Genomic DNA, 83,912 nt, shown 5'->3' with positions numbered 1-83,912 from the left:
GGTGGCGGTGGCGGTGGCGGTGGCGGTGGCGGTGGCGGTGGCGGCGGTGGCGGTGGCGGCGGTGGCGGCGGTGGCGGCGGTGCTGGCGGCGGCGGTGCTGGCGGCGGCGGTGCTGGCGGCGGCGGTGCTGGTGGCGGCGGTGCTGGCGGCGGAGGCCATGGCAATGGCGGCGGCAACGGCAACGGCGGCGGCGGTCACGGCAACGGCGGAAACGGTAACGGCGGCGGGAGCGGCGGCGCCAATGGCACCGGCGGCCACGGCAATGGCGGCGGCAACGGTAACGGCAATGGCAGTGGAGGCGCCGGCAACGGCGGGGCCAACGGTGTCGGCAACGGCAACGGTGGCGGTCGCGGCAACGGCGGCGGTCACGGCAACGGCGGATCGCCCGGCGGCAACCACTGACCCCAGGCGTTGCCCGGGGTCAGAGCATCTCGAGCGCGCGCTTGCTGCGCGGCGGACGGAAATACGCGTCAAGCTGCACGCGCTCGTCATCGCTCAACACGACATCGAGCGCGGCGCGGTTGTCGCGCACGTGCTCGATTCGCGACGCCTTCGGAATCGCGAATACACCCGGCTGCGCGAGCACCCATGCCAGCGCGACGCGCATCACCGACACGCCGCGCAGCCGCGCGATCTCGTCGAGCGGCGAGCGTTTCGGCAGCCGCCCGTGATCGACCGGACTGTATGCCATCGCCGGTATCCGGCGCTCGGCCAGCCACGGCAGCAGGTCGAATTCCGGGCCGCGTCGCGCGATGTTGTAGAGAATCTGGTTGGTGGCGCACGCACCACCGCCCGCCTCGTCGACGAGTTCGGCCATGTCGGCCGTATCGAAGTTGCTCACGCCCCAGTGGCGAATCTTGCCAGCACGCTGCAACGCGTCGAAACCCTCGACCGTTTCCTCGAGCGGCACCGAACCGCGCCAGTGCAGCAGATACAGGTCGAGGCGATCGGTACGCAGGCGCTTGAGGCTCGCGTCGCACGCGGCGACGACCCCACGCCGGCTCGCATGGTGCGGATAGACCTTGCTGACGAGGAACACGTCGTCGCGCAGGCCCGCGAGTGCGTCGCCGACCAGTTCCTCGGTCGCGCCGTCGCCATACATCTCGGCCGTATCGACCAGCGTCATCCCGAGTTCGACGCCCTCGCGCAGCGCGGCGATCTCGTCCGCGCGCCGCGCCGGCCGCTCGCCCATTTCCCAGGTGCCCAGGCCCAGCTTCGGAATCGTCTCGCCGTTCGGCAAGACGACCGTGGCGATCGTGTCTGTCATGCGTTTCCTCGTTGCGGATTCGTGGCCGCGCACCGCGGCCGAAGCATCGGATACGACGCATCAGTGTAGTCAATCGGTACGCCTCCGGCCTGTTACGCGGCAAAAACCGGCTATAACGGCACGGCATGATGACTTAGAATGGCCGCAACCTGATCGATACCCATTGTATGAAGGCACCCACGGACGACCGCTGGCAGGACCTGCGCCCCGACCCCGACAACGATACGCCGCTCTACCTGCAGCTCGCCCGCAAGCTCGGCGATGCAATCCACGACAACCGCTGGACGGCCGGCGAAGCGCTGCCTTCCGAGCGTGTGTTGTCCGAAGCGCTCGGCGTGTCGCGCATCACCGCGCGCAAGGCGATCGCGCTGCTCGTCGAGCAAGGCTTGATCCGCCGCACGCAGGGCGCGGGCAACTTCATCCAGCCGCGCTACGAGGATCCGCTGTCGCGGCTGTCGAGCTTCAGCGAAATGCTCGAGCGCCGCGGCTTCAAGCCGAGCTCGCAGTGGCTCGCGCGCGAAATCCAGCCGGCCAACCGCGACGAAGTGATCCAGCTCGGGCTGTCGCCGGCCGCATCGGTTACGCGGCTGAAACGTCTGCGCCTGGCCGACGGCATCGTGATGGCCGTCGAGAACTCGACGTTCCCCGCGACGCTGATTCCCGATCCGCAGGCGATCGTCGGCTCGCTGTACAGCTATCTCGAAGCGCGCGGCACGCCGATCGTGCGCGCGCTGCAGCATTTCCGCGCGGTCAACGCGACCGACGAGATCGCCGAACAGATGGGCATCGCCCCGCACGACGCCCTGCTGCTGATCACGCGGATCGGCTATACGTCCGACCAGCGCGCGATCGAACTGACCGATACCTACTGCCGAAACGACTACTACGATTTCGTCGTCGAGCTGCGCAAGTAACGCGAGGCGAGGCGCCGGCGCTCACAACCAGCGCTCACAACCAGCGCGCGTCGTCGGTGCCGAGCGGCACGGGCGGACGCGCGAACGACGGCGGCGTCGCCGACAACCGCTCGGCCGGCCGCACGGTGTCGAGCACGCCGAACGGCGACGCGACGCGCTCGATCCGGTCGCGCACGTCGGCCAGCGCGAGATCGGGCGCGTGCAGCCCGCCCGGCACGGCGCCGAACGACTGCAGCCAGCGCCCCGTCTGCGCGAGCGACGTCCGCACGTGCCAGCTTCCCCCTTCGCGCGCCCGCCGGGCGAGCGCGATCATCGCGCCGAACGCCGCGAGATACCCCGTTGCATGGTCGAGCGCCTGGCATGGCAGATGGCGCGGCCCGCTCGCCTGCGCGGCCTGCTGCTCGTGCCATGCGATTCCGCTCGCCGACTGCACGAGGCTGTCGAACCCGCGCCGCTTCGCCCACGGCCCGGCGTGCCCGTACGCCGACACCGACACGTAGACGATGCCGGGCCGCCGCTCGGCCAGCGCCCGCGGCGCGAACCCGCGCGCGGCGAGCGCGCCGGGCCGGTACGACTGCAGAAACACGTCCGTCTCGCGCGCCAGCGCGTGCAGCGTATCGACGCCTGCCGCGTCGCGCAGATCGATCCACGTCGAGCGCTTGCCGCGTCCGTTGTCGATCACGAGCGGCGCGATGTTCGGCAGGTGCGGGCCGTTGACGAGCAGCGTCTGCGCGCCATGCGACGCCAGCGTGCGGCCCGCGACCGGCCCCGCGATGATGCGCGTGAGATCGAGCACGCGCACGCCGGCCAGCGGCCGGCCGCCCTCGCCGCGGCCGATCGGCTCGGGCGGCGCGTCACCGATCCGCTCGATCTCGAACAGCGGCAGCGACGCGATCGCGCGCGCCTGCTCGTGCGCCGCCCATTCGTCAGGCGTTCTGATCAATGCCGCGCACAGGCCGGCGTCGGCCAGCGCGGTATCGAGCGCCGCGCCGTCCCACGTGCGAATCGCCGCGGCGACGTCGGCCGGCTGCGGGCCGCAGCCGAGCACGTCGAGAATGCCGTGCAGGTGATGCGGGAAATTCGCGTGCAGCTGAATCCAGCGTCCGTCGCCCGTCTCGAAGAAGCCGGTGACGGGATGACGCAACTCGGGCGGCGGCCCGTCGTCCACGCGCAGGTAGCGTTCGCTGCGAAACGCCACGAGCGCGTCGCGCACCGACACGTCGACCGATTGCGCCACGCCCGTGCGCAGCCGATGGCATTCGGCTGCCGCGAGCGCAGCCGCGGCGATCGTCGCGGCGGCAAGCGTGCCCACATGAAACGTCGACGGCAACGTCGGGTCCTCCCCGGTCACGGTCGTGCGAGCCAGCGCGTCGCGCTCGCCGTGTGCGAGTTGCCAAAGATGCGCCAATGCGGATTCGGGTGTCATGGTGAAGGAGATACCGTTGAGGAGACGGAATCGAGTCTAGAATTCGCGACAGGCGCGATCAATCTTGATTGCGCGAATCAATACATAACGAATAGTTGTAGCGGTTCCGCGCTTCATGCGCGGCGACAGGAGCAACCGGCATGACGTCCCTCAGTGCGCAGGAAGCCGCCGGCATGCTCGGCGTCAGCGTGAGCACCCTCTATGCATACGTGAGCCGCGGCCTGCTGCGCTCGCTGCCCGACGGCGCGACCAAGCGCCGCCGCTACGACGCCGACGAAGTGCGCCTGCTCGCGCGCCGCCGCGCCGACGCGAAGCGCGCGGGCGGTGTCGCCGAACGTTCGCTCGACTGGGGCGTGCCGGTCCTGGAATCGCGGATCACGCAGATCGCCGACGGCCGCCTGCGCTATCGCGGCGCGGATGCGATCGCGCTGGCCGATACGGCGACACTTGAGGAAACGGCCGCGCGGCTGTGGGATTGTCCGCCCGCGCGGCTGGCCGCCGCGTCGCTCGCATCGACCGGTTTCGACGCGGCGCAGTGGCGCGACTGGGCCCATCGCTGGGCGCCGCTCGCGCCGCTCGAACGCGCGCTGGTGCTGCTGCCGGCCGCGGCTGCATCGCTGCCGCGCCTGTGGGCGCAGGGGCGCGATGCACAGCTCGATTCCGCCGCGTTGCTGCTGCGCGTCGCGACGGCCGCGCTCGCCGGCATCGCGCCGGGCGACGCGCCCGTGCACCGGCAGCTCGCGGCCGCGTGGCGCGTGCGACGGCGCGCCGAAGCCGACCTGCTGCGGCGCGCGCTCGTGCTGTGCGCCGATCACGAACTGAATCCGTCGACTTTCGCGGTGCGCTGCATCGCGTCGACCGGCACCCATCTGTTCGGCGCGATCTCCGGCGGGCTCGCGGCGCTGTCGGGGCCGCGTCACGGCGGCGAGACGTTCCGCGCGGGCACGCTGCTCGACGAAGCGGCCCGTGCCGCCGATCTCGATCGCTACCTCGCGCTGCGGCTCGCGCACGACGAACGCGCGGACGGCGGCCGCACGGCCCTGTCCGGCTTCGCGCACCCGCTATACCCCGACGGCGATCCGCGCGCCCGGGCGCTGCTCGATGCGCTGCACGCGGCGGCGCCCGAGCGGCCGGCGCTGCGCGTGGCGCGCGCGCTCGCCGCGCGCGTCGAAGCGGCGACGGGCCTGCGGCCGGCGATCGATTTCGCGCTCGCGGTGCTGGAGCGCACGCTCGCACTGCCCGACGGCGCGGCGTTCACGCTGTTCGCGGCCGGCCGCACGGCCGGCTGGATCGCGCACGCGCTCGAACAGTACGCGGACGGAAAGCTGATCCGGCCACGCGCACGCTACGTCGGCAGCGACGCGGCCGTGTGACGCCGGCCGTGACGCCACGCGGCGAACGGACGCCACCACGCGGACGCTGAGCGCACGGCCGGCGCCGCGAGCGGGCCGAACGCGAACGTCGCGCCGCGCGGCCCGGCGCCGACCCACGCGCGCATGCCGGGCAGCAACGTCAGCGATGCGCCCGCACCCAGCCAGTGATCGTCGGGCCGGCCCTCGACGGTCACCCACACGTCGCCTTCGGCCACTTCGAGCAGCGTGAGATCGACGATCCGCCACCGGCCGGCCGGCTCGTCGCCGTCCATCACGTAAAGTCGCAGTTCGCGCATGGCAGCCTCCTGGTCGCACGGGTTCGACGACACCAGTATTTCGGACGGAGGCGGCACACGGACAGATACGGCAGCAGACGCTTTCGGCTGAACTGTACTGGCCGCCCGACGGGGACAGGCTTCCCGTGGCACGGCCGGCCGAGGTCGAGTCGGGCCGCATCACATATCGCCCCGAACCTGCACGGCGCGGCGGCTTTCCCTACAATGTCGGCTGTCCCGCGCCACCACCCCGCCCTCATGTTCCAACGCCCGCCCGCCGCCGCTCCCGGCGAAAAAAACCTCACCGTGATGCTCTGGCTCGTTGCGACGGGCTTCTTCATGCAGACGCTCGACGCGACGATCGTCAACACGGCGCTGCCGTCGATGGCCGCGAGCCTCGGCGAATCGCCGCTGCGGATGCAATCGGTCGTGATCGCGTACTCGCTGACGATGGCGGTGATGATCCCCGTGTCGGGCTGGCTCGCCGACACGTTCGGCACGCGACGCGTGTTCTTCAGCGCGATCCTGGTGTTCTCGCTCGGCTCGCTGCTGTGCGCGAACGCGCATACGCTGACGCAACTCGTCGCGTTCCGCGTCGTGCAGGGCGTCGGCGGCGCGATGCTGCTGCCGGTCGGGCGGCTCGCGGTGCTGCGCACGTTTCCGGCCGAGCGCTACCTGCCCGCGCTGTCGTTCGTCGCGATTCCGGGCCTGATCGGCCCGCTGATCGGGCCGACGCTCGGCGGCTGGCTCGTGAAGATCGCGTCGTGGCACTGGATTTTCCTGATCAACGTGCCGGTCGGCGTCGCGGGCTGCATCGCGACCTTCTATTCGATGCCCGATTCGCGCAACCCGGCCGCCGGCCGCTTCGACCTGAAGGGCTATCTGCTGCTGACGATCGGCATGGTCGCGATCTCGCTGTCGCTCGACGGGCTCGCCGATCTCGGCATGCAGCACGCGGCCGTGCTGGTGCTGCTGGTCCTGAGCCTCGCGTGCTTCGTCGCGTACGGGCTGTACGCGGTGCGCGCGCCGCAGCCGATCTTCTCGCTCGAGCTGTTCAAGATCCACACGTTCAGCGTCGGGCTGCTCGGCAACCTGTTCGCGCGGATCGGCAGCGGCGCGATGCCGTACCTGATCCCGCTGCTGCTGCAGGTGAGCCTCGGCTACTCGGCATTCGAGGCCGGGCTGATGATGCTGCCGGTCGCGGCGGCCGGCATGTTCTCGAAGCGGATCATCACGCGGCTGATCACGCAGCACGGCTATCGGAAGGTGCTGCTCGCGAACACGATCATGGTCGGCGTGATGATGGCAAGCTTCGCGCTGATGCGCGACACGGTGCCGGTGTGGGTGAAGGTCGTGCATCTCGCGCTGTTCGGCGGCTTCAACTCGATGCAGTTCACCGCGATGAACACGCTGACGCTGAAGGATCTCGGCACCGGCGGCGCGAGCAGCGGCAACAGCCTGTTCTCGCTCGTGCAGATGCTGTCGATGAGCCTTGGCGTCACGGTCGCCGGCGCGCTGCTGGCGACGTTCACCGGCATGCTGCGCACCGTGACGCCGAGCAACACGCTGCCGGCGTTCCACGCGACGTTCATCTGCGTCGGGATCATCACGGCCGCGTCCGCGTGGATCTTCGCGCAGCTCGCGCCCGAGATCCGCGGCCCGGCGCGCAAGACCGACCCGTCCGAGCGCGCGTGACGCGCGGCGCGCGCCGAATCGGGCCGGCGCGCACCATCGCGGTGCAACGCGACCCGGCCGCGCGCGTACCGGCCGCGCCGGGCGGCCGTACACGGTGCCATGCCGCCGTGCATGCTTCTTGCTGGCCTATTCTGTAGGTAAACTGGCAGCCTTCCTTCGGCCGACATCATGAGCATGATCGAAATCGATCCCCCCGGCTTTCAGCCGCCCCGCCCGGTCGCCGGCGACGACGGGAACCGGCGCACCGTGCTGTACGGCGGCTACACCGTGTTCAGCGTGTTTCAGCCCGTTTTCTCGGTGTCGCACCGGCGCGCGATCGGCTATCACGCGTCGCTGCGCGCGCACGACGAGGAAAACCGTCAGGTGGCGTCGCACGAGGTGTTCACGCAGGCGGCACGGCGCGGCGACCTGCTCGAGCTCGGGCGGCTCGCCGAATCGTTGCATCTCGGTAACTTCCACGCGTTCGACAGCCACGACGAGTGGCTCTTCCTGAGCCTGCATCCGGCCGCGCTGATGGACACCGTGTACGGCGACGCGCTGCTCGCGAACCTGAAGGCGCTCGGGCTGCCGCCGCACCGCGTGGTGCTCGAGGTGCCCGAACAGGCCGGCGGCGAGACGCCGCGCTATGCGGCGATCATCGACGGGCTGCGCAAGGCCGGCTTCCTGATCGCGCTCGTCGGATTCGGCGCGAAGCATTCGAACATCGATCGCGTGTGGCACCTGCATCCCGACATCGTCACGCTCGACCGCGGCATCCTCGCGCAGGCGAGCGAGCACTCGCATCTCGAACGCGTGCTGCCAGGGCTCGTGTCGCTGCTGCACGAATCCGGCCAGCTCGTGCTGATGGGCGGGCTCGCGACCGAACGCGACGCGCTGATCGCGCTCGAATGCGACGTCGATTTCGTGCAGGGCCAGTACTTCGCGGGGCCGAGCGTCGACCCCGTGCAGCCGCAGGCCGCCGCGGGCTGCATGGATACGCTGTCGGCCGCGCTGCGGCTGCGCGTCGCGCAGCGCGAGCGCACGCAGGCGGAACGGCTCGCGCCGTACGTCGCCGCGCTCGAGGAAGCGAGCCGCAAGCTCGGCGCGGGCGAATCGCTCACCGATGCGGCGGCCGCGGTGCTCGGGCTGCCCGAGACCGCACGCTGCTTCCTGCTCGACGCGTCGGGCCGCCAGATCGGCGACAACGTGCTCGCGCGCGGCAGCGTGTCGCAACGCGCGAAGCGCTTCCGGCCGCTGCTGCATTCCGAAGGCGCGAGCTGGGAACGCCGCCCGTACTTCATCGACGCGATGCGCGCGCCGGGCGGCGTGCATCTGACGCCGCCCTACCTGTCGATCAACGAGGCGCACCTGTGCGTGACCGCGTCGATCGCCGCACCGGCCGCGACGGGCATGCAGGTGCTCTGCGTCGACATCAACTGGGAAGCGGCGCTCAGCCGCGAGTAAGTGCCAAGTGCGCCGGCGCGGCGCGCTCACGCGTCGCCGCCCGCCCTGCGCACGATCAACCGGTGCACGCGCTTGCCGGACGATGCGCTGACGACCTCGTGCTCGTCGATCACGCGCACGCCGGCGCCGAGCGCCGCATGCATCCGCGCCGAATCGAGCGGCGTATAGAGGCGGCCGCGCTCGTCGCGCAGCACGCCGTTTCCGGCCACCCGCCAGCTCAGGTACAACGTGCCGCCCGGCATCAGCAGATCGGCCAGCCGCGCGGCAGCCGCCGCCGCGTCCGCCTGTTCGAGATGCATGACGACCGTTTCGCACAGTACGTTGCGAAACGCGCCGGACGGTACGCCGGCCAGCGCCGGGAGCGCGGCCCGCTCGAAAATCAGATCCCGATGGCGCCGCCGCGCCTCGTCGAGCAGCGCGGCGCTCGCGTCGTAGCCGCGCACGTCGAAGCCGCGCGATGCGAGCCACGCCGTATCGCGCCCGGCGCCGCAGCCGACGTCGGCGGTCAGCCCCGGCGAGAAATACTGTTCGAGCAGTGCGTACATGTCGTCGGGCGCAGCCTGGTCGAGCCAGTCCTGCGCGTATTGCGCGGCATGGGCGTCGTAGGCATCGAGGGTCGGGCGATCCACCATGGCGATTGCTCCGCAAAGGCGTCGTATGACGCACTCCGCATCTTAGCCGTTGCGTACGGCCTGCGCCGACGGCGGATGGTGCGACGCCGGCCTGCGCGGCCTGCACGCGCGCCGCCGCGCTTTCCGCGTCGTGAACGAGCACGCACAGTCGCGCATTGACCGGCGCCGGCGCACCGAAGCGCCCGCGCCGAACACGCAGACCGGCCCGGCCGGCGCATCAGACAGGTGAATGCGCGCCGCCGTGCACGGGGCCCGCGCGCCGCTCGACTTCGCGGCGCACGTCGCCGCGCAGCCCCGCGAAGAACGCGACCTCGGCGACGACGAACAGCGGCCCGACGATCAGGCCGGTCAGATCGTCGACGAACGCGGGCTTGCGGCCTTCGAACCAGTGCCCGACGAACTGCACGATCCAGCCGACGACGAACGCGCCGATGCCGATCGCGAGCCATTGCGCGGTCGGCCTCAGCGCCAGCGACTGCGCGGCCCACAGGGCGAGCGCGAACAGCACGGCCATCACGATCCCGAACCGCAGGTCGAGACGCAGGTAAAACGCCGCGGACGCGACGGCGAGCAGCAGTGCGGGCGACAGCGCGATGCCGGCCGGCGTCCCGAGCGCCGGCCGCGACAGCAGCACCGCGATCGCGAACACGATCATCGGGATGCCGACCAGATGCGTCGCGATGTTGCGCGCGTCGCGATGGTAGGCCGCATACTGGGAAAGATAGTCTTCGAGGGTCTTCATGGCGTCTCCTGATCGGTTATTGAGCGCTATGATGCGCATCACGCCCGAGAACCGCTGTCAGCTACCCGACATCGCGCGCCCATGCCTTCCTCGCTCGCCCCGTACCTGCCGCAGATCGAAGCGAACCCGTGGTTCGCCGCGCTGCCGCCCCCGCTGCGCGCGGAGCTGATCGCCCGCGCGACGCCGCGCCATCTGCCGTCCGGCCAGGCGCTGTTCCGGCGCGGCGACCCGCCGTGCGGGCTGTACGCGGTGCTGGCCGGTTCACTCACGATAGGCGCGGTCGATCCGCAGGGCAAGGAAGCGCTGCTGACGGTGGCCGAGCCCGTCACCTGGTTCGGCGAGATCGCGTTGTTCGACGGCCGTCCGCGTACGCACGACGCCATCGCGCTCGACGACACGCTGCTGCTGCACGTACCGCAGGCCGCGCTGCTCGCGATCCTCGATACGACGCCGCAATACTGGCGGCAGTTCGCGCTGCTGATGGCGCAAAAGCTGCGCCTGAGCTTCCTGACGGTCGAATCGATAAGCATGATGCCGGCCGCGCAGCGGCTTGCCGCGCGGCTGCTGATGATCGCCGAAGGCTACGGCGGCATCAGCGCCGGGCGCACGCACATCCGGCTGTCGCAGGAAATGCTCGCGTCGATGCTGTCGCTGACGCGGCAGACGACCAACCAGTTGCTGAAGGCGCTGCAGGCCGATGGCGTCGTGCGGCTGCACGTCGGCGAGATCGAGCTCGTGGACGTCGACGCGTTGCGCCGCGCGAGCGGGCTCGGCGACGGCGCGTACTGAACGGCGCGCCACGGCCTCTATCGGCCCCTATCAGCCTGTATCGGCCGCGACGCGCTGCCCGCGGCGGCCGAGTTGCGCTATCGTGGCGGCTCGTTTCCGTCCACCGCGCGCATCGCCTTGAACACGTCGACCGTCCCCGCCCCCGCCCGTCATCCGTGGCCCGTATTCATCGCGTTCCTGCGGCTAGGCCTCACGTCGTTCGGCGGGCCGGTCGCGCATCTCGGCTACTTTCGCGCGGAATTCGTCACGCGGCGCGGCTGGCTCACCGAGCGCACCTATGCCGATCTCGTCGGGCTGTGTCAGTTCCTGCCCGGGCCGGCGAGCAGCCAGGTCGGGATGGCGATCGGTCTCGCGCGTGCCGGCTATGCCGGCATGTTCGCCGCGTGGCTCGGCTTCACGCTGCCGTCGGCGCTGCTGATGATGCTGTTCGCGCTCGGCGTTCACGCGACAGGCGCGCCGATCGAAGCCGGCGCGCTGCACGGGCTGCGCATCGTCTCGGTCGCGGTGATCGCGCAAGCCGTGTGGGGCATGGCGCGCACGCTGTGCCCCGATGCCCGGCGCGTCACGCTGATGGCCGCGGCCGCGTGCGTGGCGCTGCTCGCGCCGGCCGCGTGGACGCAGGTCGCGGTGATCGCGGTGGCCGCGGCCGCCGGTCTCGCGCTGCTGCCGCAGCCGGCACGCGACGCGCACGAACCGTTGCCGCTGCACGTGTCGCCGCGCGCAGGCGTGCTGTGGCTCGCACTGTTCGCGGCGCTGCTCGCCGCACTGCCGTTCGCGGCCCGCGCGCTGCGCTCCGATACGCTGGCCGTCGTCGATGCGTTCTTCCGCACGGGCGCGCTCGTGTTCGGCGGCGGCCATGTGGTGCTGCCGCTGCTGCAGGCGGCCGTGGTCGCGCCGGGCTGGGTCGGCGATTCGGCGTTTCTCGCCGGGTATGGCGTCGCGCAGGCCGTGCCGGGGCCGCTGTTCACGTTCTCGGCATTTCTCGGTGCGTCGCTGCGCGACGCGCCGAATGGCTGGCTCGGCGGCACGATCGCACTCGTGTCGATCTTCGCGCCGTCGTTCCTGCTCATCGCCGGCACCGCGCCGTTCTGGGAACGCCTGCGCCGCAGCGCGCGCATGCAGGCAGCGCTCGCCGGCGTGAACGCGGCCGTCGTCGGGCTGCTGCTCGCCGCGCTCTATCACCCGGTCTGGACCGACACGATCGTCGCGCCGCGCGACCTGGCCGCCGCGCTGGTCGCGTTCGTCGCGCTGGTGTTCTGGCGCGTGCCGCCCTGGGCCGTCGTGATCGCGAGCGCGGCGCTCGGATGGCTGCTCGGCATGGCCGGTTGAGCCGGCCGGCGCGACACGTTCGGGGCGGGACAAAACAAAAAGCCCTCGAAACCGAGGGCTCCGAGGGCCTTGTTCGATGCCGCGCGCCGTGACGGCGCGCAGGCGCCGGACTTACGCGAAGTTCTTCGCTGCGAAGTCCCAGTTCACGATGTTCCAGAACGCTTCGACGAACTTCGGACGCGCGTTGCGGTAGTCGATGTAGTACGCGTGTTCCCACACGTCGATCGTCAGCAGCGGCTTGTCGGCGGTCGTCAGCGGCGTGGCGGCGTTGCTGGTCGACACGATGTCGAGCGAACCGTCGGCCTTCTTCACGAGCCATGCCCAGCCCGAACCGAACGTGCCGACCGCGGCCTTCGTGAACGCTTCCTTGAATGCGTCGTACGAACCCCACTTCGCGTTGATCGCGTCGCCCAGCGCGCCCGACGGTGCGCCGCCGCCGTTCGGCGACAGGCTGTTCCAGAAGAACGTGTGGTTCCAGATTTGCGCGGCGTTGTTGAAGATGCCGCCCGACGACTTCTTGATGATCTCTTCCAGCGGCAGGTTTTCGAATTCCGTGCCCGGGATCAGATTGTTCAGGTTCGTCACATAAGCCTGGTGGTGCTTGCCGTAGTGGTACTCGATCGTCTCTTTCGAGATGGTCGGCGCGAGTGCGTCTTCAGCGTACGGGAGCGGCGGGAGCGTATGAGCCATGGCGATTCCTTCGTTGAGTATGTAGGGAGGCTGTGTTGGATGCTGCCGAGCGTCCGATTGTAGGCGAGGACGAATAACCCCGCAAACTCACGGGCCATTTATCCGCGGTATGCGGAAAAGCGATGCTGGCGCAACGTCCGGCAGGGCGAACCGGACGATGCGCAGCATTCGTGCCCGGCCGCGCGGCATGCGTTGCGATGATCCTCGCGCCTCGCGCGCGACGCTTGCGTCAGATCGTATCGGTCAGCCGCGGCTGCACGTCGGCGAGCGACACGTCGGCCGCGCCTTCGGCGAGATGCACGGTCAGGCGCCGCTGCGGCTTCAGCGCGCTCGGCGCGCGTACCGCGCGGCCCGTCTGCGCATCGATCAACGCCGCATAGCCGCGCTCGAGCGTACGCTGCGGGCTCAGCACCTCGAGCCGTGCGGCACAGGCCGACACACGCGCAGTGTCGCGTTCGTGACGACGCTGCAGCGCGACCGCGAGACGTTGCGACAACCCCGCGAGCGCGTGGCGCGCCTGTGACGCGTCGGGCCGCGCGCGCTGCCAGCGTAGTTGCGCGAGCGCGAAACGCGCGCGCGCATCGCGCACCGGCCGCGATGCCGCCGACGCGAGCCGCACCGCGAGCTGCTCGACGTGCGTGCGCTGCCGCTGCAGCCGCTCGGCCGGGCTCACGAGCCGGCGCGCGAGCCAGTCGAGCTGCTGCGCGCGCTGTTCGAGCCGGCGCGCCATGCCGCGCGCGAGCGCGCGCTGGCGCTCGTCGACCTCGCGCAGCAGCAGCGCCCGCTGCGGGCTCGCGAGTTCGGCCGCGCCGGTCGGCGTCGGCGCGCGCAGGTCGGCCGCGAAGTCGGCGATCGTGAAATCGGTTTCGTGCCCGACGCCGCTCACGACCGGCAGCTCGCTCGCCGCGATCGCGCGCGCGAGCGCTTCGTCGTTGAACGACCACAAATCCTCGATCGAGCCGCCGCCGCGGCACACCAGCAGCACGTCGACCTCGCGCCGCGCGTTCGCGGTCGCGACGGCCGCGACGAGCTTTTCGGCGGAACCGGCGCCCTGCACGGGAGCCGGATAGACGATCACCGGAATGTGCGGCGCGCGCCGGGCGAGCGTGGTCAGCACGTCGCGCAGCGCGGCGGCCTGCAGCGACGTGACGATGCCGATCGCGCGCGGATGAGCCGGCAACGGCCGCTTGCGCTCGGGGGCGAACAGGCCCTCGCCTTCGAGCTGCGCCTTCAGCCGCAGGAACGCCTCGTACAGGCGCCCCTGCCCGGTGCGCCGCACGGCTTCGACGTTGAGCTGCACCTCGCCGCGCGGCTCGTACATCGTGACGACCGCGCGCACCTCGATGCGGTCGCCTTCGCGCGGCGTGAATTCCGCGTATTGGGCGCGGCCGCGGAACATCACGCAGCGCATCTGCGCCTGCTGGTCCTTGATCGAAAAATACCAGTGGCCGCTCGCGGCGCGCGTGAAATTCGACACTTCGCCGGAAATCCACAGCAGCGGAAACGAACGCTCGAGCATCGTCGAAATCGCACGGTTGAGCGCCGAAACGGGAATCACTTCGTCGCCGCCGCGCGTGGCGCCGGGTGCGGAAAAAGGAGAATCGGAAAGCATGGGCGGTCGGATGAATGCTGGCGGCGTCACGATAGTCCGACACGCGCGCGGCGTCCAGCGTCGCCGTATTCGCCGCCACGCGTGGAAGGTGTCCACACGCTGACATTCGTCCGCGTAAAACGCGCGGAAACCGCCAAAAAATCCAGACGATTCTCCGTAACGCCTTGATTTTTATAATTTTTTAAACCTTTCAGAATGATTCTCATCCGATTCGATGCCCGCCGGACGGGCGTTTGAGGCAATCGACCGGGGAGTTCTTCACAGAGTTATCCACAGGCCGGTACGATCCCGCCCCGTCGGCCGGGTCGGCCGGTCGCGCTTGCCGCGTCGGCGTGCGGCGCGCTAGAGTGCCGCCTTCCACGGCCCTGCGGCACGCGCCGCCCAACGGAGAATCCGCCTTGACGAATCCGTCCCTCGCCGCGGCGCACGACGCGCCGCGCCCGGCCCGATGAGCGCGCCCGGCGGCCCGCTCGCGCGGCTCGAAGCGCGCCTGACACGCGAATGGCAGCGGCGCGGCGCGCTCGCGTGGGCGCTCACGCCGTTCGCGTGCGTGTTCGGCCTGTGCGCGGCGCTGCGGCGCACTGCTTACGCGCAAGGCTGGAAGCAGCCGATCGACGTCGGCGTGCCCGTCGTCGTGGTCGGCAACGTGACCGTCGGCGGCACCGGCAAGACGCCGACCGTGATCGCGCTCGTCGACGCGCTGCGCGCGGCCGGCTTCACGCCCGGCGTCGTGTCGCGCGGCTATGGCGCGAACGTGAAGGCGCCGACCGCCGTCACGCCGGCGTCGCGCACGGGCGCGGCCGGCGACGAACCGCTGCTGATCGCGCGCCGCACCGGCGCGCCCGTGTGGGTGTGCCCCGACCGCGTCGCGGCCGCGCAGGCGCTGCGCGCCGCGCACCCGGACGTCGACGTGATCGTCAGCGACGACGGCCTGCAGCACTACCGCCTCGCGCGCACCGTCGAGCTCGTCGTGTTCGACCACCGGCTCGGCGGCAACGGCTTCCTGCTGCCGGCCGGGCCGCTGCGCGAGCCGCTGTCGCGGCGCCGCGACGCGACGCTCGTCAACGATCCGTACAGCGGCGCGCTGCCGCCGTGGCCCGACACCTACGCGCTCGCGCTGACGCCGGGCGCCGCGTGGCACCTCGACCAGCCCGCGCTGCGCCGCCCGCTGTCGCAGTTCGCGAACGAACGCGTGCTCGCCGCGGCCGGCATCGGCGCGCCGGAGCGCTTCTTCGCGACGCTGCGCGCGGCCGGCCTCGCGCCGGCGACCCGCGCGCTGCCCGACCATTACGCGTTCGCCGACAATCCGTTCGTCGACGATGCCGTCGATGCGATCCTGATCACCGAGAAGGATGCAGTAAAATTGGGCGCTTCCTGGCGCGACGCCCGACTGTGGGTGGTCCCCGTCGAAGCCGCGCTCGACCCTCGCCTCATTGCCCTCGTTGTGGAGAAACTCCGTGGACGCTCGCCTGCTTGAAATCATTGTGTGCCCTATCTGCAAAGGCCCGCTCCACTACGACCGCGCCGCGCAGGAGCTGATCTGCAACGCGGACAAGCTTGCGTACCCGATCCGCGACGGCATCCCCGTGATGCTGGTCGACGAAGCGCGCCAGACCGTCGAAGGCACGCCGGTCGACCCGGCCGGCCGCTGAGCCGCCGCGCCGCTCGCCGGCGCGACGATTCGACACCGACGGCCCGGCCCCGACCGGGCCGCCGCACTCCGCCGGGCGACCGGCTTCCGGCGTCGCCCGCCTCGTTCTTCTCAGCGCTTCCCGATGACTCACCCGCAACCCTTCATCGCCGTCATTCCCGCCCGGCTCGCGTCGACGCGGCTCCCGAACAAGCCGCTCGCCGATCTCGGCGGCAAGCCGATGGTCGTGCGTGTCGCCGAGCGCGCGCGCGAAGCGGGCGCGCAGCAGGTGCTCGTCGCATCCGACGCGCAGAGCGTGCTCGACGCGGCGCGCGATCACGGCTTCGAAGCGGTGCTCACGCGCGCCGATCATCCGTCCGGCACCGACCGGCTCGCGGAAGTCGCGGCGGCTTTCGGCTGGCGCGACGACACCGTCGTCGTCAACGTGCAGGGCGACGAACCGCTGATCGACCCCGCGCTGGTCCGCGACGTAGCGTCGCACCTGGCCGCGCATCCGGCGTGCGCGATCGCCACCGCGGCCCACCCGATCCACGACGCGGCCGACGTGTTCAACCCGAACGTCGTGAAGGTCGCGCTCGACGCGCAGAGCGTCGCGCTGTACTTCTCGCGCGCGCCGATTCCGTGGAGCCGCGACGCATATCAGCCGCACTGGCCCGACGTCGCGGCCATGCCAGCGCCGGCTTTCCCGGTCTACCGGCACATCGGCCTCTATGCATATCGCGCGCGTTTCCTGCGCACCTATCCGTCGCTCGCGCAGGCGCCGATCGAGCAGGCCGAGCAGCTCGAACAGCTGCGCGCGCTGTGGCACGGCGAGCGCATCGCGGTGCTGATCACCGAATCCGCGCCCGAAGCCGGCATCGATACGCCGGCCGATCTCGCGCGCGTGCAGGCCCTTTTTCGGCCGGGTTCAAAATAACCCATGGCATAATCAGGCGATTGTGCGAGCCGTCCGCGACCAGCGCGTCCTCGCTTGACCCGCCCGTGGCGCCGCCGGCAGCCGCGCGTCGCTCGAACCGACGCGCCGCATCAGACCGGTCCGCCACGCGCCGTGCAAGCCCCGCGCCCACTGTCGCCGGCACGTTTGTGTCTCGCCACACGAATCTACATACTTGGAGATATCACCATGCGTTTGATCCTGTTGGGCGCGCCCGGCGCGGGAAAGGGCACCCAGGCAAACTTCATCAAGGAAAAATTCGGCATCCCGCAAATCTCGACGGGCGACATGCTGCGCGCGGCCGTGAAGGCCGGCACGCCGCTCGGCGTCGAGGCGAAGGGCTACATGGACGCCGGCAAGCTCGTGCCGGACGCGCTGATCATCGGCCTCGTGAAGGAGCGCCTGAAGGAAGCCGACTGCGCGAACGGTTATCTGTTCGACGGTTTCCCGCGCACGATCGCGCAGGCTGACGCGATGAAGGAAGCCGGCGTCGCGATCGACTACGTGCTCGAGATCGACGTCCCGTTCTCGGAAATCATCGAGCGCATGAGCGGCCGCCGCACGCACCCGGCATCGGGCCGCACGTACCACGTCAAGTTCAATCCGCCGAAGGTCGAAGGTCAGGACGACGTGACGGGCGAACCGCTGATCCAGCGCGACGACGACAAGGAAGAAACGGTCAAGAAGCGTCTCGAAGTGTACGAAGCGCAGACCAAGCCGCTGATCACGTACTACGGCGACTGGGCGCAGCGCGGCGAGGAAAACGGTCTGAAGGCGCCGCAGTATCGCAAGATCTCGGGTCTCGGCACCGTCGACGAAATCCGCGAGCGCGCGTTTGACGCACTGAAGTAAGCCGCGCGTCGCGCACTGGCAGGCCGCCCGTTCCGGGCGGCTTTTTTTTCGCCTGCGCGCGATTTGCACGACCGGCCGCGTGTCGCCACCGCACGAATCCGATGCTCGGCGGCGAAGTGATTCGCGTCGACGGTGTGATCCGGATGCAGCCGAAGCCAATGCACGCGCGCAAGAAAAACGCCCGCGGTGCGGGCGTCATTGTCGCGTACCGGCGCCGGCGCGGTGGTCGCTCAATCCTCGCCGTCGCGCTGCATCCGCTGCCGCAATTCGCTGACCTGCGACTCGACGACGGTCGCGTCTTCCGCCTCCGGCCGCTCGCCGAGATACTGCTCGAGATCCTCGAGCGCGGGGCGCAGGTAGTCGAGCCGCGCATACGCGAAGCCGCGGTCGCGCACCTCGTCGAGCTGCTCGGGCAGCAGGATCACGAGCCGCTGCTGCACCGCGAGCAGCCGCTGCCAGCGTTCCGTCTGCAGATAGATCGTCTTCAGGTTGCGCAGCATCCGCGCGATGATCTCGCGGCTCGTCGCGGGCTGCAGCAGCGCGCGCAACGCGCTGTCGACCGCGCCGGCCGCGCGCGCGACGTACGGCTCGAGCATCTCGACCATCTCGGCCTCGGACAGCGAATGGCCGTTGGTCGGATCGATGATCAGGTCGCCGTCCGGCAGCGTCACGCGCAGCAGGAAATGGCCGGGAAACGACACGCCGCGCGCCGGCACGCCGATCTGCTCGGCGAGTTCCAGGTACAGCACCGACAGCGAGATCGGAATCCCGCGCCGCCGTTTCAGCACCGCATTCAGGTGGCTGTTATCGGGGTCGTAGTAATCGTTGTGATTGCACGCGAAGCCGAGCTCGCGGAAGAAGAAGTCGTTCAGCGCGGCGACGCGGCCCTTCAGGTCCGCATCGTCGGCGAGCCGCCGTCGCAGCCGCGCCGCCAGCATGTCGAGTTCGGCCAGCGTGCCCTGCAGGTCGAGGTCGGGATACGCGTCCTGCGCCAGCGACAGCGCGGCTTCCGTGACGGGCAGACTGTCGTCGTCCGCCACGAGCGTGCTGAAGTAGTCGAGGACGCGGGTCATTGCGGTCGTCACTTGGCGCGCCTTCTGAAGTAAGCGTATTTGAAGCCCATCACCCACAACATACCGAAATATAGTGCAGCAAACAGCACGAGGCACGCAGCCATCAGCGCGATGCGATCGAGCGGCTGCGCGCGCATGCCGGTCCAGTCGAAACTGATCGCGCACCAGTGCATCAGGCCCGCGAGCACGAGCGCCGCGCCGACGAGCTGCACGAAGAAGCGCAGCCAGCCCGGCGACGGCTGGTAGATGCCGCGCTTGCGCAGCCCGAGGAACAGCAGCAGCGAATTCAGGCACGCGCCGACGCCGATGCTCAGCGTGAGGCCCGCGTGGCCGATCAGCGGCACGAACACGTAGTTCGAGAGTTGCGTGACGATCAGCACGCCGACCGCGATCTTCACGGGCGTCTTGATGTCCTGCTTCGCATAGAAGCCCGGCGCGAGGATCTTGATCAGGATGATGCCGACGAGGCCGATCCCGTAGGTCGCGAGCGCGCGCGCGACCATCGTGACGGTATGCGCGTCGAACTTGCCGTAGTTGAACAGCGTCGCGGTGAGCGGCGTCGCGAAGAAGAACAGCGCGAGCGCACTCGGCGCCGCGAGCAGGAACGTGACGCGCAGCCCCCAGTCGAGCAGCGCCGAATATTCGTGCGAATCGGCGTCGACGTGCGCCTTCGACAGGCTCGGCAGCAGGATCGTGCCGAGCGCGACGCCGAGCAGCGCGGTCGGGAATTCCATTAGGCGGTCGGCATAATTGATCCACGACACGGCGCCCTGCCCGAGCCGCGACGCGATGTTGGTGTTGATGATCAGCGACAATTGCGCGACGGACACCGCGAACGTCGCGGGCACCATCTTCGCGAGCACGCGTTTCACGCCCGGATGACGCAGCGCGCGCAGCGGGTTGACGCCGATCAGCGGCACCATGTCGATCTTCTTCAGGCCCGGCAACTGCACGAGAAACTGCAGCACGCCGCCGACGATGACGGCCCACGCGAGCGCGTAGACCGGCACCTTCAGGTGCGGCGCGACGAACACGGCCGCGGCGATGAACGCGACGTTCAGCAGCACCGGCGCGAACGCGGGCAGCGAGAAGCTCTTGTACGTGTTCAGCACGCCCGACGCGAGCGTCGTCAGCGAAATGAACACGATGTAGGGGAACATGATCCGCGTCATCGTGACCGCGAGCGGGAACGCCTGGCCGTCGCCGTGCAGGCCGGACGCGACCGCGAACACGACCCACGACGCGCCGGCGATGCCGACGACCGACAGCACGGCCAGCGCCCACGCGAGCACGGTGGACATCGCGTCGACGAGCGCCTTCGTCGCATCGTGCCCCTGCTGGTTCTTGAACTCGGCGAGGATCGGCACGAACGCCTGTGAGAACGCGCCTTCGGCGGACAGGCGGCGCAGCAGGTTCGGAATACGGAAGGCGACGTAGAACGCGTCGGTGTATTGACTGGCGCCGAACGCACGGGCGATCAGCGTCTCGCGGGCCAGTCCGGTCACGCGCGACAGCAGCGTGAAGCCGCTGACCGTCAGCAGGGCTCGGAATAGATTCATGGGGCGCTTATTATACGGACGTTGCGCGACCCGGCCATCGCCGATGCCGAAAAGCACGGCCGCCGCCCGCGCCCCGCCCGGCGAGCGTTACGTCGAACTTGCCACTCGCTTGATTTTGTTGCTATAATCGCCGGTTTCTGGGCTCGTACATGCACGGCAACTGCCGTTTTCATGTCCCGGCCTCGGTTAAAATCACCGTTTTTTTATGCGCCCCTGGGCAATCGTTCTCAGGGGACGGATCGAAAAGCAGCGCTTGGCCGTCAGGCTCCAAGCTCTGGAAACAGGACAGGATAAGGAACCGTCATGGCTAACTCCGCACAAGCACGCAAGCGCGCCCGCCAGGCCGCGAAGGCAAACTCGCACAACTCGGCGCTGCGCTCGAAATTCCGTACCGCGATCAAGTCGGTTCGCAAGGCTGTTGAAGCCGGCGACCAGGCAAAGGCTGCCGAGCTGTTCAAGGCTGCCGTGAAGACGATCGACACGATCGCCGACAAGAAGATCGTTCACAAGAACAAGGCCGCTCGCAGCAAGAGCCGCCTGGCCGCAGCCGTCAAGGGTCTGCAGGCAGCAGCGTAAATCCGGTGCGCCCGCGCGAGCGGGCGCTCCTGTTTCCTGCGATCACGAAAAAGCCCGCCTAGGCGGGCTTTTTTGTTGCCTGCCGCCGGCGCATCGGGCGCGGCGGCAGGATTTGCGCGGGCTGGCGCAGCTCGCGCCCTCGCCCGCCGGCATCACACTCACTTCTTCGCGTTGTAGTCCGGCAGTTCGCACGCCTCGGTCACGACGAGGTTGTTGTCCTTCGCGAAATTCAGCACGAAATCGAAAGCCATCGGCTCGATGTCGCGCAACCGCGAATCGAGGATCACGCATTTCAGGTCGCCGAGCATCGTCGGGCGCACGTACAGCGAATACTTGAGACGCGCATTCGGCCCGCTCGCCCCCGGCCCGAAGCAGGCCATCACACCGGCCAGACGTTCCGACCAGTCGCTCGGGCGAAACTTTTTCCCGTCTTTCGTGATGCCCTGGATGAAGAATTCGGTCGGAGGGGTTTCAGCCATGTGGTTACCCAAGTGACGGCCCGGCGATGCCCAGGCAACGGCGCCTGGATACGCGAACACAAAGCTGGAGTGGCAAGCGGCACAAGCGTTCCGATATCCCGAAAACGAGGCGTCGATGTGCGCCGCCGGTGGACTGCACCGGATTTGTGCAGCGCACGGCTTGTGTCCGGCAGAGCGCGAAAAGCCTTGCCTGCCGGGCTGGAGAAAACTTTTGGATTATACCGCAGCGCGCCATCGCGCGTCGTCCCGACGCCCGTCTACCCGCACCGCCGGCGACGCGCGGCGACGCTGCCCCGCGTCGCGCCACGGCTCGTCAAAGCACGGAAAATCCTTTATGCTGCTTTGAGTTATCCACACCCGACGGCGGCGCCGTCCGGCCTCGCTGCCGGGTGAGACCCGCCGTATTTCGTTTCATGACCGCCAAAACCATTCGTCACTACCTGCAGTTCAAGGATTTCTCGCTGGAAGACTACGAGTACGTGCTCGAACGCACGGGTATCCTGAAGCGCAAGTTCAAGAACTACGAGACCTATCACCCGCTGCACGACCGCACGCTCGCGATGATCTTCGAGAAGAGCTCGACCCGCACGCGCCTGTCGTTCGAGGCCGGGATCTTCCAGCTCGGCGGCCACGCCGTGTTCATGAGCACGCGCGACACGCAGCTCGGCCGCGGCGAGCCCGTCGAGGATTCCGCGCAGGTCATCTCGCGGATGGTCGACATCATCATGATCCGCACGTTCGAGCAGGACGTGATCACGCGCTTCGCGCAAAATTCCCGCGTGCCGGTGATCAACGGCCTGACGAACGAATACCACCCGTGCCAGGTGCTCGCCGACATCTTCACGTACTACGAGCACCGCGGCCCGATCGCCGGCAAGACCGTCGCGTGGGTCGGCGACGCGAACAACATGCTCTACACGTGGATCGAAGCCGCGCAGATCCTCGGCTTCAAGCTGCGCCTGTCCACCCCGCCCGGCTACGCGCTCGACATGAAGCTCGTGGCGCCCGACAGCGCGCCGTTCTACGACGTGTTCGACGATCCGAACGAAGCGTGCAAGGGCGCCGATCTCGTGACGACCGACGTCTGGACGAGCATGGGTTTCGAGGCCGAGAACGAAGCGCGCAAGCAGGCATTCGCCGACTGGTGCGTCGACGAGGAAATGATGGGCCATGCGAATCCGGATGCGCTCTTCATGCACTGCCTGCCCGCGCACCGCGGCGAGGAAGTGACGGCCGGCGTGATCGACGGCCCGCAGAGCGTCGTGTGGGACGAAGCGGAGAACCGCCTGCACGTGCAGAAGGCGCTGATGGAGTTCCTGCTGCTCGGCCGTCTGAAGCACTGACGCGCGGCAGCGCACACGCGTAAAAAAAGCGCCGGTCGACGATCGGCGCTTTTCGTTTGGGTGCGCCGAAACCGGCGCGCGCTGCGTTACAGGCAGACCGGTTCCGGCTCCAGCTCGACGCCGAACCGCGCGCGCACGTCGGCCTGGATCGCCCGCGCCAGCGCGAGCACGTCGGCGCCCGTCGCGCCGCCGCGATTGACGAGCACGAGCGCCTGGCGGTCGTGCACGGCCGCCGCCCCGAGCGCGCGCCCCTTCCAGCCGCAGCGGTCGATCAGCCAGCCGGCCGCGAGCTTCACGTGGCCGTCCGGCTGCGGATAGGACACGACGTCGGGCACGCGCGCGCGCAGCGCGTCGAACTGCGCGGCGTCGATCACCGGATTCTTGAAGAAACTGCCCGCATTGCCGAGCACCAGCGGATCGGGCAACTTCGCGCGGCGGATCGCGACGACCGCATCGAATACGTCGCGCGGCGTCGCCGCGTCGGGCGCGATGCCGCGCGCGTCGAGCTCGCGCGTGACGTCCGCGTAGCCGAGCCGCGGCGTCCATTGCTTCGGCAGCCGGAACGTCACCGCGACGATCGCGAACCGGCCGCGCCCGTCCCGCTTGAAGAAGCTGTCGCGGTAACCGAACGCGCAGCGCGCGGCGTCGAAACGCTCGCGGCGCCCCGTCGCCAGCTCGACCGCGACCAGCGAATCGAAATACGCCTTCATCTCGAGGCCGTATGCGCCGAGGTTCTGGATCGGCGCGGCGCCGACGGTACCCGGGATCAGCGCGAGATTCTCGAGGCCCGGCATCCCGTGCTCGAGCGTCCACGCGACGAATGCGTGCCAGTTCTCGCCGCCGCCGGCCTCGACGTACCACGCATCGCCGTCCTCGCGCACGACGCGGCGGCCCGCGATCTCGTCGAGCAGCACGACGCCGTCGAAATCGCGCGTGAACACGATATTGCTGCCGCCGCCGAGCACGAGCCGCGGCAGGTTCGCGAGCCGCGGGTCGCGATGCAGCGCCTCGAACTGCGCCGGCTGCGTGATGCGCGCGGCGAAGCGCGCGCGCGCGGCGATGCCGAACGTGTTGTGCGCGGCGAGCGGATGGTCGGGAAGCAGCGACAGGGCGGAATCGTCAGGGGGCATCGGCATTCGCGGTCACGTCGGCCCGGGCGGCGCAGGGCCGGCCTTGGGCAAACGCAGGGGCATCGGTAAAATGGCAAACAGTCCGCAATTATAGCGAGTGCCCGCGCGCGAGCCGGGCACCCGCATCTCAAGGGAGAATGCCATGCCATCGTTCGACGTCGTTTCCGAAGCGAACATGATCGAAGTGAAGAACGCCATCGAGCAGTCGAACAAGGAAATCTCGACGCGCTTCGACTTCAAGGGCTCCGACGCACGCGTCGAGCAGAAGGAACGCGAGCTGACGCTGTTCGCCGACGACGATTTCAAGCTCGGCCAGGTCAAGGACGTGCTGATCGGCAAGCTGGCCAAGCGCAACGTCGACGTGCGCTTCCTCGACTACGGCAAGGTCGAGAAGATCGGCGGCGACAAGGTCAAGCAGATCGTTACCGTGAAGAAAGGCGTGACGGGCGACCTCGCGAAGAAGATCGTGCGCCTCGTGAAGGACAGCAAGATCAAGGTGCAGGCGAGCATCCAGGGCGACGCGGTGCGCATCTCGGGCGCGAAGCGCGACGACCTGCAGAGCACGATCGCGATGCTGCGCAAGGACGTGACCGACACGCCGCTCGACTTCAACAACTTCCGCGACTGACCGGCCACCGGCCCGTCGCGTCATCCGGCCGGGCCCGCACACGCGGCGCGCCCGGCGCGCGGCCCGCGCCGCGCGTTCTCAGGCTTTCCCGCCGTCCTGCGCGCCGCCGTCCGCGGCCGCCTTCTTCTTGTCGCCGATCCGGCTCTCCTGCCCCGCGAGCAGCTTCGAAATGTTGCCGCGGTGACGCCACACGAGCAGCACGCTCATCGCGAGCACGGCCCAGGCGACCGGGTTGTGGCCCGGCGTGCCGAACAGGAACACGTCGAACACCGGCGCGAACACGGCCGCCACCAGCGCCGCGAGCGACGAATAGCGGAAGAAGAATGCGACGATCAGCCAGGTCAGCGCGGTCGCGAGCCCGAGCACCGGGTGCACGGCAAGCAGCACGCCGGCCGCGGTCGCGACGCCCTTGCCGCCCTGGAAGCGGAAGAACACCGGGTACAGGTGGCCGAGGAACACGGCGATCGCGACCCACGCGATCGCGACGTCGGGCAGGCCGAAGCGACGGGCGAGCCAGACGGCGATCCAGCCCTTGAACGCGTCGCCGACGAGCGTCAGGATCGCGGCCTTCTTGTTGCCGCTGCGCAGCACATTGGTCGCGCCGGGATTCTTCGACCCGTACGAACGCGGGTCGGCCAGGCCCATCACGGAACTGACGACGACGGCGAACGACACCGAACCGATCAGGTAGGCAACGAGGGCGGCGAGCAGGATCTGCATGCGGAGGACTCTTCTTTCAACGTATCGGGAAAGGGACGACCGTGCGCGGCAAGCCGGCAGGCCGAAACGGCGCCCATTCTACCGAACGGGCGCGAGGTGCCACGAAGGTGAAACCCTCAGTCGACGCTCGCGCATTGCACGGGCCGCGCGCCGAGCAGCGACGTGAGCACCGCCGGCGCGAGGCTGACGAGGTAGCCGCGCCGGCCGCCGTTCAGATAGATCGTCGGCAATTCGAGGATCGTCGCCTCGACGTAGACGGGCATCGTCTTGCGCGTGCCGAACGGCGACGTGCCGCCGACGAGATAGCCCGAATGGCGGTTCGCGACCTCGGGCTTGCATGGCTCGACGCGCTTCGCGCCGATCTGCCGCGCGAGATTCTTCGTCGACACGGTGCGGTCGCCGTGCATCAGCACGATCAGCGGCTTCGCGTGTTCGTCTTCCATTACGAGCGTCTTCACGACGCTGTGCTCGTCGACGCCGAGCTGGCGCGCCGATTCGCCGGTGCCGCCGTGCTCGACGTATTCGTACGGATGCTCGCCGAATGCGACGCCATGACGGCGCAGCAGCTGGGTCGCGGGGGTTTCGGACACGTGTCTGGATTTGCTCATGGCGGCATTTTAATGGCGAACGATCGGCGGGCGCGCAATGGCGTGCCCGCGCCGACGGTATACTCGCGGCCCGTTTTCCGCCGGCCCGCCGCATCGCCGTCGCGCCCATCATCGTTGCGAACTTCGTGAAGCGCTATTGTCCGATTGGCCGATTGTCGCGCACGCGCCGCCATGGCACGATCGTTCGCAAATATCGTCGGCCGCCGCCGGCCCGTCATCTGGAGACGCCATGTCCTCGCCCATCCGTGCATCCGAATCGCTCGACGTCGATGCGCTGCTCGCCGCGCTGCCGCGTCGGATTGCCGACGTGCCGGCGCACCGGGCCGCGCGGTCGCCCGCGCATCCGGCGCTGATCGAGGATGCGCGCCGGCTGTCGTACGGCGAGCTGGCGCGGGCCGTCGACGCGGCGGCCGCACGGCTGGCGGGCCTCGGCGTGCAAGGCGGCGACCGCGTGATGATCGTCGCGGAAAACTGCGTCGCGCAGATCGTGTTGCTGTTCGCGGCCGCGCGCATCGACGCCTGGGCGCTCGTGTCGAACGCGCGGTTGTCGGCCGCCGAGCTCGATGCGATCGCCGCGCACGCGCGGCCGAAGCTGATCGCGTTCGCGAGCGACGCATCGGCCGATGCGCGCGCCCATGCCGGGCGGCTCGGGGCGACGCCCGCCGGTGCGCTGCCGGTCGACATCGGTGCGTGGTCGTATCGGGTCGATGCGGGCGCGCCGGCCGAACCGGTGGCCGCCGACGGCGCCGCGCAATGCGCGGCGCTGATCTACACGACCGGCACGACCGGTACGCCGAAAGGCGTGATGCTGTCGCACCGCAACCTGCTGTTCATCGCGGCGACGTCGAGCATGCTGCGCCGCGTGTCGCCCGACGACGTCGTCTACACGGTGCTGCCCGTGTCGCACGTGTACGGGCTCGCGTCGGTGTGCCTGGGCAGCCTCTACGCAGGCGCGACGCTGCGGCTCGCGCCGCGCTTCTCGCCGGAAGCCGTCCGCATCGCGCTCGCCGACGAAGGCGTCACGATCTTCCAGGGCGTGCCGGCGATGCACGCGAAGCTGCTCGAACACGTGCACACGCACGGCCATGCCTGGCGCGCGCCGCGGCTGCGCTTCGCGTATTCGGGCGGCTCGCCGCTCGATGCGAATCTGAAGGCGCGCGTCGAGCGCCTGTACGGCGTGCCGCTGCACAACGGATACGGGATGACCGAAAGCAGCCCGACGATCACGCAGACGCCGCTCGACGCGCCGCGCACGGACAGCTCGGTCGGCGTACCGATTCCGGGCGTCGACATGCGGATCGTCGCGCCGGACGGCACCGACGTGCCGCCGGGCGAAGTCGGCGAGATTCGCGTGCGCGGGCCGAACGTGATGCTCGGCTACTACCGCAACGCGGACGCGACGCGCGCGGCCGTGTCGCCGGACGGCTGGCTGAGCACCGGCGATCTCGCGCGGCAGGGCGCGGACGGCGCGGTGACGATCGTGGGCCGCAGCAAGGAGCTGATCATCCGCTCGGGCTTCAACGTGTATCCGGTCGAGGTCGAGCAGGTGCTGAACGCGCATCCGGACGTCGTGCAGGCGGCCGTGATCGGCCGGGCGATCGACGGCAACGAGGAAGTGCTCGCGTTCGTCGAGCTGGTGCCGGGCGCGGCAGCGGACGAGGCGGCATTGCATGCGTGGTGCGCGGAGCGGCTCACGGCTTACAAACGCCCCGCGCACATCCGCGTGCTCGATGCGCTGCCGGCCGCATCGACCGGCAAGGTGCTCAAGCACCGGCTGCGCGAGCTGGTCTGACGCAGCCGCCGCGCGCATCGCGGGTTCGGGTCGCAGCCCGCGCCGCGCGTCACCCGCGCGGGTGGTGCTCCGCATGCAGCGTCTTCAGCCGCTCGCGCGCGACGTGCGTATAGATCTGGGTGGTCGAGATGTCGCTGTGGCCGAGCAGCAATTGCACGACGCGCAGGTCGGCGCCGTGATTCAGCAGGTGCGTCGCGAACGCGTGCCGCAGCGTGTGCGGCGACAGGTGCGCGCGCACGTCGGCCTGCTGCGCGTGACGCTTGATGATGTTCCAGAACTGCTGGCGCGTCATCCCGTCGCCGCGCGCGGTCACGAACAGCGCGTCGGCCGCGCGCGCGCCGAGCAATGCCGGCCGCGCGTCGCGCAGATAGCGTTCGATCCAGCCGTGCGCGACTTCGCCGAACGGCACGAGCCGCTCCTTCGAGCCCTTGCCCATCACCCGCACGACGCCTTCGTTGAGGCCGACCTCGACCGTCTTCAGCGTCACGAGCTCGCTCACGCGCAGCCCGCTCGCGTACATCAGCTCGAGCATCGTGCGATCGCGCAGGCCGAGCGGCGTGCCGATGTCGGGCGCGCCGAGCAGCGCCTCGACCTGCGCCTCGGACAACGTCGACGGGAACCGCGCGCCCTGTTTCGCGGACGTGATCCGCAGCGTCGGGTCGGCGCTCGCGCGATGCTCGCGCACGGCCCAGCCGTAATAGCGACGAAATACGGACAGCCGCCGGTTCGACGACGTCGCCTTGCCGTCGCTGCGTGCGGCGATGTAGCCCGTCACCATCGCCTCGTCGGCCGCGTCGAGCGGCGCGTCGTGCGTCGCGGCCAGCCACTGGGAAAACAGCACCAGATCGCGCCGGTACGCGTCGAGCGTGTTGCGCGCGAGCCCGTGTTCGAGCCACAGCGCATCGCAGAACACGTCGATCGACGCGCGGCTCGCGAGCAGCGCGGGCGATGCCGCGACGGCATCGTCGTCGGCCGCGGGGGAAATCATCGGTTCGCTCATCGGTATGGCACGCCCTCGTGCGCGAGCAGCCAGCGCTTCACTCGCTGGTAATAGCCGTTGTCGTCGTGGTTCGCGAACCCGCCGAGGCCGCCCGCCGCGACGACGCGATGGCACGGAATCACGAGCGGGAAGTAGTTCGCGCCGCACGCTTGGCCGACCGCGCGCGGCGCGCTGCCGATCCGCTTCGCGACCTGGCCGTAGGTCAGCACCGTCCCGGGCGGGATGTCGCTGATCACGTCCCACACGCGATGCTGGAATGCGCTGCCGACGTCGGCGAGCGGCAGGTCGAAGCGCGCGGACGCGCGCTCGAAATAACGTTCGATTTGCTGGACCGCGCGCTTCGCGAGCGCCGAATCCGGTTCGACCGCCTTCATCGACTCGGGCAGATAGACGATCTCGCGCACCACCGCGGCATCCGTGCGGATGCCGACCTTGCCGAACGGCGCGTCGATCACTGCGTTGAACATTGCCTTCTCCTGACCGGGGGATGCGCGCGGCCCTGCCCGCGCGCCGACGACACTTTACGCCGCCTTCACGCGGCTCGCAGCGCCCATTCGACATGCTCGCGCACGACCGGCGACGGATCGTCGGCGCGGGCGCGCAGCGCGGCGACGATCGCGTCGCGCGCGGGCGGCGCGAGCCGGTCCGCGCCAGCCCGCAGCGCATTGCCGAGCCCGACCGCGAGATTGCGCAGCCAGCTTTCGTAGCCGATGCGCCGGATCGCGCTGCCCTGCATCCGCGTATCGAACGTGTCCGCGTCCCACGCGAACAGCTCGACGAGCGTCGCACGGTCGAGGCCGTGCCGCACGTCGAAATCGGCGACGGGTGCGGCCTGCGCGAACTTGTTCCACGGACACACGAGCTGGCAGTCGTCGCAGCCGTACACGCGATTGCCGATCATCGGCCGCAGCGGCTCGGGAATGCTGCCTTTCAGTTCGATCGTCAGGTACGAGATGCAGCGGCGCGCATCGACGCGGTACGGCTCCACGATCGCGCCGGTCGGGCACGCGTCGATACAGCGCGTGCAACTGCCGCAGTGCGCGCCGGGCGTCTCGGGCGCGGTGTCGGGCGACGTGCGCGCGTCGGTCGGCAGCGGCAGGTCGACGTAGATCTCGCCGAGAAAGAACAGCGAGCCGGCATCGCGCTGCAGCAGCAGCGTGTGCTTGCCGCGCCAGCCGACCCCGGCCTTCTGCGCGAGTTCGACTTCGAGCACGGGCGCCGAATCGGTGAACACGCGATAGCCGAACCCGCCGATCTCGTGCTCGATGCGCTCCGCGAGCGTCTGCAGCCGGTTGCGCAGCACCTTGTGATAGTCGCGGCCGCGCGCATAGATCGACACGACCGCCGCCTGCGGATCGTCGAGCCGTGCGCGTTCGCGCGTGCGCCAATCGTGCGGCACGAGCGCGCCGGGCTCGTCGTCAGCCAGCGTTTGGGCCGGTAAATAAGCGAGCCGCACGGAGATCACGCGTCGCGTACCGGCCACAAGTTCGGCCGGCCGCGCGCGTTTCATCCCATGTTTCGCCATATAATCCATTTCGCCGTGGTAACCGGCTTCCAGCCAGGCGGCGAGGCCCGCTTCGGCATCCGAGAGATCGGTGTCGCTGATGCCGATCGCCCCGAAACCCAATTCGCGCCCCCACGCCCTGATGCGAGCGGCGAGCGCAGTCAACGCCGCATCGTCGAGCGCGCACGGCGCCGCGCCTTCGGCACGAGTCGAAGGCCTGTCGGATGCGGCGCGTTCCGGTAGTCGGTTCATCGCACTATTTTACGAGAATGCCAGCCACGCCCAGCCAACCGCCTCACGCCATGCTGCCCGCCCCGCTCGCGGAGCGCGTGATCGCGCTCGCCGACGAAGCGGCAACCGAGGCCTTCGGCACCCGCTTCGCGCACGCGCTCGACGCCGCGCGCATCGCGCTCGACCGCGCCCACGCGTTCGACGGGCTGCAGATCCAGCTGGTCGGCGATCTCGGCGCGGGCAAGACGACCCTCGTGCGCGCGATCCTGCGCGGCCTCGGCCACCAGGGGCGCGTGCGCAGCCCGACCTATACGCTCGTCGAGCCGTACGCGCTCGAACGCAGCGACGGGGAACTCGAGGTCTATCACTTCGATCTGTATCGATTCAACGATCCGGCCGAATGGTCGGACGCAGGCTTTCGCGAGTATTTCAATTCCAGCGCGATCTGCCTCGTCGAATGGCCGCAACAGGCGGGCGCCCTGCTCGGCGTGCCCGATCTGGTTTTCTCGCTCGACGTGGACGGCGACGGCCGCGTCCTCACCGTCCGGGCGTACAGCGCTTCAGGAAACGCATGTCTCGAAAGATGTTGATCAAACCGTTCCGCTCGATCGAATCGGCGGCCACCGCGACGCACAACTGGCGGCGCCGTCAGATCCTGCGCGCGGGGGCGTCGACGCTGGTGCTCGGTCTCGTCGCGCCGCGGCTCGCGCACGCGTCGTCGGTGCTCGGCGTGCGCGTGTGGCCCGCACGCGATTACACGCGCGTCACGATCGAATCCGACCAGCCGCTGCAGAATAGCCAACAACTGCTGCAGGGCCCCGACCGTCTCGTCGTCGACCTGAACGGCCTCGACCTCGACCAGGCGCTGCGCGACCTCGTCTCGAAGATCGCGCCGAACGATCCGCAGATCCAGTCGGTGCGCGTCGGCCAGTATCAGCCGCACGTCGTGCGGATGGTGTTCGACCTGAAAGGCTCGGTGAAGCCGCAGGTGTTCACGCTGCCGCCCGTCGGCACCTACAAGTACCGGCTCGTGTTCGACCTGTACCCGGCCGTCGCGCCCGATCCGCTGTCCGACCTGATCGCACAGACGGAACGCAAGGAACTGGCGCTCAACGACACCGCGCGCGCGCAGCAGATGCAGCCGCCGTCCACGCTGGCCGGCCCGGGCACCCCGCCGCCCGCCGCGGGCGACAACAGCGACGCATTCTTCCAGCGTTTCGCGCAGAACACGCCGGCCGCGCCGCACACGCCGCCGGCCGCCGGCACGCCGTCGACGCCCGCGAAGCCAGCCGTCAAGCCGCCGCCCGTCATCGCGCGCCGCGACGACAGCGACGACGACGGCGACACCTACAAGTTCACCGCACCGAAATCGGGCAAGGGCGGCACCGTGCGCCTGCTGACGGTCGCGATCGACCCGGGCCACGGCGGCGAGGATCCGGGCGCGATCGGCGGCAACGGCACGTACGAGAAGCACATCGCGCTCGACATCGCGAAGAAGCTGCGCGCGAAGATCGACGCCGCACCGAACATGCGCGCGATGATGACGCGCGACGCCGATTTCTTCGTGCCGCTGAACGTGCGCGTGCAGAAGGCGCGCCGCGTCGGCGCGGATCTGTTCGTGTCGATCCACGCGGACGCGTTCACGACGCCGTCCGCGCGCGGCTCGTCGGTGTTCGCGCTGTCCGACCACGGCGCATCGAGCGCCGCGGCGCGCTGGCTCGCGAACAAGGAAAACTCGTCCGACCTGATCGGCGGCATCAACATCAAGACCCAGGACGCGGCAGTCAGCCGCGCGCTGTTCGACATGTCGACGACCGCGCAGATCCGCGATTCGCTGCGCTACGGCAACTACGTGCTGAAGGAAGTGGGCGGCATCAACAAGCTGCACAAGGGCTCGGTCGAGCAGGCCGGGTTCGCGGTGCTGAAGGCGCCCGACATCCCGTCGATCCTCGTCGAGACCGCGTTCATCAGCAACCCGGACGAAGAGCGCCGGCTCAACGACGACAGCTATCGCGACGAGATGGCCGACGCGATCTTCCGCGGCATCAAGCGCTACTTCGCCGCGAATCCGCCGCTCGCGAAGAGCCGGATGGCCTGAGCGCCATCCGTTCCCTGCCGCCGGCACGCAGCGCGTGCCGGCGCGTCACGACGATGCCGCGAAGCGGCTCAGCAGTTTCCCGCCGAACACGTTCACCGCGAGCCCGCCCATCACGAGCGCGGCGCCGATCAGCTGCGCTTGCGTCAGATGCTCGTCGAGCAGCAGCGCCGACGACGCGAGCCCGACGATCGGCACCAGCAGCGAGAACTGCGCGACCTGCGCGGCCGGATAACGCGACAGCAGGCGGCTCCACAGCCCGTAGCCGAGCAGCGTCGCGACGAACGCCAGATAGACGACCGCGAAGATCGACGCGCCGTCGAGCCCGGCGAGCGCGGTCGCGATCCGCCGCGGCCCCTCGAACCACAACGACAGCAGGAAGAACGGCACGGGCGGCACGAGGCTCGCCCACACGACGAGCGACACGAGGTTCGCCTTCCCGACCTTCTTCGTGACGATATTGCCGAAGGCCCACATCGCGGCCGAGCAGATCGTCAGCAGGAAGCCCGCGAGCGTCATCGCACGGCCGCCCTGCGCGGCGATCACGACGAGGCCGCCCGCGGCGATCGCGAGCCCGATCAGGTTCTGCACGCGCAGCCGCTCGCCGAGGAACAGCATCGCGAACACCAGCGTGAAGAACGCCTGCGACTGCAGCACGAGCGACGCGAGGCCGGCCGGCATGCCGACGTACATGCCGGTGAACAGGAACACGAACTGGCCAAGCTGGATCGTCGCGCCGTACAGCACCAGCAGCCGCCACGAAATCTGCGGCCGGCGCACGAAGAAGACCGCCGGCACGGCCGCGAGCGTGAAGCGCAGCGCGCCGAGCAGCATCGGCGGCATGCCATGCAGGCCGACCTTGATCACGACGAAGTTCACGCCCCACGCCAGAATCACGACCAGCGCGAGCAGCAGATCCTTCGGGGCCATCATCGGCGTCTCCTCGATTGTCGAATCGTCATTGTGAAGCCGGTCAGTCTACCGGGTTTCGCCGCCGCGCCGGATACCCGCGCGGCGCGCATGGAATCGGCAGCGGGCGCAGCGGCTCGCGCGACGCGGTGGACACCGCACGATGCGTGCCCGCCACGGCCGCATCGCGCCGCCAGTACAATGACCGGCAATCCAGCCGTTCCCCACGAGGCCCGCCATGACCGACTCGATCAAAGCCTTGCTGAAGCCGCACGTGCGCGACATCGGCAACCTGCAGGTGCGCCGCACACTGCCCGCGCTCGCCGCACGCCTCGTCGGCCCGTTCATCTTCTTCGATCACATGGGGCCCGCCATGCTGCCGGCCGGCACGGGGCTCGACGTGCGCCCGCATCCGCACATCGGGCTCGCGACGGTCACCTATCTGTTCGACGGCGCGATCCTGCACCGCGACAGCCTCGGCTCGCGGCAGGAAATCGTGCCGGGCGACGTGAACTGGATGACGGCCGGCCGCGGGATCGTCCACTCGGAGCGCACGCCCGACGCGCAACGCGCGAGCGGCCACACCGTGCACGGGATCCAGACCTGGGTCGCGCTGCCGAAAGCGCACGAGACGACCGAGCCGTCGTTCGAGCACCACGCGGCCGACACGCTGCCCAAGCGCGACGAAGACGGCGTGGCGCTGACGGTGATCGCCGGCGACGCGTTCGGGCTGCGCTCGCCCGTGACGACGTTCTCGCGCACGCTGTACGTCGCGGCCGAATTCGCGGCCGGCGGCCGGCTCGAACTCGATGCGTCGCACGAGGAGCGCGCGGTCTACGTGGTCGACGGCGAGCTCGCGATCGACGGCGCGCCGGTGCCGGCCGAACGGATGGCCGTGCTCGCGCCGGGCGCGAGCGTCACGCTGACGAGCGGCAGCGGCGCGCGCGCGATGCTGCTCGGCGGCGACCGGATGGACGGCGAACGCTTCATCGAGTGGAATTTCGTCGCGAGCAGCCGCGACGCGATCGAACGCGCGAAAGCGGCGTGGACGCGCCAGGAGATGGGCAAGGTGCCCGGCGAGACCGAATGGATTGCGCTGCCCGAAGCGAAGCCGCGTTGAAAAAGCGGCGCACCGCCCCCACCCTGACGATATTCGAACGGAAGAGAACGCCATGGACACCACGCTTGCCACATTCGAGAAAGACGTCATCGAGGCGTCGCTGGACACGCCCGTGCTGGTCGACTTCTGGGCGCCGTGGTGCGGCCCCTGCAAGACGCTCGGCCCGCTGCTGGAAAAGCTCGAAGCCGACTACGCAGGCCGCTGGAAGCTCGTGAAGGTCAACGTCGACGAGAATCAGGAGCTCGCCGCGCACTTCCAGACGCGCAGCATCCCGCACGTGATCGCGTTCGCCGACGGGCGGCCGGTCGACCAGTTCGTCGGCGTGCTGCCCGAAGGGCAGTTGCGCGCGTTCCTCGACCGCCTGCTGCCGGCCCCCGAGGAAGCCGAACGCCGCGCCGCGCAGTACGCGATGGCCGAACAGCGCTTCGACGATGCGCGCGCGCACCTCGAAGCGGCGCTCGCGCTGAACCCCGGCTACGACGACGCGCGCCTCGACCTGATCGAGCTGCTGCTCGCGCGCAACGAAGTCGATGCCGCACGCGCGGAGACTGAGCGCCTGTCGCCGCAAACCGTGCAGAACGGCGACCCGCGCTACCAGGCGATCAAGACCCGTTTCGACGCGCTCGACGCCACGGCCGACCTGCCGCCGACCGACGCGCTCGAGGCGCGCATCGCGGCGAACCCGGCCGATCTCGACGCGCGCTTCGACCTCGCGCAGAGCCTGATCGCGCGGCGCGCGTACGAAGGGGCGCTGGAACAGTTGCTGGAAATCGTGACGCGCGATCGCGCGTACGGCGACGATCTCGGCCGCCGCACGATGATCTCGGTGTTCGAACTGGCCGGCGATCGCCCCGACCTCGTCGCCGCGTGGCGACGCAAGCTGAGCATGGCGCTCAACTGACCCGACGCACGACCGGCCGGGCCGCCACGGCCCGGCTGCATCGGCCTATCGCTCGCGGCACGTCACCCGCGCCGCGGCATCGTCGTTGCGTGCCCGCGCGCCGCGCGCTCAGCCGGCCGCCCGTGCCGCGATCGCCCGCAGCGCATGCGCGGCCGCCGCGAAACCGAAGCTCGCGGTCACGCACACGCTCGAACCGAAGCCCGCACAGTTGAGCCCCGCGACGTGCGCGGCGGCGGACGGCTCGGCGCCGTCCTCGATGTCGCAGGCCGCCGCTTCCGGATAGATCAGCGGCTCGTCCGAATACACGGCGCTGACCTTGAAGCGCGCCTTCGGCCCGCGCGGAAAGCCGTGCTGCTTGCGCAACTGCGCGCGGACCTTCGACAGCAGCGGATCCTGAATCGTCAGCGCGAGATCGTCGATGCGGATGCGCGTCGGGTCGAGCTGCCCGCCCGCGCCGCCGACGACGATCAACGGCTGCCGTTTCGCGACGCACCACGCGATCAGCGCGACCTTCGTGCGCACGCTGTCGATCGCATCGATCACGTAGTCGAAGCCGCCGCCGAGCAGCGCGTCGAAATTGTCGGGTTCGACGAAATCCTCGACGCGGTTCACGCGGCATGCGGGATCGATCAGCGCGATGCGCTCGGCCATCGCGTCGACCTTCGGCTTGCCGTAATTGCCGTCGAGCGCATGGATCTGCCGGTTCGTGTTGCTTTCCGCGACGTTGTCGAGATCGATCAGCGTCAACGTGCCGACCGCGTTGCGCGCGAGCGCCTCGGCCACCCACGACCCGACGCCGCCGATCCCGATCACCGCGACGTGCGCCCGCTCGAACGCGGCGGCCGCCGGCGCGCCGTACAGGCGCGCGACGCCGCCGAAACGCCGCGCGCGATCCACGTCAAGCTGGATTTCCGGGGTCGGGGTAAGATCGGAAGAACTGGGCGGGGCAGCGTCGGCGGCGGACATGGCAGCAAGGAAAACGTAAGTCGTGCAGCCCTCTATTCTGCCTGAACTCCCCCGCTCGCACGCGCCACCGCGCACGCACGATTCTCGCGCGTTCGCTATACTGGCCCCAGATTGAAGCGTTTGCATAACATGACGACTCTCGCCGATCTTCGGATCAACTATTCGCGCGCTTCGCTCGACGAAGCCGATGCCGCCCCCGACCCCTTCGCCCAGTTCGATCGCTGGTTCAAGGAGGCGCTCGCCGCCAAGCTGCCCGAGCCGAACACGATGACGCTCGCGACCGTCGGCGCCGACGGCCGGCCGTCGGCCCGGATCGTGCTCATCAAGGGCGTCGACGAACGCGGGTTCGTCTTCTTCACCAATTACGAAAGCCGCAAGGGGCACGATCTGGCCGTGCATCCACACGCCGCGCTGCTGTTCTATTGGATTGAGCTCGAGCGCCAGGTACGCATCGAAGGCCGGATCGAGAAAACCAGCGCGGAAGAAAGCGACCGCTATTTCGCGTCGCGCCCGCTCGGCTCGCGCATCGGCGCGTGGGCGTCGGACCAGAGCACCGTGATCGACAGCCGCGCGACGCTCGAAGCGCGCGAAAAGGCCGTCGGCGAACGCTACGGCGACAACCCGCCGCGCCCGCCGCACTGGGGCGGCTATCGCCTCGTGCCCGACGCGATCGAATTCTGGCAGGGCCGCCCGTCGCGGCTGCACGACCGCCTGCTCTATACGCGCGACGCCGCGGCGGCGCCGGGCTGGACGATCTCGCGCCTGTCGCCGTAAGCGCGGCGCCGGCGCACGCCGGTCGTGTCTCGTGTTGCATCCGGGCGCCCGCGCCGCAAGCGGTGGGCGCCGGTCAAGATACTTGGCTGTATTCGATTCAACGAACAAACGGAGAATCCAAATGTTCTGGGAAAAGAAGCTGGCACAGTGGGCGGATGAAGTACGGGCGAAAGCGAACATACCGGCGCGCCTCGTGCTGTGGAACGGCGATCAACTCGATTTCGGCACCTTCAGCGCGCCGCAGGTCACGCTGAAGGTGAACAGCGCGTCGGCGCTGCCACTGCTGCTCGAACCGAGCCTCGACAACCTCGGCGAGGCATACGTGAAGGGCAAGATCGATATCGAAGGCAAGCTGTCGGACATCATCAACATCGGCTACTCGCTCGCGCGCAGCACCGTGACGAGCGCGAGCAAGCTCGCACGCGTGAAGCGCTACTTCAATCACACGAAGAGCACCGACAAGAAAGCGATCCAGTACCACTACGACGTCTCGAACGAGTTCTACAAGCTGTGGCTCGACGAGAACATGGTGTACTCGTGCGCGTATTTCGAGAACGGCGACGAGGATCTCGCCACCGCGCAGATCAAGAAGATCGACCACATCCTGACGAAGATCCAGCTGCAGCCCGGCCAGCGCCTGCTCGACATCGGCTGCGGCTGGGGCGCGCTGGTGCTGCGCGCCGCGCAGAAGTTCGGCGCGACGTGTCTCGGCGTGACGCTGTCGCAGAACCAGTTCGACCTCGCGACCGCGCGCGTGAAGGCGGCGGGGCTCGAAGACAGGATCGAGATTCGTCTGCAGGATTACCGCGAGATCGAAGGCCAGTTCGACCGCATCACGAGCGTCGGGATGTTCGAGCACGTCGGGCGCAAGAACCTGCCGCTCTATTTCTCGCGCATCCGCGAGCTGCTGACCGACGACGGCATCGCGATGAACCACGGGATCACGTCGACCGACGCGGAAAGCGGCGAAACCGCGCTCGGCGGCGGCGAATTCATCGACCGCTACGTGTTCCCCGACGGCGAGCTCCCGCACATCAGCCTCGCGCTCGAAGCGGCGCAGCGCGGCGGGCTCGAGGCGGTTGACGTCGAAAGCCTGCGCCGGCACTATGCGCGCACGCTCGACATCTGGACGGAAAACTTCGAGGCGAAAGCCGAGGAAGCGCGAAAGCTCGTCGACGACGAAAAATTCCGCATCTGGCGCGTGTATCTCGCCGGCTGCGCGTATGCGTTCGAGCACGACGACGTGTCGATCTTCCAGATCGTGTGCCGCAAGGCCGGGCGCAGCGCGAAAACGCTGCCGTGGTCGCGGCGCTATATGTACGAACACGCGCTGCCGCGCTAGGCGGCGCATCACGCTGGGCATGCATGGGTGACGGCAGGACGCGGCGCAAGGCGCCGCCACAACGACAGCGGCACGACGACACCGACGAGTCGCACGCCGACGGGCAGTTCGACCTGTTCGGCGTGCCGACGGACACTGCACGCACGTCGCCAGCGGACGGTGACCGCTCCGCCAGCCCCGATGAGCCCGTGACGCCGGACGCAGCGAAGGACCCGCGACCGGCGCCGCCCGCCCGTACGATCTCCCGCCCCGCCGCCGAAGACGCACCCGCCCCGTCGTCCGGCCTGCTGTGGGACGAACCGCCGTCGGCGGCCGCCCCGCCGAAGAAAGGCCGCCGCAAGCGCGGCGTGCTGCCCGCGCCGATCTCGGCGGACGTCGCCGAAGTCGCGGCCGGCCTGCCGCCGAACGTGCGGCTCGGCACGTCGTCGTGGTATTTCCCCGGCTGGAACGGCATCGTCTACGACGGCGACTTCGCGCAGACGAAGCTGTCGCGCGAAGGGCTCGAAGCGTATGGCGCGCATCCGCTGCTGAAAAGCGTGAGCCTCGACCGGTCGTTCTACGGCCCGCTGTCGGTGGCCGACTACCTGCGCTACGCGCAGCAGGTGCCCGACGATTTCCGCTTCGTCGTGAAGGCGCCGGCCGCGGTGACCGACGCGGTGATCCGCGGCCGGCGCGGCGAGCCGTCCGGGCCGAACCCGACGTTTCTCGATGCGCCGCTCGCGACCCGCGAATTCGTCCAGCCGTGCCTCGACGGGCTCGGCCGGAAAGCCGGCGTGCTCGTGTTCCAGTTCTCGCCGCTGCCCGATCAACTGCTCGCGCAGCCGGCCGCGCTGATCGACCGGCTCGCCGCGTTCTTCGCGGCGCTGCCGCCGTTGCCGCCGGACGCCGACGGCACGCGCTATGCGATCGAGATCCGCGACGCGAGCCTGCTCACGCCGCGCTTCATCCGCGCACTGGCCGCGCTCGGCGTGCGCTACTGCGTCGGCCTGCACGCGCGGATGCCCGACCCGCTGCGCCAGGCCGCCGCGCTCGCGCTGCTCGACGGCGACGCGCCGGGCCCGCTGATCGTGCGCTGGAGCCTGCACGGCGGCTTCAAGTACGAGCAGGCGAAAGCGAAATACGAGCCGTTCGACAAGCTCGTCGACGAGGATCCGGCCACGCGTTCGGCGCTCGCCGAACTGGCCGCGCGCTACGCGCTGGCCGGCCAGCCGGTGATCATCACGATCAACAACAAGGCGGAAGGCTCGGCGCCGCTGTCGTGCCTTGCACTCGCACGCGAAATCGCCGCCGCGTGCGCGCAGTGGCGCAACGAGGCGGCGTGACGCCGGTTGCCGCGGCCGACGCTCAGGCGCCGCGCAGCGACTTCAGCCGGTGCGAGAACTTCTGCCGGAATTTCGCGAGCTTCGGCCCGATCACGACCGAGCAATAGCCCTGCCCCGGGTTGCGCGCGTAATAGTTCTGATGATAGTCCTCGGCCGGCCAGTAGTTGCCGTCGAGCGGCACGACCTGCGTGACGATCGGCTGGCCGAACACCTGTTCGCGCTCGAGCTCGCGGATCACGTCGAGCGCCGTATCGCGTTGCGCATCCGAGTGCGTGAACACGACCGACCGGTATTGCGTGCCGACGTCGTTGCCCTGCCGGTTCAACTGGGTCGGATCGTGCGTCGCGAAGAAAATCTCGAGGATCTCGCGATAACCGATGCGCGCCGGGTCGAACGTCACGTTGACGACTTCCGCGTGGCCCGTGTCGCCTTCGCAGATGTCGCGATAGCCCGGATTGCGCGTATGACCGCCCGCGTAACCCGACTGGACGGCCGTCACGCCGTCGACGTCGAGAAACACGGCCTCCGTGCACCAGAAACACCCGCCTCCGAGCGTCGCGGTTTCAAGCATTTCGTTCCCCATGAAATCAGCCTCTCGTGGATGATGGCAGCCGGCACACGCGTGCCGGCTGCCACGGTTTCGCATCGCCGCTGCCGGCCCGCGGTGCGGGACGCGGCGGCACTCCGGCAAGTATCTCACTCGCGCGCGAAACTGGCAGATCGGCCAGGCGTCGCACGCGACCGGCAGCGTATTTCTCGTCTACACTAGGCACGCGCACGCGGCGGTCACCCCGCCGCGTCAACCCAGCGTCCGATGCATGCCCGACCCCGATGCCAACACCATCTGCCGGAACATCGATATGCACGCCTTAACAGACATCGCCTGCGTCGCGGCCCCGCTCGCCGCTACGTCAATCGCACCGTCGCGGTGGCGCGTGCCCGTTTCACGGAGCGCGCCGCGTGGCAACCCGTCGCCTTTTCCCGCTTTCACGACCTGATGCACGGCATCGCGCGCATCGCCGACGCGTTGCATTCGCCTGCCGCTCGCTCCGCCGGCATGATGCGCGCCGCGCGGCCACCGCAGTCCGCACGTCCGCAACGAACGGCCGTGCGTCCACGATCCGACACCTTCGAGAGACACCACCATGAGCATGCGGCCTGACCCGACGTTTCACGCTTCGCCCGAGCTTGCGATGCAGGCGCCGGCGGAAGAGTTTGCCTATACGTTGTTGCTGAGCCCCGATTTTTCCAGACCCGACGCGCTCGCCGTGATCGACGTGAAGCCCGGTTCGTCGACGTACGGCAAGATCGTGCATACGGTGACGATGCCGAACACCGGCGACGAGTTTCACCATTTCGGCTGGAATGCGTGCTCGTCGTCGCTGTCGCCGCTCACCGGCCATGCGTTCCTCGAGCGCCGCTTCCTGATCATCCCCGGCCTGCGCTCGTCGCGCATCTACGTGATCGACACGAAGCCGCATCCGACGCAGGCGCGCATCCACAAGATCATCGAGCCCGACGAGATCTTCGCGAAAACCGGCTATTCGCGGCCGCACACCGTGCATTGCGGCCCCGAGGGCATCTACGTGAGCACGCTCGGCGGGGCGGGCAAGGACGGCACCGACGGCGCGCCCGGCATCTTCATCATGGATTGCGAAACCTTCGACGTGCTCGGCCGTTGGGAAATCGACCGCGGCCCGCAGGACAAGCACTACGACTTCTGGTGGAACCTGCCGCGCGACTACATGGTGTCGAGCGAATGGGCGCTGCCGCCGCAATTCGAGAACGGGATCGTCCCCGAGGATCTGCTCGCGAACAAGTACGGGCACCGGCTGCATTTCTGGGATCTGCGCGCGCGACGCAACGTGCAGACGATCGATCTCGGCGCGCAGCACCAGATGGCGCTCGAGGTGCGGCCCGCGCACGACCCGGTGCGCGAGTACGGATTCGTCGGCGTCGTGGTCGATACGACCAATCTCGAAGGTTCGATCTGGACCTGGTGGCGCGAAGGCGGCAAGTTCCATGTGAAGAAGACCGCGACGATCCCCGCCGAGCCGGCGCCGGCCGACGAGTTGCCGCCGCTGCTGCAAGGATTCGGCGCGGTGCCGCCGCTCGTGACCGACATCGACCTGTCGCTCGACGACCGCTTCCTGTACGTGTCGTGCTGGGGCACCGGCGAGATGCGCCAGTACGACGTGTCGGACCCGCACCACCCGGTGCTCGCCGGGTCGGTGCGCATCGGCGGCATCGCGCGCCGTGCGCCGCACTCGAACGGCCGCACGTTCGCGGGCGGCCCGCAGATGGTCGAGATCAGCCGCGACGGCCGGCGCGTGTACTGGACCAACTCGCTCTATTCGACGTGGGACGACCAGTTCTATCCGGACGGCGTGCCGGCCGCGCAGGTGCTCGCGCACGCGGGGCCGGACGGCGGGCTGACGCTCGCCGACGACTACTGGGTCGAATTCCCCGACGGCTATCGCGCGCACCAGATCCGGCTCGAAGGCGGCGACTGCTCGACCGACTCGTTCTGCTATCCGTCGGTCAAGCGTTGAGCGCCGGGCTTCATGCGCCGTTCGCGCTGTGGGCAGCCGTGCTCGCGAGCGGCGTCTATCACGGGCTCAACCCGGCGATGGGCTGGCCGCTCGCGGTGTCGAACGCGCTGATGACGCGCCGCGGCGGCGCGCTCGTCGCGGCGCTCGGCTATCTCGCGCTCGGTCATGCGCTCGCCGTCTTCACGGTGATGCTGCCGTTCGGGCTGCTCGCCGCGCTGCTCGCGTGGCAGACGGCGATCCGCGTCGGCGCGAGCGCGCTCGTGATCGGCTTCGGCGCGGTGCTGCTGATCCGGCGCCGGCATCCGCGGGCGCTCGCGCGGATTCCGCCGGCGCGGCTCGGCCTGTGGTCGTTCGCGGTCGCGCTCGCGCACGGCGCGGGGCTGATGCTCGTGCCGATCTACCTCGGCCTCTGCGGGCTCGACCGCGATGCCGGCCACCGCGCGGCGGCGATGCTCGTCGATGCGCATCTCGGGATGGCGCTCGTCGTCGCGGCCGTGCACGCGGCCGCGATGATCGCCGCCGGCGGCGGGCTCGCATGGCTCGTGTACCGCTATCTCGGGCTGAAGTTCGTGTCGCGGAGCTGGTTCAATCTCGACACGGTGTGGGCGTCGAGCCTGATCGTGACGGGGGCGCTGTCGCTCGGGCTGGCGGCGGCGCGATAGCGCGGGTCGCGCTGCGATGCAATGCCCTGCAGCGCAATCCGGCGTCGGGACGAACGGCCGCACCGTCAAAAAGCGTGACGGAACCGCGATGCCGGCCGCGCGCCGCACTGTTCGCTACGTCACCCTGCCGTCACGACGCGCCGCCCGACCGGGCCCGGCGGCCCCGATTCCGCTAAAATCGGGCCATGCGCACCCCTTCCTCATCGACCGCCTTGTCGTCTTTCGTCCGCCGCGCCCGTCGCACCCGCGCCGTGCCGCGCCCGCCCGTCCCGTTCCGGATGGCTGCCCGATGAGCCACGCCAATCCGCCGGATTTCGACTCGGCCGCCTTCCGGCAGGCGCTCGGCCAGTTCGCGACGGGCGTGACGGTGATCACGACGCAGGCGCCGTCCGGCCAGTTGATCGGCATCACCGCCAGCTCGTTCAATTCGGTTTCGCTCGATCCGCCGCTCGTGCTGTGGAGCCTCGCGCACAAATCGGCGTCGACGCCGGTGTTCCGCGGCAACAGCCATTACGTGGTGAACGTGCTCGCGGCGTCGCAGCTCGACCTGTGCAAGCGCTTTTCCACCTACAAGGGCGACCGCTTCGAAGGGATCGCGCACGCGGCCGGCAACTCGGGGATGCCCGTGCTCGACGGCGCGCTCGCGTGGTTCGAATGCCACAACCGCAGCCGCTACGACGAAGGCGACCACGTGATCTTCGTCGGCGAAGTGGAGCGCTGCGGCGTGCGCGCCGTATCGGACGCCGCCCCGCCGCTCGTGTTCCACGGCGGCGGCTTCCACGGCCTCACACCGCTTTGATCGCCCCCGTGCGCGCGAGGCCGACCGGCGCGCCGGCTTCGTCCTTCAGCGTCTGCAGCACGATGTTCGAACGGATGTCCATCACGCCCGGCGCCTTGTACAGGCGGTTCAGCACGAAATCCGAATAGTGCTTGAGGTTGTGCGCGAGCACGCGCAGCAGATAGTGGCTCTCGCCCGTCACGACGAACGCGCCGACCACCTCCGGCCATTCGCGCAGCGCTTCCGCGAAGCGCTCGTGCCATTGATTCTCTTCGTTGCGCATCGACACCTGCACGAACGCCTCGAGCTCGAAGCCGAGCTTCTCGCGGCTCAGGCACGCGCGATAGTGCTCGATCACGCCCTGCTCCTCGAGCAGGCGCATGCGGCGCAGGCAGGCGGATGGCGAAAGCGAAATGCGTTCGGCCAGGTCGAGATTGCTGATTCTGCCCTCCTCCTGCAATACCGCCAGAATCCGGCAGTCGGTGGCATCGAGCGTGATCGCGTGCATTTTTGGTCCCCGTTTTCCCTCTGAGTCGAATTATCTGCCAATCCGGCGGATTGTCCATGTTTATTTCGCAAGCACTTTCTGCGAGCGTCCACCTATCATTCGATGCATCGATTCACGATTCGTCATGCCATGGACACACTCTGGGACATCTCGCCGCCCGTCAGCCCCGCCACCCCCGTGTGGCCGGGCGATACGCCGGTTTCCGTCGAGCGCGTGTGGCGGATGGAGGCCGGTTCGCCGGTCAACGTCGCGCGCCTGACGCTGTCGCCGCACACGGGCGCGCACTGCGACGCGCCGCTGCACTACGACGCCGACGGCGCGCCGATCGGCGCGGTGCCGCTCGACACCTATCTCGGCCCGTGCCGCGTGATCCATTGCATCGGCGCGGCGCCCGTCGTGCGGCCGGCCGATATCGCGGCCGCGCTCGACGGCGTGCCGCCGCGCGTGCTGCTGCGCACGTATGCGCGCGCCGCGGTCGAACGATGGGACAGCCATTTCTGCGCGGTCGCGCCCGACACCGTCGATCTGCTCGCCGCGCATGGCGTCAAGCTGATCGGCATCGACACGCCGTCGCTCGACCCGCAGGAATCGAAGACGATGGATGCGCACCATCGCGTGCGCGCGCACCGGATGGCGATCCTCGAAGGCATCGTGCTCGACGACGTGCCGCCCGGCGACTACGAATTGATCGCGCTGCCGCTGAAATTCGCGACGCTCGACGCGAGCCCCGTGCGCGCGGTGCTGCGCGCGCTGCCCGCACGCGCCGCCTGACTACCCCGACCCACGACCCCACATCATGATGATCAAGACCCGTGAAGACGCGCTCGCGCTCGACCGCGACGACCCGCTGGCGCCGCTGCGCGACCAGTTCTCGCTGCCCGACGGCGTGATCTACCTCGACGGCAATTCGCTCGGCGCGCAGCCGCGCGCGTCGGCCGCCCGCGCGCAGCAGGTGATCGGCGCCGAATGGGGCGAAGGCCTGATCCGCAGCTGGAACACGGCCGGCTGGTTCGCGCTGCCGCGCCGCCTCGGCGACAAGCTCGCGACGCTGATCGGCGGCGCGCCCGGCGAAACGGTCGTGACCGACACCATCTCGATCAACCTGTTCAAGCTGCTGTCGGCGATGCTGCGCCACCAGGCCGAGCGCGCGCCCGAGCGCCGCGTGATCGTGTCGGAGCGCTCGAACTTCCCGACCGATCTGTATATCGCGCAGGGGCTGATCGAACAGCTCGGCGGCGGCTACGAGCTGCGCCTGATCGACGATCCGGCCGACCTGCCCGGCGCGCTCGGCGCGGACACGGCCGTCGCGATGATCACGCACGTGAACTACCGCACCGGCTACATGCACGACATGCCGGCCGTCACGCAGCTCGTGCACGACGCGGGCGCGCTGATGCTGTGGGATCTCGCGCACTCGGCCGGCGCGGTGCCGGTCGACCTGAACGGCGCACGCGCGGACGGCGCGGTCGGCTGCACGTACAAGTACCTGAACGGCGGCCCCGGCTCACCCGCGTTCGTGTGGGTGCCGCAGCGTCACCTCGCGCATTTCTCGCAGCCGCTGTCGGGCTGGTGGGGCCATCGCGCGCCGTTCGCGATGCAGCCGGGCTTCGCGCCGGATCCGGGCATCGCGCGCTTCCTGTGCGGCACGCAGCCGATCGTGTCGATGTCGATGGTCGAATGCGGGCTCGACGTGTTCCTGCAGACCGACATGGATGCGATCCGCCGCAAGTCGCTCGCGCTGACCGACGCGTTCATCGCGCTCGTCGAAGCGCGCTGCGCGGGCCTGTCGCTGAAGCTCGTCACGCCGCGCGCGCATCACCAGCGCGGCTCGCAGGCGAGCTTCGAGCATCCGCACGGCTACGAAGTGATGCAGGCGCTGATCGCGCGCGGCGTGATCGGCGACTACCGCGAGCCGTACGTGCTGCGCTTCGGCTTCACGCCGCTCTATACGCGCTTCGTCGACGTGTGGGATGCGGTCGAGACGCTGCGCGACATCCTCGCCACCGATGCGTGGAAGGCGCCCGAATTCGCCGAACGCGGCGCGGTGACCTGAGCGGTCTTGCGCGGCGCGCCGCCGTTGCAGGCGGCGCATGCGCCGCGCGTTCGTCATTCAAATCTGGAGAAAGTCGTGAATTCTGGTCATATGCAGCCGCCCGGCGGCGACGCGCCGGCAGGCTGCCCGTTCTCGGGCGCACGCGCCGCACAACCGGCGCAAGCCGCGCATGAAGCGCCGCACGTGCCGGGCGAGGCCGACACGCAAGCCGGCTGGCACAACGCGCAACTCGATTTCTCGAAGTCGATGAGCTACGGCGACTACCTGTCGCTGAATTCGATCCTCGACGCGCAGCATCCGCTGTCGCCCGATCACAACGAGATGCTGTTCATCATCCAGCATCAGACGAGCGAGCTGTGGATGAAGCTCGCGCTGTTCGAGCTGCGCGGCGCGCTCGACGCGGTGCGCACCGACGCGCTGCCGCCCGCGTTCAAGATGCTTGCGCGCGTGTCGCGCATCCTCGAGCAACTGGTGCAGGCGTGGAACGTGCTGTCGACGATGACGCCGTCCGAGTATTCGGCGATGCGGCCGTATCTCGGCCAGTCGTCGGGCTTCCAGTCGTACCAGTATCGCCAGCTCGAATTCCTGCTCGGCAACAAGAACGCACAGATGCTGCAGCCGCATGCGCACCGGCCGGACATCCTCGAACAGGTGCGCGCGACACTCGAGGCGCCGTCGTTCTACGACGAGGTCGTGCGCCTGCTGGCGCGGCGCGGGTTCGCGATCGCGCCGGAGCGGCTCGAGCGCGACTGGACGCAGCCGATGCGGCACGACGAGACGGTCGAGGCTGCATGGCTCGAGGTCTATCGTCATCCGCAGCAGCACTGGGAGCTGTACGAGATGGCCGAGGAACTGGTCGATCTCGAAGATGCGTTCCGCCAGTGGCGCTTCCGTCACGTGACGACAGTCGAACGCATCATCGGCTTCAAGCAGGGCACGGGCGGCACGAGCGGCGCGCCGTACCTGCGCAAGATGCTCGACGTCGTGCTGTTCCCCGAGCTCTGGCACGTGCGCACCACGCTGTAACGCCCGTCACGCGCCCGCCGTCACGACGACGTGCGGGCGAGTTCCTCCCCTTCGCGCGGCTGAGCCGGCGCGCGCGACAGCCGCGGAATGTGCCGCCGCACCGCGAGCAGCGCGACGCACACCACGCCCATCGCGACGGCCAGCATCGTCAGGTACGCGCCCGCGCCGCCCGACGTGATCACGATCGCGCCCGCGAACGCACTGAGGATCGCGCCGAGCCGGCCGAACGCGAGCGCGCTCGCGGTGCCCGTCGCGCGCACGGCCGTCGGGTAGATGTACGCGCAGAGCGCATACATCGTCGACTGCACCGCGTTGACGAACAGCCCGTGCAGGCCGAGCCCGACGATCAGCCAGCCCGTGTGGCGGCTCGCATCGACACCCATCAGCCACACCGCGCTCGCCGCGCCGCCGATGCTGCACAGCGCGAGCGGCCAGCGCGAGCCCGCATGCGCGATCGCCCATGCGCACAGCAGCGCGCCGATCACGCCGCCGAGGTTGTACGCGGTGAGCCCCGAGCCCGCGACCGACACGCTCAATCCGCTCGCCGCGAGCATCGTCGGCAGCCAGCTGAACGCCGCATACACGGCGAGCAGGCACATGAAGAACGCGCACCACAGCGCGATCGTGTCGCGCGCCTGCCCGCTCGCGAACAGCGCGCCGAAGCCGCCGCGGCCGCCCGGCGCGCGAGCGTCCTTCATATCGGTGAACACCGTGCCCGGCGCGACCGGCCGCCGCATCCGCGCGAGCAGCGCGCCGAGTTCCGGCCAGCGTGCGGGACGCCGCGCCAGATAACGCGGCGATTCCGGCAACGCGCGCACGAGCACGAAGCCGAGCACGAGCGGCAACGCGCCGCCCGCGAAGAACAGCCCGCGCCAGCCGTAGCGCGGCAGCACCTCGTGCGCGAACAGGCCGGCCAGCATCCCGCCGAGCGGCACGCAGACGATCGTCGCGGTCACCATCATCGTGCGGCGCCGCGCGGGCGTGTATTCGGCGGTCATCGTCGTGGCCGTCGGCAGCGCGCCGCCGATCCCGAGCCCCGCGCAAAAGCGCAGTATCGCGATCGTCGCGACGTCGGGCGCGAACCCGATCGCGCAGGTCGCGAGGCCGAACAGGAATACGCTGCCGATCACGGCCCGGCGGCGACCGAAGCGGTCCGCGACGATCCCCGCGCACGCGCTGCCGATCCCCATGCCGACCAGCCCCGCCGCGACGGCCGGCGCGAACGCGCCGCGCGCGATGCCCCATTCGCGGATCAGCACGGGAATCGCGAAACCGATCAACTGGCCGTCGAAGCCGTCGAGCACGATCGCGAGCGCGGCGAGCAGCACGACGCAGCGCTGCATCGCCGTGAACGGCCCGTCGTCGAGCGTCGTGCCGATGTCGACCGACGGCGGCAGCCGTTCAGTCAGTGCGTCGGTCGTGCTCATGCGGCCTCCGATGCACCGCGCGCCGGCGGCAAGATGCGCGGACGGCGCGCGACGAGACAACGGCATTCGATGGTTTTCATGGCGTCTCCGGTTGTCCGGGCTGGCGCACGCAAGCGTGCCCGGATCTCATGCTGTGCAGTCGACCGGCGCCCATCGAGCGGCGCCGGTGTGTCGTCCCACCCTTCACGATCCATTGCCGTCGCTTCGCGGGCGCGGCATCCGTATCGTCACGCGGCGCCAGCCGGCCGCCGGCCTGTTACTCAGTTCGCCCGTGCGTCGATCAACCGGACCAGCGCGAGCAGCGTCTCCGCATGCGGCACCGCGACGCCCGTTTCGCGCGCGGCCGCGACGACCTTGCCGCTGATCGCGTCGATTTCGGTGCGGCGGCCCGCGAGCACGTCCTGCAGCATCGACGGGCGATGGCCGCGATGGTCGCGGATCGCATGCTCGACGTTGCGCGCGATCCGCGCGCCGTCGACCGCGATGCCCTTCGCGCGCGCGACGGCCGCGGTCTCGGCCGCAATCGCGAGCGCGAGCCGCGGCCCGTCGTGATGATGGCCGAGCTGGTCGACGGTGCAGCCCGTCGCCGCGCACACCGTGTTGAGCGCCGCGTTGAACGCGACCTTCTCCCAGATCGCGGCCCACACGTCGGCGTCGAGCGTGCAGGCGAGCCCCGCGCGCGACAGCGCGTCGGCCACGGCCGCCGCGAACGGGCGCGCCGCGCCGTCGGCCGTCATCATGCGGACCGTGCCGGCGCCGTGCGAGCGCACGTGCGCGGGCCCGGCCGCATCGGCCGGCCACGTCGTCACGCCGACCAGGATGCGCTCGATCGGCACGAACGCATTCACCGTCTCGACGTTGCCGAGCCCGTTCTGCAGCGTCAGCACGAACGTGTCCGGCGTCAGCAGCGCGCGCACGCCGTCGAGCGCCGCCCGCGTGTGCAGCGATTTCGTGAAAACGATCAGCAGGTCGAACGGCGTGTCGGGCGCGGCGGCCGCGTCCGCATTCGCGGCTTCCGGCCGCATGGCGTGGAGCGTGCGAATGCGCCGTTCGCCGCGGTCGTCGTCGATGCGCAGCCCGTCGCGGCGGATCGCTTCGAGATGCGCGTCGTTCACGTCGATCAGCGTGACGGCTTCGCCGCTTTCGGCGAGCCGCCCGCCGAACAGCGAGCCCATCGCGCCCGCGCCCAGAATCGCAATCTTCATCGTCGGCGGCCTCGTCAGAACGGATAGTGGCGCGGCGCCGTCTGCACCGTGATCCAGCGCAGGTCCGTGAACGCGGCGATGCCGGCCTTGCCGCCGAAGTGGCCGAAGCCGCTGTCCTTCACGCCGCCGAACGGCATCTGCGCCTCGTCGTGCACGGTCGGGCCGTTCACGTGACAGATGCCCGATTCGATGCGTGCGGCGACGCGCAGCGCCCGCGCGACGTCGCGGCTGAACACGGCCGACGCCAGCCCGAACGCGTTGTCGTTCGCGCAGCGGATCGCGGCCTCCTCGCCGTCGACGCGCACGATGCCCTTCACCGGGCCGAACGATTCCTCCGCATAGATACGCATCGCCGGCGTCACGTGGTCGAGCAGCGTGGCCGGGAACAGCGTGCTGTCGGCCTTGCCGCCGCACACGAGCGTCGCGCCGTGCGCGAGCGCATCGTCGATCAGCGCGTTGCAGCGCTCGACGGCCTTCATGTCGATCAGCGACCCGAGCACGACCGGCCCGTTGCGCGGGTCGCCGAGCGGCAGCGACGCGGCCTTGTCGGCGAGCTTCGCGACGAACGCATCGGCGATCGATGCGTCGACGACGATGCGCTCGGTCGACATGCAGATCTGGCCGGAATTCGCGAATGCGCCGAATGCGGCCGCGGCGACCGCCGCGTCGAGATCGGCATCGTCCAGCACGACGAACGGCGCCTTGCCGCCGAGCTCCAGCACCGACGGTTTCAGGTGGCGCGCGCACGCTTCGGCGACGATCCGGCCGACCCGCGTCGAGCCCGTGAAATTCACGCGGCGCACGGCCGGGTGTGCGATCAGTGCGTCGACGACGGCGCCCGCATCGTCGGGCGCGTTCGTCACGAAGTTGACGACGCCCGGCGGCAGCCCGGCCTCCTGCATGGCCTCGACGACCAGCCCGTGCGTGACGGGGCACAGCTCCGAGCCTTTCAGCACGATCGTGTTGCCGCACGCGAGCGGCAGCGCGAGCGCGCGCGTCGCGAGAATCACCGGCGCATTCCACGGCGCGATGCCGAGCACGACGCCGGCCGGCTGCCGCACGCCCATCGCGAGCGAGCCCGGCACGTCGGACGGAATCAGCTCGCCGCCGACCTGCGTGGTCAGCGACGCGGCCTCGACGAGCCCGCTCGCCGCGAGCTGCACGTTGAAGCCGGCCCACAGCGCGGACGCGCCCGTCTCGGCCGCCATCGCGGCGACGAACTGCTCGTGCTTCGCTTCGAGCGCGGCGGCCGCTTTCAGCAGCCATGCGCGCCGCGCGCCGGGGCCGAGCGCGGCCCAGCCGGGCAACGCGCGGGCGGCCGCGTCGGCCGCCGCGCGCGCATCGTCGGCGGTGGCCGCGGGCGCGGCCGACGCGATTTCGCCGTCGAGCGGGTTGCGGCGCACGAAGGTCGCGCCGCTGGACGAGTGCCGGCGTTCGCCGCCGATCAGCATCGCTACGGTTTGCATGGAATCTCCGGAAAGACGCGCGCGGCGCATCAGGCAATCTCGACTTCGACGACGACCGGCGTCGCCGCACGCAGCGCGTCGGCCAGCGTATCGCGCAGGAGCGCTGCATCGGCCACGCGTACGCCGCGGCAGCCCATCCCTTGCGCGAGCGCGACGAAATCCAGGTCGGGCAGATCGGTGCCCTGCACGGGGTCGCCGGGGCCGAAGCCGAACACGGGCGCGAAATCCTGCAGCGCCGCATACCGCCGGTTGTTCAGGATCACGAACGTGATCGGCAGCTTCAGCTGCGCGGCGCTCCACAGCGCCTGGATCGAATACAGGCTCGAGCCGTCGCCGATCAGCCCGATCACGCGCCGGCCCGGCCGCGCGAGTGCGACACCGACGGCGGCCGGCATCCCGTAGCCGAGCCCGCCGCTGTCCATCGTGTAGAACGTGCCGCTGCGCGTGAACGGCAGATGTTCCTGCATCACCGGCCGCGCGCTCGGCGCCTCCTCGACGACGATGTCCTGTGCGTCGCGCACGTCCGCGAGCGTCTGCAGCGCGAACGCGACCGACATGCGCGCGCCGGCGGCAGGCGCGTCGACGCGGACACGCGGCGCGCGCGGCGCGGGCATCGGCCGCTGGGGCGGCGCGGGCCGCGCCAGCAGATCGCGCGCGGCGAGCCGCAGGTTGCCGACGACCGCATCGCCCGACGGCGTCCACGCGGCGACGCCCGGATCGTCGACGAGCTGCACGAGCGTCGCGCCCGGCGGCACGTGCGGGCCGGAGCCTTCGATGTGATAGGTGAACGCGGGCGCGCCGAACGCGAACACGAGATCGTGCCCGTCGAGCCGCGCGACGATCTTCTCGCGGATCGCGGGCAGGAAGCCGGCGAACAGCGGATGGTCCTCCGGAAAACTGCAGCGCCCCGACATCGGCGCGACGTACACGCGCGCACGGTGCCGCTCGGCAAGGCGCACGGCGTCATCCCACGCGCCCGCGCGATCGACGGCCGCGCCGACCACGAACGCCGGGCGCCGCGCGGCGTCGAGCGCGTCGCCGAGCCGCGCGAGCGCGTCGGGATCGGGCCGCACGATGCTGCTGACGTCACGGCGCGGCAGCCGTTCGGCCGGCTGGTCCCAGTCGTCGACGGGAATCGACACGAACACGGGGCCGCGCGGCTCCTGCATCGCGATCCGGTACGCACGCGCGATCGCGGCCGGCACGTCTTGCGCGCGCGCGGGCTCGATGCTCCATTTCACATACGGCTTCGGCAGCTCGGCGGCCTGCGTCGCGCCGAGGAACGGATCGAACGGCAGAATCGCGCGCGCCTGCTGGCCCGCGGTGACGATCAGCGGCGTGCGGTTCCTGAACGCGGTGAAGAGATTGCCCATCGCGTTGCCGACGCCCGCCGCCGAATGCAGGTTCACGACGGCCGCATGGCAGGTGGCCTGCGCGTGGCCGTCCGCCATGCCGACCACGACGGCCTCCTGCAGGCCGAGCACGTAGCGGAAATCGTCGGGAAAATCGCGGAACATCGGCAGCTCGGTCGAGCCGGGGTTGCCGAACACGCGGTCGATGCCGAACTGGCGAAACAGATCGATGACGGCGTCGCGGACGGTGATCGGCGCGGCGGATTGGGACGGGGTGCCGGACATGCTCGGGCGTCTCCTCGATGGCTTGGCGGTTTCCACAGTATCGAAGCGCAGGCCATTCACGGATACTGTATTTTTTGCCAAAAGCCATTACGTCCCGGCATGACTTTCGATCTCCGACAATTGCACGCGTTCACGACCATCGTCGCGTGCGGCAGCCTGGGCCGCGCGGCCGACGCGCTGCATGTCACGCAGCCGGCGCTGAGCCGGATCCTGAAGCGGCTCGAGGCGCAGGTCGGCGCGCCGCTGTTCGAACGCCATTCGAAGGGCGTTCAGCTCACCGCGTTCGGCGAAGCGTTGCTGCCGCACGCGACGCTGCTGCAGCACGAGGCCGAGCATGCGCGCGAGGAACTCGACGCGATGCGCGGGTTCGCGAAGGGAACGATCAAGGTCGGCACGGTGGGCAGCATCGCGAGCCTCGTGCTGCCGGTCGCGGTCGGCCGTGTGCTCGACCGCTGGCCGAACCTGCGCGTCGAAATCATCGAAGGCGTGTGGGACCGGCTCGCGCAAGGGCTGGTCAAGCACGAGATCGACCTCGCGCTGTCCGCGCACGGGCCCGACACCGACGAGATCGTCGCGATTCCCGAATGCCGCTGGGAAGATCGCAGCCATATCGTTGCCGCGCCGCACCATCCGCTGCGCGCGCTCGGCCGGCCGCCGACGCTCGCCGATACGCTGCACGCGCGCTGGGCGATTCCGCCGCGCGGCACCGCGCCGTTCGACCACATGCGCGCGACCTTCGACGCGCACGGGTTGCCGTTGCCCGACATCGCGGTCGAGACGCGTTCGGTCATCACGCTGAAAAGCCTGGTCGCGCATGCGGGATTCCTCAGCTGGATGGCCGAGCCGATGGTCGGCGCCGAACGGCGCGCCGGCACGATCGACACGCTGCCGGTGCGCGAGGTCGTCGCGGTGCGCACGCTCACCGCGTTCCGGCGCCGCCACGGGATCCTGCCGGGGCCGGCCGGCAAGCTGCTCGACGAACTCGTCGCACTCACGCGCGAAGGACGCTGACGCCTTTTTCCGCCGCGTCCGCCCTGCCCCGCACGCCGCCGCCGCAGCGCACCATCGAAATGCCGTTTCCGCGCCTTGACTTTCGTTCGCCCGAATACGATCATTCGCTCACACAAAGAGCAAAAGATCGTATTCGACGAAACAGACAGGCAGGAACAGGAGACACCGGATGAGCGAATCGCCCGCCGCCCACGCGCCCGTGCTGCTGCACATCGGCGCGGGCTCGTTTCACCGCGCGCATCAGGCGTGGTATCTGCATCGCGTGAACGCGGCCGTGCCGGCCGACGAACGGTGGTCGCTGACCGTCGGCAACATCCGCGACGACATGCGCGCGACGATGGACGCGCTGGCCGCCCAGCACGGTGCTTACACGCTCGAAACCGTCACGCCGCAAGGCGAACGCGCGTACGAGACGATTCGCGCGATCACCCGCGTGCTGCCGTGGTCGATCGACCTCGCCGCGCTGATCGACGCCGGCGCCGATCCGGCCTGCCGGATCGTGTCGTTCACCGTCACCGAAGGCGGCTACTACCTCGACGAACACAACCGGCTCGACGTCGCGAACGCCGATCTCGCCGCCGACCTGCAGGGCGCGCGCACGACGCTGTACGGTGCGCTCGCGGCGCTGCTCGCCGAACGCGTGAAACGCGGCGCGGGCCCGCTCACGCTGCAAAGCTGCGACAACCTGCGCAACAACGGCGCGCGCTTTCGTGCGGGCATGCGCGAATTCCTCGAACGGCGCGGCGAAGGCGGACTGCTCGCGTGGTTCGATGCGAACGTCGCGACGCCCAGCGCGATGGTCGACCGCATCACGCCGCGCCCGACCGCCGACGTGCGCGAACGCGTGCGTGCGGCGACCGGCGTCGACGACGCGTGCCCGGTGATGGGCGAATCGTTCATCCAGTGGGTGATCGAGGACCGCTTCGCGGCCGGCCGGCCGCGCTGGGAGCTGGCCGGCGCGGAACTCGTCGACGACGTCCATCCGTATGAGGAAGCGAAGATCCGCATCCTCAACGCGACGCACAGCTGCATCGCATGGGCCGGCACGCTCGCGGGCTACACCTACATCCACGAAGGCACGCACGACGCGGCGATCCGCCGCTTCGCGCACGACTACGTGACGCAGGACGTGATCCCGTGCCTGACACCGAGCCCGCTCGATCTCGCGCGCTACCGCGACGTCGTGCTCGAGCGCTTCGGCAATCCGTACGTGCTCGACACGAACCAGCGCGTCGCGGCCGACGGCTTCTCGAAGATCCCCGGCTTCATCGCGCCGACGCTCGTCGAATCGTTCGCGCGCGGCGCCGCGCCGGTCGCCACCGCCGTGCTGCCCGCGCTGTTCCTGCGCTTTCTCGAACGCTGGGCGCGCGGCACGCTGCCGTATGCGTACCAGGACGGCGTGATGGACGACGGCGCCGCACGCGCGATCGTCGAAGCCGACGACCCCGTCGTCGCGCTGTGCGCGAGCCGCGCCTTGTGGGGCTCGCTCGCCGGCAACGCGGCGCTGTTCGACGCGTTGCGCGCCGGGCTCGCGCGCGTCGATGCCTGGCTCGCGGCGCGCTGACGACCCGCGCGCCGATGCCCGGCCGCGCGGCCGGGCGAACCCGCTTGGCACAGGCCGTGCGGCCCGGCTAAAGTAGCGGCTCCTCACCGACCGAACGGATCGCTCATGTATCTCGGTATCGACCTCGGCACCTCGGAAGTGAAGGTGCTGCTGCTGGCCCCGGACGGCACGGTGGTCGGCACCGCGGGCTCGCCGTTCACCGTATCGCGCCCGCACCCGCGCTGGGCGGAACAGCATCCGGACGACTGGTGGCGAGGCACGCTCGCCGCGCTTGCGGCGCTGCGCGAACGGCATCCCCAGGCGTTCGCGCAGGTGCGCGGCATCGGCCTGTCGGGCCAGATGCACGGCGCCGTGCTGCTCGGCCGCGACGACCGCGTGCTGCGCCCCGCGATCCTGTGGAACGACATGCGCAGCGCCGACGAATGCGCGCTGCTCACCGAACGCGCGCCCGATCTCCACGCGCTGGCCGGCAACCTCGCGATGCCCGGCTTCACCGCGCCGAAGCTGCTGTGGGTCGCGAAGCACGAACCCGACGTGTTCGCGGCGACCGCGTGCGTGCTGATGCCGAAGGACTACCTGCGGTTCCGGCTGACCGGCGCGAAAGTGTCCGATCCGTCGGACGCGGCCGGCACGCTGTGGCTCGACGTCGCACGCCGCGACTGGTCCGATGCGCTGCTCGCCGCGTGCGGGATGACGCGCGAACAGATGCCGCGCATCGTCGAAGGCAACGCGCCGTCCGGCACGCTGCGCGCGGACGTCGCGCGCGAGCTCGGGCTGTCCGAGGCCGTGCTGGTCGCGGGCGGCGGCGGCGACAACGCGACGAGCGCGCTCGGCATCGGCGCGATCCACGCGGGCGACGGCTTCGTGTCGCTCGGCACGTCGGGCGTGCTGAGCGTGGTCGGCGACCGCTTCATGCCGAATCCCGCGTCGGCCGTGCATGCGTTCTGCCATGCGATTCCGGATCGCTGGCAACTGATGAGCGTCGTGCTGTCGGCCGCGAGCTGCCTGCGCTGGGTGTGCAAGCTGACCGGCACCGACGAACCCGCGCTGCTCGCCGAAGTCGAGGCGCTCGACCCCGACGCGCTCGCGGCGGCCCCGCTGTTCCTGCCCTACCTGTCCGGCGAACGCACGCCGCACAACGATCCGTACGCGCAGGGCGTGTTCTTCGGGATGACGCACGCGACCGAGCGCGCGCATCTCGGGTACGCGGTGCTCGAAGGCGTGACGCTCGGCCTCGCCGACGGCCTCGACGCGCTGCACGCGGCCGGCGTCGAAACCGACCAGTTGTCGCTGATCGGCGGCGGCGCGCGCAGCGCGTTCTGGGCGCAACTGATCGCGGACGCGCTGAACGTGCGCACGCGCCAGATCGGCGGCGGCGAAACGGGCGCGGCGCTCGGCGCGGCACGGCTCGGCTGGCTGGCCGCCGGCGGCGATCCGCATACGGTGCTGACCAAGCCGCCGGTGCGCGCCGAATACGCACCGGACGCCGCCCGCCATGCGCGGCTGCGCGAACGCCTCGATGCGTTCCGCACGCTGTACCGCCACGTGCGGCCGCTGTACGAGCCGTCGCGCGCACGGCTCGCGTAGGCGCCGCGCTCGCGCGGGCCGCCGCTGGCCGCGCGCGCGACATGCGTTACAGTGGATGCCGTCATGCAGCCCGCCGGCCGGCCCGCGGGGCGGCCCCCCCGATCCGAACCGAATCGCTATCGTGTCCAAGTCCTCAGAAAAACTCGATCTCGCCACGCGCGCCGCGTGGCTCTATTACGTCGCGGGCGACACGCAGAACGAAATCGCCGAAAAGCTGCAGGTGTCGCGCCCCGTCGCGCAGCGCCTCGTCGCGTTCGCGGTCGAGAAGAACCTGATCCGCGTACGCGTCGACCATCGGCTCGCCGATTGTCTCGACCTCGGCGCGCAACTGTCGAAACGCTACGGCCTCGCGATGTGCGAAGTCGTGCCCGTCGACGCCGATGCGCCCGACGCGATCGACCGCAAGCTCGCGGTCGCCGGCGCGCAGGTGATGGAGCGCTACCTGAGCGAAACGCGGCCGATGGTGATCGCGGTCAGCAGCGGCCGGACGCTGAAGGCCGCGGTCGCGCAGATCGCGCAGATCGATCGCCCGCAGCACCGGCTCGTGTCGATGGTCGGCGCGATCGCGGCCGACGGTTCGTCGAACCGCTACGACGTCGCGCAGTACATCTCCGAGAAAACCGGCAGCAAGCATTTCCTGCTGCCCGCGCCGCTGTTCGCCGACAGCGACGCCGAGCGCGCGCAGTGGTGCAATCATCGGCTGTATCGGATCGTCGAGGCGCTGTCGGGCGAGGCCGACGTCGCGTTCGTCGGGATCGGCAACATCGGCCCGCACTGTCCGCTCTACGAGGACGGCTTCATCACCGAACAGGAGCGCGACGAGATGACCGCGCTCGGCGCGGTGGCCGAGCTGCTCGGCGTGCCGATCGACGCGCAGGGCACGCGGATCACCGTGTCGACGAGCGCGCGCGTGACGAGCGTCGCGCTCGCCACGCCGCCGAAGCGGCCGACGATCGCGTTCGCCGGCGGCCCGAGGAAACACGACGCGGTGATCGCCGCACTGCGCGGCGGCTGGCTGTCGGGCCTCGTCACCGACGAAGCGTGCGCGCGCGCCGCGCTCGCCGCGAAGGCGGCCTGACGCCGCCGTCGCCATCGCACACGCCGGCTCAAGCCGCGCGCGGCGTCGGAAACGCATGGCGGCGGGCACGCCACGCGCCGACCCACGCCGCCGCCAGCAGCGCGACGAGCACCCATGGAATCGCGCCGGCGCCCGTCGCGCCCAGCAGCATCGCGCCCGCGATGCCGCCGCCGGCGACCGCGAGATTCCACACCGTCACGAGCATCGACTGCGCGACGTCGGCCGATTCGCCCGCGGCGTTCGCGGCGGCCGTCTGGAACAGCGTCGGCGCGCCGCAGAACGCGAGCCCCCACGGCACGACGCCTGCATAGACGATCGTCATTCCGGAACGACGCCGAAGCTGCGCGCGTTCGTCGACTACATGGCCGAGCACCTGCGCCTCTGAGCGGCGCGCGAAGCGAAGGCAGTCGGACTGCCGACGAACGCGGGATTCCGAACGCTCACGCGCGGCATCCTCTTCACGCACGATCAGGCGCCCAGCCCGCTCGTCGAATTTTCTCGCCGAGCGCGTCGGCCGCGTCCCGCAACGGCGCCAGGTAGTTGTGCACTATCTGTTCTTCGGTCGCGATCGCGGGAATCCATACGACGCAAATGCAAGCCACCGCGTGGTCGCCGCGCAGGACCGGCACCGCCAGCGCGCCGAAACGCTCGGGCGAGTCCACGCTGGCATGCGCCGCGCTTCTGGTGGCATAACCCTGATGGCGGACCATCGCGATCATGCGCCTCAGTTCATCGGGATGTAGCCCCGCGCGATCGGCCTCGACGCGAGAGCGGGCAAGCGCGGCGAGAATGTCCTTACGATCGTCCTCGGAACAGAACGACAGGTAGCAACGCCCCAGCGAGGATCGGAGCATCGACGGCCGCGAGCCGAGCACGCTGAAGTTCGCGCTCATGCCGTTGCCGGCGTAGGGCCCGTCGACGCTGAGCATGGCCGCGCCGTCGCGTATCCCCAGATCCGTCGGCCACGGTATCCGACGCTGCAGCGTGACGCGGATGTCGGCCGAGAGCCCGGAAAGACGCGCGTGCGACGCAGTCGACGACGAAGGTACCGACGCGCCCGGCACCAACGAATAACGGCCCGTTCGTGCATGATGCCGAATCCAGCCCGCCTCACCGAGCGTCTTCAGCACGCGGGCCAACGTCGCTTTGGGAAGCACGGTCTGCATCTGGAGTTCCGAAAACGTGGCGGCGCAAGCTCGATCGATTGCCCGAAGCACTTCGAGCCCGCGCTTCAACGAGGCGATCGACTTGACGCCTGACGCAGATTCCAGCCGTGACATATCGAATATTGGACCGCAGGTTCACCTGGTGAAACTATACCTGACGGACATCCGGCGCATTTCGCACACTCCCTCCTGTTCGCCCGGCACGGGCAAGGAGGCAAGATGACGACGTTGATTACCGGGGCCGGCTTGATTGGCCGAATGACGGCGCGCCGATTGCGCGCGCACGGCGAGCGCGTTCTGCTGGCGGACATCCGGCAGCCGCTTCCTGATGACCTGGGCGACCTGCCGCTGGTGCAACTGGACGTGACTGACTGGCAAAGCCTGAGCAATCTGATCCGCGCGCATCGGGTGCATTCGATCGCACACACGGCGGCAATGCTCACGCCCGCTGTCCGTCGAGATCCATTGACGGGTGTCCGGGTGAATGTGATGGGAACGACGAACGTTCTCGAAGCTGCCCGGCAATTCGAACTTCGAAGAGTGGTCATCGCCAGTTCGACAACCGTCATGTACTCCGCCTTCGGATCATTGCCCGGCACGCCGCTTCCGGAGGATTTCTCGTACCGGATCGTCAGCGAACGCCCCGCGAGCATCTACGCCTGCACCAAGGTCGCCAACGAGCATCTGGCACTTGCCTATGCGCAGCAGTACGCGGTGGATGCCGTCGTGCTGCGTTACGGCGCCGTGCTGGGAACGGGCTCGGAGGCCGCGTCCAGCGTTCCCGGCCAGATGCTCGACTGCCTGTTGCGCGCGGTGCGAAGCGGCGAGCCCGCCCGATTCGAGGATGACAAGCTGCTGTGGGGCGGTCGGGAAGAGTTCATCGACGTGCGCGACTGTGCAACCGCCACTGTCGCGGCGTTACACGCGAAACAGCCTGCACAGCGGGTCTACAACGTCGCTACCGGCGAGTGGTTTACGTTCGCCGAGTTCGTCGAAGCCGTGCGACGCCGCTTCGGCACGTTGCAGGTCGCCGATGTCCGCCTTCCTTCCGGCGGCCTGTCGGGATTCCCGTTCCAGCGACCGGCGCCGTCGGACGTCGAAGCTGCGTGGAGGGAGCTGGCGTTTCGTGCCCGCTACTCGCTTGACGACACCCTCGCGAATATCGTCGGCATCGTCTGAAGACGCTCGGCCGCCCGCGCTGCGCGGCATGCTTCCCAATATCGAAGAGCCCCAGGAGCAGAGGCATGAAATCCAGATCGTTACGCTGGTTCGGCATCCTCACCTTGTTCATCGTCGCCGCGATCTCATACATCGATCGCATCAACATCTCCGTCCTGGTGATGGATCATGCGTTCCTGGACCATCTGGGGATCGAGGCCGGCGATCGGATCCGGCAGGGTTCGTTCGCGACCGTGTTTCTCGTCGGCTACGGCTTGTCGTCGATTCTTCTCACGCCATTCTGCTCGGCGGCGCTCGGGGTGCGCCGGAGTCTCGTCTACGGCCTGGCATGCTGGGGAACCCTCACGTTGGCGACGACGGTGGTGCACGGATACGGGCTGATCCTGACGTCCCGGCTCTTGCTCGGCCTGTCCGAAGGGCCGCTGTATTCGCTCGCCGCGGCCTACATCAAGGCGCATTTCGCCAATCACGAAAGCGGCAAGCCGAACGCGTTCGTCAACATGGGCACGGGAATCGGTTTGGCAATCGGCTATCCGCTGGTGAGCTACCTCGTCGCGAGCTTCGACTGGCAGACGTCGTTCCTTGCGATCGGCCTGCTCAACCTTGCGCTGGGCATTCCGCTCGTCATCGCCTTCGTCCGCATGCCGGGCGATGAGCCGTCCGGCGCCTCCTCGAGCCCTTCGCATCCCGCCCTCGCGGTGAGACAGGTCGTCGCCGGCGCGCTGCAAACGCGCCATCTTGCCCTGATCACCATACTGACCTCGGCCGCATTGGCCTATCTTTGGGGCAGCAGCAACTGGTTGCCGGCGTATCTCAGCTTATCCCGCGGTTTCTCGCTGCGTGAAATGGGCTGGCTGGCGTCGCTTCCCCAGTACGCGATGGTGCTCGGCGTCCTGACCGGCGGCGTCGTGCTCGACAAGCTGCAACCGAGACAGGTGTCCGGCATGTTCATGGCCGGCAGCCTGTGCGTCGCGCTGTCCGTGTGGCTCACCATCCGGACCGCCGATCGCTACTGGGCCGTAGCCGGAATGGTCGCCGCCAATTTCTTCTGGGGTCTCCAGGCGCCCGCCATTCCAGGCACCGTGCAGGACAATACGCGCGCCGAATACACCGCCAGCGCCTTCGGCGTGGTGAACGGCATCGGAAGCCTCATCGCAGGCCTCATGCCGCTGGCGATGGGCGGCTTCATGCGGTCGATGTCGACCGGCTCGGGTGGGACAGCCTCGGGCTTCCACGCGGGGTTCGCGCTGCTGATCGGCACGCAGGCGATCGTATTCGCATGCGGCATGGCGCTATGGGGCCGCTCCCGCATCTCGGTCGATCCTGTCACGGCGAAGCCGACATCCTGACCGCGAATCCATCCGGCCGAAGCGATGGCAATCGTCACGGACACCATCCGTGTGTCGGTCGGCCATTATTCACAACGCGATCCACAAGGAACTGAAATTCATGCGAGTCATCATCGTCGGCGCAGGGGTGATAGGCGTCACGACAGCCTATTTTTTGCAGCAGCACGGGTGCGAGGTGCAGATTATCGATCGCGCATCAGCACCGGGCATGGCATGCAGCTATGCCAACGGTGGCTTCTATTCGGCCGGACTTGCGGCGCCCTGGTCGGCACCCGGCGCAGTCCGGATGGCGTTCGCCGCTCAATTCGACAAGTCGGCCGCCTTCAAGTGGCGCCCTGACTTCACATGGCGGCAAATCGCCTGGATGATGCAATCGCTCAAGGAATGTCGACCTCACCGGTTTACCATCAATCGGGCCCGGCTCACCAGGCTCGCCACGTATGCGCAGGCGTGCCTGCAGCGCATCGAGTCCGATCTCTCCATCGACTATCAGCGCAGCGCGGACGGAATTCTGCAGGTTTATCGGGAACCCGTGCCGCGAGCGCTGATCGACACCCAGTTGCGCTATCTGGAAACCATGGGCATTGCGGCGGACTTTCTGCCTCGCGAACAGGTCTTCACGCTGGAACCGGCGCTCGCGCACTCCACGCCGCACCTGCTTGGCGGCCTCCGGATACGCGAGGACATGTCGGGTGATTGCCACGTGTTCACCCGTAAACTGGCGGAAGTGATACAGGCTCAGGGTGGAACGTTCACATGGAATACGACCGTGGAATCGCTCCGCACCGATGGTTCCGGAACCACGGGAAAAAGGATTCGTGCACTCGTTTCGCAAGACACGGAATTCCAGGCAGACGCCTATGTCGTTGCCGCTGGAGCCGATACGCCCATGCTACTGAAGTCGCTCGTCGACATACCCGTCTATCCCATCAAAGGCTACTCGATCTCCGCGCCGATCGTGGCGAACGAATGTGCCCCGCGGCACTCTGTCTTCGATTTCGCGACCAAAACCGGCATGGCTCGTCTCGGCAACGAGATGAGGATCTCGGGCATTGCAGAAATCACAGGCTATGACCGCAGCGTGAATGCCTCCCGTTGCGCGCAACTGGTCTCGGCCTTCGAGCGCGCATTCCCCGGCGCAATCGATGGTCAATGCGCCAGCCACTGGGCCGGCCTGCGACCGGCCACTCCGGACGGCGTGCCGCTCGTCGGCCGCACGGCTTGCGAAAACCTGTACGTCAACACCGGCCACGGCGGGTTCGGCTGGTCGACATCCTGCGGGTCAGGAAAATTGATCGCGGACATTGTCATGGGGCGCCCTGCCGATATCGACGCCGCCGACTACGCTCTGGCCCGCTCGCATTGAAACGTCGATGCGAGCCGTACGCGCAGTCACGGCGGCTCGCTGGACGCTCACGCCGCCTTCGCGTGCACGCTCAACCGCCGGAACGCCTGCCCGTTGTCGTCGAACAGATGACAGTGCTCGGCCTGCGCATGCACGCGCAACGCGTCGCCGGTGCGATACGTATCGAGCGGCGGAATCCGCGCGATCAGCCCATCCGGCGCGACGGCCGACTCCGCATACAGATACGCGGCGTCGCCGAGCGACTCGACGGCCATCGTCCGCGCGGCGACGCCCGGCGCCGCCGCATCGACCAGCAGGTGCTCGGGCCGCACGCCGACCGTCACCGCCGCGCCGCGCTGCAGCCCCGCAGCGTCCACCGCGACACGCTGCGTCTCGCCGCTGTCGAACCGCACGAGCACGCCGCCCGCATCGGCCGATTCGACCGTGCCCTTCAGGAAGTTCATCTTCGGCGAGCCGATGAAGCCCGCGACGAACTGGTTCGCCGGCGCGTGATACAGCGCGTTTGGCGTGCCGACCTGCTGCACCGCGCCGCCCGACAGCACGACGATCTTGTCGGCGAGCGTCATCGCCTCGACCTGGTCGTGCGTCACGTAGATCATCGTCGTCTTCAGCTCGTCGTGCAGCCGCGCGAATTCCAGCCGCATCTTCACGCGCAGCGCGGCGTCGAGGTTCGACAGCGGCTCGTCGAACAGGAACACCTTCGGCTTGCGCGTGATCGCGCGGCCGATCGCGACGCGCTGCCGCTGGCCGCCCGACAGCTGCTTCGGCTTGCGGTCGAGCAGGTGGTCGATGTGGAGGATCTTCGCGGCCTGCTTCACGGCCTGGTCGATCTCGGGCTTCTTCGCGCCCGCGAGCTTCAGGCCGAACGCCATGTTGTCGTACAGCGTCATGTGCGGGTACAGCGCATACGACTGGAACACCATCGCGATGCCGCGCTTCGCGCTCGGCACGTCGTTGACCTTCGCGCCGTCGATCAGCAGGTCGCCGTTCGAGATGTCCTCGAGCCCGGCAATCATCCGCATCAGCGTGGATTTGCCGCAGCCGCTCGGGCCGACGAACACGACGAATTCGCCGTCGGCGATGTCGAGGTTCACGTTGCGCAGCACTTCGGTGTCGTCGTAGCGCTTCGCGATGTTGCGCAGGAGCACGCTTGCCATGATCTGTCTCCGTTCGTTCGTGATGCGCCGCATCGAGCGGCGCGCATTCGTTCCTGATTGCTAGTTCGGCAGCACCGCGCCCGTCGCCTGCCAGCGCGCGACGTAGCCGGGCAGCTCGTGCATGTCGTCGAATACGTGACGCGCGCCGATCCCGCGCAGCGCGTCGATCTGGGCCGCCGATGCGTGCCCGCCGCCGATGAAGCCGAGCACGGTCATGCCGGCCGCGGCCGCGGCGGTGATGCCGGTCACGCTGTCCTCGACGACGAGGCATTGCGCGGGCACCGCGCCGAGCGTGCGCGCGGCCGCGAGATACACGTCCGGCGCGGGCTTCGGCCGCGCGACCGAATCCGCGCAGAACAGCCGGTCGCCGAAGAAGCGCGCGAGGCCGGTGCGCGCGAGCGCCGCCTCGACGTATGCGCGATAGCTGTTGCTCGCGCAGGCCGTCGTCAGGTCGATCGCGGCCAGCGCCGCATCGATGCCGTCGACCATCGGCGCATTCACGGCCGCGGCCTCGACCGCGCGGCGGATCGCGTCGATATCGTCGTGCGTCAGCGTCCGGCCGACCGCCTCGGACGCACCGGCCAGCACGCGCTCGATGCGCAGCCCGAGCAGCGGCATCACGGCCGGCCGCGCATCGACGCCCGGCCAGCGCGCATCGAGTTCGCGCACGATCACGTCGGCGGCGACGGCCTCGCTGTCGATCAGCACGCCGTCGCAATCGCAGATCAGCACGTTCATGCCGTGACCGACCGCGCCTTTGCTTGCGCCGCTCACTTGACCGCCCCGAACGTGAGCCCGCGCACCAACTGCTTCTGCGACAGCCAGCCGACGATCAGGATCGGCGCGACCGCGAGCAGCGACGCGGCGGACAGCTTCGCCCAGAACAAGCCTTCGGGGCTCGAATACGACGCGATGAACACGGTCAGCGGCGCGGCGTTCGAGCTCGACAGGTTGATGCTCCAGAACGCCTCGTTCCACGACAGGATCACGAGCAGCAGCGCGGTGGACGCGAGCCCCGGCAGCGCCATCGGCATCAGCAGGTAGACGATCTCCTGCCACGTCGACGCGCCGTCGATGCGCCCGGCCTCCAGGATGTCCTTCGGGATCTCGTTGAAGTACGTGAAGGTCATCCACACCGCGATCGGCAGGTTGATCAGCGTGTAGACGATCACGAGCCCCGACACCGTATCGAGCAGCCCCGCGTTCTTCCACAGCAGATAGATCGGCACCAGCACGCCGACCGACGGCATCATCTTCGTCGACAGCATCCACAGCAGCACCTTCTGCGTGCGGTGGTTCGGGAAGAACGCCATCGCGTATGCGGCCGGCACCGCGAACAGCAGCGAGATCAGCGTGACGCCGGCCGAGATCAGCACCGAATTCCACGCGAACGCGAAGTAGTTGCTGCGCGCGAACACCTCGCGGAAGCTGTCGAGCGTCGGCATGAACAACAGCGACGACGCGTACGCCTGCTGCTCGGTCTTGAACGCGGTGATCGCCATCCAGAAGATCGGGAAGAACAGCAAGAGCGCGATCAGCCATGCGAGCGCGCCGGGCAGCGCGCGCCGCACGAGGTCGAACACGGCCGGCGTGCGCCGGCCTGCCAGGGTCAGGTCGCTCATTTTTCGTACTCCCCCTTCAGGTTGCGCGCGAGCATCCGCACGAGGAAGAACGACACGACGTTCGCGACCACGACGGCGATGATGCCGCCCGCGGACGCGAGGCCGACGTCGAACTGCTGCAGGCCGAGCGCGTAGATCAGGTAAGACAGGTTGGTCGTCGCATCGCCGGGGCCGCCGCCCGTCGTCGTGTAGATTTCCGCGAAGATCGACAGCAGGAAGATCGTCTCCATCATCACGACCACGGCGATCGCGCGCTTCAGGTGCGGCAGCGTGATGTAGAAGAACATCGCGATCGGGCCCGCGCCATCGATGCGCGCGGCTTCCTTCTGTTCCTGGTCGAGCGACTGGATCGCGGTGAACAGGATCAAAAACGCGAACGGCAGCCACTGCCATGCGACGATGATGATCACTGCGGTCAACGGGTAATCGGCGAACCAGTCGATCGGCGTCATCCCGAGCGCGCGCATCGCGTTCGCGACGAGCCCGTACACCGGATGCAGGATCATGTTCTTCCAGATCAGCGCGGAGACCGTCGGCATCACGAAGAACGGCGCGATCGCGAGCAGGCGCGCGACGCCCTGCCCATAGAACTTGCGGTCGAACAGCACGGCCATCAGCACGCCGCCGACCACCGTGATCGCGAGCACCGCGCCGATCAGCACGAGCGTGTGCCAGATCGCGGGCAGGAACGACGGATCGGTCGCGAGGAAGCGATAGTTGTCGAACCCGGCGAAGCCCTTCACGTCCGGGTTCAGCAGGTTGTAGCGCGAGAACGAATACCAGATCGTCATCGCGAGCGGAATCGACATCCACAGCAGCAGCACCGCGACGGACGGCGACACGAGCCAGCTCGCGCCGCCGCGCGCACGGCGCGGCGCACCGGGCGGCGACGACGCGTCGCCGACCGACGGCGCGTGAGCGTGACTCAGGGGAAGACGCAGGTGACGCATGATCGGAGTCCCTCCGGTTGATGCGCGGGCGCGAACGGCGTGCCCGCCTGTCAGCGTCGCCGGCCCGCGCCGCGTGCCACGGCGCACGATGCGGGCCGCGCGACGGCTTGCGCGTTACTTCTTGTAGCCGGCCTGCCGCACCGCGCGGTCGGCCGCGGCCTGGCCGGCGGCGAGCGCCTGGTCGACCGACATCTGGCCCGCGACCGCGCCCGCGATCGACTGGCCGACCACTGTGCCGAACGACTGGAATTCAGGAATCCCGACGTACTGCACGCCCGTGTACGGCACCTTCTTCAGCGACGGGTCGTTCGGGTCGGCCGTCTCGATCGCCTTCAGCACGAAGTCCGAGAACGGCGCGGCGGCCTTGTACTCCGCGCGCTGATACGTCGACGTACGCGTGCCCGGCGGCACCGACGCCCAGCCTTCGTCCTTGCCGACCATCTCGATGTACTGCTTCGACGTCGCCCACGCGATGAACTTGCGCGCGGCGTCCTGCTGCTTCGACGTCTTCGGCACGGCCAGCGCCCACGCCCACAGCCAGTGCGAGCCCTTCGGCGTCGCGGCGACCGGCGCGGCCGCGAAGCCGATCTTGTCGGCCACCTGCGACTGCTGCTTGTTGTAGAGCATCCCGGCCGCGACCGTCGCGTCGATCCACATCGCGCACTTGCCGGACGCGGTCAGCGTCAGGTTCTCGTTGAAGCCGTTCGAGCTCGCGCCCGGCGGGCCGTTCTTCTTCAGCAGGTTCACGTAGAAATTGATCGCCTTCTTCCACTCGGGCGACGTGAGCTGCGCGTTCCAGTTCTCGTCGAACCAGCGCCCGCCGAACGTGTTCACGACCGTCGACACGTACGCCATGTTCTCGCCCCAGCCGGCCTTGCCGCGCAGGCAGATCCCGTAGGTGCCCTTCGACTTGTCGGTCAGCTTGTCCGCGAATTCGGCGATCTGGTCGTAGGTCGGCTGGTCGGGCATCTTCAGCCCCTTCGCCGCGAACAGGTCCTTGCGGTAGAACGTCATCGAGCTTTCGACGTAGAACGGCAGCGCGTAGAGCTGGCCGTTGTACGACAGGCTGTCGCGCGCGGTCTTGACGATGTCGTTCAGGTCGTAGTCGGCGGGCAGGCCCGTGATCGGCGCGAGCCAGCCGCGCTTGCCCCACTGCGGCGTTTCATAGGTGCCGATCGCCATCACGTCGAACTGGCCGCTGCCGGTCGTGATGTCGGTCGTCGCGCGCTGGCGCAGCACGTTCTCCTCGAGGATCACCCAGTTCAGCTTGATGTCCGGGTTCGCCTTCTCGAACGCCGGCGACAGCTTCTTCAACTCGATCATGTCGGGGTTGTTCAGCGTCGCGATCGTCAGCGTGCCGGCGGACGCCGCGCACGCCGCCGTCGCGAGCGCGGCAGAGGCGAAACAGCGTGCGGCGGCGTCGAGCATCTTTCGTTGCATGGCATGTCTCCTGTGATTGTTCGAAATGTGGTCGGTCTTGCGTCGGTGTTGCGTCGTTTCCTTCGCGGCCCGTCATGCCGGCCGCTGCATCCCGCACGCGCGCGCATAGTGCGCGATCACGTCGCGTATCCGGTGGCGCACCCAAGCGCGCGGCTCCTTCGCGAGGCCGCCCGCGCGGCACGCCGCGTAGACGTCCGGCAGCCATTGCGCGACGAGCGTTTCCGGCACCGGCTGCCGCGCGAGGTTGCCGAACAGTTGCTCGACCGCGGCCGCGACGGCCGGCTGCAGCCAGTAATAGCGGATGCGGTCGCTGTAGCTGAACTGGCGCGCGAGCCGCTGCGCGGTCTCGTCGCCGCGGTAGTACGGCGCCCAGTATTCGGGCTGCGCGCGCATCGCCGCATCGACGACGTCGCGCAACCGCGAGCGCTGCGCGACGTCGTCGATCAGCGCGTCCTCGATGAACGTCAGCGCGAACAGCGCCTCGCGCAGCGCGAACGTCAGCGCGGGGCCGACCTTCAGCACCGCGAAGTGATCGCGCACGAGCGCGGCGAGCGCGTCTTCGGTCTGATAATCGGTCGAATGCGCTTCGAACACGAGGCGCGGTGTCTGCAGGATACTCGCGCCGAGCGACGCCGCCTTGGCGCTGTCGTAATCGAGCACGTGGCGATCGTCGAAGTCGACGCCCGGCTGCGCGACGATCGCGACGACGCGCGTCCATGCGTCGTCGAGCCCGGCCGCCGAGAACGCGTGGCGGTGCGCGTCGAGCGTCGCCGCGATGCTGTCGCTGCGCGTGACCGCGATCCGCGCGATCGCGTCGTCGCCAGCGTCGTTACCGGCCTCGCCGCTCACCTCGCCACCCGGCGTCGGCACCTCGGTGCCGATCACGTAGACGGGCGCGATTCCGGCGCGCGCCGCCGCGTCTTCCGCGACGCGGCACAGCTCGGCCGCGCGCGCGGCGATCGTGCGATCGTCGAGCCGCGCCGGATCGTCCGCGCACGCCATGCTCGCGTCGAGATGGATCTTTTCGAAACCGGCTTCGACGTAGGCCGCGACCATCGCACCGGCCTCGCGCATCGCGTCGGCCGCGCGGCGGTGCCGCCACGGGTTCGGGCCGAGATGGTCGCCGCCGAGCACGAGCGCCGACGGCGCGAGCCCGCAGCGCGCGGCGATCGCATCGACGTCGCGGCGAAAATCCGCCGGCGTCATGCCCGTATAACCGCCGAGATGGTTCACCTGATTGCAGGTCGCCTCGATCAGCAGCGGCGAGCCGTCGGCGCGCGCGGCTTCGCACGCGGCCTCCAGCACGAGCCGGTGCGCGCTGCAGATCGAATAGATGCCGCGCTGCGCGTCCGCGCGGTTCGCGTCGAAGATCATCCGCAGCACGGTGCCTGCATGCGCGGTGCGCGTGCGCTCGGCAACGGTCGTCAGGCCGGACATGCGATACCTCGTTCGGTCAGGAAGCGGTCGATCTCGGCCGCGCTGCTGTTGCCTTCCATCGGGCCGCGCCGCGTGACCGCGATCGCGCCGGCCGCGTTCGCGCGGCGCAACGCGACGTCGATCGCCATGCCCGCGACGAGGCTCGCGACCAGCGTGCCGCCGAAGCAGTCGCCAGCGCCGGTCGGATCGACTTCGTCGACCGGATAAGCCTGCGCGTCGACGCGGCTCGCACGATCGAATGCGACGCTGCCTTGCGCACCGCGTTTGAGCACGACACGCTCGAGCAGCGGATGCGTCGCAAGCAGGCCGGCGATCGCGCGCTCGGCCGGCTGCGGCCCGCAGAAGAACGGCAGGTCGGCTTCGCTCGGCAGGAACAGGTGGCACGCGGCGAGCATCTCGTCGAGGGCCGCGCGCATCGGGCGGAAACTCAGCATTTCGGGCCGCACGTTCGGATCGAACGACACCTTGGCTCCCGCGCGCGCGGCCTCGATCACGCCGCGCTGCACGGCCGCGATCGCCGATTCGCTCGTCAGCGACGAGCCCATCACGTGGAAATAGCGGCAGCCGTCGAACATCGCGGTGTCGACGTCGGACGCATCGACGCATGCCGCGGCACTGGTCGACAGCGTGAACACGAAACTGCGCGAGCCGTCGTCGCGATACGCGACGAACGCGGTGCCGGTCGGCCGTGCGACGCGGCGAATGCGCGCGACGTCCACGCCGTCGCGGGCGAGCCGCGCGACGATCGCATCGCCGAACGCGTCTCGGCCGACGCAGCCCGCATATGCGACGCGCGCGCCGAGCCGCGCGGCCTGGTCGGCGAAGATCGCCGGCGCGCCGCTCGGGAACGGGCCGGCGAAGAGTCCCGGCACATCGAAGCCTTGGCCGCGCTCGGCGGCGACGAATTCGGCCAGCAGTTCGCCGGCGACGACGATCTCGGCCATCAGGCGAGCCCTCCTCGTTCGACGGCGGCCGCGGCGTGCGGCACTGCCGCCGCGTAGCGGGCCGGCTCGCGAACGGCGCGTGCGAGCGGCGGCATTTTCAGCTCATCCAGTTGCCGCCGTCGACGTTCAACGTCTGGGCGGTGATGTAGTCGGCGTCGGCCGACGCGAGGAACAGCGCGGCGCCCGTCAGGTCGCCCGGCACGCCCATGCGGCCGAGCGGCACGGCTTCGCCCACGAGCCGCTTCTTCTCGCCGAGCGGCCGGTTCTCGTAGCGCGCGAACAGCGCATCGACCTGTTCCCACATCGGCGTGTCGACCACGCCCGGCGCGATGCCGTTCACGTTGATCCGGTGCGGCGCGAGCGCGAGCGCGGCCGACTGCGTATAGCTGATCACCGCGGCCTTGGTCGCGCAGTAGTGCGAAACGAGCGCCTCGCCGCGACGGCCGGCCTGCGACGACATGTTGACGATCTTGCCGCCGCGCCCCTGCTCGACCATGCGTTGCGCGACCGCCTGCATCAGGAAGAACAGCCCTTTCACGTTGACCGAGAACAGCCGGTCGAACACGTCCCACGATTCGTCGAGGAGCGGGCGCATGTCGAACAGCGCCGCGTTGTTGAACAGGATGTCGACGCCGCCGAAGCGCTCGACCGCCGTCGCGACGATCCGCTCGATGTCGTCGCGGCGCGTGACGTCGGCGGTGACGGCCACCGCGCGGCCGGGGTTGGCCTCGATCAGCCGCGCGAGCGAGCCGCACGCCGGCTTCACGTCGACGAGCACGCAGCGCGCGCCCTCGTCCAGATAGCGTTGCGCGACCGCTTCGCCGATGCCGCTTGCGGCGCCCGTCAGGATCGCGACCTTGTCTTCCAGTCTCACTGGCTGTCTCCGGTTCGTTCTGTTGCATGCCGGTCGCGAAGTGAGCGAACGCTCGGCGACCGATCAATTGCTCTGTTAGTGATCGAATGATCGGATACGCGATACGCGCTGTCAAGACGACGTGACGGCTTTCTATGACGCGCTGCGGCACGGCGGCGCGTAACGACGCCCCGCCGCGCCCGCACGGCAAGGCGCGGCGCGCACGGTGCGACGCAGTGGCATCGGCGGCGACGGGGACGGAGCGAGGACGGAAAACGGAATTCGCGCTGCACGGCGTGGCGATACGTTATATCATCGCGATACTGTGTTTCATCGCCTGCTTCACGCCATGGCTACCTCATCGTCCATTGACGCCCGGCTGTCCCGGGCCGACGCATTCGCCGCCGAGCACGGGCTCGCGTGGACGCCGCTGCGCCGCCAGGTCTACGAACGCGTGCTGGCCGCGCAGCGCCCGATCGGCGCGTACGACCTGCTCGCCGAACTCGAACCGCAACGCGGCCGCGTGCCGCCGACCACCGTCTACCGCGCGCTGGATTTCCTCGTCGAGCACGGCTTCATCCACCGGATCGAATCGAAGAACGCGTTCTTCGCGTGCTGCGAGATCGGCGTGCCGCACGAAGGTCAGTTCCTGATCTGCGATGCGTGCGGCGACACCGTCGAGATTCCCGGCGGCGACCTCGCGAAGCAGTTGTCCGCGAGCGAGCCCGCGCACGGTTTCGAAGTCCACCATCAGGTCGTCGAGCTGAGCGGCCTGTGCGGGCACTGCAAGCGCAAGCCCGCGCAGCGCTGACGCCGAATCGCGCGGCGTACGCGCCGCCCTTCCAACGAGGAGTTCCATGTCCATTGCCCTGAAGCGCGCGCCGCGGCGCGCCCTGTCGCCTGTCCGCTGGCTGGCCGCCGCCGTCGCCGCGCTGTCGTTCGCCGCGCCCGTGGTCGCGCTGGCCGCGCCCGTCAACGTCGTCGCCGCGGAGAATTTCTACGGCGACGTCGCGTCGCAGATCGGCGGCCGCCACGTCGCGGTCACCAGCATCCTCAGCAATCCGGATCAGGATCCGCACCTGTTCGAAGCGAGCCCGAAGACGGCTCGCGCGCTCCAGCACGCGCAGGTCGTGATCTACAACGGCGCCGATTACGATCCGTGGATGGGCAAGCTGCTCGGCGCGTCGAAACAGGCGAAGCGCGCGACGATCGTCGTCGCCGATCTCGTCGGCAAGAAGGCCGGCGACAACCCGCACCTCTGGTACGACCCGGCGACGATGCCGGCGGCCGCACGCGCGATCGCGGCCGAGCTCGGCCGCGCCGACCCAGCGAACAAGGCCGAGTACGACGCGAACCTGCAGAAATTCGTCGCGTCGCTGAAACCCGTCGACGACAAGGTCGCCGCACTGCGCGCGAAGTACAAGGGCGTGCCCGTGACGGCCACCGAGCCCGTATTCGGCTATATGTCCGACGCGATCGGCCTCGACATGCGCAACCAGCGCTTCCAGCTCGCGACGATGAACGACACCGAGGCAAGCGCGCAGGACGTCGCCGCGTTCGAGAACGACCTGCGCAAGAAGCAGGTACGCGCGCTGATCTACAACAGCCAGGCCGAGGAACCGATGACCAGGCGCATGCTGAAGATCGCGCGCGACGGCGGCGTGCCGACCGTCAGCGTCACCGAGACGCAGCCGGCCGGCAAGACCTTCCAGCAATGGATGACCAGCCAGCTCGACGCGCTCGGCAACGCGCTTTCGGCCGGCAAGTAACCGACAACCGTCACGACATGACCGCCACTCCCCACGCCCTCGCAGTCGATCGCGTCACGCTCGAACTGGGCGGCCGCACGATCCTGCGCGACGTCAGCTTCTCGATCGAGCCCGGCGAATTCGTCGGCGTGCTCGGGCCGAACGGCGCGGGCAAGACGACGCTGATGCGCGCGGTGCTCGGCCTCGTCCCCGTGTCGGCCGGCACGCTGTCGGTCGGCGGCGTGCCGGTCGCGCGCGGCAACGCGTCGATCGGCTACATGCCGCAGATCAGGAGCGGCCTCGCGAATCGCCGGATGCGCGGCTACGATTTCGTCGCGATGGCCGCCGACGGCCATCGCTGGGGCCTGCCGCACACGAATGCGGCCACGCGCCGCGACGTCGATCGCGTACTCGATCTCGTCGGCGGCCCGTCGCTCGCGCGCCGGCCGCTGTCCGAACTGTCCGGCGGCGAACGGCAGCGCCTGCTGCTCGCGCAATGCCTGCTCGGCAACCCCAAGCTGCTGCTGCTCGACGAGCCGCTGATCAGCCTCGACCCGAACCATCAGCGCGGCGTCGTCGAACTCGTGCGCAACGTGCAGCGCGAGCTCGGCATCACCGTGCTGTTCTCCGCGCACGAACTGAATCCGCTGCTGAACGCGCTCGACCGCGTGCTGTATCTCGGCAACGGCGTGGCCGCGCTCGGCACCGTCGACGAGGTGATCACGAAGCCCGTGCTGTCGCGGCTCTATGGATCACCGATCGACGTGATGCGCGTGAACGGCAAGATCTTCGTGATGTCGGGCGACGTCGAGATCGAGAAGCACGATCACGAACACGAGGACGACGACGGGCACTCGCACGGCGGCAGCCACGGCCATCACCACCACGGACACGCTCATCCCGGGCATTCGCACGATGTTTGAATACGACTTCATGATCAACGCCTTCGCGGCGTCGGGAATCGTCGCGGTGCTCGCGGGCATCGTCGGCTACTTCCTGGTGCTGCGCGGGCAGACCTTCGCGGGCCACGCGCTGTCGCACGTCGGCTTCACCGGCGCGACGGGCGCGGTGCTGCTCGGCATCTCGCCGATCTGGGGGATGGTCGGCTTCACGCTCGCGGCCGGGATCGGGATGGGCGCGCTCGGCGAAAGGCTCGCGGGCCGCGACGTCGCGATCGGCGTGATCCTGTCCGGCGCGCTCGGCTTCGGCCTGCTGTTCCTGCATTTCTATACGTCGTTCGCGACGCAGGTCACCGCGCTGCTGTTCGGCAACGTGCTCGCGGTCAGCCACGACACGCTCGCGGTGCTCGCGGGCATCGGCGCGGTGAGCCTCATCGCGCTCGCGCTGATCGCGCGGCCGCTGCTGTTCGCATCGCTGCAGCCCGAGCTGGCCGAAGCCAAGGGCGTGTCGCTGCGCACGGTGTCGATGCTGTTCCTGGCGGTGTGCGCGCTCGCGGTGGCCGCGGCGACGCAGATCGTCGGCGTGCTGCTCGTATTCACGCTGCTCGTCGGGCCGGCGGCGGCCGCGCAAAACGTGTCGACGCGGCTGTCGACGGGCGTGCTGCTCGCCGCGCTGTTCGCGCTGTTCGAAGCGTGGGCCGGCATCGTGCTCGCGTATCACACCGATTGGCCGACGAGCTTCTGGATCACCGCGCTGTCGGCGCTCGTGTACGGCGCGAGCCTATTGCGACGCAACTGATCGGCGCGGCGGTCGCCGCCCGATGCCAATCAAAACGCCGGCGTGCCCGAGGGCAGCGCCGGCGTTTTTTCATGCGCACCGGATGCGTTACCTGCTTGCGCCGCTACTCACCGTGCAAGCACACGCGCATGATGCGCGAGGTGATCGGCGATGAACGTCGAGATGAAGTAGTAGCCGTGGTCGTAGCCCGGATGGCGGCGCAGCGTCAGCGGTTGGCCGGCCTTCGCGCATGCGGCTTCGAATACGTCGGGGTTCAACTGGTTCGCGAGGAACTGATCGGCGAGCCCCTGATCGACGAGGATGCCGTCCGCGAACTTCGGCGCATCGGCGCGCGCGACCAGCTCGCTCGCGTCGTGCGCCTTCCACGCTTCCCGATCGGCACCGAGATAACCGGAGAACGCCTTCTCGCCCCACGGGCATCGCGTCGGCGCGGCGATCGGCGCGAACGCCGACACCGACCGGTACAGGCCCGGATGACGCAACGCGAGCGTCAGCGCTCCGTGGCCGCCCATCGAGTGCCCGAAGATGCCGAGCCGCGCGCCGTCGATCGGCAGCTCGGCCACAACGAGCTCGCGCAGCTCACCCGTCACGTACGACTCCATCCGGTAATGTGTCGACCACGGCGCTTCAGTCGCGTCGACGTAGAAACCCGCGCCGACGCCGAAATCCCACGCATCCGTCTCGCCCGGCACGCCCGCGCCGCGCGGGCTCGTATCGGGCATCACGAGCGCGATCCCGTGCTGCGCCGCGTATTGCTGCGCGCCGGCCTTGATCGCGAACGTCTCGTCGGTGCACGTGAGCCCCGCGAGATAGAACAGCGCCGGCACGCGCTGTTGCGCGGCCTGCGGCGGCAGGTACACCGAGAACTTCATCGGCAGGCCGATTGCCGCCGAATCGTGACGGTAGAAACGCTGCTCGCCGCCGTGGCACGCATGCGAGGAAACGAGTTCGAGCATGGCGGTGCGCTCCCGGTCAGTACAGCACGACCGAGCGGATCGACTCGCCGGCCTTCATCAGGTCGAAGCCGTCGTTGATCCGCTCGAGCGGCAGCGTGTGCGTGATCAGGTCGTCGATGTTGATCTTGCCTTCCATGTACCAGTCGACGATCTTCGGCACGTCGGTGCGCCCGCGTGCGCCGCCGAACGCCGAGCCTTTCCACTCGCGGCCCGTCACCAGCTGGAACGGACGCGTGCTGATTTCCTCGCCCGCCGCCGCCACGCCGATGATGAACGACTGGCCCCAGCCCTTGTGCGTGCATTCGAGCGCCTGGCGCATCAGCTTCACGTTGCCGACGCATTCGAACGAGTAGTCGGCGCCGCCGTCGGTCAGCTGCACGATGTGGTCGACGACGTTCTCGACTTCGTTCGGGTTGATGAAGTGCGTCATCCCGAACTTCTTTGCGAGCTCGACGCGCTTCGGGTTGATGTCGACGCCGATGATCTTGTCCGCGCCGACCATCTTCGCGCCCTGGATCACGTTCAGGCCGATCCCGCCGAGGCCGAACACGACCACGTTCGCGCCGGCCTCGACCTTCGCCGAGTACACGACCGCGCCCACGCCCGTCGTCACGCCGCAGCCGATGTAGCAGATCTTGTCGAACGGCGCGTCCTCGCGCACCTTGGCCACCGCGATTTCCGGCACGACGATGTAGTTCGAGAACGTCGACGTACCCATGTAGTGAAACAGCGGCTTGCCGTCGAGCGAGAAGCGCGACGTCGCGTCGGGCATCAGGCCCTTGCCCTGCGTCGCGCGGATCTTCTGGCACAGGTTGGTCTTGCGCGACAGGCAGAACTTGCACTCGCGGCATTCGGGCGTGTAGAGCGGAATCACGTGGTCGCCCTTGCGCACCGTGCCGACGCCGGGGCCGACGTCGACCACCACGCCCGCGCCTTCATGGCCGAGGATCGCCGGGAAGATCCCTTCCGGATCGGCGCCCGACAGCGTGTAGTAGTCGGTGTGGCAGATGCCCGTCGCCTTCACTTCGATCAGCACTTCGCCGGCGCGCGGCCCTTCGAGATCGACTTCCTCGATCGTCAGCGGCGCACCCGCCTTCCATGCAATCGCGGCTTTCGTTTTCATCGTGTCACTCCTGTGTGTCGGTGAGATCGGCCCGGGCCGGCGTGTCGCTGCCGGCCCGGGACTCATGCAAAGCGGTCGAAGCCGTGCCGCGCGGCACGGCGCAAGAATCTCGTGCTCGCCATGATGGCCGCTCCCGGCGCGCATCGCGTGCGGGAAACGGCCACCGGCTTGCCAGGATGCGTCATCGCTGACGCAAAAGAACAAGTGTCCGAGTTTAAACGCCCGTCGTGAACCATGCATCCGTGCGGGCGTACAGATCGACGAAGCGCGCGTAACGTGCGGCCAGCGGGCGGTCGTCTTGCGGTGCGGCGACGGGCGACGCCGTCGGCGCCAGCGCGTGCAACGCCTCTTCACGCCAATGCCCGATCGCGACGCCCGCGAGCAGTGCGGCGCCCCGCGTCGCGGCGTTCGGGCAATCGATCGCGTGCAGCGACGCGCCGAGCGCGTCGGCGAGCAACTGGCGCCAGCGCGGATCGACCGAGCCGCCGCCCGCGAGGCGCAGCGTCGCCACCGCGTCGCCGGGGTCGGCGTCGCGGATCGCATCGAGCCCCGCGCGCAACGCGAACGCGACGCCTTCGAACGCGGCGCGCATCATCGCGCCGCGCGTGTCGCCGAGCCCGAGGCCGAGCCAGCCGCCGCGCGCATCGGGGTTCATCCACGGCGAACGCTCGCCGCTCAGGTACGGCAGGAAGCACAGCCGCTCGGACGCCGGCTGCGCGAACGCATCGGCGTATGCATCGGCCCATCGCGCATAGCCGAGCCAACCGCGCACGGCTTCGAGCGCAAGCCCGACGTTCTGCATCGCCGCCATCGTGTAATAGCCGCCGCCGGCCGCCGCACGATAGCGATGCAATCCGTGTCGCGCGGGCGGCAGCGTATCCGCGAGCACGACGATCTGGCCGCCGCTGCCGGTCGTCAGCAGCGCGTCGCCTGCCGCGGCCAGCCCGCTGCCGAGCGCCGCGCAGGCGGTGTCGGCCGCGCCTGTCGCGAGCGGCACGCCAGCCGGCAGGCCGAGCGCGGCGGCGGCTTGCGCGCCGAGCACGCCGCAGCGCGCGGTGGACGCACGCACCGGCGCGAAGCGGTCGCCCGGCAGGCCGAGCGCCTCGATCAATGCGCTGTCCCACGCGCCGTCGGGCGTCGCGAGCGCCGTTGCGCACGCGTCGCTCGGATCGGCCGCGACGTCGCCGCCGAGCACGATGCGCAGCCAGTCCTTCGGCTGCACGGCCCAGCGCGCGGCGCGCAGCGCGTCGGGTTCGTGCGTGGCGAGCCAACGCAACAGCGGGCCTGCCATGCCGGGCGCGACGGGATTCGGAGCGACGGGCATTCCGGCGGCGTGCCAGTCGGCCGCGTCGGCCTCGCGCACCGCGCGTGTGTCCGGCCACAGCAGCGCAGGCCGCACCGGCTCGCCGGCCGCGTCGATCAGCACGACGCCATGCATCTGGCCCGAAAAACCGATCGCCGCGACCTGCGCGCGCTCGTCGGCCGGCAGCCGCGCGGCGGCGCGCACGAGCGCCTGCCACCACGTGGCGGGCGCGATTTCCGCCCAGCCGGGCTGCGGCGACGACAACCCGTAAGGTTCGCTCGCGACGGCCCGCTCGACGCCGTCGGCATCGAGCGTGACGAGTTTGACGGAGCCGGTGCCGAGGTCGATTCCGAGCAGGCGCATGACGTGAAGGGAGATTCGGATGAACGGATGTCGATGATAACGGGATCGCGATGCGCACTCCGGTTTTTGCCGCCGCGCCGACACATCGAACGTGCTGCCGGCCGGGAGATTGACGGGGCCGCACCTTGCACGCAAAAGCGGCCGCTCGCGGGTTAACCCGGCACGTTTTCCGTACGCCCTTTTTTGCCACTATGCGGCCCGGGCGATACACACCATAAAGCACCCCATATTTGACAGGGGGGCCGGCGCTATTTTGAAGCGCTATAAAACCGGTACGCGTCACTCCCGCGGCAGTTTCCCGATGATCGCCCCCCTGTTCCATACCGACATGGCATATCGAACCAGCAAAGAACGGAATAGAACCCAGTGCTCTTGTTGCATGGATTCATTCCGAATAACTTCGTATCACCCCGAAAACAAGATCATGGAGTGAGACAGATGCAATCGAACACGGTCCATCCGTGCGATGAGGTGCTGCCGACCGGCAAGCTGGTAACGCTTGGCCTGCAGCACGTCCTCGTCATGTACGCCGGCGCCGTCGCCGTGCCGCTCATCGTCGGCGCGGCGCTCAAGCTGCCGAAAGACCAGATCGCGTTCCTGATCAGCGCCGATCTGTTTTCGTGCGGCATCGCCACGCTGATCCAGACGCTGGGCCTGTGGATCTTCGGGATCCGCCTGCCCGTCATCATGGGCTGTACGTTCGCGGCCGTCGGCCCGATGATCGCGATCGGCACGAACCCCGGCCTCGGCATTCTCGACATCTTCGGCTCGACCATCGCGGCCGGCATCATCGGCATCGTGCTCGCGCCGATGATCGGCAAGCTGCTGCGGTTCTTCCCGCCGGTGGTGGTCGGCACGGTGATCGCCGTGATCGGGCTGTCGCTGATGGAAGTCGGCATCAACTGGGCGGCCGGCGGCGTCGGCAACCCCGAGTACGGCAGCCCCGTCTATCTCGGCCTGTCGCTGCTCGTGCTCACGCTGATCCTGCTGATCAACAAGTACGGCCGCGGCTTCATCGCGAACATCTCGGTGCTGCTCGGCATCGTCGCCGGCTTCGTGATCGCATTCGCGCTCGGCCGCGTGAACACCGACGGCGTGGCGCATGCGCCGTGGGTCGGCTTCGTGATGCCGTTCCACTTCGGCCTGCCGCACTTCGACCCGCTGTCGATCGTGACGATGGTCACGGTGATGTTCGTCACGTTCATCGAATCGACCGGGATGTTCCTCGCGGTCGGCGACATGGTCGATCGCCCGGTCAACCAGGAGCGCCTCGTGCGCGGCCTGCGCGTCGACGGCCTCGGCACGCTGATCGGCGGCATCTTCAACTCGTTCCCGCATACGTCGTTCTCGCAGAACGTCGGCCTGATCGGCGTGACGGGCGTGAAGAGCCGTTTCGTGTGTGCGACGGGCGGCGTGATCCTCGTGCTGCTCGGCCTGTTTCCGAAGATGGCGCAGGTCGTCGCGTCGGTGCCGCCGTTCGTGCTCGGCGGTGCAGGCATCGTGATGTTCGGGATGGTCGCGGCGAACGGCATCAAGGTGCTGTCGAAGGTCGACTTCGTGAACCACTCGCACAACCTGTTCATCGTCGCCGTGAGCGTCGGCATGGGCCTCGTGCCGGTCGTGTCGCCGCACTTCTTCTCGAAGCTGCCGCCCGCGCTTGCACCGATCCTGCACAGCGGCATCCTGCTGGCGTCGGCCACGGCCGTGATCCTGAACATCGTGTTCAACGGCGTGAAGGGCGAAAAGGAGGCGAAGTGCGAGATCCGTCGCGCGGGGCATGATTTCGACGGGAGGCCTGTCGATCTGCACTGACGAACACCAGGCATGCGTCGGCTCGCGACGGGCCGGCGCTTACTGCATGGTGCGTAAGAGGCTGCTTGACATCGTCGAAATGGCAGCACTGCCGCTGCGCGGCAGATCGCGGCCAATACCTCATTTCACTTGGCAAGGGCATTCATGCGGGCAACCGGGAAGGAAGTCGATTTCTACTCGTCGGCCATTATCCGGCACACCGTTCAGATGATGCGACTTATAAAGCCTGGCATCGACGTCGACAGGGGCTCGACCGAGCCCCAATGTGACTAGAAGCCTCTTGACACTTTCTGCGCGTTGTTGAGCCAGCACGCGCGGCTGCTTTTCGTCAGCGTCGGCAAGGCCACCGACGGACGTACGATCAAGATTGGGATATTTGAGTTGAAGGTCTATCGCCCAGTTCGCCAGCTTTATGAGCTCGTCGCCGGATACTTTGGCAGAATCTCGTTCAAACGAAACATCAAGCGTATGAACCGGGGAGCAGGCGAATGTTCCGGCCGAGAAAAACGCCAACGCAATACATGCCGGTCCTTTCATCATATCGATCTTCCGTTGGACTCGATCAGATTCAACACGGATTGCCGCGCCACGCCGCCTCTAGTCTTCATAGATAATATACCCGGCAATGCTATCCGCATTATTGATTGCGAGATCGGGGCGCGTCCGCGCCAATACCAAGCACTCGCGCATGAAATATTGATGATCCTGAGCGCCGAAAGTATCGGCAAAATGAGTGCACTCATGAATCAGCGTCGATAACATCGAGTCCTTCGCGCTGGATATGGGACGCATCCCACAAAAATTCTCATGGATACAGATAGTATGGGTAGCTGTGTCAGGACCGCAAACATGAGCGACGGCACCATCAGGGTCCTTGTTATTCGGCGTACAACCAAGATACCGATCAAGTTCCTCTGAGTGACGAACAAAGTTTCCAGGCTTGAGATCGCGCATCACCCGACTTACTTGTGCGAGTCCGACTGTCAGACGTTGCCGAATCGTTTCATCGCTTGAGCCAAACCACGTTGCGACGCGTTGACGTTCGACCGCCCCCCACCTGCGCAAGTCTACGAGCCGTACGTCGATCATTCGTACGGCTCTGTCGCGTAACGTTAGAACCATACGGCGAAATTCCGCATCGGTCATGTTTGGACAGATGGGCGGCCCGTTCGATATCAATGCTTCGATTACCGAACCTTCTTTCAGGTCTGTCATCGCCTCCGCAATTGCTACGCGATCGCCATCACTCATTCTTCTTCCCCGCTGACTTCCAGTTTTACCGACTCGGGCTTCAGCGTGACCACTCGCATGGTATGGCCCTGCGCATCGGTAGTCCCCGATGCCAGCACGTCACCACGGCAATTTGTAATCCAATACCGAACGCCTGCAACAGGTTGCCTGGACTTCTTGTTGCGAATGACGAACTGCTGATCATGGACCGCAGTGCGTCCTCTTGCAGGAGCGACGCCTAAGTCATTCTTCCCTGTCAACCGCGCCACCTCTTCCGCGGCAAAGGTCATCTTCATGCCGCGCTCGGCGTAGAAAACAGGTGGCGGATTGCAATCGCAGACGTTGATATCACCACTCAACGCCCACGGCTTGCCGTTTGGTCCAGTGCCGGGCCAACGTGGCCCCTCCGGGGCGACAAACCCTTCCTGCTTGCATGCCGTGCAGTACGTCTTCATGTAGAGCGTTGCGATATGCACGCGCGGCGGCGGATTGGAACAGGTGACGCCATCCAATCCTTCCGTAATCGTGGCGCTGCCGCCCCGGTCACCTTTGGCAAGGAAATAACGGATCATGAATTCTCGCCTCGATGCGCAACAGTTGGACGCCTCACAACGGCGAAGGCGTCAGCCGATACCAAGCCATCACGCTCAGGGCTATCGGTAATGACGTCGCCGTTATCCAGTTCGCTACCGACGAAAGCCAGCGGCTGGAAGTCTCCGTTATCCACCCGCCCAAGGCCGCTTACGATTCGCGCAGTCGAGCCGTCTGCGTAGTGAATCTGATTACCTACGACACCAGCCGTGCCAAGCCGGACACCGGTCTCCCACGTGCCGGTGACTTCGCGCAACGCACCGCCTCGCGCGGTCGTGGCTCTTCGTACAGCCAATCGGTAGCGCGGCGACGCGGGCGGCGGCACATAATCCTTGTTAAACAATCCCTGGGCCGTTTCGCCAGTCGGTACATGAATTCCCCACAACCGCTGAAGCGTTTCGACGATACGATCGCCGTTGCTCAACCGGCTACCCACCAGCGCAAACGGCTTGTCGCTGCAAATCGCATATTCGCCTGCGCCATCCATAATGACGGCCTCGCTGCCATCCTCGTAAGTGACGACATCGCCAACACGGGCAACGACAAGCCCGGCAACTGCCAGGCCGCTGGTAGCAGTGGTTACCCGCGCACCGCGCTCGGTGAACGCCCCGATGGAGGCAAAAAGATGAGTCGGTGCAGCGGGCTCGCGCTTCATCCGGATTTCCTTTCTCGACAATGGGTGAGGAATGCTCCATACAAAATTTGCACGGACGAGAAAGAAGAAGCAATCAGACGAATTCGAATTTCGTATAGCTAATTGTTATAAGCACCGTTCAACAATAATGAACCTGCAGCCGCTCGCTTCGATCGAGCGATGGGCCTGAATTGAAGAATCGAGGGGGAGATTCGACTGTCGGTGGGCGACAGGCTACCGAAGTGGAATGATCATCGCTTGGTCGAAACGAGAAGCTGAACGGTTAGCCGGTACGCGTCGTGCTCGACGGCGCCGGCCCGTGGATTTCACGCCCGCTGCCGAAGTACACACGTGTTCCGCCTGGATCACTGCAGCGTTCCCACGCAAGGTTACTGCGCACTCAAGGACCAACAATCATGGGCTGGCCCTACGTTGTCTCCGTTGCGTTTCGTATCGTTCGTAACGGCCAACGTGCTACAGAACTAACACCCGAATCGCCCTGCCTGCGTGCGAAGCGACCGCACGCAGGCAGGATAACCACAGTTACCCGTTCGCCGCTGCCGACGCCGGCGCCGGCGCCGGCGCGGCCGCCTTGTCGTAGTCGACCGGCGCATCCGGCGCGCGCGGCGCTTCGCCGGCACGCTGGATCCACCCGCCGCCGAGTGCGCGGTACAGGTCGACCAGGTTCGTCCAGCGGGCCAGACGCGCGCTGATCAGCGACTGCTGCGCCGAGTACAGATC

The 83,912-nt window shown here is 68.7% G+C and carries 81 protein-coding genes and 2 pseudogenes; 39 read left to right on the top strand and 44 right to left on the bottom strand.

Going from position 1 to position 83,912, the window contains the following annotated elements:
• Both C5F75_RS36675 and C5F75_RS05040 read right to left on the bottom strand, forming a co-directional pair.
• A partial coding sequence (locus C5F75_RS36675; protein WP_181035378.1) for a hypothetical protein occupies positions 1-369 on the bottom strand: 369 nt, incomplete at its 3' end.
• A 52-nt stretch (positions 370-421) separates the two neighbouring features.
• Positions 422-1,267: an aldo/keto reductase gene (locus C5F75_RS05040; RefSeq protein ID WP_059578345.1), complete on the bottom strand. Its 846-nt coding sequence runs from the start codon at positions 1,265-1,267 to the stop codon at positions 422-424.
• A gap of 167 nt (positions 1,268-1,434) precedes the next feature.
• On the opposite strand from C5F75_RS05040, the gene C5F75_RS05035 reads away from it, so the two are divergent.
• On the top strand, positions 1,435-2,181 hold the full coding sequence (locus tag C5F75_RS05035) for a GntR family transcriptional regulator (RefSeq protein WP_006489667.1): 747 nt from the start codon (positions 1,435-1,437) through the stop codon (positions 2,179-2,181).
• 34 nt (positions 2,182-2,215) lie between these two features.
• Here the strand turns inward: C5F75_RS05035 and C5F75_RS05030 are convergent, their stop codons facing one another.
• A complete protein-coding gene (locus tag C5F75_RS05030; RefSeq protein ID WP_104011943.1) occupies positions 2,216-3,607 on the bottom strand; it encodes a CoA transferase in 1,392 nt (463 codons plus the stop codon).
• A 140-nt stretch (positions 3,608-3,747) separates the two neighbouring features.
• Here C5F75_RS05030 and C5F75_RS05025 point away from each other — a divergent pair, with 140 nt between their 5' ends.
• The gene (locus C5F75_RS05025; RefSeq protein ID WP_059578352.1) at positions 3,748-4,980 is read left to right on the top strand and encodes a citrate/2-methylcitrate synthase; all 1,233 of its coding nucleotides are present in this window, start codon (positions 3,748-3,750) and stop codon (positions 4,978-4,980) included.
• Here C5F75_RS05025 and C5F75_RS05020 read toward each other — a convergent pair.
• On the bottom strand, positions 4,953-5,276 hold the full coding sequence (locus C5F75_RS05020) for a DUF2917 domain-containing protein (protein WP_059578355.1): 324 nt from the start codon (positions 5,274-5,276) through the stop codon (positions 4,953-4,955). The genes C5F75_RS05025 and C5F75_RS05020 overlap by 28 nt on opposite strands.
• Before the next feature lie 237 nt (positions 5,277-5,513).
• Here C5F75_RS05020 and mdtD point away from each other — a divergent pair, with 237 nt between their 5' ends.
• Complete coding sequence (mdtD, locus tag C5F75_RS05010; protein WP_059578356.1) at positions 5,514-6,950, top strand: multidrug transporter subunit MdtD; 1,437 nt, start codon at positions 5,514-5,516, stop codon at positions 6,948-6,950.
• A gap of 168 nt (positions 6,951-7,118) precedes the next feature.
• Positions 7,119-8,393 (top strand): EAL domain-containing protein, encoded by a 1,275-nt coding sequence (locus tag C5F75_RS05005; RefSeq protein ID WP_059578360.1) that lies wholly within the window; start codon positions 7,119-7,121, stop codon positions 8,391-8,393.
• 26 nt (positions 8,394-8,419) lie between these two features.
• Here C5F75_RS05005 and C5F75_RS05000 read toward each other — a convergent pair whose 3' ends face one another.
• Positions 8,420-9,025 (bottom strand): class I SAM-dependent methyltransferase, encoded by a 606-nt coding sequence (locus C5F75_RS05000; RefSeq protein WP_059578363.1) that lies wholly within the window; start codon positions 9,023-9,025, stop codon positions 8,420-8,422.
• A 217-nt stretch (positions 9,026-9,242) separates the two neighbouring features.
• Entirely contained in the window at positions 9,243-9,767 is a 525-nt protein-coding gene (locus tag C5F75_RS04990) for an Mpo1 family 2-hydroxy fatty acid dioxygenase (protein WP_059578369.1), read from the bottom strand.
• A gap of 81 nt (positions 9,768-9,848) precedes the next feature.
• Here C5F75_RS04990 and C5F75_RS04985 point away from each other — a divergent pair, with 81 nt between their 5' ends.
• Positions 9,849-10,556, top strand: coding sequence for a Crp/Fnr family transcriptional regulator (locus C5F75_RS04985; protein WP_104011942.1), 708 nt, complete (start codon positions 9,849-9,851; stop codon positions 10,554-10,556).
• 117 nt (positions 10,557-10,673) lie between these two features.
• On the top strand, positions 10,674-11,885 hold the full coding sequence (gene chrA / locus C5F75_RS04980; protein WP_059578783.1) for a chromate efflux transporter: 1,212 nt from the start codon (positions 10,674-10,676) through the stop codon (positions 11,883-11,885).
• A gap of 111 nt (positions 11,886-11,996) precedes the next feature.
• On the opposite strand, the gene sodB is transcribed toward chrA, so the two are convergent.
• Both sodB and xseA read right to left on the bottom strand, forming a co-directional pair.
• Positions 11,997-12,575, bottom strand: coding sequence for a superoxide dismutase [Fe] (sodB, locus tag C5F75_RS04975; protein WP_059578375.1), 579 nt, complete (start codon positions 12,573-12,575; stop codon positions 11,997-11,999).
• 229 nt (positions 12,576-12,804) lie between these two features.
• Positions 12,805-14,187: an exodeoxyribonuclease VII large subunit gene (gene xseA / locus C5F75_RS04970; protein WP_059578378.1), complete on the bottom strand. Its 1,383-nt coding sequence runs from the start codon at positions 14,185-14,187 to the stop codon at positions 12,805-12,807.
• Between the two features lie 448 nt (positions 14,188-14,635).
• Here xseA and lpxK point away from each other — a divergent pair, with 448 nt between their 5' ends.
• From lpxK to adk, 4 genes are all read left to right on the top strand, one after another.
• Positions 14,636-15,664: a tetraacyldisaccharide 4'-kinase gene (lpxK, locus tag C5F75_RS04965; RefSeq protein ID WP_104011941.1), complete on the top strand. Its 1,029-nt coding sequence runs from the start codon at positions 14,636-14,638 to the stop codon at positions 15,662-15,664.
• Positions 15,645-15,839, top strand: coding sequence for a Trm112 family protein (locus tag C5F75_RS04960; protein WP_006482216.1), 195 nt, complete (start codon positions 15,645-15,647; stop codon positions 15,837-15,839). The genes lpxK and C5F75_RS04960 overlap by 20 nt, the downstream gene beginning before the upstream one ends.
• Before the next feature lie 123 nt (positions 15,840-15,962).
• Positions 15,963-16,754 (top strand): 3-deoxy-manno-octulosonate cytidylyltransferase, encoded by a 792-nt coding sequence (kdsB, locus tag C5F75_RS04955; RefSeq protein ID WP_059578383.1) that lies wholly within the window; start codon positions 15,963-15,965, stop codon positions 16,752-16,754.
• Between the two features lie 207 nt (positions 16,755-16,961).
• The gene (gene adk / locus C5F75_RS04950) at positions 16,962-17,624 is read left to right on the top strand and encodes an adenylate kinase (protein ID WP_059578385.1); all 663 of its coding nucleotides are present in this window, start codon (positions 16,962-16,964) and stop codon (positions 17,622-17,624) included.
• 230 nt (positions 17,625-17,854) lie between these two features.
• Here the strand turns inward: adk and C5F75_RS04945 are convergent, their stop codons facing one another.
• Both C5F75_RS04945 and murJ read right to left on the bottom strand, forming a co-directional pair.
• Complete coding sequence (locus C5F75_RS04945; protein ID WP_060313760.1) at positions 17,855-18,697, bottom strand: SirB1 family protein; 843 nt, start codon at positions 18,695-18,697, stop codon at positions 17,855-17,857.
• 8 nt (positions 18,698-18,705) lie between these two features.
• Entirely contained in the window at positions 18,706-20,256 is a 1,551-nt protein-coding gene (gene murJ / locus C5F75_RS04940) for a murein biosynthesis integral membrane protein MurJ (RefSeq protein WP_059578388.1), read from the bottom strand.
• A gap of 303 nt (positions 20,257-20,559) precedes the next feature.
• On the opposite strand from murJ, the gene rpsT reads away from it, so the two are divergent.
• A complete protein-coding gene (gene rpsT, locus C5F75_RS04935) occupies positions 20,560-20,832 on the top strand; it encodes a 30S ribosomal protein S20 (protein WP_006482211.1) in 273 nt (90 codons plus the stop codon).
• A 158-nt stretch (positions 20,833-20,990) separates the two neighbouring features.
• Here the strand turns inward: rpsT and C5F75_RS04930 are convergent, their stop codons facing one another.
• Positions 20,991-21,311 (bottom strand): DUF3579 domain-containing protein, encoded by a 321-nt coding sequence (locus C5F75_RS04930; protein WP_006482210.1) that lies wholly within the window; start codon positions 21,309-21,311, stop codon positions 20,991-20,993.
• A 413-nt stretch (positions 21,312-21,724) separates the two neighbouring features.
• On the opposite strand from C5F75_RS04930, the gene argF reads away from it, so the two are divergent.
• Positions 21,725-22,654 (top strand): ornithine carbamoyltransferase, encoded by a 930-nt coding sequence (gene argF, locus C5F75_RS04920; RefSeq protein ID WP_059578391.1) that lies wholly within the window; start codon positions 21,725-21,727, stop codon positions 22,652-22,654.
• Positions 22,655-22,740: 86 nt separating this feature from the next.
• Here argF and murB read toward each other — a convergent pair whose 3' ends face one another.
• Positions 22,741-23,790: a UDP-N-acetylmuramate dehydrogenase gene (murB, locus tag C5F75_RS04915; protein ID WP_104011940.1), complete on the bottom strand. Its 1,050-nt coding sequence runs from the start codon at positions 23,788-23,790 to the stop codon at positions 22,741-22,743.
• A gap of 136 nt (positions 23,791-23,926) precedes the next feature.
• Between murB and C5F75_RS04910 the strand changes: the two genes are divergently transcribed.
• Positions 23,927-24,412 (top strand): YajQ family cyclic di-GMP-binding protein, encoded by a 486-nt coding sequence (locus tag C5F75_RS04910; RefSeq protein WP_034208219.1) that lies wholly within the window; start codon positions 23,927-23,929, stop codon positions 24,410-24,412.
• Between the two features lie 78 nt (positions 24,413-24,490).
• Here C5F75_RS04910 and plsY read toward each other — a convergent pair whose 3' ends face one another.
• Positions 24,491-25,132, bottom strand: coding sequence for a glycerol-3-phosphate 1-O-acyltransferase PlsY (gene plsY / locus C5F75_RS04905; RefSeq protein WP_059578394.1), 642 nt, complete (start codon positions 25,130-25,132; stop codon positions 24,491-24,493).
• Between the two features lie 116 nt (positions 25,133-25,248).
• Positions 25,249-25,740 (bottom strand): Cys-tRNA(Pro) deacylase, encoded by a 492-nt coding sequence (gene ybaK / locus C5F75_RS04900; RefSeq protein ID WP_060313718.1) that lies wholly within the window; start codon positions 25,738-25,740, stop codon positions 25,249-25,251.
• Positions 25,741-25,969: 229 nt separating this feature from the next.
• On the opposite strand from ybaK, the gene C5F75_RS04895 reads away from it, so the two are divergent.
• On the top strand, positions 25,970-27,532 hold the full coding sequence (locus C5F75_RS04895) for a class I adenylate-forming enzyme family protein (protein WP_104011939.1): 1,563 nt from the start codon (positions 25,970-25,972) through the stop codon (positions 27,530-27,532).
• Positions 27,533-27,581: 49 nt separating this feature from the next.
• Here C5F75_RS04895 and xerD read toward each other — a convergent pair whose 3' ends face one another.
• From xerD to queG, 3 genes are all read right to left on the bottom strand, one after another.
• Complete coding sequence (gene xerD, locus C5F75_RS04890) at positions 27,582-28,532, bottom strand: site-specific tyrosine recombinase XerD (RefSeq protein WP_059644840.1); 951 nt, start codon at positions 28,530-28,532, stop codon at positions 27,582-27,584.
• Positions 28,529-28,999, bottom strand: a complete 471-nt coding sequence (locus tag C5F75_RS04885; protein WP_059578402.1) for a methylated-DNA--[protein]-cysteine S-methyltransferase — start codon at positions 28,997-28,999, stop codon at positions 28,529-28,531. The genes xerD and C5F75_RS04885 overlap by 4 nt, the downstream gene beginning before the upstream one ends.
• Positions 29,000-29,064: 65 nt before the next feature.
• Positions 29,065-30,288: a tRNA epoxyqueuosine(34) reductase QueG gene (gene queG / locus C5F75_RS04880; RefSeq protein WP_104011938.1), complete on the bottom strand. Its 1,224-nt coding sequence runs from the start codon at positions 30,286-30,288 to the stop codon at positions 29,065-29,067.
• Positions 30,289-30,305: 17 nt separating this feature from the next.
• Here queG and tsaE point away from each other — a divergent pair, with 17 nt between their 5' ends.
• Together tsaE and C5F75_RS04870 are read left to right on the top strand one after the other, a co-directional pair.
• A complete protein-coding gene (tsaE, locus tag C5F75_RS04875) occupies positions 30,306-30,857 on the top strand; it encodes a tRNA (adenosine(37)-N6)-threonylcarbamoyltransferase complex ATPase subunit type 1 TsaE (RefSeq protein ID WP_059578407.1) in 552 nt (183 codons plus the stop codon).
• Complete coding sequence (locus C5F75_RS04870) at positions 30,839-32,365, top strand: N-acetylmuramoyl-L-alanine amidase (RefSeq protein ID WP_104011937.1); 1,527 nt, start codon at positions 30,839-30,841, stop codon at positions 32,363-32,365. The genes tsaE and C5F75_RS04870 overlap by 19 nt, the downstream gene beginning before the upstream one ends.
• Before the next feature lie 45 nt (positions 32,366-32,410).
• On the opposite strand, the gene C5F75_RS04865 is transcribed toward C5F75_RS04870, so the two are convergent.
• Entirely contained in the window at positions 32,411-33,292 is an 882-nt protein-coding gene (locus tag C5F75_RS04865) for an EamA family transporter (RefSeq protein ID WP_179231749.1), read from the bottom strand.
• A gap of 217 nt (positions 33,293-33,509) precedes the next feature.
• Here C5F75_RS04865 and C5F75_RS04860 point away from each other — a divergent pair, with 217 nt between their 5' ends.
• Both C5F75_RS04860 and trxA read left to right on the top strand, forming a co-directional pair.
• Complete coding sequence (locus C5F75_RS04860; protein ID WP_059578417.1) at positions 33,510-34,391, top strand: pirin family protein; 882 nt, start codon at positions 33,510-33,512, stop codon at positions 34,389-34,391.
• A gap of 52 nt (positions 34,392-34,443) precedes the next feature.
• Positions 34,444-35,292, top strand: a complete 849-nt coding sequence (trxA, locus tag C5F75_RS04855; protein WP_059578420.1) for a thioredoxin — start codon at positions 34,444-34,446, stop codon at positions 35,290-35,292.
• A gap of 108 nt (positions 35,293-35,400) precedes the next feature.
• On the opposite strand, the gene C5F75_RS04850 is transcribed toward trxA, so the two are convergent.
• Positions 35,401-36,258 carry a tRNA threonylcarbamoyladenosine dehydratase gene (locus C5F75_RS04850; RefSeq protein ID WP_059578424.1) on the bottom strand — a complete coding sequence of 286 codons (858 nt, stop codon included), beginning with the start codon at positions 36,256-36,258 and terminating at the stop codon, positions 35,401-35,403.
• Positions 36,259-36,387: 129 nt separating this feature from the next.
• On the opposite strand from C5F75_RS04850, the gene pdxH reads away from it, so the two are divergent.
• The 3 genes from pdxH to C5F75_RS04835 all read left to right on the top strand — a co-directional run bounded on the left by pdxH (position 36,388) and on the right by C5F75_RS04835 (position 39,696).
• A complete protein-coding gene (gene pdxH, locus C5F75_RS04845; RefSeq protein ID WP_104011936.1) occupies positions 36,388-37,032 on the top strand; it encodes a pyridoxamine 5'-phosphate oxidase in 645 nt (214 codons plus the stop codon).
• Positions 37,033-37,153: 121 nt separating this feature from the next.
• Positions 37,154-38,374: an SAM-dependent methyltransferase gene (locus tag C5F75_RS04840; protein WP_059609116.1), complete on the top strand. Its 1,221-nt coding sequence runs from the start codon at positions 37,154-37,156 to the stop codon at positions 38,372-38,374.
• 23 nt (positions 38,375-38,397) lie between these two features.
• Complete coding sequence (locus C5F75_RS04835) at positions 38,398-39,696, top strand: DUF72 domain-containing protein (protein WP_059578434.1); 1,299 nt, start codon at positions 38,398-38,400, stop codon at positions 39,694-39,696.
• A gap of 22 nt (positions 39,697-39,718) precedes the next feature.
• On the opposite strand, the gene msrA is transcribed toward C5F75_RS04835, so the two are convergent.
• On the bottom strand, positions 39,719-40,279 hold the full coding sequence (gene msrA, locus C5F75_RS04830; protein WP_059578436.1) for a peptide-methionine (S)-S-oxide reductase MsrA: 561 nt from the start codon (positions 40,277-40,279) through the stop codon (positions 39,719-39,721).
• Positions 40,280-40,495: 216 nt separating this feature from the next.
• On the bottom strand, positions 40,496-40,729 hold the full coding sequence (locus C5F75_RS37110; RefSeq protein ID WP_226094298.1) for a hypothetical protein: 234 nt from the start codon (positions 40,727-40,729) through the stop codon (positions 40,496-40,498).
• Between the two features lie 112 nt (positions 40,730-40,841).
• Here C5F75_RS37110 and C5F75_RS04820 point away from each other — a divergent pair, with 112 nt between their 5' ends.
• From C5F75_RS04820 to C5F75_RS04810, 3 genes are all read left to right on the top strand, one after another.
• The gene (locus C5F75_RS04820) at positions 40,842-42,248 is read left to right on the top strand and encodes a selenium-binding protein SBP56-related protein (protein WP_059578438.1); all 1,407 of its coding nucleotides are present in this window, start codon (positions 40,842-40,844) and stop codon (positions 42,246-42,248) included.
• Positions 42,245-42,910 (top strand): hypothetical protein, encoded by a 666-nt coding sequence (locus C5F75_RS04815; protein WP_059578441.1) that lies wholly within the window; start codon positions 42,245-42,247, stop codon positions 42,908-42,910. The genes C5F75_RS04820 and C5F75_RS04815 overlap by 4 nt, the downstream gene beginning before the upstream one ends.
• Positions 42,911-43,199: 289 nt before the next feature.
• On the top strand, positions 43,200-43,709 hold the full coding sequence (locus C5F75_RS04810; protein WP_059578443.1) for a flavin reductase family protein: 510 nt from the start codon (positions 43,200-43,202) through the stop codon (positions 43,707-43,709).
• On the opposite strand, the gene C5F75_RS04805 is transcribed toward C5F75_RS04810, so the two are convergent.
• The gene (locus C5F75_RS04805; RefSeq protein WP_006477992.1) at positions 43,696-44,196 is read right to left on the bottom strand and encodes an Lrp/AsnC family transcriptional regulator; all 501 of its coding nucleotides are present in this window, start codon (positions 44,194-44,196) and stop codon (positions 43,696-43,698) included. The two genes, C5F75_RS04810 and C5F75_RS04805, sit on opposite strands and share 14 nt — an antisense overlap.
• A 129-nt stretch (positions 44,197-44,325) precedes the next feature.
• Here C5F75_RS04805 and kynB point away from each other — a divergent pair, with 129 nt between their 5' ends.
• From kynB to kynA, 3 genes are all read left to right on the top strand, one after another.
• On the top strand, positions 44,326-44,967 hold the full coding sequence (gene kynB, locus C5F75_RS04800; RefSeq protein WP_059578446.1) for an arylformamidase: 642 nt from the start codon (positions 44,326-44,328) through the stop codon (positions 44,965-44,967).
• A gap of 28 nt (positions 44,968-44,995) precedes the next feature.
• On the top strand, positions 44,996-46,249 hold the full coding sequence (gene kynU / locus C5F75_RS04795) for a kynureninase (RefSeq protein WP_264160269.1): 1,254 nt from the start codon (positions 44,996-44,998) through the stop codon (positions 46,247-46,249).
• Positions 46,250-46,339: 90 nt separating this feature from the next.
• A complete protein-coding gene (gene kynA, locus C5F75_RS04790) occupies positions 46,340-47,275 on the top strand; it encodes a tryptophan 2,3-dioxygenase (protein WP_059578451.1) in 936 nt (311 codons plus the stop codon).
• 20 nt (positions 47,276-47,295) lie between these two features.
• On the opposite strand, the gene C5F75_RS04785 is transcribed toward kynA, so the two are convergent.
• The 4 genes from C5F75_RS04785 to mdlC form a co-directional block, all read right to left on the bottom strand.
• The gene (locus C5F75_RS04785; RefSeq protein ID WP_181035376.1) at positions 47,296-48,768 is read right to left on the bottom strand and encodes an MFS transporter; all 1,473 of its coding nucleotides are present in this window, start codon (positions 48,766-48,768) and stop codon (positions 47,296-47,298) included.
• 194 nt (positions 48,769-48,962) lie between these two features.
• Positions 48,963-49,907 carry a ketopantoate reductase family protein gene (locus tag C5F75_RS04780; RefSeq protein WP_060012036.1) on the bottom strand — a complete coding sequence of 315 codons (945 nt, stop codon included), beginning with the start codon at positions 49,905-49,907 and terminating at the stop codon, positions 48,963-48,965.
• A gap of 14 nt (positions 49,908-49,921) precedes the next feature.
• Complete coding sequence (locus C5F75_RS04775; protein ID WP_059578459.1) at positions 49,922-51,373, bottom strand: aldehyde dehydrogenase; 1,452 nt, start codon at positions 51,371-51,373, stop codon at positions 49,922-49,924.
• 29 nt (positions 51,374-51,402) lie between these two features.
• Positions 51,403-53,010, bottom strand: a complete 1,608-nt coding sequence (gene mdlC / locus C5F75_RS04770; RefSeq protein ID WP_104011935.1) for a benzoylformate decarboxylase — start codon at positions 53,008-53,010, stop codon at positions 51,403-51,405.
• A gap of 99 nt (positions 53,011-53,109) precedes the next feature.
• On the opposite strand from mdlC, the gene C5F75_RS04765 reads away from it, so the two are divergent.
• From C5F75_RS04765 to C5F75_RS04750, 4 genes are all read left to right on the top strand, one after another.
• Complete coding sequence (locus C5F75_RS04765; RefSeq protein WP_059578464.1) at positions 53,110-54,021, top strand: LysR family transcriptional regulator; 912 nt, start codon at positions 53,110-53,112, stop codon at positions 54,019-54,021.
• 169 nt (positions 54,022-54,190) lie between these two features.
• On the top strand, positions 54,191-55,585 hold the full coding sequence (dalD, locus tag C5F75_RS04760) for a D-arabinitol 4-dehydrogenase (RefSeq protein WP_059578466.1): 1,395 nt from the start codon (positions 54,191-54,193) through the stop codon (positions 55,583-55,585).
• A 105-nt stretch (positions 55,586-55,690) separates the two neighbouring features.
• Positions 55,691-57,172, top strand: coding sequence for a xylulokinase (gene xylB / locus C5F75_RS04755; protein WP_059578469.1), 1,482 nt, complete (start codon positions 55,691-55,693; stop codon positions 57,170-57,172).
• A gap of 121 nt (positions 57,173-57,293) precedes the next feature.
• Positions 57,294-58,250, top strand: a complete 957-nt coding sequence (locus tag C5F75_RS04750) for a sugar-binding transcriptional regulator (RefSeq protein WP_059578472.1) — start codon at positions 57,294-57,296, stop codon at positions 58,248-58,250.
• A gap of 28 nt (positions 58,251-58,278) precedes the next feature.
• Here the strand turns inward: C5F75_RS04750 and C5F75_RS04745 are convergent.
• Together C5F75_RS04745 and C5F75_RS04740 are read right to left on the bottom strand one after the other, a co-directional pair.
• Positions 58,279-58,566, bottom strand: a pseudogene (locus tag C5F75_RS04745) (MFS transporter); the annotation flags it as partial.
• A 142-nt stretch (positions 58,567-58,708) separates the two neighbouring features.
• A complete protein-coding gene (locus C5F75_RS04740; RefSeq protein WP_059578477.1) occupies positions 58,709-59,530 on the bottom strand; it encodes an IclR family transcriptional regulator domain-containing protein in 822 nt (273 codons plus the stop codon).
• A gap of 105 nt (positions 59,531-59,635) precedes the next feature.
• Here C5F75_RS04740 and C5F75_RS04735 point away from each other — a divergent pair, with 105 nt between their 5' ends.
• From C5F75_RS04735 to C5F75_RS04725, 3 genes are all read left to right on the top strand, one after another.
• The gene (locus C5F75_RS04735; RefSeq protein ID WP_059578479.1) at positions 59,636-60,595 is read left to right on the top strand and encodes an NAD-dependent epimerase/dehydratase family protein; all 960 of its coding nucleotides are present in this window, start codon (positions 59,636-59,638) and stop codon (positions 60,593-60,595) included.
• Between the two features lie 65 nt (positions 60,596-60,660).
• Positions 60,661-61,944, top strand: coding sequence for an MFS transporter (locus C5F75_RS04730; RefSeq protein ID WP_059578481.1), 1,284 nt, complete (start codon positions 60,661-60,663; stop codon positions 61,942-61,944).
• Between the two features lie 49 nt (positions 61,945-61,993).
• A complete protein-coding gene (locus C5F75_RS04725) occupies positions 61,994-63,310 on the top strand; it encodes a D-amino acid dehydrogenase (RefSeq protein WP_326520653.1) in 1,317 nt (438 codons plus the stop codon).
• 47 nt (positions 63,311-63,357) lie between these two features.
• On the opposite strand, the gene C5F75_RS04720 is transcribed toward C5F75_RS04725, so the two are convergent.
• The 8 genes from C5F75_RS04720 to C5F75_RS04685 all read right to left on the bottom strand — a co-directional run bounded on the left by C5F75_RS04720 (position 63,358) and on the right by C5F75_RS04685 (position 71,734).
• Complete coding sequence (locus tag C5F75_RS04720; protein WP_059578791.1) at positions 63,358-64,467, bottom strand: ABC transporter ATP-binding protein; 1,110 nt, start codon at positions 64,465-64,467, stop codon at positions 63,358-63,360.
• A gap of 60 nt (positions 64,468-64,527) precedes the next feature.
• The gene (locus tag C5F75_RS04715; RefSeq protein WP_059578794.1) at positions 64,528-65,205 is read right to left on the bottom strand and encodes an HAD family hydrolase; all 678 of its coding nucleotides are present in this window, start codon (positions 65,203-65,205) and stop codon (positions 64,528-64,530) included.
• Between the two features lie 32 nt (positions 65,206-65,237).
• Complete coding sequence (locus C5F75_RS04710) at positions 65,238-66,089, bottom strand: carbohydrate ABC transporter permease (protein WP_059578484.1); 852 nt, start codon at positions 66,087-66,089, stop codon at positions 65,238-65,240.
• Positions 66,086-67,039, bottom strand: coding sequence for a carbohydrate ABC transporter permease (locus C5F75_RS04705; RefSeq protein WP_006496497.1), 954 nt, complete (start codon positions 67,037-67,039; stop codon positions 66,086-66,088). Before C5F75_RS04705 ends, C5F75_RS04710 begins: the two co-directional genes overlap by 4 nt.
• 114 nt (positions 67,040-67,153) lie before the next feature.
• Positions 67,154-68,479 (bottom strand): ABC transporter substrate-binding protein, encoded by a 1,326-nt coding sequence (locus C5F75_RS04700; protein ID WP_059578487.1) that lies wholly within the window; start codon positions 68,477-68,479, stop codon positions 67,154-67,156.
• Between the two features lie 72 nt (positions 68,480-68,551).
• Positions 68,552-69,916, bottom strand: coding sequence for a D-tagatose-bisphosphate aldolase, class II, non-catalytic subunit (locus tag C5F75_RS04695; protein WP_059578489.1), 1,365 nt, complete (start codon positions 69,914-69,916; stop codon positions 68,552-68,554).
• Positions 69,904-70,860, bottom strand: coding sequence for a sugar kinase (locus C5F75_RS04690; RefSeq protein ID WP_059578492.1), 957 nt, complete (start codon positions 70,858-70,860; stop codon positions 69,904-69,906). Before C5F75_RS04690 ends, C5F75_RS04695 begins: the two co-directional genes overlap by 13 nt.
• A 97-nt stretch (positions 70,861-70,957) precedes the next feature.
• Positions 70,958-71,734 (bottom strand): L-iditol 2-dehydrogenase, encoded by a 777-nt coding sequence (locus C5F75_RS04685; protein ID WP_104011934.1) that lies wholly within the window; start codon positions 71,732-71,734, stop codon positions 70,958-70,960.
• Positions 71,735-72,062: 328 nt separating this feature from the next.
• Here C5F75_RS04685 and C5F75_RS04675 point away from each other — a divergent pair, with 328 nt between their 5' ends.
• The 4 genes from C5F75_RS04675 to C5F75_RS04660 are packed head-to-tail and all read left to right on the top strand — an operon-like array spanning position 72,063 to position 75,159.
• Positions 72,063-72,524 (top strand): Fur family transcriptional regulator, encoded by a 462-nt coding sequence (locus tag C5F75_RS04675; protein WP_059578494.1) that lies wholly within the window; start codon positions 72,063-72,065, stop codon positions 72,522-72,524.
• Between the two features lie 46 nt (positions 72,525-72,570).
• The gene (locus tag C5F75_RS04670; RefSeq protein WP_059578497.1) at positions 72,571-73,482 is read left to right on the top strand and encodes a metal ABC transporter solute-binding protein; all 912 of its coding nucleotides are present in this window, start codon (positions 72,571-72,573) and stop codon (positions 73,480-73,482) included.
• Positions 73,483-73,499: 17 nt separating this feature from the next.
• A complete protein-coding gene (locus tag C5F75_RS04665) occupies positions 73,500-74,384 on the top strand; it encodes an ABC transporter ATP-binding protein (protein WP_059578500.1) in 885 nt (294 codons plus the stop codon).
• Complete coding sequence (locus C5F75_RS04660) at positions 74,377-75,159, top strand: metal ABC transporter permease (protein ID WP_059578504.1); 783 nt, start codon at positions 74,377-74,379, stop codon at positions 75,157-75,159. The genes C5F75_RS04665 and C5F75_RS04660 overlap by 8 nt, the downstream gene beginning before the upstream one ends.
• 107 nt (positions 75,160-75,266) lie before the next feature.
• Here the strand turns inward: C5F75_RS04660 and fghA are convergent, their stop codons facing one another.
• The 3 genes from fghA to C5F75_RS04645 all read right to left on the bottom strand — a co-directional run bounded on the left by fghA (position 75,267) and on the right by C5F75_RS04645 (position 78,904).
• Positions 75,267-76,115: an S-formylglutathione hydrolase gene (fghA, locus tag C5F75_RS04655; RefSeq protein WP_059578505.1), complete on the bottom strand. Its 849-nt coding sequence runs from the start codon at positions 76,113-76,115 to the stop codon at positions 75,267-75,269.
• Between the two features lie 16 nt (positions 76,116-76,131).
• On the bottom strand, positions 76,132-77,238 hold the full coding sequence (locus C5F75_RS04650; protein WP_059578509.1) for an S-(hydroxymethyl)glutathione dehydrogenase/class III alcohol dehydrogenase: 1,107 nt from the start codon (positions 77,236-77,238) through the stop codon (positions 76,132-76,134).
• 214 nt (positions 77,239-77,452) lie between these two features.
• Entirely contained in the window at positions 77,453-78,904 is a 1,452-nt protein-coding gene (locus C5F75_RS04645; RefSeq protein ID WP_059578512.1) for a xylulokinase, read from the bottom strand.
• Between the two features lie 438 nt (positions 78,905-79,342).
• Here C5F75_RS04645 and C5F75_RS04640 point away from each other — a divergent pair, with 438 nt between their 5' ends.
• Positions 79,343-80,716, top strand: coding sequence for a nucleobase:cation symporter-2 family protein (locus tag C5F75_RS04640; RefSeq protein ID WP_059578514.1), 1,374 nt, complete (start codon positions 79,343-79,345; stop codon positions 80,714-80,716).
• A 120-nt stretch (positions 80,717-80,836) separates the two neighbouring features.
• Here the strand turns inward: C5F75_RS04640 and C5F75_RS36175 are convergent, their stop codons facing one another.
• The 5 genes and pseudogenes from C5F75_RS36175 to C5F75_RS04620 form a co-directional block, all read right to left on the bottom strand.
• A complete protein-coding gene (locus C5F75_RS36175; RefSeq protein ID WP_146075168.1) occupies positions 80,837-81,256 on the bottom strand; it encodes an OmpA family protein in 420 nt (139 codons plus the stop codon).
• Positions 81,257-81,313: 57 nt separating this feature from the next.
• Positions 81,314-81,967 (bottom strand): M35 family metallo-endopeptidase, encoded by a 654-nt coding sequence (locus C5F75_RS04635; protein WP_059578516.1) that lies wholly within the window; start codon positions 81,965-81,967, stop codon positions 81,314-81,316.
• The gene (locus C5F75_RS04630; RefSeq protein ID WP_081066496.1) at positions 81,964-82,518 is read right to left on the bottom strand and encodes a PAAR domain-containing protein; all 555 of its coding nucleotides are present in this window, start codon (positions 82,516-82,518) and stop codon (positions 81,964-81,966) included. Before C5F75_RS04630 ends, C5F75_RS04635 begins: the two co-directional genes overlap by 4 nt.
• Positions 82,515-83,192 carry a PAAR domain-containing protein gene (locus tag C5F75_RS04625; protein WP_081066497.1) on the bottom strand — a complete coding sequence of 226 codons (678 nt, stop codon included), beginning with the start codon at positions 83,190-83,192 and terminating at the stop codon, positions 82,515-82,517. Before C5F75_RS04625 ends, C5F75_RS04630 begins: the two co-directional genes overlap by 4 nt.
• A 522-nt stretch (positions 83,193-83,714) precedes the next feature.
• Positions 83,715-83,912: pseudogene (locus C5F75_RS04620) on the bottom strand (multidrug transporter); the annotation flags it as partial.

It is taken from the genome of Burkholderia anthinoferrum, assembly GCF_002925705.1.
Taxonomy (GTDB): Bacteria; Pseudomonadota; Gammaproteobacteria; order Burkholderiales; family Burkholderiaceae; genus Burkholderia; species Burkholderia semiarida.
Note: the sequence above shows the minus strand (reverse complement) of the source record. Positions and strands in the feature narration are given on the sequence as shown.

Excerpts from the sequence above, each read along its gene's own strand:
- mdlC (WP_104011935.1), bottom strand. The coding sequence starts at position 53,010 with ATGTCCGGCACCCCGTCCCAATCCGCCGCGCCGATCACCGTCCGCGAC.
- kdsB (WP_059578383.1), top strand. The coding sequence starts at position 15,963 with ATGACTCACCCGCAACCCTTCATCGCCGTCATTCCCGCCCGGCTCGCG.
- C5F75_RS04945 (WP_060313760.1), bottom strand. The coding sequence starts at position 18,697 with ATGACCCGCGTCCTCGACTACTTCAGCACGCTCGTGGCGGACGACGAC.
- pdxH (WP_104011936.1), top strand. The coding sequence starts at position 36,388 with ATGACGACTCTCGCCGATCTTCGGATCAACTATTCGCGCGCTTCGCTC.
- C5F75_RS37110 (WP_226094298.1), bottom strand. The coding sequence starts at position 40,729 with ATGCAACGCGTCGGCGATGCGCGCGATGCCGTGCATCAGGTCGTGAAA.
- C5F75_RS05040 (WP_059578345.1), bottom strand. The coding sequence starts at position 1,267 with ATGACAGACACGATCGCCACGGTCGTCTTGCCGAACGGCGAGACGATT.
- murB (WP_104011940.1), bottom strand. The coding sequence starts at position 23,790 with ATGCCGATGCCCCCTGACGATTCCGCCCTGTCGCTGCTTCCCGACCAT.
- C5F75_RS04930 (WP_006482210.1), bottom strand. The coding sequence starts at position 21,311 with ATGGCTGAAACCCCTCCGACCGAATTCTTCATCCAGGGCATCACGAAA.
- C5F75_RS04710 (WP_059578484.1), bottom strand. The coding sequence starts at position 66,089 with ATGAGCGACCTGACCCTGGCAGGCCGGCGCACGCCGGCCGTGTTCGAC.
- adk (WP_059578385.1), top strand. The coding sequence starts at position 16,962 with ATGCGTTTGATCCTGTTGGGCGCGCCCGGCGCGGGAAAGGGCACCCAG.
- ybaK (WP_060313718.1), bottom strand. The coding sequence starts at position 25,740 with ATGAGCAAATCCAGACACGTGTCCGAAACCCCCGCGACCCAGCTGCTG.
- C5F75_RS04865 (WP_179231749.1), bottom strand. The coding sequence starts at position 33,292 with ATGGCCCCGAAGGATCTGCTGCTCGCGCTGGTCGTGATTCTGGCGTGG.
- fghA (WP_059578505.1), bottom strand. The coding sequence starts at position 76,115 with ATGCTCGAACTCGTTTCCTCGCATGCGTGCCACGGCGGCGAGCAGCGT.
- C5F75_RS04690 (WP_059578492.1), bottom strand. The coding sequence starts at position 70,860 with ATGGCCGAGATCGTCGTCGCCGGCGAACTGCTGGCCGAATTCGTCGCC.
- kynA (WP_059578451.1), top strand. The coding sequence starts at position 46,340 with ATGCAGCCGCCCGGCGGCGACGCGCCGGCAGGCTGCCCGTTCTCGGGC.
- C5F75_RS04810 (WP_059578443.1), top strand. The coding sequence starts at position 43,200 with ATGAGCCACGCCAATCCGCCGGATTTCGACTCGGCCGCCTTCCGGCAG.
- sodB (WP_059578375.1), bottom strand. The coding sequence starts at position 12,575 with ATGGCTCATACGCTCCCGCCGCTCCCGTACGCTGAAGACGCACTCGCG.
- C5F75_RS05000 (WP_059578363.1), bottom strand. The coding sequence starts at position 9,025 with ATGGTGGATCGCCCGACCCTCGATGCCTACGACGCCCATGCCGCGCAA.
- queG (WP_104011938.1), bottom strand. The coding sequence starts at position 30,288 with ATGAACCGACTACCGGAACGCGCCGCATCCGACAGGCCTTCGACTCGT.
- argF (WP_059578391.1), top strand. The coding sequence starts at position 21,725 with ATGACCGCCAAAACCATTCGTCACTACCTGCAGTTCAAGGATTTCTCG.
- xerD (WP_059644840.1), bottom strand. The coding sequence starts at position 28,532 with ATGAGCGAACCGATGATTTCCCCCGCGGCCGACGACGATGCCGTCGCG.
- dalD (WP_059578466.1), top strand. The coding sequence starts at position 54,191 with ATGAGCGAATCGCCCGCCGCCCACGCGCCCGTGCTGCTGCACATCGGC.
- C5F75_RS04835 (WP_059578434.1), top strand. The coding sequence starts at position 38,398 with ATGGGTGACGGCAGGACGCGGCGCAAGGCGCCGCCACAACGACAGCGG.
- C5F75_RS04700 (WP_059578487.1), bottom strand. The coding sequence starts at position 68,479 with ATGCAACGAAAGATGCTCGACGCCGCCGCACGCTGTTTCGCCTCTGCC.
- C5F75_RS04780 (WP_060012036.1), bottom strand. The coding sequence starts at position 49,907 with ATGAAGATTGCGATTCTGGGCGCGGGCGCGATGGGCTCGCTGTTCGGC.
- tsaE (WP_059578407.1), top strand. The coding sequence starts at position 30,306 with ATGCCAGCCACGCCCAGCCAACCGCCTCACGCCATGCTGCCCGCCCCG.
- kynB (WP_059578446.1), top strand. The coding sequence starts at position 44,326 with ATGGACACACTCTGGGACATCTCGCCGCCCGTCAGCCCCGCCACCCCC.
- murJ (WP_059578388.1), bottom strand. The coding sequence starts at position 20,256 with ATGAATCTATTCCGAGCCCTGCTGACGGTCAGCGGCTTCACGCTGCTG.
- plsY (WP_059578394.1), bottom strand. The coding sequence starts at position 25,132 with ATGCAGATCCTGCTCGCCGCCCTCGTTGCCTACCTGATCGGTTCGGTG.
- xseA (WP_059578378.1), bottom strand. The coding sequence starts at position 14,187 with ATGCTTTCCGATTCTCCTTTTTCCGCACCCGGCGCCACGCGCGGCGGC.
- C5F75_RS04850 (WP_059578424.1), bottom strand. The coding sequence starts at position 36,258 with ATGTCCGCCGCCGACGCTGCCCCGCCCAGTTCTTCCGATCTTACCCCG.
- C5F75_RS04730 (WP_059578481.1), top strand. The coding sequence starts at position 60,661 with ATGAAATCCAGATCGTTACGCTGGTTCGGCATCCTCACCTTGTTCATC.
- C5F75_RS04735 (WP_059578479.1), top strand. The coding sequence starts at position 59,636 with ATGACGACGTTGATTACCGGGGCCGGCTTGATTGGCCGAATGACGGCG.
- msrA (WP_059578436.1), bottom strand. The coding sequence starts at position 40,279 with ATGGGGAACGAAATGCTTGAAACCGCGACGCTCGGAGGCGGGTGTTTC.
- C5F75_RS04660 (WP_059578504.1), top strand. The coding sequence starts at position 74,377 with ATGTTTGAATACGACTTCATGATCAACGCCTTCGCGGCGTCGGGAATC.
- C5F75_RS04885 (WP_059578402.1), bottom strand. The coding sequence starts at position 28,999 with ATGTTCAACGCAGTGATCGACGCGCCGTTCGGCAAGGTCGGCATCCGC.
- C5F75_RS04705 (WP_006496497.1), bottom strand. The coding sequence starts at position 67,039 with ATGCGTCACCTGCGTCTTCCCCTGAGTCACGCTCACGCGCCGTCGGTC.
- C5F75_RS04665 (WP_059578500.1), top strand. The coding sequence starts at position 73,500 with ATGACCGCCACTCCCCACGCCCTCGCAGTCGATCGCGTCACGCTCGAA.
- C5F75_RS04775 (WP_059578459.1), bottom strand. The coding sequence starts at position 51,373 with ATGCAAACCGTAGCGATGCTGATCGGCGGCGAACGCCGGCACTCGTCC.
- kynU (WP_264160269.1), top strand. The coding sequence starts at position 44,996 with ATGATCAAGACCCGTGAAGACGCGCTCGCGCTCGACCGCGACGACCCG.
- C5F75_RS04740 (WP_059578477.1), bottom strand. The coding sequence starts at position 59,530 with ATGTCACGGCTGGAATCTGCGTCAGGCGTCAAGTCGATCGCCTCGTTG.
- C5F75_RS04670 (WP_059578497.1), top strand. The coding sequence starts at position 72,571 with ATGTCCATTGCCCTGAAGCGCGCGCCGCGGCGCGCCCTGTCGCCTGTC.
- lpxK (WP_104011941.1), top strand. The coding sequence starts at position 14,636 with ATGAGCGCGCCCGGCGGCCCGCTCGCGCGGCTCGAAGCGCGCCTGACA.
- C5F75_RS04630 (WP_081066496.1), bottom strand. The coding sequence starts at position 82,518 with ATGATCCGTTATTTCCTTGCCAAAGGTGACCGGGGCGGCAGCGCCACG.
- C5F75_RS04625 (WP_081066497.1), bottom strand. The coding sequence starts at position 83,192 with ATGAAGCGCGAGCCCGCTGCACCGACTCATCTTTTTGCCTCCATCGGG.
- rpsT (WP_006482211.1), top strand. The coding sequence starts at position 20,560 with ATGGCTAACTCCGCACAAGCACGCAAGCGCGCCCGCCAGGCCGCGAAG.
- C5F75_RS36175 (WP_146075168.1), bottom strand. The coding sequence starts at position 81,256 with ATGATGAAAGGACCGGCATGTATTGCGTTGGCGTTTTTCTCGGCCGGA.
- C5F75_RS05005 (WP_059578360.1), top strand. The coding sequence starts at position 7,119 with ATGAGCATGATCGAAATCGATCCCCCCGGCTTTCAGCCGCCCCGCCCG.
- C5F75_RS05025 (WP_059578352.1), top strand. The coding sequence starts at position 3,748 with ATGACGTCCCTCAGTGCGCAGGAAGCCGCCGGCATGCTCGGCGTCAGC.
- C5F75_RS04765 (WP_059578464.1), top strand. The coding sequence starts at position 53,110 with ATGACTTTCGATCTCCGACAATTGCACGCGTTCACGACCATCGTCGCG.
- C5F75_RS04990 (WP_059578369.1), bottom strand. The coding sequence starts at position 9,767 with ATGAAGACCCTCGAAGACTATCTTTCCCAGTATGCGGCCTACCATCGC.
- C5F75_RS04720 (WP_059578791.1), bottom strand. The coding sequence starts at position 64,467 with ATGGCAAGCGTGCTCCTGCGCAACATCGCGAAGCGCTACGACGACACC.
- C5F75_RS04870 (WP_104011937.1), top strand. The coding sequence starts at position 30,839 with ATGTCTCGAAAGATGTTGATCAAACCGTTCCGCTCGATCGAATCGGCG.
- xylB (WP_059578469.1), top strand. The coding sequence starts at position 55,691 with ATGTATCTCGGTATCGACCTCGGCACCTCGGAAGTGAAGGTGCTGCTG.
- C5F75_RS05035 (WP_006489667.1), top strand. The coding sequence starts at position 1,435 with ATGAAGGCACCCACGGACGACCGCTGGCAGGACCTGCGCCCCGACCCC.
- C5F75_RS04640 (WP_059578514.1), top strand. The coding sequence starts at position 79,343 with ATGCAATCGAACACGGTCCATCCGTGCGATGAGGTGCTGCCGACCGGC.
- C5F75_RS04805 (WP_006477992.1), bottom strand. The coding sequence starts at position 44,196 with ATGCACGCGATCACGCTCGATGCCACCGACTGCCGGATTCTGGCGGTA.
- C5F75_RS04635 (WP_059578516.1), bottom strand. The coding sequence starts at position 81,967 with ATGAGTGATGGCGATCGCGTAGCAATTGCGGAGGCGATGACAGACCTG.
- C5F75_RS04910 (WP_034208219.1), top strand. The coding sequence starts at position 23,927 with ATGCCATCGTTCGACGTCGTTTCCGAAGCGAACATGATCGAAGTGAAG.
- trxA (WP_059578420.1), top strand. The coding sequence starts at position 34,444 with ATGGACACCACGCTTGCCACATTCGAGAAAGACGTCATCGAGGCGTCG.
- C5F75_RS04820 (WP_059578438.1), top strand. The coding sequence starts at position 40,842 with ATGAGCATGCGGCCTGACCCGACGTTTCACGCTTCGCCCGAGCTTGCG.
- C5F75_RS04695 (WP_059578489.1), bottom strand. The coding sequence starts at position 69,916 with ATGTCCGGCCTGACGACCGTTGCCGAGCGCACGCGCACCGCGCATGCA.
- C5F75_RS05030 (WP_104011943.1), bottom strand. The coding sequence starts at position 3,607 with ATGACACCCGAATCCGCATTGGCGCATCTTTGGCAACTCGCACACGGC.
- C5F75_RS04650 (WP_059578509.1), bottom strand. The coding sequence starts at position 77,238 with ATGAAAACGAAAGCCGCGATTGCATGGAAGGCGGGTGCGCCGCTGACG.
- C5F75_RS04985 (WP_104011942.1), top strand. The coding sequence starts at position 9,849 with ATGCCTTCCTCGCTCGCCCCGTACCTGCCGCAGATCGAAGCGAACCCG.
- C5F75_RS04785 (WP_181035376.1), bottom strand. The coding sequence starts at position 48,768 with ATGCCGTTGTCTCGTCGCGCGCCGTCCGCGCATCTTGCCGCCGGCGCG.
- mdtD (WP_059578356.1), top strand. The coding sequence starts at position 5,514 with ATGTTCCAACGCCCGCCCGCCGCCGCTCCCGGCGAAAAAAACCTCACC.
- C5F75_RS04895 (WP_104011939.1), top strand. The coding sequence starts at position 25,970 with ATGTCCTCGCCCATCCGTGCATCCGAATCGCTCGACGTCGATGCGCTG.
- C5F75_RS04675 (WP_059578494.1), top strand. The coding sequence starts at position 72,063 with ATGGCTACCTCATCGTCCATTGACGCCCGGCTGTCCCGGGCCGACGCA.
- C5F75_RS05020 (WP_059578355.1), bottom strand. The coding sequence starts at position 5,276 with ATGCGCGAACTGCGACTTTACGTGATGGACGGCGACGAGCCGGCCGGC.
- C5F75_RS04715 (WP_059578794.1), bottom strand. The coding sequence starts at position 65,205 with ATGAACGTGCTGATCTGCGATTGCGACGGCGTGCTGATCGACAGCGAG.
- C5F75_RS04840 (WP_059609116.1), top strand. The coding sequence starts at position 37,154 with ATGTTCTGGGAAAAGAAGCTGGCACAGTGGGCGGATGAAGTACGGGCG.
- C5F75_RS04860 (WP_059578417.1), top strand. The coding sequence starts at position 33,510 with ATGACCGACTCGATCAAAGCCTTGCTGAAGCCGCACGTGCGCGACATC.
- C5F75_RS04645 (WP_059578512.1), bottom strand. The coding sequence starts at position 78,904 with ATGCGCCTGCTCGGAATCGACCTCGGCACCGGCTCCGTCAAACTCGTC.